We start from the raw sequence: 115,343 nt of genomic DNA, 5'->3' as shown, positions 1-115,343 counted from the left end.
TCAACCTCGAGATAGGGATTGCCGTAAAACACATCGATGTCATGGGACTTAAGATTTGGAAGATAATCTTCGCCGAAATAGAACGTATAGAGATATTCAGCCCAACTGCCGACGACCATCACGCAAGGCAGCAGATTTGCCTTTTCGAGGCCGCCTATTAAATCCCAGAACACCTCTTCATGCCTCATGCTTCCTCCCCAAAGCCTTCTCAATGAAGGCATGCTCGCGACGAAGGCGCTTCAGAACATCCTGGAGCGATCGACGACGTTCCACGTTACCGCGAAGTTCGTCGCCGACTTTTTCCTCTGGGCCCACATATTGGGTGATCACCTTGTCGCCCTCGCGAAACTTGAGATAGCAGTAAGGGTGTCCTGCACGCATTCTCACAGTGACGCTCCCTCGTGGCAGAACGGCAATTTCTCGCGCGTAAATGACCTGAGAGCGCTCGTTGCGCTCCAATTCCTCAAGAAGCGTGTCGCGTATGATGTTCGTTTCGTCCATGCCATGAATGTTGCCCCACAAAACCATGATTGTCAATCATTTGTGGGACAACATTGCATTCCTCACAAAGGTTCCTACTCGAGCATTCATGGCCAACTTCTCGCAGAGGCACAGACGCTACCCCTTAAGCCAGCCTTTCGGCACGGGAATGAGGGCGCCGATGGCCGCAGCGGCCAGCAGCACGAAGACGGCCTTCACGGGAAACACCAGAAACAGCAGCAGCGCCGTCATGAGCGGTTGGCGCATGACACAGCCGGTCAGGCCGGCAGTGGTGACGCACAGGGCGAAGACGGGGTCGACGCCCATAAGCGCCGCGGCGCCGTAGCCGATGGCGATACCGGCGAAGATGATCGGGAAGAAGTGGCCGCCGCGCCAGCCCAGGCCCAGGCACACCTGGGTGACGATCACCTTCAGGAACCCCGTGGCCATGAGGGCCGCCGCGCTGAACGTGGTCCACGTGGCCGCGAGCTGTTCGGTTTGGGCCTCGCCGGCGAACATCGTGAAGGGAAGCAGGATACCGGCCATGCCGAGGAACGCTCCGGCCGCCATCGCCTTCGCTACCGGGCGATCCCCCAGGCGGCCAGCCAGCCCGCGCACGGCCCGGCCGCTGCCGTGGAAGAGCCACCCGGCCGCAGCCCCCAGCAACGCAAGGGGAATGCCCCAGGCCAGTTCCGAAGCGCCGATGGCGATGGCGGAGAAATGGGGCAGGCCTCCTCCTTGGCCGAACAGAGACCCGAGCCTGACCATGGCCCCCAGGGCCCCGGCGATGGCGAGCAGGTAGGCAACCAGCTTCGTCGCCCGGGGCACCTCGATGGTCGACGGAGCCGCTCCCGCAGACTCGTCGGCATACCCCGCCAGGGGCGCGGCCAGGCCGAACAGGGGCGCCGAGAACGTGGCCGACACCACGGCCGCCACGCCCACCTGCGACAGCTCGCGCACCTGCGACCCCATGAAGCGCATCTTGTCGCCCACCCAGGTGGCGAGCCCCGCGATCACACCCGTGAGCCCCGCCTCGGGGCCGATGGAGCCGCCGAACAAAAGCGGCAGCAGCGCGCCTGTAAACGATGCGCCCAGATGGCGGTACTCGTAGCGGCCTGTGGCCTTCACCTGGGCCATCACCGTGTTCATATCTTCGGGATAGGCCCCGCATCGCTTCTGGAAGAGCCCGATGATCACGCCGCCCGCCAGGCAGAACGCCAGCGGGTACACGACGGCGGGAAGTCCCTGAGCCTCCAGGGCAGCCGGGGCCTTCACCCACAGAAGATCGATACCGAGGTTCATGAGAAAGAAGAACGCCCAGGCAAAGGCCCCCGCAAACCCGCCGAGCGCCACCGTGAGCACCCCGAACAGCGCCCCGTGCCCCGCTTTCGCCGCCAGTTTTCCCATGACTGCCCCCTCATTCGCCCCGCACCGGGTGATGCTTGTCGCTTGTCGCTCCGCACCTGCCCCTTGCTGCTTGTCGACCCCCGCCTTCTAGCCGCCCATTCTACCGCAGACAGCTCGCCGCCCCGCTTCCAAACTTTTGTAGCCAGAAAGCGGCCCTTTGTATGGGTATGCTCTGGCTAACATGCTTGGCAAGCAAACGTGACCAGGGGATTCTTCGCTTTTGTAGGAAGTCAGCCGCGGAAAACCCATACAAAGGGCCCCCTTTTGGCTAGCAATCTTTCCCGCCCCAACCCGAGCAGTACCTACAGCGCGAAGCGATCGCGGGCCCGTTGGGGGGCCGCGGCGCGGGCGGCTTCGGAACGATCGTGCTGCCAGTTCATGAGGAACAGGACGCAATCGGTGCGGTTGCTCGCACGAAGGCGCTCGATCTGGCGGTCGAAGAGATCGCCGTCATCGAGGAAGCCGGCGTCGGCGAGGGCCCGCACTATGGCGATGTCCCCCTCGCGGGCCACGTACTGGCACGCCTCGGCCGTCCGCTCGCGCAGGGCTTCCACGATACGGTCGCGCATCGCGGGCGCCAAGCGGAAGGGAGCGGCCAGGCGATGGAGCAGTGCTCCCAGGTGGTCGGGCAGACCGCGGCCCACAAGCAGCTGATCGTCGTAGCGGGCGAAATCGAAGGGAATACCATCGTCGGGCGCTTCCAAAAAGCAGCTCATGAGCTGGTCGGAGGTGATGTGCACCACGGCATCGGCCGCGGCCAGACGCACTACGGCGTACTCGAAGCTGCCCTCGCCAATGCTGGCAACGCTGGCCGGAATGAGCACCGGCCCCGCTAGCGTGCGCGAGCAGAAACAGTGGGCGCCAATGGTGAGCAGGCCCTCGGGCAGCATGAGCTTGCGCGTGCCCTTGCAGGCGTTGCCGTCGCGCACCGCGCGCACGGTGTCGGGGATGGCAAGAGTGGCCGGTGCCGTGATGAGGGCCCGCTCGGCAATGATCGTGAGCGGAGCGCCGTCAACCGTCCGGGGCAACGCCAGACGGTCGGCTGCCGACACAGGCGCCACCATGGCGCTGGCCGCGCTGGCCGCCGCCTCCCGAGCCGACACATCGGACGCGCCGCGCATCCGCGCATGGGCCGCAGACGAGAACTGGCGCGATACCGAATCGGGCGCCGGCGGCCCGGCCACCAGATGGGCTTCGCGGGAGGCAGAAGACGCTGAAGCGGCCGCGAATGGTGCCGGAGGGGAGCCGGCGACGGCCGCTTCGATCCCATCGGGCGCGGACGCAGGCACGGGCACGGGCACGGGCATGGCTGCGGACGCGGACGCGGCGAAACCGTACCAGCACTGGGCATCTTCCACTGCCTGGAAGTCGGTCACGCGGCCGCCGCAGCGCGCGACCACCCGGGCAAGGGCTGCCGGGTCGTCGCCACGCCACACGGTCTCGGGAGGCACGGTGCCATCAACACGGGCCAGCGATGCTGGAGCATCGATGACGTGGGGAGGGGTCACCCCCTTCGCCAGCAGGGCCGGCCCCACGATCTGCACGCCATCAGGCAAGGCAAGCCGCTCGCCATAGGGCGCCTCCGCAAACAACAGGCGGAAAACGCTCCCGTCGTCATCGGCCACGGGGCCTCCACTGACAGCAGTGCGCCGCCCGATTGCACCATTGATGGGGCAATCGCCGATGTTGCCGCCTCCCCCGTCCGCGCTACCTGCGGCAACCCCAACGCTCGGGGACGAAGCGGCCCCAATTCGCTCCAGCAAACAGTCCCCGACCACGACGAAGCGCTCGTTGGCGGGACTTACCCGGTAACGCCGGGCTGTCAGCCGCGGGTTGGGCAGCGCCAAGTCCAGCGGCGCCGGGTCGTACACGCGCACGCCCGCGCCCAGGTACACCACCTCGGCGCACACTGACCCGAAGGCCTGGGCGCCGACCACTTCCACTGTGTCGGGCACCACGAGCAGCCGCACCGATGCCCCGCTCGTAAAGCGCCGGGCGAAGGCCTCCGACGCGATGCGCACCACGGGCACTCCGTCGATGAACGCCGGCACCACCACGATAAGCCGATCGCTGGGAAGCCCATGGTCGGCCAAAGCCGACAGGTGCACGGCCGACAGAGCGAAGCCATCACCGTCGCGGCGCACCTGCACCGGCACCATGGTAGCGAAATAGTCAGCGTCCGCCACTTCATAGGGATCGCCCGGCGCTTCATCAGCTTCGCTCGATGTTTCACGCACCATTCCTGATGTTTCACAGGCTGTAAAATTTGTTTCACGGCATGTATCTGTTGTTCCACGGTTACTTTCAAGTGTTTCACGGTTTTGCGATGTTTCACGCTCATGGGGCGGAATCCAGCGGGGCGTCTGCCCGAGCGTCCACAGCTCGTGGGGCGTGAGCGGCCGTTCGGCCCCGGCGGCGCCGGCCCCCTCCCCGCGCAGCGCGTCGCCGATCAGCGCCATGCGCTCCTCGTCTGAAATGCCCATGCCAAGAGCGCCCACGATCAGCAGATCGCCGTCGGTGCCATCAAGCTCGTCAGTCTCGTCCAGGGCCGCATCGTGCACCCAGGGTTTATAGGGGGCCAGCTGCGGGCGCCAGTTCTCGCCCTCAATGGCGTGGCCTGGCTCTTCCAGGATCACATCGGCCAGCGAGAGCGCCAGCGGGTTTTCTTGCGCCCGCGCAATGAGATTGTCGATGGAAGAAGTTGCGTCGCGAAAGACCAGAGCATTACCGTCCATAGTTTTGTGCACCTTCCCAATTCCGATGCTCGCAGGCTGTTTACCCCGTGTGCGCCCCATGCTACACTACGCCACGAAACGGCACAACGACAGAGCACTTTGCCGATTTCTGGCCAAAAAGGCTTCGAGTGAGCGCTCTTGACCCGCAAAACGGCGTTCTCGTGCGATTTTGGCCCTGTTTTGTCGCCAGATTTCGCAAAGAAGGCTTCGTTTCTCTGCTTTTCGCGAGAGAAAGAGCTCACTCGAGGCCTTTTTGGCCAGAAAAGTCGAGAGTGCTCTCCTTGCAAGAGGAGCCCGGCGCGGTGCGCGAGAGCGAGAGGAGTGGGGCACGGTGCACGAACGCGAGATGGAGACGCTGGCCCTCGATGCGCTCGACCTGGTGCGCAACGGCCTTCTGGTGAACCTGCGCTTCATGAGCGCCGCCTTCGCGCGGCTGGCTCCCCTGCCCGCGCCTGGCGCCACCTTCGCCACCGATGGCGCCCACCTGCGCTTCGACCCGGCCACCTGGGCCCGCACCTATGCCCGCGACAGCGCCGAGGCCACCCGTTCCTACCTGCACGTGGTGCTGCACAATGTGTTCCTGCACCTGTATCCTGGCGCGAATGTGGAGCCCGATCTGTGGGATATTGCCTGCGATATGGTGGTGGAATCGGTTATCAACCAGTTGGATCTTCCCGCTACGCGCACGGCAACGGCCGCCGCCTCGCGCCCCGAGCTAGAGCGCATGGCCGAAGAAGCCGGCCTTATGACCGCCGAGCGCGTCTACGCGGCCCTGCGCGAGCGCCGCGCTGCGGGCGCAAGCGCCGAGGAACTTGCTCGCCTCGCAGCCCGCTTCTCCGTGGACGACCATCGCCCCTGGCACGCCGCCACCGTGGCCGAGGGAGACGACGGCAACCTGGCCGAGGGCGAGGCCGCCGAGGGCGAGGGCCAACGCGGAGCCGCCGCCGGTGCGGCCGACACCCCCGGCACCGATATGGATATCCCCGACGAGGCCGCCGACGTTCCCTACAGCCACAAGGCCCATCGTGCCATGGATGCCGCCGACATCACCCAAAAGGAGGCCCCCGAGCACGCCGCCCGGGCCATCGGCGAGCGCTTCGCCGACACGGTGCAGCTGGACCGTTCCCGCGAGCAGTGGGAGAACGCCGCCCTGGAAATGGGCATTCAGCTGGACGCCTACGCGAAGCTGTGGGGCATCGAGGGCTCGAACTTGGCCATGAACCTGCGCAAGGTCACCCGCGAGAAGCACGACTACCGCGCCTTCCTGCGCAAGTTCTCCCGCATGGGCGAGCAGATTCGCGTGAACGACGACGAGTTCGACTACGTCTTCTACACCTACGGCCTTCAGCTGTACGGCAACCTGCCCCTCGTGGAGCCGGTGGAATTCGCCGAGGAGAAGCGCATCCGCGACTTCGTCATCGCCATCGACACCTCGGCCTCCACCAAAGACGGCCTCGTGCGGCGCTTCATCGAGCGCACCTATTCTATCCTCGCCGACGAGACGAGTTTCTTCTCGAAGATGAACGTGCTCGTCATCCAGTGCGATGCCGCCGTGACCGACGTGGCCCGCATCACCTGCCTGCGCGATTTGGAAGACTACCTGGAAAATCCTGTCATCAAGGGCCTGGGGGGCACCGATTTCCGTCCCGTGTTCGCCTACGTGGACGAAGCGCTCGCGGCTGGCGAGCTGAACGACCTCGGCGGCCTCATCTACTTCACCGACGGCCAGGGCACCTATCCCACCCGGCGCCCCGCCTTTGAGACCGCCTTCGTTTTCCTCGATTCCGACGATGCCGCCGCCAGCGCCCCGGTGCCTCCGTGGGCCATGAAAGTCGTTTTGGACGAGACCTTCGTATTAGAAGAGGAGCCCCTCTGACCATAGCTCTTCCCTCGCCGCCATTTCACGAACCGCCGTCCGTAAAGGAGCCCCTATGAACATCCGCGAAGCAAAACAGCAGATCAAGAACGCCATGGTGGCCTATTTCACCAAGGACGAGTTCGGCAACTACCTGCTGCCTCCCGCCCGCCAGCGCCCGGTGTTTCTGCTCGGCGCCCCGGGCATCGGCAAGACGGCCATCATGGAGCAGATCGCCCAGGAGCTGGAAGTGGGCTTCGTGTCCTACTCCATGACCCACCACACGCGCCAAAGCGCCTTAGGGCTGCCCTTTATCGCCACGAAGACCTATGGCGGCGTGGAATATCAGGTGTCAGAGTACACCATGAGCGAGATCATCGCCTCGGTTTACGAGGCGATGGAATCCACGGGCCGTCCCGAGGGCATCCTGTTCCTGGACGAGATCAACTGCGTGTCGGAGACCCTTACCCCGGCCATGCTGCAATTCTTGCAGTACAAGGTGTTCGGCCGTCACGCCGTGCCCGATGGGTGGATCGTGGTGACGGCGGGCAACCCGCCCGAGTACAACCGCACGGCCCACGATTTCGATATCGCCACCTGGGACCGCCTGAAACGCATCGAGGTGGAGCCCGACTACGATGTGTGGCGCGAATTCGCCGTGTCAGCGGAAGTGCACCCGGCCGTCATCACCTACCTCGATATCGAGCGCAACCACTTCTACGCCGTGGAGGCCACGCCCGACGGCGCATCCTTCGTCACGGCCCGCGGCTGGGACGACCTGTCGGCCATGATCAAGCTCTACGAGGCCCAGGGCTTGGCCGTCGACGAGCTGCTCGTGGAGCAGTACGTGCAGAACGGCGACATCGCGAAGCGGTTCGCGATGTACTACGACCTCTTCACGAAGTATCGCAGCGATTATCAGATCGACCTCATTCTCGAGGGCACGGCCGATACGGGCCTGGCCGAGCGGGCACGGCGGGCGCCCTTCGACGAGCGCGTGGCCGTCATGGGGCTCATCGTGGATGCCACGGTGGGCCGTTTGCGCCAGGCGGTGTTGGAAGAGAAGGCCGCGGCGTTCACCCACGGCGTGCTGGCCGACCTGAAGGCGCGCCTGGCTGTCGCAGGAGTGGCCGAGAACGGCAACGGGGCCGATCTCATGCGCGCCACCGCCACGGCCCTGGCCCACGACCGCGATACGGAGCGGGCCGCGAGCCTACTTACCGAGGAGCGCTACCGCTCCTTCGAGCGGGCCATCGGCCTGCTGGACGAGGTGCTGCGCACCGGGGCCGAACGACCGGAGGGACCCACGTTCAACCTGCTGCGGGAGCGCTTCAACGAGCGGCTAGACGCGTTGGACGGCAGCATCGATGACGCCGCGGCCGCCCTGGACAACGTGTTCAAGTTCGTGGAAGAGGCCTTCGGCGAGGGCCAGGAGATGCTCATGCTGGTAACCGACCTGTCGGTCAGCCGCGCCGGCATGGCCTTCATCAACGACCACGGCTGCGAGCGCTACTTCGCCCACAACCAGAACCTCCAGTTCTACGAGCGCGGCAGCGACCTGGCCGCCCGCATCGACCGCATCACCCTGGAAGAGGAGTAGGGGCAAAGCCCCACCATCCTCGTGCGAGTCCCCGGGCGAGAGGGGAGGTAGGAGCGGCTTCAGCCTGCTCTATCCCCCTGCGTACGCAGGCAATGCCCCACCTCCCGTGGCCCCAGCGCGGGCGGGCTGAAGCCCGTCCCTACGGGGCGCATCCCGGCATGGGCTCGGCCCGGCATCGGCACGTCCCGGCATGGGCTCGGCCCGGCATCAGCGTGCCCCCCCCCATCGGCGCACCCTGGCATCGGCGCCCCCTCATCCCTGCGGACTACTCCCGCTGGTGTATCTGCGTGTCGGGAGCATGACGAGGGGTTGCTGCGGCCAATCTTCCGTGTTTCGCCATGATAGTCTGCGCTCCAGCAAAAGACAGACCCCTTCAAAAAGGAGCCATCATGACGAACTTCAACACGAATCCCTCTCCTCGCGGCAACCACGCTCGCCCCGCCGAGCTCATCGCGGACAGCGTCCCCACCTTCGACATCGATAGCTCGGTGGCCGCGTCGGTGGCCGGGACCGTGCCCGGCGCCCAGTCGAAGCGCAGCCGCACCTTCCTCACGGGCTTCGCCGGTGCGGCCATGGCCTGTATGCTGGCCCTCGGCATCAACGGCGCCGTCATCAACCCCGCCACCGCCGAGGCCGCAAACGAGCCCGCCCCCATGAGCCAGGCGGCCCTCACGCCTGCCAGTGGCGAGACCCTCGCCGAGGCCGTGGCGGCCAAGTGCCTGCCGTCGGTGGTGTTCGTGGAAACCTACGCCGATGCGGGCGGCCAGCTCCAGGCCATGGGCACCGGCTCCGGCGTCGTGATGACCCAGGACGGCTACCTCATCACCAATAACCACGTGGTAGACGGCGGCCAGGCCTTCAAGGTGACCATCGAGGGCAACACCTACGACGCCGAGCTAGTGGGCGCCGACCCGTCCTCCGACGTGGCCGTGCTGAAGGCCAAGGATGCCAACGGCCTGACCCCCATGGAGATCGGCAATTCCGACGACCTTACCGTGGGCCAGTGGGTTATGACCCTGGGCGCTCCCTTCGGCCTGGAGCAGTCCGTGGCCACGGGCATCGTGTCGGCCACGAGCCGTTCCCAGATCATGGACGCCAGCACCTCGGCCCAGGCCGGCGGATCGGGCGAGGTCACCATCTACCCGAACATGATCCAGACCGACGCCGCCATCAACCCGGGCAACTCCGGTGGCGCCATGGTCGATTCCGACGGCAAGCTCATCGGCATCAACACGCTGATCACCTCCTATTCCGGCAACTACTCCGGCGTGGGCTTCGCCATTCCCGCAAACTACGCGGTGAATCTCGCGAACCAGATCATCGCCGGCGAGACCCCGACCCACGCCCAGCTCGGCGTGAGCCTGTCCACGGTGAACGACCAGATGGCCGGCAGCTACAACCTGCCTGCCGAGAGCGGCGCCTACGTGGCCAGCGTGGCCCAGGGCTCCGGTGCCGAGGCCGCGGGCCTGCAGGAGGGCGACATCATCACGGCCCTCAACGGCGAGAAGGTGGAAGGCGCGAGCGACCTTATGCTGGCCGTGCGCGGCGAGAAGCCGGGCGACACCGTGACGCTGACCGTGAACCGCAACGGCCAGGAGCAGGAGATCCAGGTGACCCTCGGCGATGACGCCGCCAGCCAGAAGGCCGCAGCCGAGGCCAAGAAGCAGCTGGAGCAGTCGATGCCCGAGCAGGGCGACGGCTACGGCTACGGCCAGGACGGCGGCAACGGCTACGGTTACGGCGACCCCTACGGCCAGGACGGCCGCGGCCTGAACCTGGACGACCTCTTCGGCCAGCGCTAAGCCGCATCGCGAAACATGTGACGGGTACCGCGCCTGCCGCCCATCAACAAGCGGGGCGCGCTTCGGGAGAGAAGCGCGCCCCGCGCCGCATTTGGCCAAAACTGGGCACTTCTCGTACCTTTTACTACGGAAGGCTAGAGTTTCCCCAGGTAATATTCTTCGAGAGATGTCTCCTTGATGCAAAATCCTACGAGAAGTACCCTGTTTTGGCCATCCGTCAGGAAGCACGTGCTACGTTTGACCAAATTGAGGGACTTCTCGTAGTTTTTCGCCCAATGAAACTGTCTTCTCCCAGGCGAGATTCTTCAGGAGGCGCTTTTCTGATCCGAAATCCGACGAGAAGTGGTTCATTTTGGCCAGTTGGCGAACGCCGCGTCTCGCACAAAAAAGGCGCCGACTCTCATCGGCGCCCGAATGCCACGAAGCTTTACTCAGCTGGGTTAATCGTAAAGCTGCCGCTTAAGATGTCGAAGTCGAGGGAACACGTCGGCACCCCGGCCTCGCCGCCGGTACCCGGCGCGTCGGCCGCCCCGTCGCCCAGGTTGTTGTTGAAGTTGCCGCTCGTCTTGTCGACCTCGGCCGCCAGCTGCGTGTCGGCGGGCAGCTCCAACGTCAGCGAGCCCGAGGCCATGCTGCCCGTCACCTCCGCAGGCGCCGCGTCGGGCAGCGAGAGACTCACGTCGCCCGATGCCTGGTCGAGGCCGATGTTCTCGGTGATGGCACCCTGGACGTGCACCCGACCGCTCGCCACGCTGAGCTCCGCGCGCTTGGCCGCAAGCCCCGTCATATCCACCTCGCCCGAGGCCACGCCCAGCTCCAGCTCACCACAGTTGAGATTCTCCACGGTATAGCGGCCCGAAGCCGCCTCCAAGCCGAACAGCTCCAGCTTCTCGCCAAGGGACGCGGGCACCGTGACCGTCAGGTCCTTCTGGCCGAACCAGCTCTGCGAGCATCCGGACAGGCCGCCATGGCCCTCCATGTAGGAAACGGACAGGATGCCGCCCTCGACCTCGCACACCATCACGGGGCACGAGCCACCGCGCACCGTCTCCTCCACGATCACCTTGCCGCCCGTCTCGCTATCGGGCGCCACCCGCACCTGCCCCGAGCCAGCCAGCCAATTCACCTCGATGGTGCTCACCTCGGAGGCATCCGCCTCGAAGCGGGTTCCCTCGGTAGTGGTTTCGTAGTTGCCAGGCTGGGCCAGGCTGGATAGCGCGCCATCTACGGCGTTGATGCCAGCACAACCCAGCACACCGCCGGGCCACAGCGGCGAGCTCGCGAACCACACACCCCGCCCGCAGCCGCCGAGCCATCCGCACACACCCAGGCACAGAAGCCCGATGAGCGCGATCTTCACCCAGGTGCTCGTCGCCAGCTTCATCGGGCACCTCCCTCAGACGAGGCGTCTTCACGGGCCGCATCCTGCGCCGCGCGCCCTCGCTCGACGACCCATTCGCGGTAGGCGGGGTCGGATTCCAGCGTGCCCACAATCCAGTAGTAGAACGGAATGGTAAGGAAGATGATCCAGCCCGGATGCCACCATCCGAAGCAGAAGCCGGCCAGCAAGAAGAGCACAGCGCACAGCAGCGGGTAGGGAAAGCTGCGCAGCGGGTCTTTCGGTTGGGGCGGCGCGGGCGGCGCGGGCGGCGCAATGGGCACCGCAGCCGCCGGGGGAATTGGGGCTGAGCCCCCGAAAGGTGCTGCCCCCACTGGCGGCACGGGAGCCTGCGGAGCGCCGTAGCCGGGCATTGCCGCACCCGGCATGCCGCCCGGCACTGACGGTCCGCCAGGGGAAGCGGCCTGCGGATAAGGCGGCGCAGCAGGCGCACCGGCAATCCCGGGCATACCGCCGGTCATCGAGCCAGCGCCCATGGCTGCACCGACCCCGCGGGCACCCGCGCTCGCTCCGACCCCCGGCGCCGGGGCGCTCACCTCCACGACCACCTTCTGGGCGCCATCGCTCTCGGCAGCCGCCGAGGCCGCCACGGCTGCCGTCTCGGCGCGCTCGGCCGCCGCGCGGGCCGCTTCGGCCGCTTCCGCCGCCTGGCTCTCGGCCGATTCGGCGCGCTCCTGTGACTCGTAGCGCACGTCTTCCTCAACTTCGGGGCTCACGCGCAACAGCTCGTCGAGCGTCACGCCGTACAAGTCGGCCAAGGCAATGAGGTTCCCCATATCGGGCGCCGACTCGGCCCGCTCCCATTTCGATACGGCCTGGCGCGATAGTCCCAGCTGCTCGGCCAAGCCTTCTTGGGAGAAACCACGCTCGCGGCGCAGCTCGGCAAGGCGTTGGGCGATCTCCACGTTCATCATGGTTCCCTTTCGTGTCCTGCGTGTTGTCACGTCTCGCCTTTCACCCTATGGTTTCCCCGGAAGTTGCACCAGCACCCTTTGTGGTCAATTTCAAAATCCCGCGGAACATTGTCGCGACAACCAGCGGTTGCCCCATATGCCACCTGGGAAAATGCCAGTCACTTTCTCAACGATACCAGCATACCAAAGAAAAGCCCCCCGCGTTCCGAGGAACCGGGGGTGCCCAAGCGCTGAAGGAAGGCGGTGTCGTCCGACTGCGGGACAACAACCCGTTCGAGGCAGCGGAGACTCGCTCGGAGCAACAGCGGCCCGTTTGGGAAGGGCGACGGTCGGCTTCGGCGCAACGTCGTCTCTTCGAGCCGTCGGCACGGCACGCGTCTAAGACAGCTCCTCGACAACGGCCTCGCGATTCCAGCGGCGGTGCCAGCGCTCGGAGGTTTTCACGATGATCATCTCCGCAAGTGGGATGGTGAGGAAGATGACCCACGCGGGATGCCACTGGCCCACCACGAAGGCCATCCAGAAGAACCACGCCGTGGCTCCGACGGGATACAGGCCGCAGAGCATGGGCGCCACGCGGCGCGACACGATGGCCGCGCCCACAATGTAGTACACGGGAATGAGGAACAGCAGGAACAGCCCCTGCCACCACGCGCCGCTCACCAGGCCGAGCAACAGGTAGGCTACCAGCACGATGCCCCAGAAGGGGAACTTCATCCACCGCTTGGCGAAGTCGGAATCGATGTCGTCGAAGGAGGCGCGCTCGAAGATGCGGTCGGCGGCCCCAGGCTCGGTGGCGTTCACGCGCACGCCGTCCCAGCCCACGTGCACTTCCTGACCGTGGCGGTCGCGCACGTGCACACCTTCGGCCCAGCTCACCAGCACGTGATCCTTGCCGTCGTTCACGCGAATGCCGTCGGGTCCCACATGCACGTGCCCTCGGCCTTCCTTCTCGAAGTTGAGTCCGTCGAGGCCGAACGACGCATTGTCGCGGATATTGGCCGCAGGTTCGCCTGCGCCGCCAGCGGCAGCATCGCCGCCAGCGGCAGCATCGCCGGCAGCCGCGCCCGCCGCGCTCCCGCCAGCCGCCATGCCAGCCGCGCCCTGGCAGCCCGCGGCCCGGTCGGCCGCCTCGAAGGCCACATCGTCGGCGATGGCGTCGTCCACGTACAGCAGCTCGTCCAGCGACACCCCGTACAGCTTCGCCAGGGCAATGAGGTTGTCGGTGTCGGGCGACGACTCCGACCGCTCCCACTTGGAAACGGCCTGGCGCGATACGCCCAGCTTTTCGGCCAGGGCCTCCTGGGACAGCCCTGCCTGCTTGCGGCGCGCGGCCAGGCGCTCGGCAATCTCAACGTTCATGGTGTGGTCCCTTTCTTCTGCGTTTGCCTTCCTCGACTGCCTCCGAGCCTATCGAAACGCCGCAGCCCGCGCGACCAATTCCCGTTGTCATTTCCCGCAATTATTGGTTGCGGAATGCCTGAGCTGGGAAAACACTGCCCTCTCTTGCGCGAATACCACCGAAGGCGCCCACCGCCGAGCACCGCGATGCTGGCCGGCCGCCATCTACTTCTTGTCGCGCAGCGCCTTCAGCTTCGCCAAGGTATCGGAGGGAATGCGGTCGGCCACCGTGCGCTTGGGGGCCACCTTCGGGGTGTCGTCGAGCCGCGCGTCCTCGTCGTACTCGCCCATCTCATGAGAGAACCCCTCGGCGCTCATGCGGTCCACACCACCGCCGAACACCGTGTCCTGAATGGCCGCATCACTCGTGACCACCATGGTCTCGATACCGCGCTTGCCGGCATCGTAGGCCAGCTTCTCGATCACCTTGTCAGCCGACTGCCCCGCCGGCGAGAAGACCACGTCCACGCCGCCCACCTTGGTGCGGCTTCCCTGGGAAAGCTCGTTGTCGCCCGCGTCGAACACGATGACGGCGCCCATGTCGCGCCCCGCGAAGTTCACCACGTCGTTGATGAGCCGCTCGCGCGCCGTGTTGAAGAAGTCGTCGGTGTAGTCCTCGTCGGCCCGCGGCTGCCACCGGTACCGGCTGCCCGACCGCAGCACGTTGTACCCATCGACGATCAGCAGTTTCTTCCGTTGCTTCGCCACATTCCCACCTGCAAGCTAGGCCCAATTTTGCCTAAGCCACTCGTACATGCAGGCGGTGGATGCCTGGGCCACGTTCAAGCTGGAAATCTCGCCCACCTGGGGCAGCTTCACGCCGAAGTCGCAGCTTTCCAGCACCAGGCGCGACACGCCCTCGCCCTCGTTGCCCATCACAAGCACGATCTTGCCCTTCAGGTTCGCGCTCCAAATGTAGTCGCTCGCGTGCTCGGTGGCGGCGGCTACCCAGAAGCCCGCCTCCTTCAGGCGGTCCAGCGTGCTCGTGATATTGGCCACCTGGGTCACGGGAATGTGGGAGATGGCCCCAGCCGAGCTCTTGTAGGTGGCGGCCGTCACCCGGGCGGCGCGCTTGTTGGGAATGACGATGCCGGCCGCGCCCACCGACTCGGCCGAGCGCGCGATGGCGCCCAGGTTCCCAGCGTCGGTGATGTGGTCGAGCACCACGATGAGGGCACGGCCGTTGTGCTCGGCCGCCGACTTCTCCGCCGCCTCCAGAATGGTGGTCACGTTCACGTAGCCGAAGGGCGCGGCCTCAGCCATGACGCCCTGGTGGCTGCCGCGCTCGGAGATCTCGTCCAGCTTCTTCTTCGAAACCTTCTTGATGGGCACATCCAGGTTCTTTGCCTTGCGCTGGATGTCGCGCACAATACCGTCGCCGGCGCTGAGGTTGTCGGCCATGAGAATGTACTTCAGGGGCACATGAGTGCGCAGCGCCTCGACTACCGGACGCTTACCTTCGATGAAATCAGCCATGAGCTCGCTTTCGTTACGCGGTCGCCATTTAACAACTGCCCAGTGTACCACGGAAGCCCCGCCTGCCACGGGACTGACAGCCCACGACCGCCAAAGCGCCACGGAACCCTGCCGCCAGCATCAGCCGACCGCCATGCGATCGCCCCAACGACAAGGACCCGCCTATGCACCGCCTCCATTTCCTAGACAGGGAAAGGGGGCGGTTCAATCAAGCGGGTCCTCTTTAGCTTAAGAGAGAGCGGTATCGCCGCCTAGTTGCCTTCCATCCCATTGAAGTAGGGATCGGCCTCTTCCTTGACCGCGTCTGCGGGCTTGGGAGCCTGAGAGATCGCCTCGGGGCTGGGAGCGTTGTCGCGAGCGGCGATTTCGGCCGCCTTGGCAGCGAACTGCTCGCGTTCCTCAGGCGTCATCACGGCCATCTGGGCCTCCAGGATGTCGTGCTTCAGCGTGGTCGCAAAATCGGCCGCATCGGCCTGCGCCGTGGCCTTCGCCTGATCGGCCGCCGCGCCCACGCGCTGAGTCAGCTCGGCGTTAATCTCCTTGCCCTGCTCAACGGTGATCTCGCCCTTGGCGATCAGCTGATCCACCAGTTCCTTTGACTTCTCCGCCCCCAGTGCCATCGCGCCGACACCGGCCAGGAACACGTCCTTGAACCCATCAGTGAGAGCAGTCATCTTCGGCCTCCTATCGTAGCTTCCTACTCGCGCCCTTTCACTATAGGGGCACGCGGAGGCCTCCCGCGCCCGCAAAGCGGCAGCGTTACCGCTCCGTCAAATGCTGATCGGTCAAATCATCTTTACTGACCATTGGGTGCGGAAAACTGGCTTGGAATCGACGGTTTCGGGGATGAAAAGGCACCTCCACTGGCCTTCTGTAATACCACAGTCCCTGTTTTCCCAGGTGGCGTATTACCCAGCCCAGCAAAAGGAAGCCCATCGTCCCCCAAATCGTTGATTCCAAGCCAAAAAGCGACTTATCGCTTACGCCAGGAACATCTTCATCACGACAAGCGCCACCACGAAACCAGAAATCGCGCCCACCGACAGCTTCAGGCCGTTGGACAGCGCCGGATGGCGACGGCTGAACGCCTGCTCATCGGCCTCCGGTTCCTCGCCCTTGGAGAAGGCGACGATCTCCCGGTAGGTCACCAGATCATTCTGTTTCTTCATGATCTCTACCTTGTTGATAACGATAAGGCCCATGATCCAGAAGGCCACGAACAGCACGATACCCAGCACCTCGCCCTCGGTGCAGTTGGCCGCCAGCGACGAGGGCCCCGTCGGCAGCAGGAATCCCACAATCAGGCAGATGAATCCTACGGCCACCAAGCCCCAGGCCGCCAGCGCCCAATTCATCATCGTCTTCCAAGTTTCCTTGATGGTCTTCTCCATAGTTGCCACGTCTCCTTTCACGAGTTCGTCGATGGACGTCTCGAACAGCTCGCTTAGCAACAGAAGGCTCTGCACATCGGGATAGGTTCGGTCGGTCTCCCAGTTCGATATGGTCTGGCGCGACACGAAAATGCGCTCCGCCAATTCTTCCTGGGACAAGCCGAGACGGCCCCGATGCTCCTTCAACGACTCCTTCAGCTCCACTGTTCCGTCCTTTCGCAATCAGAGTGACATGACGGGTGTCACCCTACCACCAAAACTCTTTGACATGGCCCCCCATCCAATGAAAAACCCCTGCCAAAAGTCTTTGACAGAGGTTCTGAACTGGTGTTTTACCACCATTCGACGCGCAGAGATTTCGCGTCCATTCGGCACGAAACAAGAAAGGCCCCGGAAAGCATAGGCTGCCTTCCGGGGTCTCCCTCTGATTGAAAAGCCTCGCTCCTAGCTGAAAATGGCGTCGAAGCTGCCGTAGCCGGCACCCGTATGGGTGTTGTTGCGCATGGCGCGGCGGGCGAAGCCCATGAGCTCGGCTAACACGTCCAGCGACACGTCTTTCTTCTCGCCGGTGCGGCGCAGCTTCACTTCCACCTTGTTTTCCTTCAGGCCGCGCTTGCCCACGACAATCTGCACGGGCCAGCCGATGAGATCGGCGTCGTTGAACTTCACACCGGCGCGCTCGTCGCGGTCATCAACGACCACCTCGAAGCCGATCTCGGCCAAATCTCGCGCGATCTTCTCAGCCATAGGCTGCACCTCGTCGTCGCCCACGGTCAGCGGCACCACGCACACCTGCGCCGGAGCCACCGACGGAGGCCACATGATGCCGTGCTCGTCGTTGTGCTGCTCCACGATGGCAGCCAGGGTGCGGGAAATGCCCACGCCGTAGCAGCCCATGAAGAAGGGAACCTCGTTGCCCTCCTCGTCCATGAACGTGGCGCCCATGGCGCGGGAGTACTTGTCGCCCAGCTGGAAGATCTGGGCCACCTCGATGCCGCGGGCCCCATCGAGGGGCAGCCCGCACTCGGGGCAGCCATCACCGGGCTTGACCGTAGACAGGTCGGCCCACTCGTCCACCGAGAAGTCCTCACCGAGGCGGGCGCCCACATAGTGGAAGCCGTCCTCGTTGGCGCCGACCACCCACTGGGGCACCGCCTGCAGGCTCGCGCACGCGATAACACGCGCGCTCTCGGGCAGCCCCACCGGGCCCATGGAGCCCTTGCACAGACCGAAGTCCTTCATCTCCTCATCGGTCAGCAGCGCAAATCCGGGCACCACGCCCTCGATCTTCAGCTCGTTCAGCTCGTGGTCGCCGGGGATGAACAGGCACACGAGATTGCCCTCGGCGTCCTTGCCGGACAGGGCCTTCACCGTGGAGGACTCGGGGATGTCCAAGAACGCGGCCAGCTCGGCGATGGTGTGCACGCCGGGCGTGGCGATCTTCTCCATGGCCTCTACCTCGTACAGCGTGGGGCGGGCCAGGCAGGCGCCAGCCTCGGCGTCGGCCGCATAGCCGCAGGAGCAGTACACCAGCTCGGCCTCGCCTGATTCCGCCAGGGCCATGAACTCGGCGGTCACGCTGCCGCCGATCTGGCCGCCGTCGGCTTCCACCTCGCGCCACTCCAAACCGCAGCGGTCGCAGATCTTCTTGTAGGCCTCGCCCATGGCGTCGTAGGTTTCCTGCACCGATTCTTGAGAGGCGTTGAAGCTGTAGGCGTCCTTCATAATGAACTCGCGGGAGCGCAGAAGACCGAAGCGGGGACGAATCTCGTCGCGGTACTTCGTCTGAATCTGGTACAGGTTCACCGGCAGCTCCTTGTAGGAGCGCAGCTCATTGCGCACCAAGTCCACGATGAGCTCCTCATGGGTGGGCCCGAGGCAGAACTCGTTGTCGTGGCGGTCGGTCAGGCGCATGAGCTCCGGGCCGTAGTCGTCCCAGCGGCCGCTCTCGTGCCACAGCTTCGCCGGCTGCAGGGCCGGCATGAGAATCTCCTGGGCACCGGCGGCGTCCATCTCCTCGCGCACGATATCCTCGATCTTGCGGAGCACGCGCCAGCCCAGCGGCAAGAACGTGTACACGCCCGAGGCGGTCTTGCGCAGCATGCCCGCGCGCAGAAGCAGGCGCGCGCTGGCGATGTCGGCGTCCGACGGATCTTCCTTCAGGGTGGGAGCGTACAGGTTGCTCATGTGCAGAATCTGGGTCATAGGGTCTCCAACTCTTCCATAAGGGCGGTCACGATATCTGACTCGGGAACTTTTCGAACGATTTTACCATGGGAGAAAACCACGCCCGACCCTGCGCCGCAAGCCACCCCAATATCAGCATCGGCGGCCTCGCCCGGGCCGTTCACCACACAACCCATGACGGCCACCTTCACCGGCTTGCTCACGGTAGCGAGACGCTCTTCCACCTCGCGCGCCAGGCCGATGAGGTTCACCTGGCAGCGGCCGCAGGTAGGGCAGCTGATGAGCTCGGGGGCGCGGCGGCGCAGATCCAGCGAGCCCAGCAGCGTCCAGCAGGCCCGCACCTCCACCACTGGGTCGTCGGTGAGCGAGATGCGCATGGTGTCGCCGATGCCCTCTTCCAGAAGAACTCCCAGGCCGCAGGCGCTTTTGATGATGCCCTGGAAGGCCGTGCCCGCCTCGGTGACACCGATGTGCAGCGGCGCCTGCGGCAACGCGGAGGCCAGCAGGCGGTACGTGTCGATGGTGGTCTGCACGTCGTGGGCCTTCGCCGACACCACGATGTCGCGGAAGTCGCACTCGTCCTCGAAGAAGCGCACGTACTCGGTGGCCGAAGCCACCAGCTTCTCGGGCAGCGTGAGGTCGTCGCGGGCCGCAAGGGCATCCTCGAGCGAGCCGGCGTTCACCCCGATGCGGATGGGGATGCCCGCCTCGGCCGCGGCGGCGATCACCGCGCGCGTGGCCTCCAGGCCCCCGATGTTGCCCGGGTTGATGCGCAGCTTCGCCGCTCCGCGCCGAGCCGCCTCGATGGCGATGCGCGCGTCGAAGTGGATGTCGGCCACCACGGGCAAAGGTGACGCGGCGCACACGGCCTCGAAGGCGTCCAGGCAGGCGCGGCGCGGGATGGCCATGCGCACGATCTCGCAGCCGGCCTCCGCCAGCGCCTCTATCTGCGCGAGGTTGGCTTCCACGTCGTCGGGCGCGGCGTTCAGCATGCTCTGCACCGCCACCGGCGCCCCGCCGCCCACGGGAACCGTGCCCACCATCACGCGGCGCGTGCGGGCGTGGGGCTTGGAGGGCTCATTGCCAGCCGCGGCCGTCGTAACAGCCCCGACAGCGCAGGGCTTCAATGCATCACTCATAGGCGTTCCTTACTGAGAACGAAACTGATTCCACCATTATAAAGCCGAGGACGGCCCGCAGGCCGTCCCCATACATCATCCATTTCGCCGTGCGCGGCAGGGCTTACCAATTTCCAAAGACGAAGCGCTGGATATCCTGGTTCAGCATGATGACGAAGAAGCCCAGGAACAACGCCATACCGGCCATGGACATATAGTTCATGGCCTTCTGGGACACCGTCTTGCGGGTGCCCTTCTGGAAGATTTCCACCACGAAGCGGCCGCCGTCCAGCGGGGGGATGGGCAGCAGGTTCATGATGCCGAGCGACACCGAGATCATGGCCATAAATTCCAGCCCCTGGATCAGGCCCTGCTGGAAGAAGTCCTTCGACATCACGGCGATGCCCACGATGGACGTGGAGTCGGACACCGTCTGGGCCGCCGTCGCGGGATTGAACAGGCCCGCTACCGCTTGCACCACCATGCCGATGTACATGAAGCCGGCCTGAAGCGCCTGCAGCACCGAGGCGTGGATGGTCATGATCTCGCCGGTCTCGGGGTGCTGCACCTGAAAACCGATGACCGAGAACACCAGGATGAACACCAGCATGGCGAACAGCAGGTTCGTGGCAATGCCGGCCAGCAGAATGACCGAGCGCTTCCAGAAGGGCAGCGAGCGGTACTGCTGGTGGTACTCGCTTTCGTAGAGCACACGCTCATCGTGCACAGGGCGCGCCTCGCCCAATTCGTAGCTCGGCAGCGCCGGCGCGCCGGCCGCGGCGGCTTTCTTCACGGCGCGCTTGCTGGGCGTCACGCGCGGGGCGCGATAGGTGTTGAACGGATCGGCCTTCGTGGGGCCCATAACGCTGCCCCACTCCACCAGCTCTTCCAGGGCCTCGTAGGCCTCATCATCAGTGATGCCGCAATCGCGGGCCACGTCCTCCATGTTGGCCGTACCGCGGCGATACAGGGCCGCCAGCACTTCCTGAAGATGGGGCTGCAGCGGGCCAGCCTCCATGCCGCACACCTTCGCGTAGCCGCCCAGCGGCACCGCTGTCACGCCGAAACGAGTCTCGCCGCGGGTGAAGCCCACCGACGGACCGGGCAGACCCAACATGAACTCGGTGACGCGCACGCCGAAGGCGCGAGCCGCCAGGTAATGGCCGCCCTCGTGAATGAACACGAGAAAGCCGATGGTGATGACAGCGCACACCAGCATAAAGAGAAAATCCACGAACGGTACTCCTTGATCGAGAGATGAAATCCGAAAATGCCGCCCTGTTCATGCGGCTCGTTTGTCGCAGCCATTATAAAGAGGCCGCCGGATGCGCCGATGCCGCGGCCGCGCTGCTGCGTGAAATAACTACAAGGCCCCTACGGCCACTTCACAGTTGCCCGAGATTTTGGCTGATGCGTTTTTGTCACAGCGATACGGGGCACTCCGCCGCGAAAAGCGGCTCCCAGGCGAATCGCGTGCGGCGGCCGAGCCCCCGCCCCCGCGGCTGACGTGCGATATCGCGACGGCTGGCAGACGGTCGTGCGACGGCGCTGCGACGGCGGTTCCCGAGACAGAACTGCGGTTCCCCGGGTCTACAGTAGAGCCCATCAGATCGGCTGGCCCCTTGGCATTCACTCTCCAACGCCCTTCTCTCCGCCAGTAGCCAGCCGTCTGACCTTTTGCCATGCAACGCGCTGCCCGGACAGCGCAGAAAGGAGTCCCCATGAACCGCAGCCATTCTGCCCCCGTCCACCGCGCGCCCCGAAGCATACGCACCCTGGTGAGCGCTTTGCTGGCTTTCCTGCTGCTCGTGGGCCTTGCGCCCTTTTCCGCAGGCGCGCCTCCGCAAGCCGAGGCGGCACCGCCGTCATCTCCCGTCAACGTGCTCCTGCACTTCAAGGATGCCCGGGGAGAAACCGTCGACTTCACTTCGTACGAGGCATCGGCCGTGCGCCAGGGTGACACCCTGCTCATTGCCGTCGGCGACGGCTCTGCCGCGCTCGACTTCCGCGATAACCTGCGCTTCGCCGTGTACGACCGCTACGCCGCCTTCAACAACCAACAGCAGGACATCACGGGCGACTGCTTCTACGACGAGGAAGCCGGCATTGTCAGTGTTCCCGCCCGATTCGAGGAGCGCCTCGGCGAGCTGGCCATCGTGTTCTGGCTCTCGCCGGCCCATGCGGCCTACGACCGCTTCATCACCTCTCAGCTCATCACCGACGCCGTGCAACTTGAGCACGAGGGGCGCCAGACCACCATGGCATCGGACATCGAGGCCCTGAAGGCCGCAGCCGAAGCACCGGCCACGTCGCCCCTCGCTGCTGCCGGCGAGCCGCTCCGCTCGGTTCCCTTTCCAGGACAGCCCGATGCCCATTACCAGCTAAACCCCTATACCCGCTTGGAGGAGTTCGACCGCGACCAAACGGAGAAGCAGATCGCCTATGGATTCCCCTCCCATTGGGTGGGCTCCTACGGCTTCGGGGCCTTCTTCGGCACCCATCGCGAGTTCACGGGCGGCGCATCTTCGGATACCGACTGGAACGCCCCCGTGCTCGACACATCGGCCTCCTCCTACGACGAAGTCGTAGAAGCCTACCTGGCCGAGACCATAGCCGCGCGCCTGGGCGCCGATGCCCAGTTCGGCTCCTCCAAAGGCGGCACCAGCTTCGTCGACCGCCCCGTCACCCTGGGATACGGATACCAGGACGACGGCTACCTGCCCGGCCACTCCCCCGACCGCAAGGCTCTCGCCCGCGGCGGCTGCGGCTCGTCCGACATCAACAACGGTGCCGGCACGCCGCTGCCCATTCCCGGCGGCGACAGCTACATCACCTTCAAGGGCGTCTACAACGGATCGCAAACCCAATATGCGGGGTGGTATATCTTCTTCTACAAGTTCGACGCCAAGTCGGGGTCAACCGGCAACACGTTCCAGGATATCGTCGGGTACATGGTGGCCGCCCCGCCCCACGGAGGGAACGTGCAGCTGACGAAGGTGTCCACCGATCCCGCCATCTCGAACGCCAACGGCAACTACTCCCTCGCCCAGGGCGTCTTCGCCGCCTTCACCGATGAAGCCGCGAGCCAAAGCGCCCGCGACCACGCCCAGGGACGCCCCTGGAAGACGTGGCAAGAGGCCCAGGCGTGGGCCGAAGCCAACGCCGACGTCACCTTGGTCACGGGCAACGACGGATCAAGCCCCGTCGTGCGCGATGTGGAAGCGGCGGACTACTTTGTCGTTGAGTTGTTCGCGCCGCCCGGCTTCCGGCTTTCCGATCAGATCAAGACCCTTTCTGTTCCCGTGGCCGAAAACGATGACGACATCTGCTCCATCGCTTTCGAAGACGTCCCGCAGTCGGGCTCCATCGACCTGCTCAAGGTGTCGAACAACCCCGACCTCACCACGGGCAACAACTGCTACACGCTCGCCGGCGCCACCTATGGCATCTTCGCCGACGCCGCCTGTCTGCAACCGGTCCGCAGCATCACCACGGCCCTGGACGGAAACGGCAACGGCTACGCCCGCGCCGACAAGCTGCCCATCGGATCGTACTGGGTGAAGGAGACGAAGCGCCCCCAGGCAGGCTTCGCCCTGGACCCGCGCGTTTACCCTGTCGTGGTTAGCGATCAGATCGTTACCCGCGTGAACACCGCCAGCGTGACCGATCAGGCGAAGCTCAACCCGCTTTCCATCATGCTGCAGAAGAAAGACGACCAAACCCAGGAAGCGTCGCCCCAGGGAGCGGCCACGCTGGGCGACGCCCACTTCCGCATCAACTATTACGACGTGAACGGGGGAACCGTCGAGTCCCTCAGCGCACTGGAGCCCCGCGCCCATTGGATCGTGCGCACCGACGACACTGGCTCGTTCCTGCTCGACCGCGCTGAATCGTTCTTCACCCACACCGACAGGCACGGCAACGAGACCGAGCTGCCCTACAAGGTCAGCGGGTCGCCCTTCTATCGGCTTTCTGACGGGCGCATCGCCATGCCCATCGGCACCTACACCATCCAAGAGGTGAAGGCCCCCGAGGGGTATCTGCTCGACGAGACCATCCGCGTGCGCCACATCACCGATGCCGACCACAACAACGAAGTCATCGAGACGTTCGAGGCCGAGCAAGACGGCGACCTGGTCACCGACCGCGTGGCCCGGGGCGATCTATCGTTCCTCAAGCGCGCCGACGGGGCCGCCAAGCTCGCCGGCATCCCCTTCAAGCTCACGTCGAAGACGACGGGCGAGTGGCACATCATCGTCACCGACAAGAACGGCATGGCCTCTACCCAGTCAACGCCAGCGCATCCCCATGGTGAGAACACCAACGGCAATGATGCCCAGTTCCGCGCCGAGGATGGCAGCTTCCGCATGCCGCTTACCCTTGATACGGAAGCCCTCGATGCCAGCGCCGGCACCTGGTTCGGCCTCGCCTCAAACGGCCAGAGCGCGCCCATCGACGAGCAGTACGGCGCCCTGCCCTTCGACACCTACGAGCTTGAAGAGCTGCCCTGCCCCGCCAACGCCCTCTTCCAGATGATCCGCGACGAAGTCGTCATCGACGAGACCGATGACAATCTCGTGGTTGATCTGGGCACGCTGAACAACACCGCCGCGGGCAAGCCCTCCATTCGCACGAGTGCCTACGACGGCACCACCCACGACCCCTACGACAACGAGATCAGCGCAAACGAGACCGCGACCATCATCGACCGCGTCACCTACACCGGCCTTACCCCCGGCGAGTCCTACACCCTGGAAGCCGCCCTCATGGACAAGGCGACGGGCGAACCCTTCCTGGTCGAGGGCGATCCCGTTACCGCCTCCACCACGTTCGCTCCCGAGGACTACAACGGCTACACGAACGTGACCATCTCCTTCGACGGAAGCGCTCTTGCCGAACGCACCGAACTGGTGGTCTTCGAAACGCTTTCACAGGAAGGCCGGGAAGTGGCCCGCCACCACGACCTGGACGATCGCCAGCAGACCATCACGGTGAACCCCGTGTCCATCGCCACCACAGCCCGTGATCAGGAAAGCGGCACGCATCAGGGACTGCCCGCCGAAGAGGTCACCATCGTTGACACGGTCACGTACCAAGGCCTGGTACCGGGTCACGAGTACCGCCTCATCGCGCTGCTGATGAACAAGGACACCGGCGAGCCCCACACCGTCGACGATCGCGTGGTCACCGTGGAGCAAGCGTTCGTCCCCGATGCCTCTGAAGGTGCCGCCGACGTAGCCATCACCATCCCCGGCGCCAACCTCGACGGAACGACCTTCGTCGTCTTCGAATCGCTGTACTACGAAGACCGTGAGCTGGCCGTGCACGCCGATCTGGAAGACGAGGGGCAAACTGTCGCCTACGCCTATCCCGATCTGCCCCTGCCGCCCACGGGAGGCAGTGCGGAGCCGGGCCGTCCCGCCCTTGCGCAAACCGGTGACCCCCTCACCTGGACGATCGCCGCACTCGCCGTGGGAGCCGGAGGAGCCGCCGTCATCGCCTACGCCGCCCGCCGCAACCGCCCCAAATAAAAGGCATCCCACGAAGGGGAGGCCGCTAACCCCTCCCCTTCGCTGACCTTGCCTTATCGGCGACAGCACCAGGACTGGGCCGTGGCGCGCGACCAGGCATCTACCTCTTGCAGCTGGGCGATACTCTCGACGGACTGAACACCAGCGCGCTCGTGGGCCTCCATGGCGGCCTCCACACAGGCAGCGATGTCTAGGTAGCCGATCTGCTCGGCCAAGAACGCGGCCACCGCCACCTCGTTGGCGGCGTTCATGACGCAGGGTAGCGTGCCGCCGGTTTCGCCAGCATGACGCGCCAGGGCAAGGCATCGGAACGTATCGGTATCGGGCGCCGCGAACTCCAAGGTTCCCAAGGTGCGGAAGTCCAGCGGAGCCACCGGCGCCTCCCAGCGATCGGGGTAGGACAGCGCGAACTGAATGGGAATGCGCATGTCGGTCGTGCCCAGGTGCGCCTTCACCGATCCATCGGCGAACTCCACCATCGAGTGGATCGCGCTCTGGGGCTGCACCACCACCTCGATCTTGTCGTAGGGCATGGCGAACAGGTGATGGGCCTCGATCACTTCCAGGCCCTTGTTCATCAGGGTCGACGAATCGATGGAGATCTTCGCCCCCATGTTCCACGTGGGATGGGCCAGCGCCTGGGCCGGCGTAATGGACAGCAGCTGGTCGCGCGTCTTACCGCGGAAAGGGCCGCCCGAGGCGGTTACCCACAGCTTCGACACCTCGCGGGCGTTCTCGCCCAGCAGGCACTGGTAGATGGCCCCGTGCTCGGAATCGATGGGCATGAGCGCACCGGCCGGCCCCACTGCCGGAGCCGTCCCGGCGGCGCGGCGCTGGGCGTCCACCTGCGCGGCCAGCGGCATGATCAGGTCGCCGCCCACCACCAGCGATTCCTTGTTAGCCAGGGCGAGCACCTTGCCCGCCGCCAACGTCTCGTAACTCGCCTGAAGCCCCGCAGCGCCCACCAGCGCGTTCACGACCACGTCGGCCTCGGGCAGCTGGGTCAGCGCCGCAACCGCGCCGGGCCCCACGCCGAAGCTGGGCTCGCTCGATGTTCCCGCCTCGCAGCGCGGCCGCCCCAACTCGCCCACCAGCGTCCGCGCCTCGTCGCAGCGCGGGTCGTCAGCCAACGCCTTATCGCCCACCGCTAAGTGATCCACGCCGAACTCGCGCGCCTGGGCCAGCAGCTCGTCGATGCGCCCGTGCACGGCCAAGCCCACGATCTCAAGCGCATCGCTGTGCCGGCGCACCACATCAAGGGTTTGCGTTCCGATAGATCCCGTGGAACCCAGTACGACAATGCGACGTTTGCCCATGGCAGAGCCTTTCAGTCGAAGGAACAGGCCTACGCCGTCGCCCTAGAACACGACGTAGGGAATGCAACCGCCGACCACCAACAGGATGGCCGCCGTAATAGAAGTCAGGAACAGCGAGTCGCTCCGATCGAGCAGGCCGCCATGACCCGGCATGATGGTGCCCGAGTCCTTGAAGCCGGAGTTGCGCTTGATGCGGCTTTCCGCCAGATCGCCCAGCACGCCCATGCACCCAGAGATCATGCCGAATGCCACGGCCTGCAAGATAGTCATGGTCACGCCCGGCACGAATGACATCGCGCACCAGAACAGCACCGAACCGATCAGCCCAGCGAGGAAGCCCTCCCAGCTTTTCTTCGGACTCGTGCGCGGCGCCAGCTTATGGCGGCCAATCTTGCTGCCCACCAGATAGGCGAAGGCGTCGTTGGCCCACACGCTCAAGAACAGCAACAGCACCATGATGCCGCCCCAGGGATCGGGCAGGGAAACGCGAATCACAATGAGCCCGCATAGCAGAAGCCCCGTATAGGCCGCACCGAAAAAGCTCACACCCACATCGGGAATGCGTGCTCGCAGCCAGAACACGTACCACACCAGCAAGGCCAACAGCAGCGCCAAGCTCACCAGCATAGCGCCGATCAGCCCCGCCAGATACACACTTAAGGGGTACAGCACCGCCGCGATAATGCCCAGCATCTCGTTGGGCAGCTTCGCATCCGATCGCAGCATATAGAAGAACTCGCCCGCGCAAATACCCGCCACGGCCATCAGCATCAGCACCATGGGAACATCGCCGGCCAGCACGCACAACACCGTTACGGCCGTGTACACCGCACCCGTGCGGAAGCGCACCTGCAGATCCGAGGCGTTCTTCAGCTTCTTCGGCGTCTTCTCCAGGGCCTTACGCTTCAAGCGGTCGCGCTGCTGCTGACGCGTCTCGCGCTTCTCCTGAAGTGCCTGCTGCTCTTCTTCCGATAAATCATAATGCCACGGCGGCCCGCACGGAGCCGATTCCGGGTCACAGGCCAACGGCGGCAGCTCGCGCTCTTCGTCGCTCTCGGTCAACAGGCCGAAGCCGATGCGCTCGCGCTCATCGGCGCAGCGCGCGCCATCGGGCTTGCGATGGGGCACGCCCTGGCGCAAGCGCTCGCGCGCCCGACGCGCCCGACTCTTTTTCTCGTCCTCCGAGATGCCGCCCTTCATTTAGGCCACCCCTCCGAACCGGCGGTTGCGGCCCTGATAGTCCAACAGGCAGCGCAAGAACTCATAGCGATCGAAGTCGGGCCACAGCACGTCGGTGACCACGAACTCGGAATAGGCGATCTGCCACAGCAGGAAGTTCGACACGCGCATCTCGCCCGATGTGCGAATCACCACATCGGGATCGGGCATGCCGCAGGTGTACAGCCCGCGCTCGAACATCTCCGCAGTCGGCGCCAGCACCTCGCCGGTTTCCTCGGCCACCAGCACCGCCTCGCGCATGCAGCCCTCGCAGGCTCGCAGAATCTCCTGACGGCCGCCGTAGTTCACCGCCACCACCAGCGTCATGCCCGTGTTGCCGCGGGTCTTCTCCCAGGCCTCATCGAAGGCCTCGCGCGTCTCGGCGGGCAACGGCGACAAGTCGCCGATGGTGCGCACGCGCACCTGCTCGGCGTGCAGCCCGTCCACCTCGGCCAGCATGGTCTTGGCAAACAGGTCCATCAGCCCCACAACCTCGTCTTCCGGCCGCTTCCAGTTCTCGGTGGAAAACGAGTAGATGGTCAGGTACTTCACACCCAAATCCGACGCGCAGCGGATGGTCTCGCGCACGGCCTCGATGCCGGCCTTGTGACCGCGCAGGCGATTGAGCGCGCGCTTCTTCGCCCAGCGCCCATTGCCGTCCATGATAACGGCCACCGACTCAGGCACCCGCGCAAGATCAAGCGCCGCAGGGTCAAGCCCCTCCGGCGGGTTCGGGAATATGTAATCCAAACTTTTAGCCATATCATTTCTCGCAAGTTCGCCCAAGGAAGGCAGCGAAGTTGCGACAGGTGCCCGGAATTGCGCTGAAGGGCGGCTGAGCGGCCTTCGTGCCGCGAAGGTAAGCCCTGAAGTGCACGGCCAGGTGCCTGTCGGAACCGCAGCGTCGGCGTTCCCGTCATTGCGTCAGCAACGACGGAACCAATTAGATCTCCATGACCTCGGCTTCTTTTTTCTTCAGCACTTCGTCCACTTCGGCGACAAACCGATCGGTCATCTTCTGGATCTCGGCCTCGGCACGCTTCGACTCGTCCTCGGGGAGGTTGTCGTTCTTCACGGCCTTCTCCACCGCCGTGTTCGCGTCGCGGCGAGCGTTGCGCACGGCCACGCGCGCCTCTTCGGCGAACGTCTTGCACTGCTTCACCAGATCGCGGCGACGCTCCTCGGTCAGCGCGGGAAAGGGCAGGCGAATCACGTTGCCGTCGTTGTTGGGGGTCACGCCCAAGTCGCTCTCGAGAATGGCCTGCTCGATGGCGCGCAGCACGCCCTTGTCCCAAGGCTCGATCACCAGCAGGTGGGCCTCCGGGGTCTTCACACCGGCCATCTGGTTCACCGGGGTGGGCACGCCGTAGTAGTCCACCTTGATGCGATCGAGCACCATGGCGTTGGCGCGACCGGTGCGCACGCCGGCGAAGTTGTCCTTCAGCGCCGTGACGGCCTTCTCCATGCGCTCTTCGGCGCCCATCAAAATCTCGTCGATATCTGCCATGGGGTCTTCCTCCTCTTTCCGAGCCCGGCGGGCTCTTGCGAACTTGCGTTGCTGCCGCGCCGAGCGGCTATTCCACCACAGTGCCCACCGGCTCGCCCTGCAGGGCGGCGCGGATGTTGCCGGGCTTCGTCAGGTCGAACACGATCATGGGCACGTTGTTGTCCATGCACAGCGACGTGGCCGTCGCGTCCATCACATTCAGGCCGCGGCTCAGCACGTCCATGTAGCTGATGCGGTCGAAGCGCTTGGCCTCGGGATGCGTCGTCGGATCGGCATCGTACACGCCGTCCACCTTGGTGGCCTTCATCACGCAGTCGACATCCAGCTCGCAGGCGCGCAGGGCGGCGGTGGTGTCGGTGGTGAAGTAGGGGTTGCCGGTGCCGGCGGCCAAAATGACCACGCGGCCCTTCTCCAGATGGCGAATGGCACGGCGGCGGATGTAGGGCTCGGACACCTCCTGCATGTTGATAGCGCTCTGCACGCGAGAGAAGATGCCGTGGCGCTCGAAGGCGTCCTGCAGGGCCAGGGCGTTCATCACCGTGGCCAGCATGCCGATGTAGTCGGCCTGGGAACGATCCATGCCCTCAGCCGAACCCGCCAGACCGCGGAAGATGTTGCCGCCGCCCACCACCACGGCCAGCTGCACGCCGTCGTGGACGATCTCGGCGATTTCTTCTGCCAGGTCATCAACCACTTTCGGATCGATTCCGTAACCAAGGTCGCCAGCCAGCGCCTCGCCAGACAACTTCAGCAGAACGCGATCGTACTTGTATTCGTTCGCCATCGAACCAGTCCCTTCGTCGGCAGGTTTTATCTAAACGGATATATAGTACCCGAAATGCCCCGCCATCAACACGGCGCCGCCCCAAGACCCGATAAAAACAAGACGGCCCTCCCGCAAGGAGAGGGCCGCGCATGCTCACGTGCGTTTGCCGTCGCCGCCGGTGCTACTGCACAGGCTCGGGGGCGTCCTCCACCACCGTGGTCCCGTAGTCGGAATAGGTGGTGGTGGTCGTCATGGTCAACTGGACCTCGGTACCGCTCTGATCGGCGGTACCCGTAGCCTTCATCGTCATCGCCAGCAGCTTCCCATCGGCGTCGAAGGTGTAGTCGGCCTCGTAGGACGTATAGCCGTCGAAGCCGTCGGTCGGAAGCTGAGTGCTCAGGGCCGCAGGATCGGACACCACGTGGAACGTCGTGGTGCCATCAGCCTCGGTCTTCTCGATGCTCGTCGCATTCTGGATGGGCACCAGGGCGCTCGTCAGGTCGGAGCTGCTGGCCAGCAGGGCGTCGATTTCCGCCTGGTCGGAGCCCGTATCCACCGCCGTACCGTCGGCCACGGCGATAAGCTGCGCGGAAGTCACGTACATCTCTACGCCATCCAGCTCGGTGCCCGGCATGTCGTAGCGGTAATACGCCCGCGGATCATCCGAGTCGGTGGCCACCTTCACCAAAATGTCCGAGGTCTGACTGCCGTTCACGCCATCTGCGCCGGCCTCGATGACCATCTTGGTATCGACCGTCACGTTGTTCAGCGCCATTGCGTTCAGCATGTCCTCCATTTCAGCACGGTTCTCATCCAGGGAGCCGGCCTCGGATGAAGCGTCCGCCTCTGCACCGGCGGTCGGGGTCACCTCGGGCTGCGCCGCCTCCGGCGCCTGGTCATCGGGCGCATTTAAGGGGTAGCGGTTCCGCATCCGAGGCCATGGCCAGCAGCTCGGCAGGGCGCACGCCCGCCTCGGCGAGCAGGGCCACCACACCTGGAGGCGCCGGAAGGCCCCGGCCAGGCACGGGATCACAGCCGCCTTGCGGGCCCAAAAGGGCGGCCTCCGCTAAAAGGGCCGTGATCATGCCCGCGGGCAGGCTTACCGGCGCTAGGCTGCCAGCCAGCGAATGGGAGGCGCCCCACAGGAACCACTCGACCAGCCCGAAACGACTACGATCGGGGGCATCCTCAGCGTTCACAGCTGCCGTGCCCACGTTGGCACTCACCGCCTTCCCCGCCAGCGGCAGTTTTAACGCAGTCCCGAACAACAACCTCGTCGTGAAATCACTCGCCGCAGCCGTGGCATCTGCCGGCAGTTCCGATCGCTGTATCTCATCGGTGTGGTACAGCGTTGATTGCAGTACCTTGTTGCCGTCGCCATCATAAGTGGCAGCCATCAGCACGCGGCCGCCTTGGCGCACGGCCGCCAGGCGGTTCTCCACCGCCCAGGCGTACTCCACCGGGTCGGCATCGGGAGCGGTCTTGCGCACCAGGTTGCCGGCTTTGTCGTACTCATAGGACGTGACCCCCTGCGATCCCACCTCGGATGCCAGGCGGTCGTCATCGTCATAGCGATAGGAGGTCTTTTCGATTCCTCTCAACGCCAAATCGGCATGGGTCAAGCCGATTCGATTGCCCACGGCGTCCCACTCGTAGTCCTCGCGGAAATGCGCTGGCGCGGGCCCTTCGAACGTTCCTCAAAGGATGCCAGTCGCCCGTCGGCGTCGTAGGAGAACGTACGCGTCGAACGCGTCACCGCCCCACCTCATCAAGCCAAACGGAGCACTGCCCTTGAAAAACATCATTCATTTTTAGACGGACGAGAAAGCGCCGAAGGTGATTGCCTCTTCGCGCTTTCCAAAGTTTTAGCGCCCAAAGTGGCGCTCGATTGCGAAAAGTAAACGCCGGCGACTACTTTTCGCAATCGGGTGCCAGGATTTCGGGGCGCAACTTGGCAAATTCCCCCATAAAGCTCGGAATGGGCGCCCGTGCTGATTACTTTTCGCAATCCAGTGCCATTTTCAGACACAGGAAATAAAATTCCGCCCCCACCCCCGTAGGACTGGGCTTTAGCCCGCCCGCGCCCTACCCACCCCCCATCCTCGTCGCGCGCCATCGCCAGCCACATCACGCCTCCCTGCGCCACAGCCCACAGCATCGCTCCCTCTCTATCTTTCCCGCCCCATCACCCCTTCCCGCACGAAGAAAGGCGCCCCAGGGGGCGCCTTTCGGGTCTTGCTCACTTGTGGCTCACAGCCGCGGACTATCCGGTCTGCGGGCTGCGGACCACCCAGCCTGCGACTCACAGCCCCGGGCCATCCGGCTCTCGGCTCTCAGTCCGCAGCCCACGGACACCCGACTCGCAGCTCGCGCGCCGCAGCCGCCACCTACGCGGCGTCGCGGTCCTGCTGGCCGTACTGGCGCAGCATGTCCTCGATGCTCATGGGGCCCTGGGGCTCGTCCAGCGACTGCTGCTGGGTCTTGGCGGCCTCCTGGCTCGCCGCGTCGTCGCCCAGGGTCACCTGGACCTCCTTCTCCTGGCCGCCGCTATTCACGGTCAGGGTTACGGTGTCGCCAGGATTCTTGGTACGCACGTCCAGCATCAGATCGGAAGCGCTTTCCACGGGCTGGCCGTCGAAGGCGGTGATGATGTCGCCAGGCACGATGCCGGCCGCCGCGGCGCCAGAGTTCTCGGACACGCCGGCCACGTAGGCGCCGGAATCAACGGGCAGGCCGTAGCGCTGGGCCGCCTGCGCGCTCACGGTGGACAGGCTCACGCCGAGCTGGGCGTGGGTCGGAGTCTCGCCGGCGATGATCTGCTGGGCCAGATTGATGGCGTAGTTCACCGGGATGGCGAAACCGACGCCGGAATAGTTGCCGGAATAGGACGTGATCAGCGTGTTGATGCCGATCAGCTTGCCCTCGCCGTCCACCAGCGCGCCGCCGGAGTTGCCGGGGTTAATGGCCGCGTCGGTCTGGATCATATTCGGGTAGATGGTGGTCTCGCCGTTGGGGTTCTCCTCGCTGGCGCTCATGATCTGGGAACGGCTCGTGGCGGACACGATGCCCGTGGCCACGGACTGCTCCAGACCGAAGGGGCTGCCCAGGGTCATGACCCATTCGCCGATGGTCAGATTATCGGAATCGCCGATCTCCATCACAGTGAGGCCCCTGGCGTCCTTGGCCTTCAGCACGGCCACGTCGGACGACGGATCGGCGCCCACCAGCTCGGCGTCATAGGTCTCGCCGGCCACGGTCACCTTGAAGGCCGCGCCGCCGCTGACCACGTGATTGTTGGTGATGATGTAGCCGTCCTCAGTCAATACCACGCCCGAGCCCTGGGAGTACAGCTGCAGCTCCTGGCCGCCCTGGCCTTCCATGCCGAAACCGAAGTCGTAGCCGTAGAAGGAATTGGGATTGGCAGCCTGCGGAGCAGCGTACACCTCGATGGCCACCACCGAGGGCAGGCACTTTGCCGCCACAGTCTCGGCCAGGGTGGCATCCTCGTTGGGAGCGATCACCGTCGTCGGCTGGCCGGTGTTCGGATCGGTGACCACCGCGGCATCGCGCCCGGTCACGGCGCCCACCGCTCCCCATACGCCGAAGGCGAGCACGCAGGCCACCAGCGCGCCCGCGAACGCGACAAGGAAGGTCTTGCCGCCCGAACCCTTCTGGGCCTCGTGCTGGGGATGACCCACTGGCTCGGCCTCGTAGGTCTGGGTGCCGTAGGGCTGCTGGGCCCCATAGGCGTGCTGGCCGGCATGGGACTGGCCCGCGCCCACCCCGGGCTGGGCCTGATGGGGCGCGCCGTAAGGCTGATGGACGCCGGGGGCCGCCGCAGGGGCCGGCTGCGTCGGCTGCAGCGGGGTCGGCTGAGGATGCGGCTGGCCGGGCTGGCCGCCCGGCTGCGGGCTATGTCCACCCGGAAGGGGAGTGCCGTTTGTTTCAGTCATTGAAGCCTCCTTTAAGAGGGTCTTTCAGTTACGTTGAAGCAAACATTAGCACGCTCCTTGGAGAATCCACCATGCTGGCATCCCATCGTCACGCTTGCGTCACGGAGATACACCATTTGATGTACGCGCACCACAACTGCACGCACGAGAATCCCGTACAACACGGCCGTCCCATGACGCGTGGAACGCGGGGCCGGAACCCGAGGATCCGGCCGCCCTACACCGCGCGATCCAGGTGACCAGTGGCGCCAGCCTCTTCCAGGGTGATGGCCCCATCTTCCCAGCGGACCTTGGTGATGGAGGCGTTCCCGATGTTGGACGGCATGGCAACGCACCCGCGATCGTACTGGAATATCAGCGTGCGGATGAGCAGGGCATGGGACACCACCAGCACATTGCCGCCGCCGCGGACCTCGACCGCGCGAGCGCAGTCATCCAGAAACGAATCCAGCCGCGCGGTGATAGCGGCGAAATCCTCGGCGCGGCCCGTGGGGTCGGTTGCGTGAAGGTAGTCGGCGATCTCGTTCAGGCGCCGATTCTGCTCTTCTCGCGACAGGTGGTCACCGAACAGGTCGAACAGGCGGTCGCGCAGGCGTTGCGAGGACTCGCCTTCCAAGTCGCCAAAGCACCACTCGCGCAGGCGCTCGTCGCAGCACGCTGGCACAGAGACCCCCGCGGCCGACAGCTCGGGCAGCGACCGGCGCGCGTCCTCGCGAGCTTCCAGCGCCAGGGCCAAGGTGCGCTGGGCGCGACTGCGGTCGCTGGCATAGGCGCCCGCGAACGCCACGTCGGCCAGGCCGCGACCCAGGCGACGGGCATCGCAGATGCCAGCGTCCGTCAGCGGCGAGTCGCACCAGCCCTGGATGCGGTTCTCCACGTTGAACCGAGTTTCCCCATGGCGCGCGAAATAGAAGGTAACCGCCACAAGAACCACTGGGCCTAATCGCGATCGTAGTTGGAAAGGAAGGCCTGGGTGCGCTCGTGCTGAGGGTTGTTGATGAGGTCGTTGGCGGGACCCTGCTCCACGATGACGCCGCCGTCCATGAAGATGATCTGATCGGCCACATCGCGCGCGAAGCCCATCTCGTGGGTGACGATCACCATGGTCATGTGTTCGGCTGCCAAATCGCGGATGACGCGCAGCACCTCGCGGGTGAGCTCGGGGTCCAGGGCGCTCGTGGGCTCGTCGAAGAACAGTACGTCGGGGTTCATGGCCAGGGCCCGGGCAATGGCCACGCGCTGCTGCTGGCCGCCAGACAAATCGCAGGGCACCATGGCCTCCTTGTCGGCCAGGCCCATCTTCGCCAGCAGGTCGCGCCCGCGGGCCAAAGCCTCGTCCTTCGGCATCTTCTGCGCGCAGATGAGTGCGTCGGTCACGTTCTGCAGCACCGTGTAGTGCGGGAACAGGTTGAAGCTCTGGAACACCAGCCCGTAGCGCGTCTTGGCCTTGGCGATGGTGGTCTTATCGCCGTACACGGCGCGCCCTTCGGCGTTGTTGGCGCACACCACCAAATCGCCGTAGGACAGATCGCCCGAGTCCAGCGTCTCCAGCAGCGTCATGCAGCGCAGAAGCGTCGACTTCCCACCGCCCGACGGCCCGATCACCGCCAGCACATCGCCGGCGTTCACCGTCAGCGAAATATCCTTCAGCACCTCGTTGTCGCCGAAGGCCTTCTTGCCGTGGGCGAGCTCAACAACAGCGTTAGTCATGGTAGTAGTCCATCTTCTTCTCGGCGCGGTTCAGGATGAATTCGATGCCCAGGCAGAACACCCAGTAGACCAGCGCCGCGATGGCGTAGGGGATCATGGACACCTCGCTGGCCGCCAGGGCCTTGGCCGCCGAGAACATCTCCATGATACCCAGCACGAAGGCCAGAGACGTGTCCTTCACCAGGGTGATGATCTCGTTGCCCATGGCCGGCATGATGCGCTTGATCACCTGGGGCAGCACGATCTTCATGAACGTCTGGGACTTGGAATAGCCCAGCACCGCCGCGGCCTCGTACTGGCCGCGCGGGATAGACTGGATGCCCGAGCGGTAGATTTCCGCGAAGTAGGCCGCATAGTTCAGGATGAAGCCGATAGCGCAGGCCCAGAACTTCCAATCGCTGCCCATGTTCAGGCCGAACAGGTAATAGGGACCGAACATGATGGCCATCAGCTGCAACATGAGCGGCGTGCCGCGCAGGATGGAAATGTAGAGCTGGGCGAGCCAGGCCAAGGGCTTGAACCGGCTCATGCGCGCCAGGGCCACCACAATGCCGAGGGGCAGCGACCCCACGAGCGTAATGACGAAGATTTGGGCCGTCAGCCCGAAGCCTTCCATGAGAATGCCCATCATAACGGGAAATTCCACGCCTCTCCACTTCCTCTCTAGCCGTCCGGCCTACACCCGGGTGCCCATGATACCGCACCCCAGCGCCACGGAGGGCGAAGCCCGTCAGGACTTCGCCCTCCCTATACATTTACTTTCCCGACTCCCGGGGTGCGCCCAAGGAAGTCAGCGAGGTTGCGACCGGCTAGTCGGTCAGCACCCAGTTGTCGATAGTGATGCCGTACTCGCCCCACTTCTCGCACAGCTGGGCGATGGTGCCGTCGTCGTACATCTCCTTCAAGGTCTTGTTCACGGCGTCCACCATGGCGGTATCGCCGTCCTTCGCGAAGCCCACGGCGTAGTTCTCGGTGGACAGGGGCTCCAGCTTCACGAACATGTCCGGCTTGGCGGCCATCTGGTAGTCGGCAATGGACAGGTCGCAGGCCACGGCATCCACGGCACCGGACTCCAGCTGCATGAAGGCGTTGTTGTAGTCGCCGATGGTCTGGGCCTTGCCGCCGGCAAAGGTGTCGGCCAGGGCCTTTTGATCACCTTCGAGCACGTCCAGGGCGGCGGAGTCGGCCTGGGTCATGACGTTCTTGTCGGCCAGATCCTCCAGCTTGTTAATGCCGGAGTCTTTCTTCACCACCACGACCTGCTCGTTGTGCATGTAGGGCTTCGAGAAGGCGTACTTGCCCTCGCGGCCCTCCATGGTAAAGCCGTTCCAGATGCAGTTGATGGTGCCCTGGCCCAAGAGCGCGTCCTTGGCATCCCAGTCGATCGCCTCCAGCTCAAGGTTCCAGCCGTTGCGAGCGGCCACCTCGGTGGCCAGGTCGATATCGAAGCCGGTCAGGTTGCCGTCGTCGCCGATGAAGCCGTAGGGTGGGTAGGCGTTATCGAGGCCCACAATAAGCGTGGTGGCCTCGGGATTGGCCGCGGCACCGTTGTCGGCCCCATTGTCGGCCGCGCCATTGTCGCCCGCACCGGCACAACCGGCTAGAAGCGCCGCGCCCAGGCACAGGGTCGCGGCCATGGCCGCCAGTTTCGTCATCTTCTTCATAGGTTCCTCCCTTGAAGGCGGCGAACCCTTCGTCCGCCCCTTGTCCGTTGCTTCCGTCGCACCGCTTATCCGGCGCGTCCGTTCACTTTACCTCTTTAGCGTACTAAAGTACTGAAGTGTTGGCAAGTATAACACGGGAAGCGGCAGAACCCGCTACTTTTTGCGGTTAAAGAGCTTGTTCCCCGTCTTGGATGCGGAGATCTCCACGAGGCGCGGCTCGAAATCGAACAGCTCGTCCATCTTCACCACGGGGATGATCTCGATGCACTTCTTCAGGCAGGCGTCGGCGCACAAATTGCACTGGGTGCAGTCGGCCATAGAGAACTCCACATAGCCGCGGGTCTCGTCGGGGTGCTTGTCCAGGCACTTGCGCAGGGCATCGGTGGGGCAGAACATCACGCACATACCGCAGCCGTTGCATTTCTCGGTATCGATCTCGATGTCGCCGAAGATGCGCGTGAACATCTCGGGCTCTACGGGCTCGCCAATGCGCGCCATAGCGTCCAGGATGGCCAGGTTGCGCGACGCCTCGATGGTGGGCATCTTGCCCGCGCCAGCCTTCACGCCCAGCTTCTCGCGCAGCGACTGTTCTTCCTTCTGCAGCTTCAGCTGCTTGAGCTTCTCGCTCACCATCTTCTCAGCCGCCGACTTCGCCACGTCCTTGGCGTAGTGGCCCGTGGACGTGAAGAACTCGCGGCGCGCGGCCCCCACGGCCTTGTGCAGGTCGGCCACCTTCGCCACGGCGGGGAAGTCGTCGGTGCGGGTGATCGTGGTGGTGGAACCCACGGATTCCAGCAGCGTGCGGGCAGATTCCACGGTGTCGTCGATGGCCGGCACGGCGGCGCGGTACTTGCAGGTGCGGCAGGTGCCGTCCACCAGCTGGATGTCCTGAATGCCCCGCGCCGCCAGTTCTACCAGCAGCATCTCGTCCATGCGGGCTAGGCAGGGAACCACGGCGTATTTGTCGGGGTCGCCGGTCTGGCGCGCCGCCTTGCGGGCACAGGCGATCACGGTAACGCCGTCGGTTGCCCGCGTGACGTCGGCCACGGCCGCAGCCAGTTCCTCTTCCATAGGGTCTACGGAAACCAGCGCGCTCGTAGGGCACACAGCGATGCACGCGCCGCAAGCGACGCAGGCCCCGGCGTCGATCTCCAGCTCGTTCTTGTCGACGGTGATGCAGTCGGCCAGGCACACATCGGCGCACTTGCGGCACGACGAGTGGCGGTTGCGCACCGCCACGCAGCGAGTGGGCGCGGTGATGACCGCCTTGGTCTCCAGGGCGTCCACCATTTCCATAATGTCGTTCAGATTCGGCATGATTCCTCGCTACTCTCCCAGATAAGAGTCTTCGATGCGCGCCAATTCCTCCGGCGTGTTCGCGTTGATGAAACAGCCGCCGCGGGGCTCTACGTGCAGCACGCGATCTTGGGTGAAGGGCAGAACCGTTACGGCAGGATCGCCGAAGAAGCTCTGCACGCGCTTCTCGCCGCGCTGCACCCGGTCGCGCACGGGGCCCAGGCAGCCCTCCTTGCGGTACATCGCGTGCAGCGGCTCGAAACCGTGCTTGTTGGACGGCGCCACCACATCGGCACCGCTCTCGTGCATGGCCAAAGCCTCCGCCACTACCAAACGGGCGCTCGCGAACACCATGTCGCAGGCCACCACGGCCACGTAGGGATTCGACGCCGCCTGCAGGGCCGTGTACAGGCCGGGCAGCGCCCCGCGCTCGTTGTGGATGTCGGCCACCAGACGGATGCCGGCATGAGGGTACATCTCGTACAAGAAGCCCAGGTTCTCGGCCTCGTTGGTGGTGATGATCAGCTCGTCGGCCACCGGCTGCAGCCGTTCGACCAGACGGCAGATGAGCGGTCGGCCCGCGAAGGGCACCGTGGCCTTGGAGCGACCCATGCGCCGCGACTCGCCGCCGGCCTGGATAACCACGGTCACCCGGGGCCGCACGTAGTGCTCGCCCAAAAAGTCGGCCAAACCTGCCACGTCGTCCAGATCGAAAGCGGGGATGCCGTAGAGGGCCGCCGCCTCCCGTGCCGCGGGAATGTCGGTGACCACAGCCACGGTGGAGCCCGCGGGCATCTTCTCGCGCTCGTCGGCGGCGAAGGGGGTCTCGCCGGCATCGGCGCCGGCCGGGGCCACAGCGTCGGCATCGGTTTCAGCGCAGACCGCCGCACCCGCGTCGGCCCGCATCCCTTCCCCGCGCCCCAGCTGCGTGAAGTCGGCCCCCAGAGGCAGCCCCTCGCGGGCGCCGCGCAGAAACACCCCGGCCGTGTGGGCATCGGCCTTGTTGGCCGCGCGCATCACCTCGATGGTGGCCAGGCCGCTCTTGCGGTACCCCTCCACCACGATGATGTCGTGCCCGGGCATCGAGCGCACCAGATCGGCGCACTCTTCCTCGCCCTCGATGGTCTTGATGCGCGCCACCTGGCCCGGAGCCGCGATCACCGTCTCGGAAGCGCCCGCCGCCCGATGGCGATACGAGTCCTTCCCCGGATGATCGATGTCGAAGGCGCGGTGCGAATGGTGCTTGATAGAGCCCACGTCCAGCCCGCGGCCCACCAGCTCGGCGATCAGCCGCTCGATGAGCGTGGTCTTCCCCGAATTGTGCCGCCCCACGATGGCAATGGCGGGGCTCGGTATGTCAATCATGCGATCCCTCAGATCTTGTTGTGGGCGCCCCGCCTCCCCAGGCCGCAGCACGCATACTGCCGAAAGCGCCGCTCGTCATAGTTTCGAGCCAGTATAGCACGCAAAAAGGGCGGCGATCCCTGGGGAATCGCCGCCCTTCGCTGCGGGGGAATCGGGGGATTATCTCAGTCCCTCGGCATCGAGCGCCGCCGCTTCCTCGATGTACTCTCCCACCGGGTTGTCACCATAGTTCGGCAGGTCGGCGGTGGTCCAGCACTCGCAGGCCGGCATGCCGGGCACGCTAGAAGCCAGGAACACCGGATCCTTGCCCGCCTTGCGCTGACGGGTGTAGTCATCCAGCGCGGCCAGGGCCCACTTGCCCAGCAGCAGAATGGCCACGAGGTTGATGATGGCCATGAAGCCCATGAAGATGTCGGCCAAATTCCACGCCAGATCGAAGCTGTTCACGCAGCCGTAGAAGATGGCGGCCAAGCACAGCACGCGGAAGACCACCATGCCCCACTTGGTGTTCTTGAAGATGTAGCGGAAGTTCGTCTCGGCGTAGAAGTAGTTGCCGATAAGGCTGGAAAACGCGAAGGCGAAGATGGCGAAGGTGATGAAGTGGATGCCCACCTCGCCCACGGCGTTGTTCACGGCCAGCTGCACCAGCGGCATGCCGTTCAGGGCCGCGGCGGCCTCGGGGTCCTGTACCCAGAAGATCATAACCATCATGGCCGAGCAGGTGCAGATGAGCAGCGTGTCGATGTACACCGACAGGCTCTGCACGAGACCCTGCTTCACCGGGTGCGACACGCTGGCGGTGGCGGCGGCATTGGGGGCCGAGCCCATGCCGGCTTCATTGGAGAACAGGCCGCGCTTGATGCCCAGCATGACCACCGAGCCGGCAAAGCCACCGGCGATGGACTGGAAGTTGAACGCCGACTCGAAGATAACGGCGAACACGGCGGGCAGCTCGCCGATGTTGGCGATGGTAGTCCACACGGCCAGCACGATGTAGGCGATGGCCATGATGGGCACGATGATGGAGGTGATGATGGAGATGCGCTTCGCCCCGCCGAAGATGACGAAAGCGGTGAACACGATGAGCACGATGCCCACGCCGATGGCCGTGCCGTTGGTGGCGTAGTCGGGGATGTAGTACTCCAGCGCCGAGGTCATGTTGAAGGCCTGCAGGCCGTTGAAGCCGAAGGCAAAACACAAAATGAGCGCCCAGGCAAAGATGATGCCGAGCCAGCGCTGGCCCAGGCCCTGCTGGATGTAGTAGGCCGGACCGCCCCGGAACTCGCCCTCCTTACCGCGGATCTTGTAGATCTGGGCCAGCGTGGACTCGATGAAGGCCGAAGCGGCACCGATAAGCGCCATCGCCCACATCCAGAAGATGGCACCCGGGCCGCCGGTGGCCACGGCCGTGGCGATGCCGGCGATGTTGCCCGTGCCCACGCGCGAGGCGGTGGACACCATGAGGGCCTGGAACGACGAGATGGATTTCTCGCCTTTCACGTGCTTCTTCTCCATCAGCTGGGTGAACATGTCCTTGATATAGCGGATCTGCACGCCCTTGGTGCGCACCGTGAAGTAAATGCCCACGAACACCAGCAGAATCACCAGGATGTAGGTGTACATGAACCCGCTGATCTCGCCGGTCCAGGCAACAAGCATCTCGTTCAAATCGGTCATAGATGCTCCTTTCTGAAAGCGTCCGCGCACAACGGGCGGCCCACTTCCGCGAACGGGCACGCCTTTCTGCCCGCGAATCACAGGCGCCCCGCACCGTCAGACGGCATCAACGTGATTCGCAACAGGAAAACGGCCTCATGGATACGACGCACCAGTCCCCTCACTGGTGCAAAACTTGACCCGTATTCTACACTACACCCCGTTAAAGCCGCCCGACGTTGCGCAGGTATTTCCCCCAAAGAGTCGCCTTTCCCCGGCCATCCACATTCGGAAAAACGTGAACGAGAAATTCGGAAAACACGAATTCCCTGTTGAGAAAGGGATCCGATCCCTACTTCAGAGCCGCAGCTACCTTGCGGGCGGCGGCGGTGATGGACAGGTCGTTCACGTCCACGGTGATGTCGGCGTACTTCTCGTACAGGGGCAAACGCTCGTCGTACAGGTCGCGCAGGCTCATGCCGATGCCGCCCTTCATGACCACGCCGCGATCGGAGAAGTCGGCCAGGCGGCACTTCAGCTCGTCGAAGCTGATCTTCAAATACACGATGCGGCCGATCTCGCCGAGATGATCCATGGCCGCCTCGCTGTAGACGGCCGAACCGCCGGTGGCGATGACGGAATGCTCGAAGCTCATCTCGGAGAGCACCTGGTTCTCGATCTCGATGAAGGCGTCGGGGCCCAGGGTGTCGATGAGGCGCTGCAGCGACTTGTCGCAGGACTGCTGGATGAGCAGGTCGGCATCGACGAAATCCATGCACAGGATCTTCGCCAGCACGATGCCCAACGTGGACTTGCCGGCGCCGGGCATGCCGATGAGCACCACGTTGTCGCGGCCGGGCTCGAAGGACTTCTCTTTCATGGGGCACTTCCTTTCTTGCAAAGCGCGACCGCTCTCCCGAAGCCGGGCCGGGGCAGCCGCGCGCGATAACGTTATGATACCTCGGCGCGATGGTGCGCGGCACGCAGGGCGTCGTCGAAGCCGTGAGTGAGAGACGGCGCGAGTCGCAGCAGCTGGCCCGCCTTGGTGCCCGGCTCTTCCTTCAGGAATTTCAGCACACCGAACAGGTAGCCGTACACCACCAGCTCGGCCCGCTCGGCATCGGTCATCTCCTCGCACTGCGCCTGCCAGCCGCCGTCGCGCATCCAGTTGCGCAGGGCCTTGGCGTGGGCGGCGATCTCGTTGCCGGCGGGAGTGCGGCGCATGGTGTAGTTCGCCAGCACGCCCGTGGCCGCCGCAGCCGCCAGCACCATGAGCGCCACCTGCCACCCCACTAGAATGAGGGCGCCCAAGGCCACCAGCGCCAGCAGACCCGCCGCCACCAGCAGCCAGCGCTGGGCCACTCGGCTCCGGCTATCGAAGAAGTGGTGCGGCTGCACCAGATCGGTCAGCTTCCGCTGCCACTCTTGCACGGCGCGCAGCAGGTCGAGCGGGCGCTCGTGGGCCGCCGCGGACAGCTCTCGCAGCGAGATGCTCTCGGCATCTTCCGACAGGGTGTTCAGCAGGGCCAGGGTCGCACCGTCCAGGGCCTCGTCGGAGATGGACCCCTGCTGGGGAATCTCTAAGGCCTCGGGGCGGCCGTTGTTGTCCATCCGCAGGCGCAGGGCCCCGCGGCGCACCATGTCCAGCACCGTGGCCACCACATCGTCGGGGCTCTCGTGGTTCCAGCGCCACAGCCGCCCCAGCACCGCAGGGGGCAGATCGGGCGCAGGCACGTCGCAGCTGTAGTCGTCGGTAAACGCCGGCGGCCGCTCGCGACCCCAGCGCGCATATACCGCCAGGGCCGCCACGACCACGGCCAAGCTTAGGCCCAGCGCACCTAAGGCCAGCCCGTATCGCAGCAACTTCTGGTGGGAATCGCGATCGACCCAACCCTCCTCGTAGCGCGTGGTCCAGTAGTACTGCAGGCTGCCCTGGTTCTTCAGCTTGTCCTCGTCGCTTAGGTTCGTCAGCCATTCCACGGGGAAGAGCACGCGGGCCTCGGCGAAACTCGTAGGGCTCACCTCGGGAACGAAGAACCTCACCGAGCCGTCCCGGGCCACATCCACGGCGCCGTCGGCCGGTCCGTGACCCCAGGCGCGCACGTTCTCGCCCGGCTCCACCGTGGCATCGGCGGGCATGGGCAGCACCACCGTGGCCCGCACCCGGTGCATGGGCACCGTGTAGTCGCGGGGCGCGTACAGCCACTGGAAGTCGGCGGCATCATCGTAGGCCGTCACGCCGTGGGCCACGGTGTAGGACACCTCGAACACCGCGCGATCGGGCAGATTGCGCACGAAGGCGTACAGCTTCGACTGGAACTGGTCGTAGGACCAGCCGTCGCTGTCGGGTCGACCGCCACCGCGCCACGACAGCAGAAAGGTCGTGGGCTCCAGGTTCACCCATTCGCCGGTCACGTTGTCGTCGCTGTCGAGGGCGGCCATGCGCACGTGCCTGATAGTGATGGAGGAATCCTCGGGAAAGCCCTCGTAGAGCCAGGTCAGGGTCTCGCTCTTGGCCTCGTCGGCCGGAAAGTCGAAGATGCGCTGGTCGGTGACGGTTACCGTGCCGTCGGTTTCCACCTGGGCCGTCAAATCCACCTGATCGCACTGGTAGTCGGCCGCCCAAGCGGGAGCAGGCGCCAACAGGGCGAGCGCCACCGTGACCGCCGCGGAGGTCAGGGCCACAAGCAGCGCGATCTTCCGCCAAAGCTCCTCGCAACGAGAGCAGCGCGCCCGCTCCACTACAGCCCCCGGAACGCCTGACGCACCTCGTCGAGCACGTCCTCGTCGGCCACCACGATGGCCTTGTCGCCGGGAAACAGCAGCGTGTCGGCGTTGGCCACTTCCACATCGCCCCCACTGGCCACCGCGGCGATGAGGGCGTTATCGGGCAGGGGGATCTCCTCGATGAGCACGCCGTCCTCGTTGGAGAAGCGGCGCATCCGCGGCACCATCACCTCGGCCAGAGCCACATTGCCGTGGGTCAGCGACGACACGACCGACACCGATCCCAGCAGGGCCTCCTCTTCGATGAGGTTCGCGATCAGCGTGGTGGACGACACGCATTCGATGCCCACCTCGCGGAAAATGCGCTCGTTCTTGGGGTTGTTCACGCGGGCGATGCAGCGCGGCACGTGGAACACCCGCTGGGCGATCTCGCAGGACACGAGGTTCGAGTCGTCCTGACCCGTGGTGGACACGAACACGTCGGCCTGGCGGATGCCGGCATCTTCCTGATAGCGCGAATCGCAGCCATCGCCGTGAATGACCAGGTAGCGGCCTTCCAGGGCCACCGACAAGCGGTCGGCCGTGGCCAGCTTCTCCTCGATCACGGCCACGTCGTTGCCGCTTTTCAACAGGATGGACGCGAGATAGGAACCGATTTTGCCGCCGCCGGCGATAACGATGTACATGGCGAGTCCTTAATCCAACTAGTCCAGAATATAGCGCGAGAACTGGGCAATCACATCATGGCGCACGCAAGCGAGAATAGAATCGCCCGCGTACAGCAGCGAGTCGGCCGTGGGGATAGACGAGGCCGATCCGTCGGCGCGCTCGAAGGCGATGATGCGCACCTCGTGGTCGCGCTCCAGCTCGGACACGCGAATGGTGCGGGCGTTGTCGCGGCTGGACAAATCCAGGGTGAAGCGCAGCACTTCGAATTCGCCGAAGGTGTCGATATGCGAACCGTGGCCCGACACGATCTTGGAGAACACGTCCTCGGCTACAAGCGACGTGCCGCACACGTAATCGATGCCGAGCTGCATGTAGGCGCGCTCATGGTCGGGGTTGTACAAACGCGAGATCACGTGGGGCACGCCGAACAGGTGGTTGGCCACCTCGGCACACATGAGGTTCGCGTTGTCGGACTGGGTCACGGCGGCCAACACATCGCATTCCTCCACGCCGGCTTTGATCAGCACATCCTCGTCGAAGCCGACGCCCTGGATGGTGCTGCCGTTGAAGTTGCGGCCCAAGTTGGCGAAGGCATCGGCGTTGCGGTCGATCACGCACACGTTGCTGCCGTTGTCGGAGAGCATGTTCGCCAGCTGCGATCCCACGCGCCCGCATCCCACGACGATGACGTTGCTCATGCGCTCAAGTCCTTTCCAACCTGACGGGGCAGCACGGCCAACTATGCCCCTATAAAAGAAAATGGCCGAAGCCATTTTCTCATTCTTTTAGATCAACTGCATCTGATTCAAGGTATCTCGGTACCAGTTGTCATAATTGGGCGGGCAGTAGCGCTGGGCATAGGCGTAGCTGATGGTGAAACCGTAGCCGCGGGCCAGACCGGCCACATGGGCACGGATGGCCGTGTCCCAATTGCTCCAGCTGGACTGATCCCAGCCCCAGGCGTTGTGCGACTTGAAGCACACCCGACCCTTGGTGGACTCGGTGTTGGAAATAGCCGGCGACCAGCGGGGGTCGATGCCGTTCTCCCAGGCGGCCTGGGCGAACGTCTCGCCATGGCCGGCCAGCGGGCTGCCTGCCAGATAGTTGTCGATGCGGCTGGTCCATTCGGCCACGAACGCCTCTTCACCCACGGAGAAGTCCACATCGCCCGCCGGCAAACCGCCGTAGGTGGCGTAGTACTTCGAGCGGCTCGCGTCGGCGCGATCGATGGCGCGCTGCTCGGCGGCACGGGCCGCCTCTTCCGCTGCGATGCGAGCAGCCTCTTCCTCAGCGGCGATCTCTTCCACACCGGCGCTCACGTCGCGGGAAGAAGCCATGGCCAGGGAAGCGCCCTCGGAGATATCCTCCACGGGCAGCACGTCGGCATCGGACTTGTCGTCAACCGTTTCAGGGGTAACCTCGCCGGCCGGCAGCGCATTGGCGCTTTGGCGCTCAAGGCCGAAGGAGGTGGCATTCGCGTCATGAGAACCTGCGGAGGCCCAGTCGAAACCGAGGAATCCGACCGCCAGCATGGACAACACGCAGACACCGGCCACGGCCAAAGCGGCGAGCCCTCGGTGACTTTGCTTGCGTCTTGTAACCACGTGTTCCCTTTCTCGACAGCACGAAACTAAACCGCGTGAGCGGTTGCAGCGTGTTGGATTATGGGCGGGATTGCTGCAGGCATGAAAAGATATGCTGTTTTTGACTCGGCTATTTTACCCTAGTTGGCTCCAGAAGGAAAAATGGCGACCGCCGATGTTCACGTTTTGTTCGCTTGACAAACGGAGGTCGCAGCATTCCCGCAGGTCGGAGCCGCGCGATTTTACGCTATTATGGAAGCCTCTCCACAACTTTCCTCATCGAGCTTCTTCACGCGGATCACCGAGATACGGCTGCGGCGCATCTTCTCCACTTTGAAGGAGAAGCCGTCCACGACGAACTCGTCGCCCACCTTCGGTACGAAATCCAGGGTGTGGATGAGCCAGCCGGCCACGGTCTCGTAATCGTCGGACTCCTCCATGGGCCAGCCCAGCTTCACGGCATCTTCCACGGGGAAGCGCCCGTCGCAGCGCCACTGGTCGGGGCCGAAGGCGCTTACGAGCTCGCGGTCGCGGTCGGTCTCGTCCACGATCTCGCCGATGATCTCCTCCACGATGTCTTCCATGGTGATAAGACCGTCGGTGCCGCCGTACTCGTCCACTACGATGGCCATTTGCATGCGGGCCTCCTGCAGCTCGGAGAGCAGGGCCAGCACATTCTTGGTCTCGGGCACATACAGCGGCTCGAACATGTAGTCGGACACGGGGCCTTCCATGCGACCGTCCATGAGCGGACCCATGAGATCCTTGTAGTTCACGATGCCGATGACGTCGTCCACTTCCTCGTGGTACACCGGCAAGCGGGAGTAGCCGGTGCCGCGCATGCGCTCCAAGGCGGTGCGGGCCGGCTCCACATCTTCGGCCATGATCATGTCCACGCGGGGCTTCATGATCTCGCGCACGGTCATGTCGGCCAGGTCGAGGATGTCGTTGATCATGCGCTTCTCGTCGTCGAGGAGCTCGTCGTTGTCGGCCACCATGTCCTTGATCTCGTCTTCGGACACGGTGTCGCGGCGGCCCGGCTTCAAAAACTCGAGGAAGCCCGGCTTGGGTGATATGTCGTCTGTCTTAGCCATGGCGGGTACTTTACCATATTTCGGCCGCAAAACAGCGGGGGCGGCCCGAGACCGCCCCCGTGAGTTTCGCTTTTGATTGCTCGCCGGCAGCGCTAGGAACCGCAGGCCTGGTTGCCGCCCGGCTTCAGCCAGTCGAGCCACGCCGCGGCGTCTTCCGCCGGCACGTCCACGAGCGTCGTGGTGGTGCCCCCTTGGCCGGCGGCCGTGGTGGCCAGCAGCGTGCGGGTGCCGGCACGGCGCTGCAGCGGGTTGCTGCGGGCGCAGCCGAACTGGATCTTCTGGCGGGGGAAACTGATGGTGGTGCGCGACAGACCCCCGTTGCTCACCTGCATGAAACGACGGTTGAAGGCGAAGCTGGACTCGCGGGCCCACAGCACCGCGCCGATGATGTCGATGATGAAGAGGATGGCGGCCCAGACGAACAGGCCCATAGCCGCCACAGAGCCCATGGACAGAAGGAACAAGTCGTCGCTCTCGAGGTACAGCACTCCCGATTCGGCGGCGGCGCCCACGGCCGCAAGGGCCGCTGCCAAGATCGCGGCCGCCACGGCGCACCAGAAGCCGCCGCCTTGCACGATACCGCGGCGGATGAGGGCCCGGCGCAGAGCCACCTTCGCCACGGGGATGGAATCCTGGGGCAGGTCGGCGAATTCCGGAATGAGGCCGGCCAAGATCTCCGGCACGCGGCTCACCTTCACGAAGGGGTGCACCACCAGGCCCTTGTTCAGCAGCTCGTTGGCGTTCTGGTTGTTGCTGGCATTCTCCCCCTCGGCAGCATCGATCTTGCCCAGGGATATCTCGCAATAGCCGAGCAGACGGCGAATGAAGGTCTGGTTGATGCTGACCGACTGCACGCGATCTACGGCAAGGCCCTGGAAGCTGTGCTTGAGCAGGCCGTACTCCACTTCGATGCGGTTGTCGCGACGACGGGCCTTGAAGCCGCCGTAGCTCACGCAGGTGCCGAGAGCCGACAACAGCCACAGCACGAGCAGCACCACGATGAACGGCACGACGACCAGCCCAACGACCGCGCCCATGGCCTGGGATGTGGCATAGCTGACGGCGCTGGCCACCACGCTGTTCGCCGCATCGCCGAACAGCTCGAAGGCGTTGCCCACCAGCTGCAAGAGGCCGACGATCAGACCGAGAAGGATGAGGCCTGCCGAGGTGGAGCCCGAAAGGCCCGTGAGGAAGAGCTCCTTGTTGGTGAGGCCGTACTCGTAGGTGACGCGGCCCGTGTCCACACCAGCGCCGGCGAACAGGCCGCCCACCTCGTCCCATGCCTGCGAACCGATGTCGAGCACGTTGCCGAACGCGGGTTGACCGACCGGGGCCGGGGCGCTGGGGGCTGCGGCACCCGCGGCGATGCCGGGCGCGGGGGCGACCGCGGGGCTGGCGGCGGGAGCAGCGGGGCTGGCCGCAGCGGAGGCGCTCGGGGCACCGGGAACAGTCACGGCAGTTCCGACCACACTGGCGGCCACGGCAGCCAGGTGGTTCTTGCGGTTGTACAGCTCGGCGCGCAGCCATTCTGCCTGCTGCTTGGTCACATAAGGTACGGTGATGGCCTTGTTCGAGGCACCACCGGCCGTGTCGATGAGCACCGTGCACACCCCGAAGATGCGCTGGAGCAGCGTGGCCCGCTGATCGATAGACTGCACACGCTGGTAGGGCACGTGCACGCGCTTCTTGCTGAACACGCCGGAGCAGAGGGTGAACTCTTCGGGTCCTACGATGAAGTACAGGTGCTTGTAGCTGACAACCCGCATGGCCACCACAATGCCGACGACCACGAGGATGGCGAGGAGCGACCCGCCGGCTACGAGGGCCAGGGCCAGGCCCGTAGGGAGGCCGTCGAGGCCTCCATCGGCGATGACCCCGGCAATGGTGGAGAAGTTCGTCACCAGAACAGCCAGGGCAACCACCACCAGGGTGCGGATGCTCTCGAGCCACATGTAACTGTGGTGGACGTGGTGCTTCACCGGCTCAGCGCCCTCGGGCTGAGGCGCGGGCTGCGGTTGCTGGGTCTGCTGCGGGGCCTCCATTAGACATCCTCTCGGGCCAGACGGGCCAGCTCGGCGGCGCGGTCGCGCAGCAGGTCGGCCTCTTCGTTGCCCAGGCCGGGAATCTCGTGCTCACCGGCGGCCGTGGCCACGGTGACGCTGGACAGCCCGAAGGCCCGCAGCACCGGTCCTTGGCGCGTATCGGTGTTCTGCACGCGGATGAACGGAATGATGAAGCGCTTGCGCCAGAAGATGCCCCGGGCGATATCCAGGTAGTCGTCGGTCAGCTCGTAGCGCCAGCGGGCATAGCGAATGGGCGGCAGCACCACGACGAAGAACACGAACAGCGCCGCGAAGACCACGGCCACCATAAGGGCCACGAACCCCGCCCAGGTCTCCGACGGCTCAACTGCCGCAATGATCGCAAACGGCGCGAAGCAGCACAGGAACGCGATGACGATCCAAATAGCGTCGCTGATGCGCCACACGTTCTTGATGCGCGGATTCAGCTGGTTAGCGGGCATCTCTCTCATATATGTCCTTTCGCCCCTCGCGGGGCGCCGCCAACGACGCTCACCGCTGCTTGAAAATGCGCTGACCATACTACCCCACTTTCAGCAATTCTCGCGAAAACTTAATACTTGCTCGACCTTGGAGGAAATCCATGACCATCTTCGTTTGACGCAACCTCCCCTATTTGTGCGAGATTTGGAGTTATGAGCGTCATACAGCCCTTCAAGACTCTAAGATTTAATGAATTTCAATAAAACCGTCCTCCTTTTCTTTCGGAAGACGCTCATAACTCCAAATCTCGTGCAAAAAGCAGGGGTCGACTCGACCGACATCGCCGGCAGGCCGCTTACGCTCTTGTAAGAGTACGCGGTCGCCGTTCCCGCGACAGGGCCATCGCGGTAGAATGGGCAGGCTGGCAATCGCCCCCGGAATGCCGGGGGGCAAGATGAAGGAGGCGGCCGCCATGGCCCAGCGCATCTATATTATCGAAGACGACGTGGCCCTGCGCACGGAACTGGCCCACGTGCTGGAACTTTCCGGCTTTGCCGTGGGCGTCTACGAGGGCACTTGGGCCGACACCGCCGCCCGGGCCCTGGCCGCCGAGCCCGACTGCATCGTGCTCGACCTGAAGCTGCCCGGGGCCGACGGCCATTCCATCTGCCGCGACATTCGGGCGAAAAGCTCGGTGCCCATTCTCATGCTCACCTCCTCGGAAAGCGAGTTCGACGAAGTGATGGCCATGAACCTGGGGGCCGACGACTACGTGACCAAACCCTACCGCCCTGCCGTGCTGCTGGCCCACCTGCAGGCCCTGCTGCGGCGCAGCGCAGGACCGGCGGCGGATATGACGATGCGCCACAAGGGCGTCACCTTGAACATTGGCGCCGGCACCGTCTCCTTCGGCGACCGCACCGCCGAGCTTACCCGCAACGAGTTGCGCATCCTGCAGACGCTCATGCGGAATCCGGGCGTCGTGGTGCCGCGCAGCGAGATTATGTGCGCGCTGTGGGAGTCGGATGCCTTCATCGACGACAACACCCTCACCGTGAATGTGAATCGCCTGCGCAAGACGCTGGCCTCCCTTGGCGTGCCCGACGACTTCCTCGTAACGCGCCGTGGCGTGGGGTACGCCGTATGAGCCAGCTGCCCCTCTGCTCTCCCGCTGGCGACGATTTCTCCATCGAAGACCTCGCCGCCTTCACGCCCGCCACCTACGTGCGCGACAACGCGCTGGGGCTGGCGGCGCTCGTGCTCAGCCTGGTAAGCCTCGCGCTCATCTTGCCCGCGCTTGGCGTAACCTCCGCGGGCGTCCTGCTCATAGCCGACATCCTCACCCTTCTGGCTGTGGGCGCCGGCTTTCTGGACTACCGCCGCAAAGCCGCCTTCTACCACGAGTTGCGCAGGCTGCTCGCCTCGCTGCGGCAAGCCCGCGTGCTGCCGGCGCTCGTCGCCGAACCCGCCTTTCTGGAAGGGCAGATTGCCTACGGAACCGCGGCCCGCATCAGCTCGCTTGCCGCCGCGGAAACCGACAAGCTCCAGGAAGACGCTGCGGCCTACCGTCGCTACATCGAGTTGTGGATCCACGAGACGAAGACGCCCATTGCCGCGGTAAAGCTCATGCTCGCCAATGAGCCGAGCGCCCAGTCGGCGAAGATCGCCCGCGAGCTCGAGCGCATCGAGGCCCAGGTGGACCAGGCACTGTACTATGCTCGATCGACCTCGGTGGAGCGCGACTATGCCATCCGCGAGGTGAGCCTGGGCGAGGCAGCGCGCGAGGCGTGCAAGCGCAACACACGCTTCCTCATCGAACGCGGGGCGCTCCCCGCCTTCAACATTCCCGAGACCATGACGGTGCTGGCCGATGAACCGTGGCTCGTGTTCATCCTGGGGCAGGTGGTGGTGAACGCCGCGAAATACGGCGCCACGAGCATCGAGTTCACGGCGCGCGAGGAAGAGTCCGGCACCCCGCGGGGCCGCACGGTGCTGGAGGTGCGCGACAACGGCTGCGGCATCCCCGCCGCCGACGTGCCCCGCGTCTTCGAGCGCGGCTTCACCGGCCAGGTCGGCCGCGTCCACGGATCGGCTACGGGCATGGGGCTGTACCTGGTGGCCAGCTTGTGCGCCTCCATGGGCCTGCACGTGGGCCTGGCCAGCGAAGAGGGCACCGGCACCCGCGTCATCCTCACCTTCCCCCACGACCGCACCCGCAAAGAACTCTACGGCGCGTAAGCGTCCGAACCTATGGCGCGGGGCGAGCTTACCTAACACGTTCGTAAGGTAAGCGTAAGCCCGATCGATGGAGCCGCCGCGCCCCTTTCCCTAGGATGGAATTGTGCTCGCAGCCCGCGCAATGCGGGAGACGGATTCGAAAGGAACTCGTGCGGGCCGCGCATTCGAGAGAAAGGACCATTGTGAAGACGTCAGGGAAGATTATGCTTGCCGTTGCTATCATCGGGGCGGTGGGCGCCATCATCGCCCGTCAGCTGCCCAAGACCGAGAGGAGCTACCACTAATGGCTGAAGTGTACACCGAACCCACCCCCTCGGCCTTTGGAGCCAACCCCGCCGACCCGGGCACGCCCCTGCCGCTTTCGGCCGACGACCGCAGCGCCCTCGACGGCCTGGCCGCCGCCTTCTCGCGCGATGCCTACGCGCCCGGCGCCTCCTCGGCTGCCGCGGGCCGCGTCGCCCAGGGTGCCGGCGCCCCTGCCGCCGCTGCCCACGGTGTCCATGCGGCGGCCCCGCGGCCTGCGGGCTCCCCCATCCTGTCGGTGCGTTCCATCGAGAAGGTCTTCGGCAGCCGCGACTCGGTCACCCATGCCCTGGCCGGCGTCTCCTTCGACGTGGCCGCCGGCGAGTTCGTCGGCATCATGGGCCCCTCGGGCTCGGGCAAGACCACGCTGCTGAACTGCGTGTCCACCATCGACACCGTCACGAGCGGCCACATCATCGTGGGTGGCCGCGACATCACCGGCATGTCCCGCCGCCAGCTGGCGAAGTTCCGCCGCGACGATTTGGGCTTCATCTTCCAGGACTCCAACCTGCTGGACACCCTCACCGGCTTCGAGAACATCTCGCTCGCGCTCACCATTAAGGGCGAGCCGGCGCGCAGCATTCCCGGCAAGGTAAACGCCATGGCCGCGCGCCTCGGCGTGGACGGCGTGCTTTCCAAGTACCCCTACCAGATGTCCGGCGGCCAGAAGCAGCGCGTGGCCGCGGCCCGGGCCATGGTGTGCGACCCGAAGCTCATCTTGGCCGACGAGCCCACCGGCGCGCTCGACTCCCGCGCCGCCACGGTAATGCTCGAGATCATGGAGATGATGAACACGCAGATGGGCGCCACGATCATGATGGTCACCCACGATGCCTTCGCCGCCAGCTACACCAACCGCGTGCTGTTCATCAAGGACGGCGCCGTGTTCAACGAGCTGCGCCGGGGCGACGAGAGCCGCGATGCCTTCTTCGCCCGCATCATGGAAGTGGTGTCCTTCCTCGGCGGGGAGGCCGGCCATGTATCTTAAGCTCGCCCTGCGCAACATCCGCCGGTCGGTACGCGACTACGCCATTTACTTCATCACGCTTCTGTTCGGCGTGGCGGTGTTCTACGCGTTCAACTCCATCGGCAGCCAGCAGATCCTCTTCGACATGGAAAGCTCGGCCTCGGCTTCGGTCTTCGAGTCGACCACCCAGCTGCTCGGCATGTTCTCGGTCGTGGTGGCCTGCGTGCTGGGCTTCCTCATCCTGTATGCGAACCAGTTCCTCATCCGGCGCCGCAAGCGCGAGTTCGGCACCTACCTGGTGCTGGGCATGACGCCGGGCCATGTGTCGCGCATCGTGCTGTACGAGACGGTGCTCGTGGGCCTCATCTCGCTGGCCGTGGGCCTTATCTGCGGCGTGCTGCTGTCCCAGGCGCTGTCGTTCTTCACCGCGGCGCTGTTCGGCACCACCATGAGCAACTACCAGTTCGTGTTCTCGCCTGACGCGCTCGTGGTCACCCTGGCATGCTTCGCCGCCATCTATGTGGTGGTGGCCCTGTTCAACACGTTCACCGTGAGCCGCTGCAAGCTCATCGATCTCATCCGCGCCGGCGAGAGAAACGAGCGGGCCGGAGTGCGCAACCCGTGGGCGTGCCTCGTGGTGTTCGTCGCGGCCATCGCCGTGCTGGCCTACGCCTACCAGCAGCTCATCGCCAATGGCCTGGTGATGCTGGACCAGCCCGAGTTCGTGCGCGCCACCATCGCCATGCTTGTGGGCTCGCTCATGTTCTTCTGGTCGCTGGCCGGCTTCGCCATCGCCGTGCTCACGCGCCTGCGCGGCGTGTACCTGCGCAAGCTGAACCTGTTCACCGTGCGCCAGATTGCCAGCAAGGTGAACACGGCGTTTCTGTCGCTGTGGGCCGTGTGCGTGCTGCTGTTCTTCTCCATTACCGTGTTCTCGTCGGGCATGGGGTTCGTGGAGGTGTTCGTCGGCGGCGTGGAGAAGGCCAACCCCTACTCGGCCACCTTGAGTGCCGGGGTATGGTACGGCCCCGATGGCACGGCGGGCTCATCGGCCGGCGAACGCGAGCGCCGCGCCGAAATGGAGGCTGATGCCCCCGATCGGCTGGCCCTGGCCGAGGAATACGACTGGGACATGGCCGCCGCTCTGGAAGCAGGCGCGCCCGAGCTGTGGGCCGAGACGATAGGCGCATGGGCCCAGGTGAGCATGTGGTCGCTGCCCGACATGACCTACGACCCGATCATCGATGCCGCCGAAACCGTGGCGAGCCCCGAGGCCATGCGCATCGACGACTTGGGCAAGGTGCGAGATACCGCCGTGGCTGTGATGTCGCTGTCCGACTTCAACGCCGCCCGCACCCTGCAGGGGCAGCCGGCCGTGAATCTTGAGCCGGGCACCTGCGGCCTGGTGAACAACATGGAGATCGTCAATGCCTTGGCCGAGGCCGTGGCGAAGGCGGCCCCGACCATCACCGTGGCGGACCAAGAGCTCACCGTGGCCGGCCCCATCTACGACACCCAGCTGGAAGACAACGCCATGGCCGCCACCGCGCTTATCTTCGTGGTGCCCGATGAGGCTGTGGAGGCCCTGGGTGCCGAGGGACTCATTCCCACGACCCAAACGCTGAACGTGATGTACGCCGACAACGGCAAGACCGCTGCCGAGAACGATACGGCCCTGGGAGATATCGTAGCCGCCACGCAGCCTTCGGATATGGGCGGCTTCGAGCAGGGGCGCAGCGGCGCCGGCAACGCCTACGCGAACCTGCTGTGGCCGGTCACGCGCATCATCACAGCCCACGAGATGACCGACCAGTCGGCCGGCATGCGACTCATGATCACCTACCTGGCGCTCTACATCGGCTTCATCTTCCTCGTGTCCACCGCAGCCATCCTGGCCATCCAACAGCTGAGTCAGGCCTCAGACTCGGCGCCGCGCTACCGCATCCTGAGCAAGCTCGGCTGCGATGCGGGCATGATCTACCGCTCGCTTCTGATCCAGGTGCTCGTGTACTTCCTCGTACCGCTGGCGCTGGCGGTGTGCCACGCAGCCTGCGCCATCGGCGTGCTGTCCGACTCCATGTTCGATGCCATCGGCGTGAGCACCTTCACCCCCATCATGATGGCCGCGGGGCTCACCATCGTCATCTACGGCGGCTACATGCTCGTCACCTACCTGGCCGCCCGCGGCATCGCGAAAACAGCCCTCACCGAGGGGTAATTCCCCGTAGGACAACCGTAGGGCGAGCGTAGGGACGCGACCGTAGGGGCGGCCTTCAGCCCGCCCTTCTCGCCAGACCACCCTCCCGTCAGGCCCTTCTTTCTCGCCAACCCGGGGCGGCTGAAGCCGCCCCCTACGGTTTTCGCGGCGCGCTATAATGGGGTGAACGCTTTCCCGACGAAAGGACGCTTCCCATGGAATACCAGGTGCTGCAAGACGAGATCAAGGCGGCCATGAAGGCGCGCGACAACCATCGGCGCGACATTCTGCGCCAGGTGCACACCGAATGCAAGGCCATCGAGGTGAACGAGCGCCGCGACGTGACCGAGGCCGACGTGGACGCCATGCTCAAGCGCGTCATCAAGCAGACGAAGGAGACGCTGGACGGCTCCATCAAGGCCGGCAACAACCAGGAGCGCACCGACGCCCTCACCGCGCAGGTGGCCATCCTGGAGGGCTATCTGCCGAAGCAGGTAGAAGGCGAAGAGCTGGTGACCCTTATCGATGCGGTGCTGGCCGACGCCGGGGCTGCCACCAAGAAGGACATGGGCCGCGTGATGGGCGAACTCACGAAGCGCACCGGCGGCAACTTCGACAAGGCAGCCGCTGCGAAGGAGCTGGGCAGCAAGCTGAGCTAAGGAACTCGGGGCGTTTTCCAAAAAGAAAGCCCCAAAAGTGGCACAAACTAACGAAAAGTAGTCGCCAAACGAAGCCCTTGCCACCAGCAACTTCGATCAACTACCACCGACCAGGCCCTTTGCCAAAGCCGCCCCCTTCCCCGTGGCGCAAAATTGCGAAAAGTAGCCACAGCCGTTTACTTTTCGCAATTCCGCGCCACTTTCGAAACGTGTCTTTGAAAACAAGCGGCCTCGTTGACGAACAAGCCAGGAGAAGTCATGTTCAACGTTGGACTTATTCGCGTGATCACCCTCGATGAGGCCCAGGGGCTGAACACCCACGGCCAGCTCATCGAATCGTTGTACCCCGACATCGCCGTGGAAAGCGTCTGCATTCCGAATCAGCCCGAGGGCATCCATTCCCCCGAGCAGACCGACGAGGCCATCCCGAAGATCGTGCAGGTGGCCCGCGAGTGTTTTGCCAACAAGGACATGATCCTCGTCAGCTGCGCCGAAGACCCCGGCGTGGAAGAGATCCGCGCGGCGATGCCCGGCATGCCCGTCACCGGCGGCGGGGAATGTGCCGTGGCTGCGGCTCTGCGCTACGGCGAGCGCGTGGGCGTGCTCGGCATCGTAGACTACGCACCCAAGGCCTATCGCCGCCTGCTCGGCGACCGCCTGGTCGGCAACTTCCGTCCCGAGGGCGTGAACTGCACCCTGGACCTGCAAACCCCCGAAGGCCACGACAACTGCGTGCGCACTGCCCAAGCCATGGCCGAAGCTGGCTGCGAGGTCATCGCGCTCGGCTGCACCGGCCTCGGCACCATCGGCATCGCCGCCGAGCTGGAGCGCGTCACCGGCCTGCCCGTCATCGATCCGGTGGTGGCCATGGGCGCCTTCGCCGCCTTGGAAGCCGCCCGTCAGCAGCGACTCAGCTAACCAACAAAAAAGCGGGCGACACCAGCAAGTGCCGCCCGCTATTCCAACAGTTCCGCTAGGGCCTCCGCCAGCGAGCTGTGGGACGCTCGGGCCAAAAGCGCGTCCTTCTCGTTGCGCGTGAGTTGCTTGAACACGTATTCCGCATGCATGGCATCGTGCTTGGTGGGAAACTCCGCAAAGGCCAGAAGGCTCACCGGCAACCGGGCCCGCGTGTACTTCGCGCCGCGCCCCGCGTTGTGTACCGCCAACCGCGCCTGCACGTCCACCGCATACCCCGTATACAGCGACCCGTCAGCGCATTCCAGCACATACATGTAGTGAGTATCAGCCACAAGCCACCCCCCTCCTCAGCCGCGACGCGTTTAAGCGCCCCCGGAAACGGGAACCCCGTCCATTCCCAGCAAATACCGCGCGTGATCGGTAAGGGCAAACTCCGCCGGACGCGCCTTCACCTTCCAAACCAGCTCCGCCGCCTCGAGCGATGCTAGGTGCTTGCGAGTCATTTGCTTCCCCAGCTTAATATTCCAGGCGAGCTCATCTATGGTCGCCGTTCCATACATGCCAAAAAGCTCAAACTGAGCGAGAACAAATACAATGGAGCCCTCTTTGTCGCTAAGACCTTGGTCTTGCACAAGGTTGTCCATTTGCTTTTCGATCGCCCTGAAAGCCTCCTTGCTCTTTAAAAGCCTCTCGAGAATACTAACTTGGGCAATGCGCACTAAGGTTAGCATGTCGGAAACGAAAAAAGTCATCTCGGCTCGGTTGAGCGCGTTTTCGACACTGGCAAACGCGCGATAGTACACGCTTCGGTTCTCGGCGATTGCTCGCGACAACGAAAGCACGGTAGGCACCGACAACGTCTCCGACAGGAACAATGCGAGCAGATAACGACCAGTTCTGCCATTGCCATCATAGAAGGGGTGGGCGTATTCAAATAGATAATGGGAAGCCAGTGCACTTATCATCTCGGGCATGTCGTCGCGCCGCATTGTTTGCAGCATTATCTCTATGGCTTCGACAATCTTGCTTTCCGGCTCAAGACCTCGATGGACCACCTTAACCCCGCCCGCAGTAACATCTACCCCGTCAGCGCGGAAAATATCTCCATCAGGAAGTTTGGAGTCAGGCAATTCTCCATCCATGATTTTGTCGTAGATAGCCCGAATTTCCTGGACTGTTTGGGGCATCTCATGCTCAGCCTTGCCAAGCTCAAGGTACAACTGGGCCAACTCTTTGAAACGACGAAACTCGCTGTCTTGCGTCGATCGGGCGTCAAGAGCCTCTTTCACCTGGGCCCGCGTGCTATGAATCTCTTCGATGGCATTCGAGTTCACCACCTCGTCGAACACCAGGCCTCTCACTAATGCCGTCTGAGCAATAGGAGGAATGGACCGCATAAGCGATGAGACTTTTCTCTCAGTGCGAAGAATCTGCTCATAGAGAACGAATAATTCGCGCGGCATGGCGATAAACAGCGCCCCATTAGGTGTCTCAAGGCCCAGATCAAACGACGATGGCATGGCACGACGATAGCGGGCCTGCTCGTCCAACTCGGCAAAACGATCAGCCGAAGAACTTTTATAGAAGGTTTTTGAGAGCTCCTGATAGTCCATGCTATTCCCTTATATATTTTCATTCCCCAAACCACGCACACTAATTATACTATCTAATGAAAAGTAGAATTAGCAAAAGGGGAAGACGCAGCAAAATGATACCGGAGGCAACCTATTACCCCTTTTAAGAGCGCCGATCGCCCTCTTCCCCTTGATTATCAGAGTGCACTGGAAGCGTACGCCTTCGCGCTTTCCGCCTTAGTAGTAGCGATAGTACGCCGCGCAACTGCCCTCGCTTGATACCATGCAGGGGCCGACGGGGTTTTCTGGGGTGCACACCGTGCGGAACAGCGGGCAGTCGCTGGGAGCCATGATACCGCGCAGCACGTCGCCGCAGCGGCAGCCCTTGTGCTCGCGCACCGGCTCCACATCGGGCTGGAAGCGGCGCATGGCATCGAACTCGGCGAACTCGTCGCGGATGCGGTAGCCGCTGCCGGGAATCTCTCCCAAGCCGCGCCAGGTGGCCGCACAGGTCTCGAACACCTCGTCGATGGCAGCGAGCGCCACCGGGTTGCCCTCGGGCGTCACGCCGCGAGCGTAGGCGATCTCGATGTCGGCGCGCCCCTCGTGCAGCTGGCGCATGATCATGGCGATGCCCTGGAGCACGTCCACCGGCTCGAACCCGGTGATGACACCGGGAATGCCGTACTTCTCGGCCAGGAAGCGATAGGGTTCTGCGCCGATGATAGTGGACACATGCCCCGGCAAAATGAGCGCGTCCAGCTTCAGAGAAGGATCGTTGATGATGACCTCCAGTGCGCCGGGCATGTTCTTGTGCGCCCCGTACACGGTGAAGTTCTTCAGACCCGCGGCCTTTGCGCGCTTGATGGCCATGGCCACGAGCGGGGTGGTGGTCTCGAAGCCCACGCCCACGAAGACGATCTGGCGATCGGGGTTGTCGGCGGCAAGGCGCAGCGCGTCCAGGGGCGAGTACACGATCTCCACCGCGCGGCCGGCCGCCTGCTCTGCCAGCAGGCTGGAAGAGGAGCCAGGCACGCGCGTCATGTCGCCGAAGGTGGCGATGGTCACCTCGGGCACGCGGGCAAGGGCAATCACCTTGTCGATGTCGTGGTTGCTCGTCACGCACACGGGGCACCCCGGCCCCGAAGCCAGACGCACCCCTTCCGGCATGAGGCCGCGAATGCCGTTGCGGGCAATGGCCACCGTATGGGTGCCACACACCTCCATCAGCGTCGCCGACTCCGGAGCCAACGCCTGAATGGACTCAATGAGCCCCCGCGCCAGCGCCGGATCCTTGAATGCCTTCAACTCTTCTTGCATATGATCCATTCTTGCAACCACTCCTTCAGGGGTGTACAATGCGGACAAGCGGAAAGCCCGGTGCAGCGGGCACGACTGCTTCACATTACTCTACTTAATGTGATGAAGAGCCGTTCTTCCTATGCGAGGGACGGCTTTTTCATTGGCGGCTGCCCTTCCAAGTCGGCCAGTTCGGGGAACTGCTTGATAAGCTCGATGGTCTCCTGGGCGAACTGCTCGTCCACTACCTCGATGGCGAACCCAGCGTGCACGAGCACGTAGTCGCCCACTTGGGCCTGCGGCGTGAGGTCCACGGAAATCTCGCGGGACACGCCCAGGATATCGACAGTGGCCAGATTGCCCTCTTCGAGCTTCGCCACCTTAGCGGGAATTGCCAAACACATAGGCTGCTCCACTTCTCTCTGTTTGATTACGCCATGCTATCACAGCTCCGCTTCCATGCTCCACGAGAAACGCGGCAGCGCCAATACGTGCACGACCAGCAAGGTCTGCGGTCGAGAGCAGGGGCTATTTACGAGGAATTACCGAAAAACATAGAACACCATAATTGGACAGCCGCCTTGCAACGCCCGCGTCATTCTCGAACACAGCAAGATGCTCTTTCCTACATTGGAGAACAGCACATATCCGATCTACATCTGCCGGAATATCTTGCTTCAAACTATAAAATCTCTGAGAGAATGCACCTTCTAAAGAGAAGGCCTTGAGCATCTCCTCGATTCTTGTCCTGGCCCCCGCTGTCCATAGTGCACTTTGCCGAGGACCGATTATCCTTAAAAGATTGAGCAGCATTTCGTCTTCTTGAATGCTTCGAATGTTGGCCGTGAAATAGTCCTGCTTCGTTTCAACTATTCTATCGAGGTCATATGCGCTCATTCGAGGGTAGCACCGCTTAACAACTGACCTCGTAAGCCTTCCAGTGCAAGAGATTGCCTTATAACCAAACTTGCACAATGCGTAGTTGTAGCCCTCCCTATTCAGTTCATCGCTGAAAAACAAGCTGCCATCGATGTCAAACAGATAATGATGCACCAGACGCTCCAACAGCACGGTTAGAAATGGCTACGATGCAGATCGCGCCGATCTTGATCTTGGCAGCCACAATTGTCGATCCCGTTCTTCTGCTCAATACAGTTGAGTCTAGCATCAATGATCTTCGCCTTGGTTATGCTGATTTTTCCGCCCTCTCTCGCCGCCTCGACCACAAGCTCGACATCACCCCCTGCAATGACAAGAAGCTCGTATGCAAGCTGGAAGCCACAGCCAATGCTGTCGACAACAGCGTTTAGATCTTCAGGGCAGACCTTGCTGAACGCAACACTCCCCACTCCATCACCCCTATTCACGGCTGATCACAAGGCTAAATCGTCAGGAATAACTGCGGGACAGATGACTCCATCTCCACTCGGTAAGTAACAATATCTCTAAGTACTCTCTCGCTGGCTGGAGCGACCCCCGATGCTATCAAATCCTTATTTAGACCAAATTGCGGATCCCCATTGTCGCTCTCTCCGTTAAAGAGAGCCGTCGTGCGCAGGCCCCATTCTTCTCCCTTTTTAAGGGCATGCCGAGACCCACTATCCCCTTCGCCCTCCCTGTAACTGGCCGCAAGAACAACTGCTTTCGAGAACATTGCCTGCAGTCGGTCGCGGTCAACAAACCTTTTTCTTGCTTCAAACTTATTGCGAGGTGGAAGAAAGTACTCCGTTACCAAAAGTCCTCCTTCCTCAACGATTCTATGCGCGAGAGCCCTGTTCTCCGCTGGATATATACTAGAGATAGGCGATGGCAGCACCGCAACAGTTCGGCCTCCGGCCTTTAGGCACACCTCGTGGGCTATAGTGTCGCAGCCCTTGGCGAGACCGCTCACGATGTTCATTTGATTCTCAACGAGAGCCTCTACTATTTTTTTCTCTCTTTGCCCGACCGCTTCGGCAGGATCCAGCAATCCAACAACTGCTACGTTTTCATTGATGCATCCAAGCAGGCTTATATCACCTTTATAGAATAGAAGGTAGGGCTTATCCGAGCCCTTCCTCACCTTTGCATTGATTGGAGGGAACTCAGGATCAAATGGAGAAATGATCCCATCGACGGAATCCCTTAAGGAGACCAACCCCTTTATAGAAACATCGTCAAGAACCAAGTCGCGCTCATCGTCGAAACACTCCCCGTCCAAGACATAGGCAACATCTCTCTTAAACGCATCGAAATCCACAACGTCAGTTGAGAGCCGTTCTTCGCATCGGACACGGAACTCCCGAAACGATTGCCCTCTCTTAAGCTCGAAGAAATCCGCGCAGGAGAGACCGGCGTGCCCGCTTACGATGTTTCGTTCTTTGCCAAACTCATCATTTTTCGAGCACAGGGAGCAGGCAAGAACAAAGAGTGTTTCTTCAGAATACTGCATCGTAATCCCTATCTTGCATAATCAGCACCTTGCCCCTATTAGTTCTCTGGCATAGTAGTCTTTCCGAGGGTGTAAAGAAGCACGCTTGAAGCTCCATTATCTAGCAGAAATTGCGCACAGTCTTCGTCAATACCCACATCTGCCGTATATATATCGTCAACGAGGACGATCGGCCTCCCCCTAACACTCTTTCGTATCTGGCACGTGTCCCTCGTGATTCCTGGATAGGGATCGGGACCGTTGTTCTTACCGTCTGCAATTCTCCGCTTGTGGGTAGTCTTCGTCTCGGCTACACGCTGGATCCAGTCAACGGCATCTATAATCCACTTCTCACTGCCGCCCTTAACTACTAACCTACTTTTCTTGATAGCAAGCGACAATGCCACGCGGAACTGCAATTGCGATGCATGCCAATAACCATCTGGCTTTGATCTGGGCACCGCCATCACTACTGGCCGGTCTTTTTTAAATCGATCGTCCCGCTGAACCAGTTTATCCAAATCCGCAGAAACAATACTGGATATCTCATCACATGCGCGACGCACCTGCTGTTCCGTTGACTCCAGAAATGAATTCTTAATTTCAAGAATCAGCTTACTCAATCGATCGCCCTTGCCATGCCGAACAGCATAGTAGGGACCATGAGAAAAGCACTCGATCGTGTTACGTAAAAACCTGTTTGCGCCGATTTTGCAATAGAGCAGGCCCATATCCCATTCAAGGGGAGGCGGAAACTTTTCCCCACAGCCGCCCTGCCGCGGGAAGCAGTAGTAGCCGTCATCATACAGTGAACGCGCATAAGCCACCGCTCCACACTTCGGGCACCTCTGGTACATCCTTCTATCTCCCCATGATCCCTGAACATGCCAAACTCGCCCATGTTCTCGATTCAATAGCCATTTGTTTGATTATACACCAACAATTAGACGCACAGCTATCCTAGTCTTTATACGGTGAGCCAGCTTGCGAAAAATACTGCGCGGCATGCGCTTGGAAGGCGCATTAAGGATTTGCGTATTTCTCAGCGCTTGTCGATTAGACGACTCGGTCTTATGATTGGTGTCGATTATTCTTATTTGTGCAATATCGAAAACGGAAAGGCCAACGCCACTATCGACGTGATAGAAAAGATTGCCTTAGGCCTTAATGTCGAGATTCGAGATCTCTTTTCCAACTAATTGGGAATTGTTGTTTCCACTGGCAGGATCTTGGGCTCGTTTGCTTCGATGGTTTTGCGCACCTGCTCTATAAGCTGCTCCTCATTTGGCAGCCTCAAAGTATAGGTCGACGCGAAAATTGCGTTATTTAGCCCTCCGAGCGCATATTCAGCACGCACGTTATTCTTATCAGTGCACAAAATGATGCCGATGGGAGGGTTGTCGTACTCGTCATTAACTTCAGTTGCATAATAATTCAAGTACTCATTGATCTGGCCAACCGCGCAAGCCATAAACTTAGTTGTCTTCAACTCTATGATCACATAAGCTCGGAGCGGCTTGCAATAGAAGACCATGTCAGCGTAATCTTTATCCGACCCTACGGGGATTCGCACATTGCTTCCCACGAACATAAAGCCGCGACCAAGCTCCAGCATAAATTTCTCAATCTGCGCAAGAAGAGCTTTCTGCAACTCCCCCTCGTAGGGCGCACTTACATCAGGGATATCAAGAAATTCCAACACAACAGGCGATTTCATTGCATCCACGGGACGTTGATACGCTATGCCCTCGCAGGCAAGCGCCTTTATGCTTTCCGCATCCACGCTATCTTTTGCATTGATCACACGTTCGAACAGCATGCTGTCCATTTGGCGACGCAACTCGCGCACACTCCAGCCTGCATTGGCGGTTTCATGCTCATAAAAGCCCCGTTTTGCGTCATCATCGACATTGAGCAACTCGCAATAATGCGACCAGAACAATTTTCCAGACACTGTCTGGAAAATTTGATGCGTTAGATAGAACTGACGCATGTAATACAGATTCGTGCGAGAAAACCCGCGCCCCAACGTCACCGTAAGACGCTTCGCCAGCTTTACCAATGTACGATCTCCGTATTTTGCCCGATCGGAGCCATCCTGCTCGTATACGACAATCATCTTGCCGACAGTCCAGTAGGCAAGCAATTGCCCTTTGTTCGCAGCCTGCGCGGCGGAATCGCGAGTATGCACCACCGCATTTTCGACAGCACAGACCAGATCCTCAAACGAAGGGTGCGGCTTAGATCCAAACCTATCCCAGGCAGCTGAAGTTCCGATTCTTTCCGCGCTCCACATATCGTCTGGAATACCAATTGGATCCCCCAGCGAAACGCCGGCTTGGGGCTCCTCGTTCTCCGGCTTCATCACAGTTGTCATGCCTATTCCTCCGAACGGGCGGAGGCCACGGCGGCCTGGCCAAAACTGATGCAGCCGTCGTTGGGGGGCAGATCGCGGTTGATGGCAGCGGTAAAGCCCGCCTCGGCCAGAGCCGGCAACACGTGCTCCACGAGGTAGCGGTTCATGAACACGCCGCCCGACAGCACCACCGTCGAAATGCCGTACAGCGCGCGCACCAATTCCGCAACCATCACGATGGCGCTCACCATGGCGTCGTGGAAGCGGCGCGCGATCACCGACACCGGCACGCCTGCCGCCACGTCGTCCAGCAAGGCGCGGAAGGTGGGCTCGGCATCCAGCAGGAGCACCGAGGTATCCTCGGCAGTGCTCGTCTCAGTAGCAACGTTCTTCTGGGCCGTTACCGCATAACGCTCGCGAGCCGCCAGCTCGTTCTCGCCGGCCACGCCGGCCGCTTCCTCAGCTGCGGCAGCGCCGGGCGCATCGGCCCCGGCTGCCTCCATGGCCGCTTCCAGAAGAATGGCACCCTCGCCCTCGTAACTCGGCTCGGCGCAGATGCCGAGAAGGGCGCTGGCCGCGTCGAACAGACGTCCCACCGAGGAGGTCATGGGCGTGTTCAGACCACACTCGATCATACGGTCGCACACCTCGGCCTCCTCGCCGAGGGGTGCCAAGGCCTCAACGGCCGCCGGATGGTCCAGCAGATCGTAGGCCCACAGCACGCCGTAGGCCATGCGCAGCGGATGCTTGATGACCGCCGCACCGCCGGGCATGGGCACATAGGCGAAATTGGCGAAGCGCTCGAAATCGGTGCGATTCGCGAGCAGCACCTCACCGCCCCAAATGGCGCCATCCACGCCGTAGCCCGTGCCATCGAAGGCGATGCCGCACACGGCGTCGGTCAGCCCGTGCTCGGCCATGACCGACACGATATGGGCATGGTGGTGCTGCACCTCGGTCACGGGAAGATCCTGGTGGTGGGCCCACTTGCTCGTCAGGTACTCGGGGTGCAGGTCGCAAGCCACGGCCGTGGGCCTCATCTCGAACAGGCTCTCGAAGCGGTCCTTGGTGGCCAACCACGCGTCGTAGGTGTCGGCGTTTTCCACATCGCCGATATGCTGGGACACGAAACCATCAGTGCCGCGCAGCAGCGTGAAGGTGTTCTTCTGCTCGGGGCCCGTCGCGAAGATGATGCTCGCACCAGGACGCTCGGCGCTGTCGGTCGCCGCCTCAGATGCGGCGCCGCTTCCGGTCGCCGTCCCTCGAGCCGCCTCGTTCTCGGACGCCGCCGTCACCGTAGCCGCCGTCGACAGCGGCACGGGAGCGAACCCCCGGGCACGGCGCAGAAACTGCACCGCGAGCTCCGGTGCCCCCTCGGAGGTTTCGCCCACACGGATAAGCCGCACCACCGAGTCATCGAAGCGTGTGAGGATAGGGCGATTGTTCCCCAGAAACCCGTCGGCGATGCCGGCCAGCTTCTCGCGAGCCTCCTCATCGGCGATGCAGATGGGCTCGTCGTGAACGTTTCCCGAGGTCATCACCAGCAGCGGCACCTGCCGCCCCGGCACGTCGCCCGCCTCGGCCCCGTCGGGATGCGTCGCATACCAGGCCGCTGCGAAGTCGTGCATGAGCAGGTGCTGCACCGGCGTGTAGGGTAGCATCACGCCCAGCTCCGATAGCCCGTCGGCCACGCCTTCGCCGATGGCCCCGTTGGGCCGCTTGCGCAGCAGCACGATGGGTCGGGCAGAACCCGTGAGCACCGCCTCCTCTTCCTCGCCCGCCTGGCACAGCGCCCGCACATCGCCCATACCTTGGGCCATCACCGCCAGAGCCTTCCCGTCGCGGCGCTTGCGGCGGCGCAGCTCGGCCACCGCCTCGGCGTTGTTGCCGTCACACACCAGATGGAAACCGCCCAGGCCCTTCACCGCCAGAATCTTCCCGGCCATGAGCATCTCTACCGCCGCCGCAAAGATGGCATCGGACTCCTCGCGCGTAAGGCCGAGCGCCACCTCTCCCTCAGCGCCAACGGTCCACGTCACCGAGGGCCCGCACTCGAAGCAGGCGTCGGGCTGGGCATGGAAGCGCCGGTCGAGCGGGTCGGCATACTCGGCGGAGCAGCGCTCGCACATGGGAAAGGCGGCCATGGACGTGGCGGCGCGGTCGTAGGGCAAGTGATCGATGATGGTGAAGCGCGGACCGCAGTTCGTGCAGTTGATGAAAGGGTAGCGATAGCGGCGGTCGTTGGGGTTGAAGAGCTCGTTCACGCAGTCGGCGCAGGTGGCCAGCTCGGGTGACACCAGGGTCGTCTCGGCCACGGCCTCGTCGTCGGAGAAGCGGATCTCGAAGCTATCGAAGTCCTCCAGGGGCACTTCCTTGATATCGATCTCTTCCACGCGCGAGGCCGCCGGCGGGTTGTCGGACAGCTCCATGATGAACTCGTCCACCAGCTTGCTCTCACCCTCGGCGTGGACGTACACGCCGTCGGCTGCGTTCAGCACCCAGCCGTTGATGAGGTACTTCTTCGCCATGCGATAGACAAAGGGGCGGAACCCCACCCCTTGCACAATGCCCTTCACGTGAATGTCAACCGCATCGATCATGGTCGCGCTCCTAACGAAAATCAGGTTTCCACTAGTTTACCCAACCTTGCCCGCCGAGCGCCCCTTAGTCGATGCTTTGTAGGCAAAAGTGCGGCCCGCGATGCGGAAATTTGCGGTTTCGCGAGTTTCCAGCGCACAGAAACTCGCGAAATCGCAAGAAACTGCATCTTCTCGCATCGGGAATTTAACGAAAGCTCGCGAAACCGCAAATTTCCGCATCGCAAACAAACAGGAGGCCTCCTTCCGAGGCCTCCATGCGCATTTTTCGTATTTTGAAGAAGGGAACGGGGGATGCCCGTCCGCAAAACCGCAATGGCGCGTCGCCGGCGCAAGCAATCTATGGGGCGCTGCGCCTAACCGATGGCCGGCTCCCCAGGAGCTTCCTCGCCCGTCGCCACCGCGGCGGCCCCGTCAGTGGCCTCGGCCCCGTCGGCACCAGCCTCGGAGCCCCCCACGTTCTCCACCACGGCCGACGCCTCGGACGTGCCGTCCACCAGCTCGGCCTCCTCCTCGGCCGCGGCGGCCTCGGCCAGGGCGCGATCGGTCACGATATCGGCGATCACGTCTTCCACCACCTGGGCCAAAAGGCGCAGGGTCACACCGGAGTTGTCGGGCAGGTGCAAATGCACACACCGGCGACCGCGCTTCGCCAGAGTGATCAGGTCGCCCGCAGCCTGGGCCTTCGCCAAGTCGCCCAGGCTGGCGGCCTCGGCGGCCTCGGGCAGAGGGATGTCCTTCAGCTCGTCGGCCGACAGGATCAGGTACACGCCCATGTTCGGGCCGCCCTTCTGCAGCTGGCCGGTGGAGTGCAGATAGCGCGGGCCCACTTCCAAACACGACACCACCGAGAACGACTCGGCCACCCCATGGCGGATCGTCTCGATGGCCTCGCGGCGGCCTTCGCCCGTGAACGGCAGAAACGCGTTCAGTGCGAAGAAGTCGCCCGGCTGGATAGAGCTCAGCAGCGCATACAGCGTCTCGTGCAGGTCCTCGCAACCCTCGAACACCGGCGCGTAACTCACTTCCACGCGGCCCATGTCCACCGTCTCGGTGAACACCTCGGTGAAGTTCGGCTCGGGCTGGCCGTTTTTCAAGATCTCGATCACCTCGGCCTTCGCCGATGCCACGTCGGGCTGGTCGAAGGGACAGACCTGCATCAAGTAACCGCACATGGCGATGGCGTACTCCCACATGATGAAGTGCTCGGCCAGCTCGTAGACCGACTCGATGCGATAGTTCAGGCGCGGGATAGCGTTGTCGATGTAGGCGAGGCTCATCTCGAAGTTGCGGCTCTCGTCCCACAGGTCGGTCTTGGTCTGGTACATGATAATGCTGCGGTCGCCCGGGTCGTCGGTCAAGAGCAGCGAGTCGATCTCGATGTTCGGCAGGATGCCCTGGCCTTCCTTGCCAAGGGATTCCGCCACCAGCTGCTCGATCCACAGACCCAGCACGCGCCCGCGCTTCGGCGTGAGGAACGAGAACTTGTTGCGGCCCTTCAGGTAATTGTCGTAGAGGAAGGCCGCCAGGTTGATGGCCGGGTTGTCGATGGCATCTTCCGAGCACGCCTCTTCGGCCTGCACGGCGTGGGCCATGAACTCGTCCAGGTCGATGCCGGCCAGCGCGGCAGGCAAAAGCCCGAAGATGGACAGCGCCGAGAACCGGCCGCCCACGGTGGGCTCGCCGGGGAATACCGCGCGCCAACCCTCGGCGCGAGCCTGGGCCTCCAGGTCGGAACCGGGATCGGTGATGGCCACCAGGTGCTTCACCGTGTCGGCGCCGAGCGTCTTGTCGAAAGAGGCGCGCACGGCCTCCAGCAGCAGGCGCGGCTCAATGGTGGAGCCGCTCTTCGACGAGATGATCACCAGGGTCTTCTCGGGGTCGCAGCCGGTCAGCATCTCGCGCACGCGCACTGGCGAGTCGGAGTCGAGGGTCTTGAAGGACACGCGGTTCTTGTCGACCTTGTTGTACTTCGTGATGGTCATGGGCGCCTGGGTAGAACCACCCTGGCCGATGAGGATCACCGTGTCGATGCCGTCGGCCACGGCCGCATCGGCAAACGTGCGTACCTCCTCCAGCGAGCACTGGGGGTGGCTGGCCAGATCTGCCCAGCCCATATACTGCTCGGCGCAAGCCTGGGCCTCGGTGGAGAAATCGTACAGCGTGGCGTCCTTGGCGTGAATGCGGCTCGCGGCGTGGGCCTTCACCAGCGTCTTGGCCGCGGGATACAGCTTTTCGATATCGACGGAGAGCATCGGGTCCTCTTCTCTTCCAGGGTCTGCCAGCCAGCAGAATCGCAGGCAACCCCCGCGTTTGTGCACGCCGGGGGCCTCTCTCTCGTTAACTTGTTCGAAATATTCTATCAAACGCCGTCATTGAACGTCCCAAACCCCACAGGGGTATGGCGGTTCTGTGAACAGGGCAGGGAGGCGAGGCGGTCGTAGAAGGCTCCGACCGGGGCCGACGCGCAAGCCAGTACGAAACGAGCCCCCGCAATGCGGGGGCTCGAGGCGCGTTTCGAAAGATGCCGATCCTACAGGTTCAGGGCCTTCTTCAGCGAGCTGACGCGGCGGCGCGACACGGGGATCTTCTCCTCCACGCCGTTCAGGGTCAGCAGCAGGGTGCCGCCGGAAACCGACTCGATCTCCTCCACCATGGACAGGTTCACCAAGTAGCCGCGGTGCACGCGGAAGAATCCGTGGCCGTCGAGGCGCTTCTCCAGCTGAGCGAGGCTCACCGTGGAGAAGTAGCGGTCGGTGTCGGTCTGCAGGTAGGCGTAGTCATCGCGGGCCATGACGAAACGGATCTTGTCGATGCCGATCAGGATCTTCTTGCCGCCCTTCTCCACCGGGATGCGCTCGGACTTGTGAGCCTGCATGTGCAGGGCCACGTGCTCGCGCACGCGGGCGATGGCCTGGGACAGACGCTCGGTTTCCACGGGCTTCACCAGATAGTCGATGGCGCTGACCTTGAAAGCGTCCAGGGCGTGCTCGGAGTACGCGGTCACGAACACCACCGCCGGCGGGAACTTCAGGTGCTGCAGGGCCTCGGCTAGCTGCAAGCCCGTCGCCTCGGGCATGTTCACGTCGAGGAACATGACATCGCACGGGTACTCTTTCAGCTTCTCGATGGCCTCGCGCACGTTGGCAGCCTCGGCGGTAACCTCGACACCGCCCACTTCGTCAAGAAGAAAGCGCAGTTCGGAACGGGCAGGCGCCTCGTCGTCAACGATAATTGCGTTTAGCACGTCGTCCTCCAAAATGAACTCTCACAGTCTCACAGTAAACTCCGCTCTATTCTATAGCACAGCTGACGGTCCGTCATCCGCGAAAAAGAATAATCACGGGTTAAACCCAGATAGAAGATTGAAAGTTTCGATGGCCTATTGCTCGTGCCCGCGATGGCGCCCGCAGTAGCGGCTGCGATGCCATCCGCAGCAGAGACCGGCCCGAGGGCCACGTCAGCCGCCGCGACGGCGGACTGCCCCAAGAGGGCCACGGCACAAAAAGAGGCGACCCCGAAGGGCCGCCTCAGGAGAAACAGGACGCGACGTGCGGGACACGGAATGCGAATCGCAAAACGTCCGGTGCCTTAGTCGATCTTCAGCGCCTGCAACTCGGCCAAAGCCAGCACGTAGATCTTGAAGGCGGTCTTCAACAGGTCTTCGGCCACGCCCTCGTCGGGGCCGTGCTCGCCGCCGACCCAATGGGGGTTCTCGATCCACGGCATGTTCACGCCGAAGGAGGCCCCCTTCTTGAACTCGCGGGCATAGGTGCCGCCGCCGATGGTGAAGGGCTCATGTTCGGTGTCGCCGGTCACGAACTGGAAGGCATCCTGGAGCACCTGGATCTCGGGATCCTCTGGCTTTACGAGGAAGGGCACCATAAGCAGGGTGTTCTCGAAGGTGGCGCCGATGTCATCGGTCAGCTTCGTCAGCGCTGCCGTGATCTCCTCGGCGGTGATGGACGTGGGCCAGCGGCTGTCCATGGTCTGCACCAAGCAGTCGCCCTCCTTGCGGATGGTGCCGCCCACCACCGTGAGCGGTCCGAAGTACTCGTCGGCCGTAGCGATGCCCACACCGGCGCCGGTGGTGTCGGAAACCAGGCTGCGCACCAGTTCCAAGAACGAGCGCTCCTGCTGGTTGCACAGGTTGTTCTCCAGCAGGTAGTTCGCCAGTAGCATAATGGCGGAAATACCGCGCTCGGGCCACGCCGCATGGGCGTTCACACCCACCGCCTCGATGCGCACGGTGTCGTCGCCAGCGTCGGCCACGGTGATGCGCTCGGCCGCGGGCAGCCCGGCCGCGTCGCCGCGCACGATGGCCCAGGCCTCGCCGGGCACCGCGTTGGTGACCACACCGCCGGAGATATCCAGGATCACCGGGTCGGCGATGGGCGCGCTCGTGATGCAGCCGTCGTAGCCGCCCTTCTCGCCATAGCACACAGGGAAGTCGGCATCGGGCGTGAACAGGAAGGCCGGGCTGTCGTAGTTCTCAAGGTACCAGAGCACATCGGCCATGCCGGTCTCTTCGTTGGCGCCAAAGATGAAGCGCATGGTGTAGGGACGCGCCACGTCCAGGCCGGCCAGGCACTTCACTGCGTGCAGGGCCACCACCGACGGGCCCTTGTCGTCCAGGCAGCCGCGGCCCATGAGATAGCCGTCCTTCTCCGTCACCTTGAAGGGCTCGAAGGTCCAGCCGGGGCCAGCGGGCACCACGTCCACATGGCCGATGATTCCCAGCTGGGCATCGGTCTCGCCGGGCAGGTCGGCGAAACCGATGTGGCCCTCGCAGTTGGTGGCGGCCATACCCATGCCCTCGGCGATTTCCAGCGCCGCGGCCAGCGCCGCGGCCGGCCCGGGCCCGTAGGGCGCGCCGGGAGCGGCGGCGGCCAAATCCTCAGTGCTGGGGATTTCCACCAGCTTGGCGATGTCGGCCACGATAGCGTCGCGGTTCTCATCCCAATAGGCTTCGGCAGCGGCGATAACGTCTTTGCGTTCCATCCCTGTTCCTTTCGTCGGGTTCTCCGAAAATGCGGCACACCATAGCACGCGCCCCGTGCTTTCGCGACCAGAATCGACGTTCCACACAGCTTCGGCCTCAGTCTCCGCAAGTCAACATCGTTGCCATTATGACGCTGCTTCGACACAGGCGCGACACCCTGCCCGTTTTGTTGCGGGGCTGTTAGATCGGGGCGGGCGACCTGGTATTTCGAGGGGATTTGCTTATAATGGGAACGATTTGTCTCACGGGGAAAGGATGCATGGCTATGGCCGACGATGCCACTTTGCAGACAACGCGCACGCCCGACGACACCGAGAACGGCGCCAGCCCGAACGGGCCGACCGGCGCGCCCGAGCCGAACAGGGGAAAGCCCTGGTACAAGCGTCTGTCGCTGACCACGTGGATTTTCATCGCCCTCGTTCTGGGCGTAATCGCCGGTGTTGCCCTGCAAGGGGCTCCGGAGATCGCCGATACCTACATCAAGCCCTTCGGCACCATCTTCCTGAACCTTATCAAGATGATCGTCGTGCCCCTGGTACTGTTCTCCATCATCGCCGGCGTGGTATCGCTGGAAGACGTGAAGAAAGTGGGGGCCATCGGCGGTAAGACGGTACTGTTCTACCTGATCACCACCGCTTTCGCCGTCACGCTCGGCCTCATTTTCGCCAACGTGATGAACGTGGGCGCGGGCTACCAGCTGCCCTCGGGCGAGCTGACCTACGAGGCCACCGAGCCGCCCTCGTTCATCGACACCATCGTCAACATCTTCCCGAGCAACTTCTTCCAGCCCATGGCCGATGCCACCATGCTGCAGGTGATCGTCATTGCCGTGGTATTCGGCTTCGGCATGATCGCCGCGGGGAAGAAGGCCAAGCCCGTCATCGACATCTGCAACTCGCTGTCGGATGTGTGCATCGCCATTATGCGCGGCATCATTCTGGTGGCGCCCTTCGGCGTGTTCGGGCTCATCTGTCCCGTGATCGCGAACAACGGCATCGAGGTGCTGCGGCCGCTGCTGTGGCTGATCGTAGTGGCCTACCTGGCCATGCTGTGTCAGATTGTGCTGGTGTACTCGGGCATTATCAAGGTGTTCGCCCGCATGAGCCCGCTGAAGTTCCTGAAGGGCGAAATGCCCGTGATGGGCTTCGCCTTCGCGTCGGCCTCGTCGGTAGGCACGCTGCCCATTAACATGGAGTGCACCGAGAAGATGGGCGTGTCGAAGGAGGTTACGTCCTTCGTGCTGCCCCTGGGCGCCACCATCAACATGGACGGCACCGCCATCTACCAGGGCGTCTGCGCCATCTTCATCGCCCAGGTGTTCGGCATCGACCTTACGTTGGGCCAGCAGTTCACCATCGTGATGACCGCTGTGCTGGCCTCCATCGGCACCGCCGGCGTGCCCGGTTCCGGCATGATCATGCTGGCCATGGTGCTGCAATCGGTGGGTCTGCCCGTGGAGGGCGTGGCTTTGGTGGCCGGCGTGGACCGCATCCTCGACATGATGCGCACCACCGTGAACGTCACCGGCGACGCCGCCGTAGCCACCTGCGTCGACGCCATGCAGAAGCGCCTGGCCGCCCGCCGCGCCAAGAAAGCCGCCAAGGCCGCGTAGCCCGCACAAAAGCGCCCGGCCGGGGAGGACCGACCGGGCGCTGCGCGAGGGAGGGCAACGGGCAACTACGCTACGGCCTGCTCGCAGCATTTGGCCACGGCGGTGAGGAACCCCTGGCTCGTGCGGGTAGCGCCGGTCACGGTGTCGATGGCGACGGTCTGGGCCTCGATGACCGCCGGAATCAGCGTCTGCTCCATGGCCGCTTGGCCCACGTAGGTGGTCTCAAGCTCGTTTTCCTGCTTGATCTCGGCGATCTTGCCGCCAGCCACCGTGACGGTCACCGCGATGTCGCTGAACATGCCGAACTGGGTATCGGTGTAGGTGCCGTCCTTCAGACTGCCTTCCGGCATCTTCCACGTGGGCTCGGCCACCGACGGGCTCGTATCGCCCTCGGACGACACCGCGCCCGCCTTCCCGCTGCCGATGTAGACCGCGGCGTTCTTGCTGGCGAAGCGGCCCGAATTGATGTTGTTGGCGTTGGTGCCGCCGGGCACGTTGATGGTGTAGATGTTCGGCCACAGATCCGCCGAATCCACGCCCGCCGAGTACAGGCCGGGAATGGCCTCGCCCGCCTTGGTGACCACCTCCATCTTGCGATTGGTGCGAATGCCGCCGAAGGTGACCATGCACGCCTGGGGCATGTAGCAGAAGTAGTACGGCGGGTTGGCGATCTTCTGCAGGTATTCCTTGGGCTTGCCGAAGTGTGCGTCATCGCCGGCCTCGCACATCTCGTTATAGCCGTTGATGGACGCAATTACCGTGTCGTAGTCCAGTCCCAGCGCGTCGCTCGCCTTCTTCGCCAACTCTTCCAGAGTGTCAGCGCTGAAGAAGTCATCATAGGGGTTCTCCTCGATGCGCTGCGCTAGTTCTTCCTGGGTGGCCGCCCAATCGATGCGCGGCATGATCATGCCGTCGTAGGCGTCCTTGAAGATCTTCGCATCGTAGATGGAGTACAGCTTGTGGTGCGCCAGCGAGGGGATCATGTCGGCCATCCAGTTCTCGATGCCGGCCGATTCGGCACAGAAACGCTGGCCATCTTCGTTGATCCAGATCGCGCAGGGGTTGTGGCCGGCCACCACCAGACCGTCGCCGCGACCGAAGGTGCCATACTCGCCGCCGGGCGCACCCTGCACCGTCAGCTGCATCAGGCCCGACATGCGCGGCACGTTGCTGGCACCGCCCGCCTCCAAGGCCATGCGCACGCCGTCGCCGTCGTAGCCGTACAAAAACCGTTTCACGTTCGTCGTGTCCGAGAAGCCGCCTTCTTGCAGATACTCGTCGTTGTTGGCGAAACCGCCCGTGGCCAGCACTACGGCCCTCGCCTTCACCAGCACGTAGTCGCCGTTCAGCTTCTGCGCCCACACTCCGGCTACCGCACCGTTGTCCATAACCAACTCCACGGCGGGGCAGTTCAGCAGGAACTCCACGCCAAGCGACCGCGCGGTCTCGGTCATTGCCGGCGAGAAGTCGTCGTGGGCGCGGTTCTCGCCGAACCAGTGGAAGGTTTGGAACATGCCGCCGTGGTAGTCGTCCACAACCCCGGTGAAGTTCACGCCGCACTCCTGCAACCAGGCGATGTTCTCGCCCGAGGCCTGCACGAGGTCGAGCCACTTCAGGCCGTTGGCGCGGTTGTGAGAGTATTCCATCTCGCAGGAGATGATCTCGGCCGGCTTGATGGAGATGTTCGCGTCCTGCTGCATCTGGGAATTCACCGCGAACACGCCCTCGGTACCGATGCCGCCACCGCCCGTGCCGCCGTGCTTTTCCAGCACGACGACGCCGAGCCCCTGCTGAGCCGCTTCCACGGCCGCCGACAGGCCCGAGTTGCCCGCACCGCAGATGCAGATGTCGCAGGTGTAGGTAGCCGCCGCCTCGTAGGCCGCGCCGCTCACAGCCTCATCGCCCGTGGCGGCCACGGGCGTGGCCTTCTCCGGAGCGGGAGTGCAACCGGCCAGGCCTGCGCCTGCCGCCAGGCCTGCCACGCCGGCAACTCCGGCCATCCCCAAGAAACCTCTCCGCGTTATCGTCATAACGATCCCTCCTTCATTGTGCGTACACTCTTGCCGTCGAAGGCCCGCGGGCCACCGACGCCTCCGATCGTAGGGGCCCAGATGCGCGCCTGCTAGTACCCGCTCAAGGTAGAATTTCGGTTCGCCCCGAGAAAACTACCCGCAACGGGTAAGGGGGTCGCCACCGCGAAAACGCTATGATGGCATCGGCAACGACACGCACCCAGGGGAGGGGATGCCTCGTGAATTCCACTGATCATTCGCCCGCGGGCCGCCGCGGGCCTGCGGCGACGCCCGACCGAGCCGTGGTCTACAGCGCCGCCCATGTTTCGGGCATCTTGCTCGCCTTGGCGGGCATGGCGTCCCTATGGGCTTTTCTCCACTCCATCACGTTCCTCGACAGCATGGTGACGCTCCCTGCCGCGACGCGCTTCGGCGGCGGCTGGATTGCCAACTCGCTGTGCACCTTCGGCGTGTTTCTCGCCATCTTTCTGACGGCGCGGCGCTTCGGCCCGCTGATTCGCCGCCGCAACGCCTTCCGCATGGCCACGGGGTTTGTGGGAGCGGGGCTGGTTGTGCTCGTTGCGCTGAGCGGTTGGGTGTCGTCGCCCTGGATCACCTACCTGGGGAATATCCTGGTGGCCTTGGGCACCGCGCCCCTGATTATCATGTGGGGCGAACTGTACCAGTACCTGAACCCCCAGCGCGAGCAGCTGCTGGTTACCATGGGCGCGGCTGTAGCTGCCATCGCCCTGTACCTGGTGGAAATTCTGTTGCCAGCGCCGCTGTTTCTAGCGGTGTTGGTCGCGCTGCCCTTCGGCTCCATCGTCTGCCTGGCGAAAGCCCATGCGCTACTGGAGAAATCCTCGGACACGTGGCGCGCCAAACGCGACCGCGAGCGAGGGAAATCACCGTTGCTGCTGTTCATCTGCATCGCCGTCTTCTCCATCCCCTACAACTACTTGCGCAACACCGAGCAGGTACAATCCATCGTGTCCGACCTGCATGCGTGGCCGAGCGTACTGGCCATTGCCATCGTGGTGGTGTCCGTCGTCGGCATCGCCGAGCACCTTGCCGAACGACGCGGCGTCGTGATCATCCCCAGCTTCGTCCTGCTGCTGCTGAGCGCGGCGCTGTTGGCCCATCTGCTGGCACCAGCAGCCTATTCGTCGGCGGCGCCCAGCTTGCTGTATGCGGGATATTACCTGTTCCTGGCTATGATCTACCTGTCCATCGGCCCCATCGTGGCTACCGCCGAGGGCAATTCCACGCGCCTGTTCGCCGAAGCGATGCTGTTCAACGTGGCGGGGCTGCTGCTGGGCTCGGCCATCGCGGGCGCCGAAACCGTTCTGGGCGCGGGTCACGCCACGCTCACGGTACTCTGCCTCACCTACGCGCTGCTGATTGCCGGCTTTATGCTTTTGGGAAGCCGCTCCTACAGCCTGTTCCGCATCAACAACTTCGACGAGGAGGAGTACTCCTTCGAGTACCTTATCCCGCGGCCCGAGGCTTCTGCGGCACGCGGGGCGGCTGCGGCCAGTGCGGCAGACGCGGATGCGGGCGCAGACGGCACGGCGAGCGAAGAGGGGGCGGGCGTCCCCACCATGCTGGACGCTATCGTAGAGCAGTGCGAAACGGTCAGCAGCCGCTACCGCCTCAGCGGGCGCGAGGAAGAAGTGCTCGTGGAATTGGCGCGCGGACGCACCATCGCCTCCATCGCCGAAGCCCTCACCGTGTCCGAGAACACCATCAAGGCCCATACCAAGAGCATCTACCGCAAGCTCGGCGTCCACACCCGAGAGGAACTGCTGAGCTGCGTAGAGAAGGTGACCCTGTAAGGGCGACCTCGAACGCGCCGCGGGACGAAAGGCGCCGGGAGGTTGCGGAGCGCTCCGCAGGCGCGCTGCCGTGGCGTTCCCTGGACACACATTGTTACGGGTACTCAACCGGAAGGCCAGCTCATAGCTCAGGAGGGTCGACTTGATCCAACATTCCATCGCCCACTAGCGCTCCCCTACCTCGACTGCGCCACCCCCTCATCAAGCAGTTGCACCAAAAACGCGGGCATAGAATTGTAGAACAGCCGAGCCATGACGCGGGGAGAGGGCTCCATGCCGTGGCGCACCCAGTCGCGGGTCATGTATTGAGCACCCGTTCTAAAGAACTCGATGAGCAGCAGCTGCTCCTCGGCCAGAGGGTGCCCCGCACGAGCCGCCGCGCGTTCGACCATGATGCGATCCATGGCTCGGCCGCCATGCTCGCAAACCGAGTTGTAGTCGTCGCTTTTGAAGGCATTATCGAAGAATTCCTTGTTCTCGCGCAACAATGCGAACTTCTGAAAATGGGCCTCATAGCAGCTCAGATCAAGCCCGATTCGATAGAGAGACCGCTCCATCAGGTGATCCCAAAACCATACAGGAACGTCGAATATGTCGTGAAAATGCTCATAGAAGGTGGCGCGCGATACCCCTGTCGCTTTGCACAGGTGCGTTACTTTCACCTTTTCAAGGGGACAAGTGCGCATGAGCAGATTCAGCGTTTCCACAAAGTGCATCCGCGTTTCCCATTGCCCACCCATGGAGCCCTCCTCTCCTGCAACGTCTGGCATTCTATCCCTCTCCTTTCTCCCCCTGGCCCCAAAAACTTGCCCCCTCATACGCCTTCTTCCTCTTAACGCGCTGTTTTCCCACGTCAGGCGAAGGATTTTCCCAATTCGACACTTTGGCTGTTCTGTCGATTGACAAGGGGAAACTCTGACAATTCTCGCACAGTGTCAATTGATGACGACCTTGCGGAGTCGCTACGCTGCAAGGCAAAGGCCCGCTTTGAGGAGGGCCTGCACGATTGAAGGAGGATCCATGAAAGAATCGACGAACTTCTCCCGACGCAGCTTCCTGACCGGTGCCGCCAGTGCCGGCGCCCTGGCCGCCATGGGAGCCCTTGCGGGATGCGCCCCGAAGGCCCCTGCCAACGAAGAGCTGGCCGCGACGGGAGATGCCAGCGCAGCCGCAAAGCCCTCGGTATTCGACAAGCCGGCCTCCGTGGCCGATCAGGTTGCGCGCACCGAAGACTACGATGTGGTCGTGGTCGGCGGCGGCAACTCCGGCGTGGTGGGTGCCTTGGAGCTGGCGCAGCTGGGCGCCAAGACGCTGCTCATCGAGCAGACGGGCGCCTGCACCATCTACGCTGGCGACATCGACGCCCTCGACAGCAAGATTCAGAAGGATCTGGGTATCGAGATCGACAAAGAGTGGGTCATCAAGGACCTTGTCCGCTACGGCCAGGGCAAGGTGGACGAGAATCTGATTCGCCAGTGGGCCTACAACGCTGGCGCCTTCATCGACTGGTACCAAGAGCAAATGCAGAAGAAGGGGCTCGACGTGATGGTCGACACCGTCTGCAAGAAGTTCAGCCCCGAGGGCATCTGGAATTCCCCCGCTTCCGTGCACACCGCCTTCCAGCCGCCCCTGAAGCCCACGGCCAACTCCATGGGCTCGGAAATCGCCGTCCCCGCGATGATGGAGCTGTATGCCGAAGCAGGCGGCGAGGTGCGGTACAACACCACAGCCGTAGAGTTGGTGCAGGACGAATCTGGACGCGTGACCGGCGTGATCGCCCTTACCGAAGATGACGAGTACGTGCAATTCAACACCGCCAAAGCCGTTATGCTGGCCACGGGAGGCTTCGGTGGCAACAAGGACATGATGGACGAAATGGGCGTCATTTCCCACAAGTTCTGCTCGAACCACATCGGTGCCGAAAACTCCCATGGCGACGGCATCCGCATGGCGGTATGGGCCGGCGCCGATCGCGATTACGCCTGCGAGGGCAGCTGCAATATCTTCGACCGCGGATGCATTACCGGTGACGACACCAACGGTGGCGTCGGCCTGGACAACCAGGGCGGCGAGAATCCCAATCTGTGGTGGCCGGGCTCGCAGCCCTTCCTGCGCGTCAATGCCCACGGAAAGCGCTTCTGCAACGAAGACGGCCCCTACGACATCGTATTCAACCAGGCCTGCATGCAGCCCGGCCATTTCTGGTGGCAAATCTTCGATGCCAGCAGCTGGGAAGACGTCGTGTCTTTCGGCACCACTATCTGCTCGCGCGTGGTAGCGGCGGAGGGGGCGAAGAACTGTCTGCTGCTCGGCCAGTACTACCCCTGCACCTCCGAAGAGGAATGGCAGAGCGTGTTCATCGATCCCAACGTGGAGAACGGTGTGCTGCTGAAAGCCGACACCATCGAAGAGCTGGTGGACATGATGGGCCTGCCCAAGGAGCAGACGCTGGCCACCATCGAACGCTACAACGAACTGGCCGCCAAGGGCGTGGACGAAGACTACCACAAGGCGTCCTTCCGCTTGACAGCCATCGACGAGGGTCCCTTCTACGCGGCGAAGCTCGCCGGCTGGCTGCTGTCCACCTTAAGCGGCGTGCGCGTCGACAACACCTACACGCCCTTGACGGCGGAAGGCGAGCGCATCGAGGGCCTGAAGTGCGTCGGCCTTGATCATGGCGGGTTCTTCAACGGCATGTATGCCCAGTATTACGGCGGCCTGAACATGAGCCACAACGTGGTGTCCTCCTGGCTCGCCGCTATGGATCTCATGGGTCAGGAATTCCCCGTTCCCGTGGCCAGCGCTGCCAACGCCTACAAGACCCGCGCGTAAATCTTTCGCCGCCGAGCGCCTCCCTCCCCCGTTCGGCTTCCGAGCGAGTCCCTCTTTCTTGTCGTAGAAGGAGGGACTCGCCCTTCTCCGTAGGTAACTCGCAGTTGCGCGCGGCCTGAACCGTTCCTACGACGTGCGCGTTGCTGACGTCCCTTTGGCAGCAGGGACGTCGCCCGATGACACGAGCAAGGGCTATTCTGCGCATTTTTCGACTTATATAGCATTCCCACAGCAGTAGGATCGCTGCTCACAGCTAGGTCGCTCAGGTCACACCTGTATCTTCCCAGCTCACAGCAGCGCAGAGAGACCGTACTTCGATATTGCTTGAAAATATCAGAAAACCCAATGCTATATAAGTCGAATTATTTGCAATTATGGTCACTTTCCTGTCACGAACCCACCTGAGACCAGGCCACCGAGTGACGCCAACCAAGCACGGGAATCGTACGACTCTACGCAGAAGTGGTCAGCCGACCAGTTTCCGGTACACAGGACTGCGAAAGCGGAACCTAGAAACTCCGGGCATGGTATCGCGCGATCTGCGAGCGCAAAGATCGGTGGCGAGGCATATCGCGCTCGGAAAGGTACGCCGTCCTCTTCCCTGCCCTTCTTGAAGCTGGCACGATAATGGCTTGGAACTCTGAGGGGTTCTGCAGTTGCGCGTTGGTGAGCGTGAGCACCTCATATCCATCTGCGCGCAGGGCATCACGACGCCGCGAGTCGGTCGTTCGGGCCTCGATATCGCTGTGCGTCGCCCCGTCATATTCCACGACGACATTTGAATCCTCGAATCTGAAATCGCACACGACCCTCTTCTGGCGTGCGATTGTTACTGCTTCAGCGCTGAGCGCTACAACATCATTCAGGAGGGCCCCTTTGGCCCCAAGACCCCCGTATCGGCGGGGAAGAAGCGCAAGGAGCGCCATCTCGGTTTCTTTGACCGATGCGGACTTATCAGAGAGATGCCGCACCGCGCGCCGAGCCTTGTTCGCTCCGTCGCGGCCGTGATATCGATCGGCATAGGATGCAAGGAGCGTTTGCGAGGTGACAGGGGTTCTCACGCAGACAGACTCTCCATCAGGCTGATAGGCAACGTCCAGCGGATAGCCGCCAGCGAACTCCATGCCGCACGCGCAAAGGGCGCCCAGGTCGAGTACACTTGCCATCTGCATAAACGTCAGTTCGGGCGAGGCAACGTACACCGCTTCGGCCACCTTCACAAATGATCGGCGGGGCAGATTGCAGCCTACCTGGTGGAGCCGAATGTGCTTCCCCAATCCGTGTCTGCCGGGCGCATAGGGAACGCAAATATGCAGGCAGCCTTTTGGCCCTGTGCCAATCCCAGCTTGCACCAAGAGCGCTCGCGCCTTCTGGCCATTGGCATCCAGAACCTGCTTAACTTCGCGCTTGGTGCAAGCGGGACTCTTGAACACCGAAGCCGTTGGTAGCGAGAAAGACGGCAAGCGTCCACGCGCGAAGCACTCTCCCGAATGAAAGAGCCTCAAAGGAATAGCGTGCGTCTTAGACCACCAAATCCAAAACTGCCAAGCACTGATATGCGATAAATAGATATTCATAGGTGATACTTATAACATACTCAATGCTTAGAGAGGCCTCAAAACCATGTCTTGTAATTGTCGTGCATTCAAGCAATGAGTGCACGATTGGCTGGTGACACAGAAAGCGAGGCTGCTGCAGATTTTTGGACTTATATAGCACTTCAAAGCTGGGCAACGCGGAAGCATGCTTAACGCCAATGACAGAGGCACTACGTTTTGCCTGGTCATCGCCATTTTGACTATCTGGGATCTTCCCCATAGAAAATCGCGCGGGATTAGAATGCTATATAAGTCCAAAAATCTGCATACAGAAGCACTTTTATGTCACCAGCGCCGCAATCGGGAATTTGCGCGCCGAATCTGCCTCGACAAGGGAGGGGCGAGGGCGAGAGCCGACTGGCGTCCTTTCGGGCAACAAAGACAAGATTGAGAGACGGCATGCGCAGCAGGCATATCTCTACCAGTAGTCAATAAGAGCCGTTTTCGCAGCTCTTTTTCGGAGCGCCAACCTCCACTGCACATCGGGGGAAAGCTCTGCTGGCTACTTCTCCAAGACAGCCGCGCAATCCTTGACAGTTTCGCTCAGGTTCACTATGGTTATCGGCGGCGCCGGACGGCGCTGAAGTTGGGGCCTGGATAGGCTCCGTAATTGAATCTGGATAGGTTCTGGAAGCACAGCGGAATAGCGCAATTTGTTGCACCGGGACCAGCTTCCATGCTGGTCGTTTTGTTTCTGGAAGCCTATCCTCCAAGACCAAGGAGGAAGCTATGAGTGAGAACATCGTTCGTTTCGAACAGATGGCGCAGCAAACGGTGGGCGACACCACGAAAATCATCGGGCTGGTGAAGACGAAGGACATCGCCAGCATTATCGACAGCCTGGATCTGGAGGCCAATCCGCGCTCATCGAAGACCAATGCAGTCACCGACGGCATCCAGAACTCCCTTGAGTCCGATCCCGACCTCTTCCCCTTCAAGACGAAGGGCATCCTGCTTGCCTCGTCCGAGTACACCATGCTTGATCGCGGGCGCATCATCATTCGCCCGCAAGATCGCTCCGTCGAGGGTATTTTGGATGGCGGCCACAACACGCTGGCCATCGGGCTGTATATGTTGAAGCAAGCTCTGGAGTTCGGCGGGCGGTCGCTCGATTCGAAAGTGAGGAAATGGGACGAGTTCAAGGAAGCCTGGACCGAGAACCGCGACCTGGTGAGCCTCTACTTCGATCACGTGCGCAACAATCCCGGTCCCGCAGATAAGCTTGACACGCTGGTTCCGGTGGAGCTGCTCGTGCCTCGGGATCAAGCGGACAGCGCCTGCGTGGAAAAATTCCGCTACAACTTGCTGGACATCTGCGACGCGCGCAACGCCAATGTGCAGCTGTCTCTCGCCGCCAAGGATAACCAAAGCGGCCTGTTCGGCAGCTTGCGATCGGCAATGGAAGCCACGAACCCTTTCCTGGTCGGACGCATCGAGTGGAAGCCCAATGAGGGCACCGGCGAGATCAAGGTGCTCGATATCGTTGCCCTTGCCTGGATCCCCCTTTCCCTGGTGCAAGATGTGCACGACAAAGGCGGCCGCAAACTGCAGCCCCCGGCTCCCGCGAAGCTCTATAGCGCCAAGGGAGCGTGCCTATCTCAGTACGATAAATTCATGAACTCCGACGACGTGACCACCCAAAGTGCCGATGACTACAAGCGCACCCTCACCAACCACGAAGTGGAATCCGCCTTCGAGATTGCCGCAATGCTCCCCGGCCTTTACGACTACCTCTTCGCCGCACTGCCCGCCGCCTACAACGCCGCTTCGGGCAAATACGGCAGGATCACCGCCGTGAAGAACCTCAACGAGCGCAGGGCCAAACGCGCTACGCCCTTCCAGGGCACCGAGATTGACACACTGAGCCCTGACGGCTTCGTGATGCCGCTGGTCTATGGGCTCATCTCGCTCATGGAACGCCGGCAGACGCCCGACGGCGGATATGAGATCCGCTGGAAGGTAGCCGATCCCAAGGGCTTCCTGCAGAAGAACCTGGGCAAGATCGTCGAGAAGTACAAAGGCGTGTTCGACGTCTGCGACTACGATCCCCAGAAAGTGGGCAAGTCGACGCTCAGCTACGACGTGACCCGCGAGGCGTTCGACGCCATCTTCAAGGACGAGCTCATCGCCCAACTCACCGCACGCCCGTAGCGCCGCGCAAAAGCGCCCCGGGTCTTGGCCGCCCGGGGCGCTTGCTGTGAAAGGGGGTATGCGGTTGGGTGGAGCGAGGGAGCTGGCCTCGCCGAGGGCGGCCTTCAGCCCGCCCGCGAGGGGTTTCGGATTGGAGGCGGCCTTAAGCCAGCATCTCGCTGCGATTCTAACGCCCGTAGCGGACGAGCAGGGTCTCGCGGTTGGCGGCAAGGTACTCGCCCATGTAGGGGATCGAGAACTTCACGTAGCCTCGGGCCGTCTGCTCGATCACCTGGCGCTGGATCAGCAGTCGCCGGTACGACGTCAGCGATGTGGGGCTCACCTGCAAACGCTCGGCTATCGTAGCGGTAGCGCTCACGCCCTCGTCCTGAGTCATCGCCAGCAGGTATTCCAGAGCGCGCAGCGGCAAATCGGCCACCGCCGCCTCGTGGACGGCATCGCCGAATTCTCCCATGGCCTCCCGGATGCCGATCAAGGCATCCTCCTCTGAAATCACCAGCGACTGATCGGCATGGGCCTTCCCCGTGCGCCACACCTGGTAACCCACTAGCTGGATGAGATAGGCGTAACCCACCGTCGCCTCGGCGGCAACCGAAAGCGCCGCGTCGTCGATGAGGAGCCCCGAGCGCTCGATAGTCTCACGGTAGGCCGCGGCGATCTCATCAAGAGGGATCTCTGCCAGCTCCTCGGGCAGGGCGCGGCGCAGAAACGTGAGCGCCTTCCCGTTAATGAGGTCGAGAACACCCATCGTGAGACCCGCGAAAACGAAGGCGACATTCGCTTTCTCGCGAATGAGGTGCTGGACGACGGCGGCCAGCTCCTTCATCTCCTCGATATCGGCATCCTGTACCTCATCGAGAGTGATAAGGAGCCCGCGTTTCTGCCTCGTGAGCTCGCCAGCCTTTTGCGAGAGTGCCTCCCGCAGCGTTGTTCCTTCGACGGAGCCCTTTTCCATATGGAAGTCTGCCAAGCCCAAATGCACGTCGAGGGAAAGCTCCGCCGACGGCTTCTCCAAAGCTGCACGGGCGATCCTCTCGCACAGCCCGGCACGAGCCGTTTCGTCGACGACCTCCCATCCCTCGTCTCGGGCCATGTCTCCAAGCTCAGTAAGAAGCACCGTCTTGCCCGAGCCTCGCGGGCCCGTAATGCGCATCAGCCGACCCCGAGCCCCAGGACCTTCCGCCAGGCCGTCGGCGAAGTCTTCCAGCACCTTATCGCGCCCGACCAGAACGGGCGGCTCCGCGCCGGCTGTCGGCTTGAAGGGATTCACTAGACCACGCATAGGCACCTCTGCATCATCGAAATAGCAACTATAGCAAAAATAGCAGAAATAGCAGAAATAGCAACTATAGTAGAGGGCCCCTGAATCAGCCGGACGTACAAAAACACCCCAAGTCTTGGCTACCCAGGGCGCTCGCTGTGAAAGGGAATATTGTTATAAGAGCGCGAGAATTCCACTCTCACCAAGGAACAGGCCGAAGGCCTCTGCGACACTGCGAAGGCGAAAACCGGTGCCCAGCAGACTCGTAGTCGTAGCACGCAAACGAGGCCCTGTGCCATCTCGGCATAGGGCCTCGCATAGGGGAGGGCTTGCTTAGGCGAGCATCTGGTTGACGCAGGAAAGGCCTGTGCTCATGCTGGAGACACCGCTGTTGCCGTCGGAGCATTCGCCCACGACATAGAGGCCCTCAATACCCGCACCGTCGGCCGTGAGGGCCTGGTAATCGGGACCGATGGCAACGCCGCCGATGGTCACATGGGCGGCCCAGGTACGCGGGGAGGCGTAGAAGGGAGCCTCGACGATAGCGTCTTTCTCGCTCATGTTCTCGCGGCCGAACACCGTGTCCGCCACGTCTCCACGCGCAATGGCGTTGTAATCGTCAACTGCCTTCGCAAACACCGAGGGGTCGGCGCCGATCATCTGGGCCAGCTCCTCAAGGCTGTCCGCCCGGAAGAGCTTGCTCTCCTCGATGAGCTTGTCCTCGCTGTAGCCCTGCTCGTTGTAGCCGTTCACAAGACCGGAGGTGAGCGCGTCGCTGATGATGAACAGCTTCTCCTCGGGCTGCTTCATCACAGCGGCGGACAGGGCGAAGCGATCGAGCGACTCGTTGATGAAGCGCTCGCCGTTCACGTTGACGAAGAGCCCCAGGCCGTTACCGCCGACGATGGTCTCCGTCGAGTAATCGATGGAGTCGGCAATGGGGAACACCATCTGGCGCCCCATGTTCTTCAGCTCGGCTCCCAGGCCCTCGGCAAGCACGTGTCCATCGCCCGTGTGGCCGTAGCTATTGGTCGTCGGGATAACCGTGGACTCATCCCAGGGCCACATCTCGTTGTACTTCTTCAGCAGATCGGGATTGCCGGAATAACCGCCAGTAGCCAGAATGACGCCACGGTCCGCCATGACACGGTAGGTGGTGCCGTCGGCGCACTGGCCAGAGGCCCCCACCACGGCCTTGCCATCCACGATCAGCTCGGAAACGGGTGTCTCGAAGAGGAAGGTGATCGGGAGACTCTGGGTCTCCACCGTGTTGTCGAACACGCTGAAGAAGCCCTCGCCGTTCTCCTTGTCCACCGCATGGGCCTTGCGCGGCCACGGGAACCCGACGATGCCGACCAGCGTGCCACTCACGGTGTAGCCCTGATCGAAGAGCCAGTTGTTCAGATCGTTCACTTTGTGGGCATAGGGGAGCCAGTACTCCTTCGCCGGGCCGCCATTGCGCGAGGCGTAGTCCAGGGCGTAGTACTCCATGGAGTCGTACACCTTCGTGTTGCCTGCGGCGAAATACGCGTCGAAGTCGGCCTGCACGGCATCGACGAAGTCCTTGGAAACGTCATTTTCCAGGCTCTTCTGGAGCGTCGCGTGGAACATGTCGCGGTTGCCGTCCGTCATATCGGGCTTCATGTCGTCGACGCCTTCGAACACCTCGAGCCAGCCACCGCTGACCAGCGCGTTGCCGCCAGCATAGGCGGTTTTCTCGAACACCACCACATCCAAGCCCTGCTGGGCCGCGGCGACGGCGGCGGCCATGCCGGCACCGCCGGCGCCGCACACCACGAGATCTGCCTGGATCTCCTTGGTCTCATCCGACTTCTCCGGCGATGCGGCCTTCTTCAGCGCCGAAGCGTCTCCGTTCGCCTGGTTGACGCAATCAGCCACGCCCTCGATGATGGCCATACTCGTCAGCGTGGCGCCCGTCACGGTGTCTACGTTCAAGCTCTGCAGCTCCACGATCTGCTGCGGCACCCGCTCGCGAGCCGGGGCACTGATGCGCTCGGTGTCTTCGAACTCCACGATCTCGACGCTCTCGATGGCATTTTCGGACATGCGCACCTCGACAGTCACCGGGCCCTTCTTGCCGGGCGCGGACGCCGTATACGTCCCCGGGGCAAACGCCGCGGTCGAGGCAAGTCCCTCTCCCGACGATTGCACCTCGGGAGCGCACCCCGCAGACACGAGAGCAGCCTGGGCGGCGGCAATGGCCGCGCAGGCGACAAACGTCCTCCGCGACAGTGAGATGTTGCGCAGCGTGGGGAAAACCTCAGCAGTGTTAATTTCCTTCATTCTTGCCCTCCTCGATCCATACTTCCTTTTCCTTTACGCAGCGGTATAATTCCGCCGCGAAGAGAATCGGGGAAATGGGGTGGCAGCTCATCGCCCCCGATGAGCTAAATGCCCGCGATTCACACGTTCATTTTGTGCTAAATGGCAGGTGGGGACAGGTTATTTGATGACGCGACGCGAAAAAGGCTACTTGCGCGAACAGGATTCTCCGAAGGAGTCGATCTTGCCCGCTACGGTTCGGCTCGCCTTGCTGCCCGGCCTCATTTGGGGCTGGCTACTCATATCCATGGGGCAGACGGCGATCGCGGGGGCCGGCTCGGACGCTTCGCCGGCAATGCTTTCCTTCTCGTGGCAGATAGCTTTTATCGCCCTGCTCGCCATCTCTCTCCCTCTCACCAAAAAAGGCCGACCCGCGCCCTCGCTGTTCGCATCCCTCGCGTTCGGCCTTGCAACTGCGACGCTCTTGGTTGCCCAGCCTCTCGTTCCTTCCGGCGAGCTCCTCCAATACCTCGTTCTTCGCCAGGTGCTCATGGGCGCGGCCTGCGCCTCGCTCCTCTGCCTCTGGTCGCGCATGGCCCGACCCCTTTCGGCTCGGCGAGGATCCCTCCAGATGCTTTGCGCGGGGATAGTGGCCGTGCTTGCGCTCACCGTCTACATGGCGCTGACCGTCCCCGCGCGCTTCGGGCTTCTCGTGCTGATGCTCATCGCCGTCGCCCTTGACGTTCTCCTTGCCCCGCCGCCCCCGAAAGAGGAGCCTCCGGCGGCGCCGGAAGATCGACCCGAGTTCTCGGCGCTCGTGCCCCTGGCTATCTGCGCCTACAGTTTGCTCAGCTTCGCCTTCCGCACCGTGTTCACGCCCTCGGCGGGTATTTCGATTGCCACCACATCGTTTGCGGGCGTCGTGATCACGGGGGCTTTCGTGCTCTACTTCCAGAGAAGGTCCTTTGCGCTGCGCACAGGCCTCTGGCTTGCCTCGGGCTTCGTGCTGCTTATCTGCCTGAGCGCTCTGCTTGTCATCCTGTTTCCCGAAAGCGGCTTATACCTCATCGCCTTCCTCCTCAACACGGCGGCGTTCCTCCTGGGAGGACTCATGTTCTTCCTGCCGGGCATATTGGCGAGGGCCGTCGGAAAACCCGCCTGCCTCGGCTTTCGCCTGGCCGCGTTTCTGTTCTTCGCATCGCGCCTCGCAAGCGAGGTTCTGGTTACGGTCTTTGCCCTCGATCCTCCCTCGTCTTTGGTGCTCGCCCTGATCTTTCTTGTGATCTCCCTGCTCGTACTAATATTCGGGTTCTTCTACATTGGCCTTCCCCATCGAGCGCCTGCCGCCGGCGCCTCGCCGCTCGAGGACAAATGCGCTCGCCTCGCAAAGGAGCACGACCTCACCGAGCGGGAAGCGGCCGTTCTCGTTCCCCTGGCCAAGGGGCACACGGTAAAGTCCATCGCCGAGCAATTCACCGTCTCCTTCCACACCGTGCGCTCCCAAGTGCGCAGCATCTACCTGAAGCTGGGCGTCCATTCACGCGAGGAGCTCCTGGATATGCTCGAATCGCTGTCGTAAGCGCCAACCCCCAGCTTCGCAGCACGGAGGCTTTCATCGTCACCGCGGTCACGATGTCGCTATCCACACGGACGGAAGGGCCTTCGTGACCAAAAGCGCCCCGGGTCTTGGCTGCCCGGGGCGCTTGCTGTGAAAGGGGGCATTCAGTTGAGTAGCGCGTCGGCTTCCGACATCATCGGCCGAGACCTCTGAACGCTGTCTATCTGCGACCGCAGGTCGCTCCATAAAAACATGAAGGAGCGCAGCGCCTGAGCCGAAGGAGAACAGCGAAGCGGGGGCTCGGACGATGATGTCGGAAGCCGGCGCGCGGAGGGGCGAGTTCTGCCCCTCCTTCTGTTAGGCGATGGGATCCTCGCCGAGGTCGCCGTCCGACAGGGTATCCAGATCCTGCAACGTTTCCTTAGGGTCGGTCCCAGCGGTGAGGAAGCTGGGGTCGTCCAGGTTCAGGCCGTCCAGGTCCATGGGGCCCTCGATGCGGCAGGCGTAGTTGCCCTCGGCGTCCAGGTCGATGAGCACGTGGCTGCGATCGCGCAGCTCGCCGCTGATCACGCGCTCGGCGATGCGGTCCACCACCTCGCGCTGGATGAGGCGCTTGAGCGGGCGGGCACCGTACACCGGGTCGTAGCCGTCGATGGCCAAGTGCTCCATGGCCGCCGGCGTGACGTCCAGGGTGATGTGGCGTGCCTGCAAGCGGTCGCGCACCTCTTCCAACTGCAAATCCACGATAGGCTCGATGGCCGAGATGGACAGCTCGTTGAAGGTGATAACGTCGTCGATGCGGTTCAAAAACTCGGGGCGGAACGTGGAGGACAGGGCGTCCTGAATCTTGTTCGCGAACTCCTGCATGCGCTTGGCGGCCTGCTCGGGCGTCATGGACATCATCTTCTCGGCCATCTCGCCCATGGTCTCGCCGCCCGTGGCCTGGGCCTCGTCGAAGGCACGGCCCTCGGCAGCGTGCTCGCGGATGATCTGCGAACCCACGTTGGAGGTCATGATGATGATGCAGTTCTTGAAGTTCACCACGCGGCCCTGGCCGTCGGTGAGCCGTCCGTCATCGAGCACCTGTAAGAGGATGTTGAACACATCGGGATGGGCCTTCTCCATCTCGTCGAGCAGCACCACGCAGTAGGGGTTGCGGCGCACGGCCTCGGTCAGCTGGCCGCCCTCGTCGTAACCCACGTATCCCGGAGGCGCTCCGATCAGGCGCTGCACGGAGAACTTCTCCATGTACTCGGACATGTCGATGCGCACCATGGCCTTCTCGGAATCGAACAGGTACTCGGCGAGCGTCTTGGCCAGCTCGGTCTTGCCCACGCCGGTGGGGCCGAGGAACAGGAAGCTGCCGATGGGACGGTTCGGGTCGGATAGCCCCGCGCGGTTGCGGCGGATGGCGCCGGCCACCACGCCCACGGCCTCGTCCTGGCCGATGACGCGGCCCTTCAGCACTTCCTCCAGGTCGACGAGCTTCTCCATCTCGCCCTGCATCATCTTGGCCACAGGAATGCCCGTCCAGGCGGCCACCACCGAGGCGATCTCCTCCTCGGAGACCTCCTCCTTCAAAATGGCGCCGTCCTGCTGCTTCGTCTTCACGGCTTCCTCGGCCACGTGCAATTGTTGCTGCAGCTGGGGAATGCGCGAGTAGCGAATCTCGGAGGCCAGCTGCAGGTTGCCCTCGCGGGTGGCGCGCTCCTCGTCAAGCTGGGCGCTTTCCAACTCGGCCTTGAGGTTCTGCACGCCCACGATGGCGTCCTTCTCGTTCTGCCACTCGGCCTTTTGGGCATCCAGCGCCTCGCGGGCGGCGGCGATATCGTGGCGCAGCTTCTCCAGGCGCTCCTGGGAGGCCATGTCGGTCTCCTTCATGAGGGCCTGCTCCTCGATCTGCATCTGAATGAGCTTGCGCTCGGCGGCGTCCACCTCCTCGGGCATGGAGTCGATCTCGATGCGCAGGCGGCTGGCCGCCTCATCCATAAGATCGATGGCCTTGTCGGGCAGGAAGCGGTCGGTGATGTAGCGGTCGGACAGCTCCGCCGCGCTCACGATGGCGCCGTCGGTGATGCGCACGCCGTGGTGAATCTCGTACTTCTCCTTCAGGCCGCGCAAAATGGCGATGGTATCCTCCACCGTGGGCTCACTCACGAGCACCGTTTGGAAGCGGCGCTCCAGGGCGGCGTCCTTCTCGATGTACTTGCGGTACTCATCCAGCGTGGTGGCGCCGATGGCGCGCAGCTCGCCGCGGGCGAGCGCCGGCTTCAGCATGTTGCCCGCATCCAGGGAGGAGTCGCCACCGGCGCCGGCGCCGACGATGGTGTGCAGCTCGTCGATGAACAGGATGATGTTGCCGTCGGCTTCCTTCACCTCGCGCAGCACGTTCTTCAAGCGGTCCTCGAACTCGCCGCGGTACTTCGCACCGGCCATCATGGCGCCCAAGTCGAGCGACACGATCTCGCGGTCCTTCAGCGAGGAGGGCACGTCGCCGGCCACGATGCGCTGGGCCAGACCCTCCACGATGGCGGTCTTGCCGGTGCCCGGCTCACCGATAAGCACCGGGTTGTTCTTCGTGCGGCGCGAGAGCACCTGAATGGTGCGGCGAATCTCCTCGTTGCGGCCGATGACCGGGTCCAGCTTGCCCTCGCGAGCCTGTTGGGTGAGGTTCTGGCCGAACTGCTCCAAGGCCTCGAACTGGGTCTTGTCGGTCTGAGAAGTCACGCGGGTGTCGCCGCGCAGGCTCTCGTAGGCCGCCTCGATGTTCTTGCGGGTGATGCCCGCCGTGGTGAGGATACGGCCGGCCGCGCCCTTGTCCTCGGACAGGGCGATGAGCAAGTGCTCACTCGTAGCGTAGCTGTCGCCGAGCTTCTCGGCGATCTTCACCGAGTTGTCGATGACCTTGATGAGGTCCTGGCCGGGAATGGCCATGGGGGCGGCACCGGTCTGCTTGGGCATCTTGGCGATCTCGTCGGCCACGTTCTGGGACAGCCAGACTGGGTCGGCGCCGATGCGCTTCACGATGGCGGCGAGGTTGTTCTCGTCGGAATCGAGCAGCGCCTTCAGCAAATGAATGGGCTCGATGACGGCCGCATCGGCCTCGCCGGCCACGCCCATGGCGTTCTGGAAGGCCTCCTGCGCCGTCACCGCTAGTTTATCTAGTCTCATGGTTTCTCCTTTAAGGCAGTCGTCGGGGCGTCACGCGGACGATGGCGCCGACGGTTGCGCGGTTCTCCAGTTCTCGCACGCGATCGGCGAGGCGTCGCACGCGGCCGTGCAAGTCCTCCACTTCGCCTTCGCGCTCGTCGAGCCGGCTCTGCAGATCAAGGATGCGCGTGACACCGGCGAGGTTGATGCCCTCGCTCGTCAGCTCGTTGATGAGGTTGAGCCGGTCGATGTCGGCCTGGGAGTACATGCGCGTGTTGCCGCTGGTGCGACAGGGCGTCACCAGGCCCTTTTGCTCGTAGGAGCGCAGGGTCTGGGGGTGCACCCCCGCCAGCTCGGCGGCAATGCTGATCATGTACAGCGGCCGGTTCCTATCGTCTAATCCCATGGCCTGATCTCCTTATCCGTTGCTGCTTGGAAATCTTCCATGGCCTTGGTCTGGGCCTCGTTCATCTCGGTGGGCACTTCCACCGCCACGCGAATCTTCAAGTTGCCGAACTGGCCCTTGTTCTTCACGTCGGGCGCGCCCTTGCCCTTGATGGTGAGCACCTTGCCGTCTTGGGTGCCGGCGGGCACCTTCACCTTGATCTTCTTGCCGTCGGGCGTGGGCACCACGATGGAGGCACCCAGGGCCGCCTCGGCCACCGTGACCGGCAGGGTCACCGTCACGTCGGCCGCCTCACGGCCGAAGTAGGGGTGCTCGTCGATCTTCGTGGTGATGAGCAAATCGCCGGCCGGTCCGCCGTTCTCGCCGAGGGCGCCCTGGCCCTTCAGGCGCACGCGACCGCCGTCTACGGCGCCGGCGGGCACCTTCACCGTGTGGGTGTCGGATTCGCTCTTGCCGGGAATGCGCACGGTGATGCGCTTCTCAGTGCCCTGCATGGCCTCGTCGAACGTCACATTCAACGTGACGTTCATATCCTGGCCGCGACGGGGCTGGGGCTGCCCACCGAAGCCGCCGCCGAAGTCCCAGTTGCTTCCAAACGCACCTTCGCCATTGCGAATGCTCTCCAGAATGTCGGCCCAGCTGCCGCCGAAGCCGCCGCCGGACGAGTAGGAGCCGCCCCCGCCGCCGAAGATGTCCTCGACGTTGAATCCCTGACCGCCGCCCCATCCGTGGGGAATCTGGTTCTCGTTCGCGGTTCCGTACTGGTCGTAGAGATTGCGCTTCTTCTCGTCGCTCAGCACCTCGTAGGCCTCGTTCAACTCCTTGAATTTGGCCTCGTCGCCGCCGGCATCGGGATGATGCTTGCGGGCGAGCTTGCGGAACGCCTTCTTGATCTCGTCGGCCGTGGCAGTGCGCGGAACGCCTAGCGTTTGGTAATAATCAGGCGTGGACGCCATTCGTTCCACCTCCGTTACTTTTGTCTCTTGAACGCGAGAGCGGACCCGCAAGCCCGCCCCCGATCAGTCTTACTCTTCTTCCGGCTTCTCCCGCTTGGGGCCTCCTGTGGTGATGGTCACCATGGCGGGCCTGAGCACCTTCTCGCCCATGCGGTATCCGAGTTGGTATACCTGGGCGACGGTCTCGTCGGGAACGCTGGGGTCATCCACCGTGCCCACGGCCTGACAGGCCAGGGCATCGAAGGGCTCCCCCTCGGGGTTGATGACCTCCAAGCCGCCCTTGGCGAGCGTGTCGGTCAACTTGGCCTGCACGGCTTTCACGCCGCCGAGCAGCCCAGCTTCGCCGTTGGTCTCGGCGTAGTCCACCGTGCGCACGAAATCGTCCAGCACCGGCAGGAGGCTCTCCATGAGCTTCTCCGTGGCCCGGGCCTTCTCGGCCTCGCGCTGCTCGGTCATGCGGCGGCGGTAGGTGTCCCACTCGGCATGCAGGCGCACGTACTTGTCCTGCCAGTCGGCCGCTTCGGCCTTGGCGACGGCCACGGCCTCGGACTCCTCGATTACGCCGGCCACGGCTTCCGCGGCGGCCTTCTCGAGTTCTTCGTCCAGCTGGCCGGCCTCGTTGGCCTCGATCACCTCGGCATCGGCGATAACCTCCGCCGGCGCGGTGCCATCGGCGGGGGAAGCCGCCGCGGGGGCGGCTTCCTCGGGTTCAGGGGTAGAAGAGGTGACTTGGTCCTTATCGGGCGTCGTCATCGGTCTTACTTCCCTTCCTTCTCGTCGTCCACGACCTCATAGTCGGCCTCGATGGTGTCGTCGGCCGGAGCGGTCTCGGCAGCAGCGGCCTGGGCGCCCGCGGCGGCACCCTCGGTGGAGTACACGACCTCGGCCAGCTTGTAGCCGGCCTGCTGGATCTTCTCCGTGGCCGCCTTGATGGCGTCGATGTCGGTGCCCTCCAGGGCGGTCTTGGTCTCGGCGATGGCCTCCTCGGCCTGGGCCTTGGCGTCAGCCGGCACCTTGTCGCCCAGCTCGTCGAGGGTCTGCTGGGTGGCGTTCACCAGAGCGTCGGCGTTGTTGCGCACCTCGGCCTCTTCCTTACGAGCGGCATCCTCTTCGGCGTGCTGCTCGGCATCTTTCACCATGCGGTCCACTTCGTCATCGGACAGGGCGGTGGAGCCGGAGATGGTGATCTGCTGCTGCTTGCCGGTGCCCAGATCCTTAGCGGACACGTTCACGATGCCATTGGCGTCGATGTCGAAGGTCACCTCGATCTGCGGCACACCGCGACGGGCGGCCGGGATGCCGGTCAGCTGGAAGCGGCCCAGGGTCTTGTTGCCGGCGGCCATCTCGCGCTCGCCCTGCAGGACGTGCACCTCGACGGAGGTCTGGTTGTCGGCGGCGGTGGAGTAGATCTCGGTCTTGCGGGTCGGGATGGTGGTGTTGCGCTCGATCATCTTGGTCATCACGCCGCCCATGGTCTCAACGCCCAGGGACAGCGGGGTGACGTCCAGCAGCAGGATGCCCTGCACGTCGCCGGCCAAGACACCGCCCTGCACAGCCGCGCCCATGGCCACCACCTCGTCCGGGTTCACGGACATGTTCGGGGCCTTGCCGGTGAGGGTCTTCACCAACTCCTGCACGGCGGGCATACGGGTGGAGCCGCCGACGAGGATGACCTCGTCCACCTCGCCCATCTTCAGGCCGGCATCCTTGAGCGCCTGCTCAACGGGCTTCTTGCAGCGATCCAGCAGGTCCTTGGTGATGCGCTCGAACTCGGCGCGGGTAAGCGTCAGGTCCAGGTGCTTCGGGCCGGAGGCGTCGGCGGTGATGAAGGGCAGGTTGATGTTGGTCTGGGTGGTGGAGGACAGCTCCATCTTCGCCTTCTCGGCAGCCTCCTTCAGACGCTGCAGGGCCATGGGGTCCTTGCGCAGGTCGATGCCGTTCTCGGCCTGGAACTTGTCGGCCATCCAGTCGATGATGCGCTGGTCCCAGTCGTCGCCGCCCAGGTGATTGTCGCCAGCGGTGGAGGCTACCTCGAACACGCCGTCGCCCAGCTCCAGCACCGACACGTCGAAGGTGCCGCCGCCCAGGTCGAACACGAGGATCTTCTCGTCGTGGTCGACCTTGTCAAGGCCGTAGGCGAGCGCCGCCGCGGTGGGCTCGTTGATGATGCGCAGGACCTCCAGGCCGGCGATCTTGCCGGCGTCCTTGGTGGCCTGGCGCTGAGCGTCGTTGAAGTAGGCGGGCACGGTGATGACGGCCTGGGTGATGGGCTGGCCCACCTGCTTCTCCGCGTCGGTCTTCAGCTTCTGAAGTACCATGGCGGAAATCTCCTCGGGGGTGTAGTCCTTACCGTCGATGTCGATGACGGCGCGGCCGTCCTTGCCCTTCTGGACCTTGTAGGAAACGGTCTTCTGCTCCTCGGGGGTCTCGTCGAAGGAGCGGCCGATGAAGCGCTTCACGGAGGAAACGGTGTTCTCCGGGTTGGTGACGGCCTGGTTCTTCGCGGCCTTGCCCACCACGCGCTCGCCGTCCTTGCGGAAGCCCTCGACGGACGGGGTGGTGCGGTCGCCCTCAGCGTTCACCAGGATTTCGGGCTCGGAGCCCTCCATGACGGCCATGGCGGAGTTCGTCGTGCCCAAGTCGATGCCAAGAATCTTAGCCATTGTGTACTGCCTCGCTTTCACAGTTCTGGTACAGGTGAATGATGTTGAGGCGCAGTATAAAACCTTAGTCTACTGCTGTCAAGTTTCCTTAACGTCATCCAGTAAGCAAAGCTCACTTCTCCGCACAATACGCCCTTTGGAAAGGAGCATGGAGCGTAGAAAACGTTTGTTACCGAACCAAAACAATGCTGTCATCAGGGAGAATATAAAAGTTCATGGCTCGACAATCATCCTCAGACAGACTACCTCAATTATGAATATTATATGTACTAGATAATAAAACCTTAGTGCTTATATATCAAATTTAACCCATGAGTCACAACCTGCTTCCCCCCTTTCAGGGTTCACCCCCTTCAGGGGATCGTGGCGGAACCTCTGCGCTTCACCTATAATGTGCTGCACTGGTATTGCTAGGGTAAGAGAGAGGATCCCATGGCAACAACGGAATCGTCCCTGCCTATCGCCCGCCGCTCTGTCTGGCGCGACGACTGCTTGGAACTGGTTTGCGGCATCGCCAATGCCGGCGGCGGCCGACTCATCTTGGACGCCGACGTCGACAGCCGCGGCGTGGTCAAGCGCAAGACGAACCGCGTTATGCGTTCGATCCCCGGCGCCATCTCCCAGGCCCTCGATCTCACCTGCGCCATAGAGCTGGTGCTCGATGGCGGCCTCTTCTGCTTGGAGGTGGTCATTCCGCCAGCATCCGAGCCGATAAGCTACCGTGGCGCCTTCTACTTCTACCAGGACGGTACCAACCGCATCCTGGACGGCGATGCCCTGGACCGCCTGCTGCAGCCCGAGCTGGAACCCGACATCAAGTGGGAAACGCGGCCCGTGGTGCAGGCGAGCCTGGACGATCTGAACCTGAATCTCGTGGCGCGCTTCACGGGCACTTCGCGCGACACCGACCTGGTCACCGCCTTGGATGAGGCCTCGGCCATCGAAGAGGACCTGCGCCACGCGGGCCTCATGACTGGCGTGGGCACCCCCACCAACGTGGGCATCTTGCTGCTGCACGATCGGCCGCACCAGTACATCCCCGGCGCCACGGTGCGCATCGGCTTCTTCGGCGGCCGCGGCGGCACTCCCATCTTCGAAGACGAGATCTACGGCTCACTTATCGAGCAGGTGCACGCTACCGTGGAAACCCTGTACGACAAGTACCTGTCCGACGTGACCGGCCAGGAAGACGGCATCTCCACTTACAGCCTGCGCCCCGGAACGCCGCCGCGCGACGCGGTGCACGAGGCCGTGCTGAACGCTCTGGCCCACAAGAACTACGACAGCGGCACCCCAGTGCAGGTGAGCGTGTTCACCGACCGTATCTGCATCGACAACGTGGGGCGGCCGCCGCGCACCTGGACCGTCAGCGCACTGTTGGGACGCCATACCTCGCGTCCCAACAACCCCACCCTGGTAGCGGCCCTGCGGCGACTCGGCATCATCGACGGCTGGGGCAACGGCATCGGCTCTATGCGCCTTCTGTGCATGGAGGCCGGCGCGGCCGAGCCCAGCTTCGAGCTGCGCGACGACGAGACCATGGTCTGCTTCCCGCTGGATACCGATTCTATGCTGACCTCGTCCATCGCCAATCCGCACCCCATCGCGAACCATCCGCCGGCGCGCACCGAGCTGCCCGAGGTGCAAGCCACGGCCCGCGCGGTGGCTCTGCAGCAGGACACGAGCCTCACCCTGAACGACGAGAAGGTGCTGGCCATGATCGATATCGACGGACGATTGACGGCGCCGCGCATCGCCAAGAACCTCAACATCTCGGAAAGTACCGTGCGCCGATCCTTCCGCCGTTTACGCGAGTTGGGTCTGGTAGAGCGCGTCGGCTCCGACAAATCCGGCTTCTGGCAAGTGAAATAGCGAACCGGCCCGGGAGGCATCCCGGGCCGGTTCGCTAAAAAAGGGGAGGGGTATTCCGCGCGTACTACTTACCCTGCTCCGCGCACCAGGCGACCAGGGCGTCGCGCAGAAAGGCCGTGGCCCCCTCGCCGGCGGCGCTGTCGTAGTAGGTCGTGAAGCGCGGATCGGCCACGTAGCCTTCGGCCAAGACGGCGTGGGCCTCGGACGAGGAGGCGGTCCCGTGGGACTGCCTCCTCCGCGCATAAGAGACGACCGAGAAGATAAGCACCGGGCGGATGCCGCAGTGCCAACGGCCCCGCGTCGGCTACTTCCTCAGCAGCAGCTGGCACAACACCGTGAAAGCGCACACGCCGAGCGCGAAGATACCCACGGTCAGCACGACCTCCGGCACCGTGGGGGCATACACGCCCATGATCGCCCACATATCGGCAGCACCCCCGGTCTGAGCCGCCGCGCTGCCCAGGGTGATGCCCGGGCCGCCGACGATGTTGGGCACGGCGAACCCGGTGAACATGAGCCAGCAGCGCTTGCAGAACACGCCGGCCACCACGAGCACAGCCGCCACGCCCACGATCTTCATATTGCGGCGGTTCTTCGCGAACACCAAGAGGCAGAAGGGAATCACCAGGCCGCACACCACTTCGAACCAGAAGAAGGGAGCCGTGCCGCCGAACAGCAGCGTGTTCAGCACCGCCAGGCCGCCCCCGGTGCCGTTGTAGGCCGTCGTGAGGATCTCGCAGCCGATGAAGTAGGCGTCCACGGCGATGCAGGTGCACAAAAGCCCCGCCAGACTCGTGACCAGCTCGTTGGGCGTCTGGAACACGCCGCGCGCCCGGAGGCCGAACAGGGCAAGCACCAGCAGAGCCAGGCCAGAGTCCAAAGCCGAGGCCACGAAGATGGGCGCCAGAATGGCGGTGTGCCAGGCCTCGCGCGCAATTTCCAAGCCGAAGATCCACGCGGTCACGGAGTGCACCAGAATGGCTACCGGCAGCGCGAAGCGCGACACCACCGTCACCTTCGCCGGATCGGCCTTCGCCGAACACATAAAGTACAGGTACACCAGATTAATGACCAGGTACAGCGTGATAACGATCATGTCCCAGGCCAGAGGCGACATGAAGTTCAGCCCCGTCACCATGCGCCAGATGCGCTGGATACCGCCGAGGTCCACGAGCACGCAGACTCCCGCACAGCAGATGCACACGAGCGACAGGATGACGGCCGGCAGCGCCACGGCCTTGTACTTCTTAATGCCGAAGATGGAGGCCGACGAGGCGACGATGAGGCCGCCGGCGGACAGGCCGACGAAGAACATGAAGCAGGTGAGGTAGAGCCCCCAGCTCGTGGAGTTGTTCATGCCGGTTATGCCGAGCCCGAACATCAGCTGGTAGACGTACACGCCGGCGCCCACGAGGGCCAGCACGCCCGACCCGACGACAAGCGGGTTTTTCATCAACGAAGTCATAGCGCAATCCCCCTAGCGAACGTAGAAAACCTGCGGGCGCGTGCCCTTATCTTCCAGCAGAACTTCGGCGCTGCCCTCGCGGCGCAGGCGCGACACGGCAGAATCGGGATCGTCCAGATCGCCGAAGATGCGTGCATCGCCGGGGCAGCAGTGCACGCACATGGGTGCCTCGCCCTCGTCGGTGCGCTCCTTGCACAGGGTGCACTTCTCCATCACGCCGCGGCCGCGCTCGGGCACCCGCGCATCCCCATAGGCAGCCCCCGTGGCGCGCACGGGCTCGTTCCAGTTGAAGGTGCGGGCGTTGTAGGGACAGGCGGCCATGCACATACGGCAGCCGATGCACTTGTCGTAGTCGATTTCCACGCGCCCCATATCATCCTTGTAGGTGGCGCCGGTGGGGCACACCCGCTCGCAGGCCGGGTTCTCGCAATGCTGGCACGCCAGGGGCAGGTAGGTGCGCGTGAGGTGCGGGTAGACGCCCTCGGCGCCGTCGAACTGCTCGCAGCCCTCGGTCAGCACCCGGCTCCACAGCATTCCGTCGGGCACGTTGTTCTGCATCTTGCAGGCCACAGCACAGGTGTTGCAACCAATGCAGCGGCGCAGGTTGATGCCGATGGCAAGCTTCGTCATGGCTACTCACCAGCTTTCTTGATCTCGATGAGCGTATCGTTGTAGGGAATCATGGGGCCGAAGGGCAGCACGTAGCCGCGCTCGTTCAGCGTGTCGTTGGACACCGCCTGCATAATGGTGCCGTCCAGGTACTGGCGGTAGGTGCTCTCCACCATGAAGGCGCTCTCGGGGCGCACCGACTCGTTCAGCCGCAGCACCGTGCGGAAGGAGCCGCGGTCGTTGAACACCTCCACCGCATCGCCGTCCTCCAGGCCGCGGGCGGCGGCATCCACCGGGTTCAGCTCGATGTGAGGCTCGCTCACCTCCTGAATCCACTTCGCGCCCGAGTAGGCCGAGTGCACGCGGAAACGGGAGCGGGCCTGGTTGAACTGCAGCGGGTACTTCTCGCGCAGCGGGTTTTCCGGATAGGCCTCACACGGCTGCTCCCAGGCGGGGAACGCCTGGCCGAATTCCAGCAGCGCCTCGTAGTAGGGCTCCTGCTTGCCCGATGCCGTTCCGTAGGTGAAGCCCACCTCGGGCGCAATGAGGTCCTCCGACCCGATGAGGCGCAAAGCGCCGCCGGCTTCCTGAAGCTTCTCCAAGGTGAAGCCGGCCACCTGCGGGTCGTCGGTGGTCAAAAGCGCCCGCGCGTACTCCTCGCCGTCGGCCGGGAACACGTCTCCCAGCCCCATGGCCTCGGCGATGCCCTTCTCGATGTAGAAGTCCGACTTGCTCTCGAACAGCGGGTCGAGCACCTTCAGGTTGGCCAGAATATGGGCGTTGGCGCACTTGATGCCGCCCACGGCATCGGCGCACTCGAACTTGCTGCACGAGGGCAGCACCAGATCGACGAAGTCGGTCACCGAGCTGTGGTAGATGTCGGCCAGGCACACGAAGTCGAGCGAGTCGATCCACTCCAGGGTCTTGTTCCAGTTCGCGGCCTTCTGGGTGGGAATGTCTCCGAAGAACATCGCGCCGTGGATGGTGTCGCCCTTGACCACATCGTAGAAGCCCTGGGGGCTGGGTGCCGGCGCCATGCCCTCGGGAAGCGGCCAGGCGCCCAGGTGCGCCTCGTAGGGCGTCACGTGATAGCCGTAGATGCCGCAGCCGGTGCCGCGCTTGCCGTAGTTGCCCGTGAGCGAGGCGATGAGCGCGTAGCAGTGGCCGGCGACGTCGTTGTTGCCGAACTTGTCGATGCCGCCCACGCCGTTATCGATGATGGAGGGGCCGGCCGCGTACTGGGTGGCCACGTCGGCCACCACATCGGCGGGAATGTCGCAGGTGGCGGCGGTCCATTCCAAGGTGTAGGGCTCCATGTCCTTCCGCAGGCGCGTGAACTGGGTGAGGTAGCGCTTGCCGTTAACGGTGAACTCGCCTTCCAGGGCGGCAGCAACGCCCGCGGTCTCCTGGGGCACCGCCGCGTTCGTGTTCTCGTCCCACACGTAGAAGGTCTTCAACTCCATCGGCTCGCCGGTCTCGGGGTCGGTGCCCGGCGTCACGTCCACCAGGCACGCACCCGTTTCCGCATCGATGAGGAACGGCAGCGACGTGTGGGCGAGCACGTGCTCGCGATCGAACAGGTCCTCGTCCAGGATGTACTTCGTCATGCCAAGGAAGAACGCCGGGTCGGTGCCGGCCCGCAGGTTCACCCACTGGTCGGCCTTGCCCGCCGTGGGGCTGAAGCGCGGGTCCAGGCAGATGAATTTCGTGCCCGCCTCCTGCGCATCCAGCATGCCGCGCGACCAGGTGAGGCTCGTCTCCACCAGGTTCGTGTTGGCCAGAATGACCACGGCAGCCTCGGGCCACTCCCAGATGGTGTTCTGCGCGAACATGCCGATCCAGGGCGAGAAGGCCATGATCTGCCCGTTGCCCTGGCCCATGTCGTAGCCGTTCATGCCGCCGGCCTGAGCCCCCAGCACGCTGGCCAGAAGCGGTGGGAAGCGCTGCGAGGCCTCGGTGGAGAACTGGATCCACAGGGCATCCTTGCCGTACTTGTCCTGGATGGCCTTGAAGTTCTCGGCGATCATCTGGAAGGCCTCCTCCCAGCTGATGGCCTCGAACTCGCCGCTTCCCCGCTCGCCCACGCGCTTCATGGGACGCTGGATACGCGCCTCGCCGTAGATGTTCTGCACCTCGGAAAGGCCCTTCAGGCACACGTTCTGGAAACGATGGTCCTCGTTGGGCCGCGGCTGGATCATCGCGAGCCGCCCGTCGCGCACGGTGCACTGGAGCATGCAATTGCACAGGCAGTGCTCGTTGTGGTAGGTGAAGGCCTGCGTCTCGCCCGCTGATCCCGCGGCCGGCGAGCCAGCTGCCTCGGCGATGCCCGCCAGGTTCGCGCCCGCGAAGCCGACCGCACCGACGGCGGCAGCGGTTTTCAGGAAGCTGCGGCGGCTCAGCGCGCTCCCCCTCGGTTTCTGCTCCATGGTGTCCTCCTGCTCTTCTCGCACCCGTCTTTAGCCGCTCGCGCCTTCCCCAAGGCCAGCGGCGATTCCTGGGTGCAGTCTACGAAGCGTCAACAGGGAAATCACTGCCCATTTGAGGGAGAGCGGGGCTTATGCCCCATTTTTGGAAATGTGGGCATTAACGAGGTCGCCGAAACGGCGTTACACCCGCTAAGATACGAACGACGACAAGAAGCAGGGCCGCGAGGAGGGGACGATGATCGACAGGAAAAGCGATCTGCGCGTCGTGCGCACGCGCAACGCCCTGCGCGGGGCCTTCGAGGAGCTGATCGCCGAGACGACCCTCGACAAGATCACCGTGAAGGCCCTCACCGACCGCGCCGGCATCAACCGCAAGACCTTCTACCTGCACTACGAGACCATCGAGGCCTTCTACGACGAGATCATGAACGGCATCATGGACGAATTCTTCGCCTACTATGAGAAGACCCCCGACGATCCGTGGGATATGGACGGCCACGCCCGGCGGTTCTTCCGCTACCTGGCCGCCCAGCCGCCCATGATTGAGCGGCTCGTCTGCTCGCCGAGTTTCTACGACTTCGGCGAGCGCATCTACGCCACCCAGATGAACCGCTACCGCGCTTTCGCCGACGAGCTGTTCTGGCGCGAAGGCATCACGCCTGACCAGGAGGAGCTGGTCTGCGCCCTCATCCGCAACATGGCCCTGGAGTGCTATCGCGAATGGGTGCGCGCGGGGAAGGTGGTGCCCGTGGAAGATGCCGCCCAGCTGCTGGGGTCCATGACGCTCCACAGCGTGGAGCACCTCATGAGCCCCCGGCCCTCAACCTGAATAAGACAGTGGCCCTAGGGGGTTTATCCCCAGGGGAAAGAGAAATCCCCAAGAATCAATCCGTAGGGCTTCGCTTGGCCGACAAACCCCTGCGGTAATCTCATCGGCGCGAAAATGTAGAAGATTGCGAGTTATGAGCGTCTGACCGCAATGGGCAAGGGCCCTGGTAATTTCGGCCGCAGCAAAACGCCAGGTCAACGCCTTCTACATTTCTTGAGTACGAAGAAGAGGCTCCTCTTAGACGCTCATAACTCGCAATCTTCTACAAAAAGGTGAGGAGATCCCGCCCGAGAGGGCGCACGATCGCCGAGGTGTGCCTCGCAGGTCACGCGAGCACATCGGATTCCTCGAGCAAAAGCATTTATGCACGCCCGAAATCCGCGCGCCGCCCCAACCTGACGGGCGCACCCGCAATGACGCTCTCCTAAAATAGCGACATTTGGTCGGGGTTGGCGGGCCGTCTAGCAGGATCAGGCTCTTCTTCGGCGATCAGCGGAACGGGAAGGTGGCGCTGAAGAAGGACGGCGGCATCGGGGCGGCCATCGAGCCAGGCAAGGGCCTCGGACGCGGTGAGGGCCAGCGGCATGCGGGTGTGAACGGCACCCACCACAGCGTCGGGATCGCAGGTCACCAGGGCAAAGCGATCGCCGATGCGCAGACCCGCGAGCAGCAGGGCCTCGCTTCCACGGACACTGAACCGATACTGGGGTCGCCGGCCCGAGGGCGCTTCCACATTCCGCGTCTCATAGAACGCTCGCACGGGCACGATGCAGCGAGCATCCTCCATGGCCGTGCGCCACATACCCGAGCCTGACAGCGCCGACTCGATGCGCGCATTGAACACGAGGCCCTTCTGCCAAGGTACCTCGATGCCCCATACCAGGTCAATCCGCGCCAGTTCGCCGGGGGACGCCATCGGCGCTGGAGCGACGGGGGCCATCGCCTGGGCCGCCTGAGTCGCCTGAGCCGTTGCGGCAGATCCTTCGGTCACAATCACCGAACTCTCCGCCCCCGGATAGCAGTCGATGGCCTCGAAGGGCACGGCACCCGGGCGCGCAAACGATGGCGGGGCCACCCCGTCCGCCGCCGTGCCGGCAGCGAGAGCGCGGCGCACCGCCCGCAGCCAATCCACCACCCGGTCAGCCTCTTCCCCGTTCAACAAAGTAAACCGATGACACACGCCGCTCTCCCTTCCGTTGCCTGGGCCGCGCATAACATGAATAAGTATAGGCGACCTCCCCGACTGAAGGGGTGGCTACAAGTTAGTGGCACGATGGCGACAAGTTGGCAGGAGGGGCACGCGAGCAGGGCGCGACGGTACCATGGCACGAGAACCCACGCGCACCAAAATGCCCCAGCGGAAGGAGCCCCGATGGCCACCGAGCCCCTTGCCACGCGCCCCGATACCAATCCCGCCAGCACAGATCCCGCCTCCGCTGCGAGCGCCGAAGCCACCACCGCTTCCGCCGCGGCCACAGCAATCAACGCCCCTACCGGCCCTTGCAAAGCCGCGCCGGGCCCAAGCGCTGGGCCCTCTCACGACTCGCCGTTGCGCGGACTGACCAGTGCAGAGGCGCAGGCGCGCGTGGCCGAGGGGCTTTCCAACGCCGACGCGGGCGTGAAGACGCGCTCGATCGGGCGCATCGTGCGCGAGAACCTCTGCACGCTGTTCAACTTCGTGAACGTGGTGCTAGCCGTGCTGGTCGCTCTTACCGGCTCCTACAAGAACATGTTGTTCATGCTGGTCATCGTCATCAATGCGATTATCGGCATCGTCCAGGAGATTCGCTCGAAGCGCATGACCGACCGTCTGGCCATCGTTGTGGCGTCGAAGGCCAGCGTGCTGCGCGACGGCACATTCCGTACCATGACCCTGGCCGATATCGTGCGCGACGATATCATCCGCCTCGGGCGCGGCGACCAAGTGCCCGCCGACTGCCGCGTGGTGGAAGGCGGCTGCAAGGCCGACGAGAGCCTGCTGACCGGCGAAGGCAAGCTAGTGCCCAAGGCCATCGGCGACGAGCTGCTCAGCGGGTCGTTCATCAGCGCCGGGTCGGTGCTGGCCCAGGTGGTGCGTGTGGGCGCGGAAAGCTACGCTGCCCGCATAACTGCCGAAGCCAAGCAGCACAAGGCCGTAAATTCCGAGATCATGACCAGCGTCAACGGCATCATCAAATATGTGAGCATCGTCATCTTTCCCCTGGGAGCCCTGCTGTTCGCACGCCAATTCCTCGGCCAGCATATCCCCTGGGACGCGGCCACGCTGTCCACGGTGTCGGCCCTGGTGGGCATGATCCCCGAGGGGCTCATCCTGCTCACATCCACCGTGCTGGCCGTGGCTGTCATCCGCCTGTCACGCCGCCAGGTGCTCGTACAGCAGCTGTACTGCATCGAGACCCTCGCCCGTGTCGATGTGCTCTGCTTGGACAAAACGGGCACGATCACCACGGGTAAGATGGAAGTGGCGAAGGTAGCGGTGGTGGAAGACCTCGCGAACGGGGAAGGGCCGCACATTACGGGCGAAGGTGCCGAGCAAGGGAAGGCTGCCGGAAGCAGCACCACGAGCAGCAGCGCCACGCCCGACGCCGCGCCTACCGCCGCGCCCGGCTCCGACCCAGCCGCCCACCTCTCCCGCGTCCTCGCCTCCCTGGCCGCTTCCGACCGCGATCCCAACGACACCGCCCAGGCCATCCAAGCCTACTTCGCCGATACCACCGATCTGCTGGCCCCCGCCCGCGTGATCCCCTTCTCGTCCGAGGCCAAGTTCTCCGGCGCCGTCTTCCAAGACGGACGCGCCTACGTCATGGGCGCGGCCCAGTTCGTGCTGGCCGGCGCGCCTAGCATCCTGGAGCGCATCCGCCCTCAGCTGGAGGCCCTCACCGCCGACAACCGCGTGCTGCTCGTCGCTGAAGTGGGCGGCTTCGCTGCCGACGGAGCCGTCGAGGGCACGCCCGCGCCCCTCGGCTTTGTGTGCATCCGCGACCAGATTCGCCCCACAGCCGCCCAAACCATCGGCTACTTCATCGAGCAGGGCGTCACCCTGAAGGTCATCTCCGGCGACGATCCGCGCACCGTGGCGGGCATTGCCGGCAAGGTGGGCATTCCCCACGCCGACCAGTACGTCGACGCCACCACGCTTGCCACCGACGAGGCCATTGCCGAGGCCATCGGCCGCTACAGCGTGTTCGGCCGCGTGCGCCCCGAGCAGAAGAAGGCCTTCGTGCAGGCGCTGCAGCAGCAGGGCCATACCGTCGCCATGACCGGGGACGGTGTGAACGACGTGCTGGCCCTGAAGGCCTCTGATTGCAGCGTGGCCATGGCCGCCGGTTCGGACGCGGCTCGCAATGTGGCCCAATTGGTGCTGGTGGACAACGACTTCGCCAGCATGCCCCACGTGGTGGCCGAGGGGCGCCGCTCTATCAACAACTTGCAGCGCTCGGCATCACTGTTCCTGGTAAAGACCCTGCTGTCTACCGGCGCCGCCACGCTGTTCGTCTTCCTGCCCTGGCAATATCCCTTCGAACCCATCCAGATGACCCTCGTCTCGGCGTTCACCATCGGCCTGCCCTCCTTCGTGCTGGCCCTTGAGCCCAATCACGATCTGGTGCGCGGCCATTTCTTGCGCAACTGCATCACGCGGTCGATTCCCGGCGCCATCTGCGGCCTGGCGAGCATCGTCGCCCTGTGTGCCATCGGCTACGGTGCCATCGGCCTTGCCTACGACCAGGTGTCCACCCTCTGCGTGCTCACGGTGACCTTCATCGGCGTGCTACTGATCCTGCGCCTCTGCATCCCCTTCAATCCCCTGCGTATCGCCCTGCTCGTGGTGGCGGTCGCCGGCACCGCCCTCGGCGTCGTCCTGTTCCCCCACCTCTTCGACATCGCCCCCTTCACCGGGCCCATGACGATGCTGTTCATCCCCACCCTCGCCATCGACGCCGTCGCCTTCCAGCTGCTCTACCGCGCCCTCGTTCCGCAGGTGGCAGGAATGGCGGCGAACACCCCCACGGTACGCTGAATGCGGCAGAACCGCCCCACCGGGCCGGGACGGTTCTGCTACCATGGGGCGCATACGATCAAGGAGGTTCTTATGGCGAATGGCGTCTTGTTCCTGGAATACCCGAAGTGCTCTACCTGCCAGAAGGCGAAGCGATGGCTGGATGCGCAGGGCGTGACTTACACCGACCGCGACATTGTGGAGGACAATCCCACGGCCGACGAGCTGCGCGTTTGGCACGAGATGAGTGGGCTGCCCCTCAAGCGCTTCTTCAACACCAGCGGCATGCTCTATCGCGAGATGGAGCTGTCAAAAAAACTGCCTACCTTGTCCGAGGAGGAGCAATACGCCCTGCTCGCCACCAACGGCATGCTCGTGAAGCGCCCGCTGCTGGTAACCGCCGCCACCGCCATCCCCGGCTTCAAGGAAGCCGCCTGGGAGGAGGTCCTGGGACGGTAGAGTCGTGCGAGGGGCGCCCCTCAGGCGGCGCGCCCCTCGCGAGCTCCCATCCGGTTCGGGCACAGCATCCGCTAGAATAGCGTCTACCAGCGGCTGTGGCTAGGAAATCGCCGGTGGCTCGGGAGGTGTCGGCGCTTCGGGAATGCCGCAGGTGTCGCTGGGCATCCCGGGGAAGCTCAGCAGGTCCACCACGGCCTGCCAGCTGGGATTCTCGAGGCCGGCCACGATGGAGCCGATGATTGCCATGCCCACCGCGAGGATGATGAACCCCACGGCGATGCAGGCCACCGCCACCAGGTGGACGTTCTTCCAGGTGAGCCAAGGGAGCTTCTCGCTAAGATTCATGGACGGTCTCCTTTCCGACGAAGGCGGCCGCGCCCTCTTCTTTCACCTTCACAAAGGGCGCCTTGGCCTTCGCGATCCACTGGCGCGACACTTGCATGAGCGTCTTGCTGGCGGCCACGGCCCCGTGCAAGCAGAACAGCCCCAGACCGAAGCAGAGAAGGCCCGACCCCAGCTCGAACACACCATAGGCTGGCTGACCCACAGCCAGCGCCCATAGGCACACGCCGATGCCGAGCGGACCGCCCGCCAGCAATCCCGCTGCCAACAGCCACAGCCCCAGGATGAGACACCAGATGGTCAGCAGGCCCGCCAGCACCAGCATACCGGCGGCGAGCAGCAGCGTGAGCCACAGCGGAGATCCCAAAATGACGAGCGTCCAGTACAGCGCACGGTTCCTCTGCTTAGTGCGCACCACGGTCCGCGGCACCACAGGCAAATCGGCGATGATGGCCCGTGCGGCGGCCTTCGGATCGTCCAGCTGGGCCGTGGCCTCTTCCTCGATGAGGCCGTCGGCGACGCGATCGTCGATCATCTCGGTGTAGAAGGCCACCGACTCCTCGATTTCACCCTCGGGCAGACAGGCGAGGGCCGCCCGCAACTGGGCAAGGTATTCCTGCTTGTTCATGATGCAGCTCCTTCAGTTCGGAGGTCTTTCGTCGGCGACGCGGTAGCCGGGACAACTGGGACGGTCGCCGGCGCGGTAGTCATGGCGGCCTCGGCGGCCGCGATGGGCGCGGGCGGCGCAGATGCGGCACCTAGGGCGGTCGCGGCGGGCGCAGCGGCAGCTACGGGCACAACGTCTGCGGGCGCGACCGTCACAGGTGCACCGCCGACCGCGGCCTCACGCACGAAGCGGTAGATGGCCTCCACCTCGTTCCATTCCTCCACAAAGGCCTCCACGCGAGCGCGGCCCTCGGTCGTGATGCGATAGTACTTGCGTAGCCGCCCATTGTGCTCGGCGGAGCGCACAGCAATGCAGCGCGCGCCCTCCAACCGCTTGAGCAGCGGGTACAACGTCGATTCTGTAAGACCGAGCGACGGCGGCACGTCTTTGATGATCTGGTAACCGTAGGATTCCCCGCGGCTCAGCACCGCGAGCACGCAGGCCTCCAGAAACCCACGCTTCATTTGAGCGTCCATCATACCTCCTTTCGCATGATACTATGTGTTGCATAGTATAAGAGTCGCACAACTTCGTCAAGAGGCTGTCCCTTAAATTTGCTGAAGAAGGAAGGAGGCCCGACTAACGCGAAGCCTGCGCGACAGCCTGGCGCAAGGTCGCCCGCCCTCTGCACTGCCCACGGGCCCCTCGGTTTCGCGCCTCCCGCGTCATCGCACTAGCGCGACATTGCAGCGCACGGCCAACCAGGGGAAGGAAGTCGAGCTTTCAATCCTGGTGACAGAAAGGGCCTTTTCGATGCACGTTTTTGGACTTATATAGCATGTCGTCCCTCGCTCATCGATCTAATCCACCCTCGGTGACTTCATCTCTCTATTTTGACCAGGCGTAATGCGAAGCGCGCGATTGCCCCATTCATCATTCGCCCATCGCCGAGTGCCACGTTAGCTATATAAGTCCAAAAATATGCACCAGAAGAACCCTTTCTGTCACGGCAACTCGCCAGCCTGTCCCGCTCGTTGCCTTCGCCATTGTGGAATAATGGGGAGACCGCGACACTGAGGAGCATCCATGATTTCTTTTGAGAACGACTATTCCACCGGCGCGCATCCGCGGATTTTGGAGGCGCTGGCGGCAACGAACTTCGAACCAGCTTCGGGATATGGGACGGACCGGTTCTGCGCGAGCGCTGCAGAGCGCATTCGCGCGGCTTGCGACGACCCCGTGGCCGACGTGTTCTTCCTGGTGGGAGGCACACAGACCAACGCCGTGGTGATCTCGTCGCTGCTCGCCGGCTACGAAGGCGTGATCGCAGCCGACACCGGGCATATCGCGGTGCACGAGGCGGGCGCCATCGAGGCGACGGGGCACAAGGTGATCGCCCTGCCCGAGCACGACGGCAAGCTGCGGGCCGCCGACGTGGCCGCCTACCTGGGCACCTTCTACGCCGACGAGACCCATGAGCACATGGTGCTCCCCGGCATGGTGTTCATCGCGCACCCCTCCGAGCTGGGCACCCTGTACTCGCTGGCCGAGTTGGAAGAGCTCTCGGCTCTGTGCCGTCGCTACGAGATCCCGCTGTACCTAGACGGCGCGCGCCTCGCCTACGGCCTGGCTGCCCGCGACACCGACGTCACCTTGGCCGACATCGCGCGCCTTACCGACGCCTTCTACATCGGCGGCACCAAGTGCGGCGCCCTGTGCGGCGAGGCGGTGGTGTTTCCCCGCGGTGGCATGCCCAAGCACTTCCTCACCCACGTGAAGCAGCATGGGGCACTGTTGGCGAAGGGGCGCCTGCTCGGCGTGCAGTTCGACGCGCTCTTCACCGACGGTCTCTACGACGAAGTGGGCCGCGCCGCCATCGACGCCGCCGCCGAGCTGCGCCGCATCCTGAGCGAGGCCGGCTGCACCTTCTTCCGCGAAAGCCCCACCAACCAGCAGTTCATTGTGCTGGAGAACACCCAGATGGCGGCTCTGGCCGAGCACATCCGCTTCAGCTTCTGGGAGCGGGTCGACGACACCCACACTGCCATCCGCCTCGTCACCAGCTGGTCCACCACCGCCGACGACTTGGCAGCCCTGGAGCAAGCTCTGGCCGAGGTGCTGTAGGGAATCGTCCGGCCCGTCGGGCTCGACCGTCCAAATCGGACGCACGCAACACCGGGCACGAGAACGGCCCGGCAACGCACTGCCGGGCCGTTAAGAGGAGGGGGATGCCAGGGAGGGAGGGCATCCCCGCGAAATAAGCAGCCAGAGCTGAGGGGCGGCGCGGTCTACGCCGCTGCGTCCTCGTCCGCCTCCAAGCGCTGGCAGAGCGCCAGCGCCTCGGCGTACTCGCGCTGATAGGCCGCCACCTGGGCGGCCAACGCCTCCAGGGCATCGGCGGACAGCAGCGCCTCCTGGACTTCTTCCAGCGTCGCAAAATCACTCGCGGCCAGGGCCTGGCGGACAGCTCGCTCGGCATTCTGCGCCGGGCCCACGCGCAGGCCGCGCTGGGTACCCGCCGCCATCAGCATCAGGCGCAGATCGCCCAAGCGATCAGAATCTGCTCCATCGGCCTCGGCGACAGCCACGGCGGCCTGAGCTTGCGCCACTCGCGCCTCGGCCTCGCGCAGCTCGGCCGCCCGGTAGCCCGCAACCCGGTGCAAGTCGTCCACTTCAGCGGCCGATCGTGCCCGCGACAGCTGCGCACCGCGCTCTTCCCACAAGGGAAGCTGCTCGTACAGCACCGATAAGCGCGCGAAGGCTTCTTCGGCCGCTGCCTTCGCGGAAAGCCCCTCGGCTCCGACAGCGCCGCCTTCCATCGACACCGCCGCCGACGCTCCTTCCGCAGCAGCAACCGCGCCAACCCCGGCGCGCGACCCCGCCGGGGGCGCCGCAACTGCCGCAGCAGCCCCCACCCGAGTCGCCACTAGATCTCCTGGTAGACGCCGGCCAGCTGCTCGCCGAGGCACTTGCCCTGCACGAGGCAGCGACCGTGGCTGTTGCCCTGGATGTTGATGGGGTAGTCCACCGCGTAGATGTCGCCCGCGCAGTTGCCGATGGCGTACAGGCCCGGGATGGGCTCGTCGTCGGCGTTCAGCACCTCGAAGTTATCCGAGATGTGGATGCCACCGGTCACCGCGAGCAGGCCCGGCGCCACCATACAGGCCGTGAAGGGGCCCTCTTCAATGGGGAACAGGAAGTGCTTCTCCTTGTAGAAGTCGGTGTCCTCGCCGGCCTTGCACAGGGCGTTGTAGCGCTCCACCGTGGCCTTCAGTTCGGCAGGATCCACCTCGATCATCTCAGCCAGCTCCTCCAGGGTGTCGGCACGCTTGTAGTAGTCCGGCACCTCGGCCAGGCCGTTCTCCACGGTCTTGGTGTGGCCGTCCACCGCCGCCTGGTAGTCGGAGCCGTAGGGGCGGAAGGTGTCCCAGAACATGCCGCCGCCATGCTCCAGAGACCCCAGCAGATCGGTCTGCCAGCGAGCATCAAAGATGGACCAGGCATGGTCGGCACCGCCGTTGTACATCACGCCCAGGCACTTGCCCTGCACCCAGGTGGCCTCGTTCATGAAGCGCTTGCCGTCGGGATTCACGAACAGGAAGGGGCCGTGGAAGGTGGCCGCCGCCTGCGGGTGCATCATGGTCGGCCAGGGGCCCTCCTGGAAGGCGCCACCGGCCCAGGCGGCCATGTTATGACCATCGCCCACATTGCCCTGGTCGGAGCATAGGCGCGTGAACACGCGGGTGGCCACGGGCGCGAACTCGTTGATGTACTCGTCGTTGTAGCTGATATCACCGGTAGCCAGCACGACGCCCTTGCTCGCGTTGTACTGCACATAGCTGCCGTCCTTGCTCTGGCAGATAGCGCCCGTGACGCGTCCCGACTCGTCCTGCACCAGCTGCACGGCCGGCATCTCGTACACGAACTCGGCGCCGGCCTTCAAAGCCTCGGCCTCAAACATATACTCAACGAAGTCGGCCATGGTGTGCTCTTCGAAGATGGGGCCGCCGGACATGAAGTGATAGCAGGCGATCTCAGGATGCACGGTGGAATTGGAGCCCACCGTGACCATGCACTGGGCGCCGTTGGTCTCGGCCATGTCCAAGAACCAGTTCATGCAGCGCTCAGACTCGCGGAACCACTTGCCCACCAACGACTCGCGGCAGCGATTGCCGCAGGTAGACACCCAGCGCTCCATCTCCAGCGACTTGTCGAACTTCAGCCCTAGCTCGTCCAGAGCGCGCGACGCGATGGCGCCGGTGCCGCCCACGCCGTGGCCGTTCAGCACGGCGTCCTTCTCCACGAGCACGACCTTCGCGCCGTTCTCGGCCGCCGACAGCGCACAGCAGGTGCCCGAATAGCCGCCGCCGATAATGAGCACCTCGGTGTCCACGGTCTGGCTGATCTGGTCGGCCGCGATGGGCTCGGGCTTCACTTCCCAGGTGTGCTTGCCCGCGCCCTCGCCCGTCTCGGCCAGATCGTCGGAGCCCTTCGAGCCTTCGGCCTGCGGAGCGCAGCCCGCCATGCCCAGCGCAGCCACGCCGGCCGCGCTGAAGGCAGCACCCTTGAGCAGATTGCGTCGAGAAATACTTGCAGTCATAGTTCCCTCCATAGTCTCGATGACGAACGATCCCGATCACCTGCGATGCGGAATCGGGGGCCACTATGCCCGCTTTTGCACCGCTCCGTAAGCCACCAAATTGGGTATTTTCCACCGCTGTTCTCCCGCGCGGCAGGGGGTATATCACCTCTTTAAGGGGGACATATTTTGGGTTGTTTTTAGAAATGGCCAGTTCAGAGCCGCCAATCCGCGGAGAACTTCTTAGAACGACAGGCAACTGCCCCACCGCGCGGCTGCTACAATGCTCGCTGGGAGGAAGGTGACCATGGAACGTGCGAGAAAGCTCTTAAAGGGGCTTCGAATTCATCATCTTGGGTTCGGTTTCTTTTGGACCGTCACCTTCGTGGTGCTCAGCGGTTTTCAGCCCAGCCGCGAACTGGGAGCCCTCTGGCAGGGCTACACCCTCGCCGAGCAAGTGCTGATGCCCGCAGCCGTTGGCGTTCTCGGCTTTCTCTGCGCCCGGCGCCGCTGCGAGTTGCCCCACTGGGCCGCTGGCGCCGCCTGCTTCCTCCTCAGCGGATCGGCGCTGCTCTACTTCCTCGTATTCCATCTGGGCGAGGGAGCGGCCTCCCTCGCTATCGTCGCGGGCCTGCTCATGGGCATCGCCTGCGCCCTGTTCTTCCTGTTGTGGGAACTGTTCTACGTGACCGAAGGCCAACAACGGGCGCTCATCTGCATTCCCCTGTCGGCGGCCATGTCGGTGGGGCTGTATCTGCTGGTTATGCTGCTGCCCCTGGCGATCATGGTGTTCGTCACCGTCACCATCCTGCCTTTTGTGGCGCTTATTTGCCTGCAGAAGAGCCTCGGCGAAATCGAAATGGACGCCGTGCCCGTGCTCGATCGCCCCGCTCTGCGCACGGCGATGGCCGATCTGTGGCGTCCCGTGCTGTGTGTGAGCATCCTCGCCTTCTCGCAGAAACTGATCGCGCGCGTGGGCGGCGCTGGCGAGGTTGAC

91 protein-coding genes (2 of these 91 only partly in view) are annotated in these 115,343 nt (G+C 63.6%); 23 read left to right on the top strand and 68 right to left on the bottom strand.

Going from position 1 to position 115,343, the window contains the following annotated elements; genetic code table 11:
- From G503_RS0112500 to G503_RS15285, 4 genes are all read right to left on the bottom strand, one after another.
- Positions 1–188: the 5' portion of a GSU2403 family nucleotidyltransferase fold protein gene (locus G503_RS0112500; protein WP_028027822.1), read on the bottom strand. 463 nt of this gene lie to the left of the window's left edge; only the first 188 of its 651 coding nucleotides appear in the window; its start codon is at positions 186–188; its stop codon lies beyond the left edge, outside the window.
- Positions 178–528 carry a hypothetical protein gene (locus G503_RS0112495; RefSeq protein WP_051191279.1) on the bottom strand — a complete coding sequence of 117 codons (351 nt, stop codon included), beginning with the start codon at positions 526–528 and terminating at the stop codon, positions 178–180. Before G503_RS0112495 ends, G503_RS0112500 begins: the two co-directional genes overlap by 11 nt.
- 90 nt (positions 529–618) lie before the next feature.
- A complete protein-coding gene (locus G503_RS0112490; protein ID WP_028027820.1) occupies positions 619–1,887 on the bottom strand; it encodes a chloride channel protein in 1,269 nt (422 codons plus the stop codon).
- 302 nt (positions 1,888–2,189) lie between these two features.
- On the bottom strand, positions 2,190–4,622 hold the full coding sequence (locus G503_RS15285; RefSeq protein ID WP_051191277.1) for a hypothetical protein: 2,433 nt from the start codon (positions 4,620–4,622) through the stop codon (positions 2,190–2,192).
- Between the two features lie 331 nt (positions 4,623–4,953).
- On the opposite strand from G503_RS15285, the gene G503_RS0112475 reads away from it, so the two are divergent.
- From G503_RS0112475 to G503_RS15275, 3 genes are all read left to right on the top strand, one after another.
- Positions 4,954–6,498: a vWA domain-containing protein gene (locus G503_RS0112475; RefSeq protein WP_028027819.1), complete on the top strand. Its 1,545-nt coding sequence runs from the start codon at positions 4,954–4,956 to the stop codon at positions 6,496–6,498.
- A gap of 55 nt (positions 6,499–6,553) precedes the next feature.
- Complete coding sequence (locus G503_RS0112470) at positions 6,554–8,077, top strand: ATP-binding protein (protein ID WP_028027818.1); 1,524 nt, start codon at positions 6,554–6,556, stop codon at positions 8,075–8,077.
- A gap of 389 nt (positions 8,078–8,466) precedes the next feature.
- On the top strand, positions 8,467–9,879 hold the full coding sequence (locus tag G503_RS15275) for a S1C family serine protease (RefSeq protein ID WP_051191275.1): 1,413 nt from the start codon (positions 8,467–8,469) through the stop codon (positions 9,877–9,879).
- Positions 9,880–10,306: 427 nt separating this feature from the next.
- Here G503_RS15275 and G503_RS0112460 read toward each other — a convergent pair whose 3' ends face one another.
- From G503_RS0112460 to G503_RS0112415, 10 genes are all read right to left on the bottom strand, one after another.
- A complete protein-coding gene (locus G503_RS0112460) occupies positions 10,307–11,263 on the bottom strand; it encodes a DUF4097 family beta strand repeat-containing protein (protein WP_028027817.1) in 957 nt (318 codons plus the stop codon).
- On the bottom strand, positions 11,260–12,192 hold the full coding sequence (locus G503_RS16135; RefSeq protein ID WP_235715569.1) for a helix-turn-helix domain-containing protein: 933 nt from the start codon (positions 12,190–12,192) through the stop codon (positions 11,260–11,262). The genes G503_RS0112460 and G503_RS16135 overlap by 4 nt, the downstream gene beginning before the upstream one ends.
- Before the next feature lie 378 nt (positions 12,193–12,570).
- The gene (locus G503_RS15265; protein WP_035023103.1) at positions 12,571–13,554 is read right to left on the bottom strand and encodes a helix-turn-helix domain-containing protein; all 984 of its coding nucleotides are present in this window, start codon (positions 13,552–13,554) and stop codon (positions 12,571–12,573) included.
- A 204-nt stretch (positions 13,555–13,758) separates the two neighbouring features.
- Positions 13,759–14,301, bottom strand: a complete 543-nt coding sequence (locus tag G503_RS0112445; RefSeq protein WP_028027816.1) for an NYN domain-containing protein — start codon at positions 14,299–14,301, stop codon at positions 13,759–13,761.
- 15 nt (positions 14,302–14,316) lie between these two features.
- Positions 14,317–15,069: a 23S rRNA (guanosine(2251)-2'-O)-methyltransferase RlmB gene (gene rlmB, locus G503_RS0112440; protein WP_028027815.1), complete on the bottom strand. Its 753-nt coding sequence runs from the start codon at positions 15,067–15,069 to the stop codon at positions 14,317–14,319.
- 251 nt (positions 15,070–15,320) lie between these two features.
- The gene (locus G503_RS16605; protein WP_028027814.1) at positions 15,321–15,743 is read right to left on the bottom strand and encodes a phasin family protein; all 423 of its coding nucleotides are present in this window, start codon (positions 15,741–15,743) and stop codon (positions 15,321–15,323) included.
- A gap of 306 nt (positions 15,744–16,049) precedes the next feature.
- Positions 16,050–16,664 (bottom strand): helix-turn-helix transcriptional regulator, encoded by a 615-nt coding sequence (locus G503_RS15260; protein WP_051191274.1) that lies wholly within the window; start codon positions 16,662–16,664, stop codon positions 16,050–16,052.
- A 240-nt stretch (positions 16,665–16,904) separates the two neighbouring features.
- Positions 16,905–18,665 (bottom strand): proline--tRNA ligase, encoded by a 1,761-nt coding sequence (locus G503_RS15255; RefSeq protein WP_084636637.1) that lies wholly within the window; start codon positions 18,663–18,665, stop codon positions 16,905–16,907.
- Positions 18,662–19,786 carry a flavodoxin-dependent (E)-4-hydroxy-3-methylbut-2-enyl-diphosphate synthase gene (gene ispG, locus G503_RS0112420; RefSeq protein ID WP_051191272.1) on the bottom strand — a complete coding sequence of 375 codons (1,125 nt, stop codon included), beginning with the start codon at positions 19,784–19,786 and terminating at the stop codon, positions 18,662–18,664. The genes G503_RS15255 and ispG overlap by 4 nt, the downstream gene beginning before the upstream one ends.
- A gap of 103 nt (positions 19,787–19,889) precedes the next feature.
- Positions 19,890–20,999 (bottom strand): site-2 protease family protein, encoded by a 1,110-nt coding sequence (locus tag G503_RS0112415; protein WP_028027812.1) that lies wholly within the window; start codon positions 20,997–20,999, stop codon positions 19,890–19,892.
- Positions 21,000–21,486: 487 nt separating this feature from the next.
- Between G503_RS0112415 and G503_RS0112410 the strand changes: the two genes are divergently transcribed.
- Complete coding sequence (locus G503_RS0112410) at positions 21,487–25,296, top strand: VaFE repeat-containing surface-anchored protein (protein WP_028027811.1); 3,810 nt, start codon at positions 21,487–21,489, stop codon at positions 25,294–25,296.
- A 53-nt stretch (positions 25,297–25,349) separates the two neighbouring features.
- Here the strand turns inward: G503_RS0112410 and dxr are convergent, their stop codons facing one another.
- The 23 genes from dxr to G503_RS0112295 all read right to left on the bottom strand — a co-directional run bounded on the left by dxr (position 25,350) and on the right by G503_RS0112295 (position 50,353).
- A complete protein-coding gene (gene dxr / locus G503_RS0112405) occupies positions 25,350–26,612 on the bottom strand; it encodes a 1-deoxy-D-xylulose-5-phosphate reductoisomerase (RefSeq protein WP_035023100.1) in 1,263 nt (420 codons plus the stop codon).
- 42 nt (positions 26,613–26,654) lie between these two features.
- The gene (locus G503_RS0112400; RefSeq protein ID WP_051191308.1) at positions 26,655–27,521 is read right to left on the bottom strand and encodes a phosphatidate cytidylyltransferase; all 867 of its coding nucleotides are present in this window, start codon (positions 27,519–27,521) and stop codon (positions 26,655–26,657) included.
- 291 nt (positions 27,522–27,812) lie between these two features.
- The gene (locus tag G503_RS0112395) at positions 27,813–28,592 is read right to left on the bottom strand and encodes an isoprenyl transferase (protein WP_028027808.1); all 780 of its coding nucleotides are present in this window, start codon (positions 28,590–28,592) and stop codon (positions 27,813–27,815) included.
- 181 nt (positions 28,593–28,773) lie between these two features.
- Complete coding sequence (frr, locus tag G503_RS0112390) at positions 28,774–29,337, bottom strand: ribosome recycling factor (RefSeq protein WP_051191270.1); 564 nt, start codon at positions 29,335–29,337, stop codon at positions 28,774–28,776.
- 67 nt (positions 29,338–29,404) lie between these two features.
- Positions 29,405–30,121 carry a UMP kinase gene (gene pyrH, locus G503_RS0112385; protein ID WP_028027806.1) on the bottom strand — a complete coding sequence of 239 codons (717 nt, stop codon included), beginning with the start codon at positions 30,119–30,121 and terminating at the stop codon, positions 29,405–29,407.
- Positions 30,122–30,284: 163 nt separating this feature from the next.
- The gene (locus G503_RS15250) at positions 30,285–31,034 is read right to left on the bottom strand and encodes a hypothetical protein (protein ID WP_051191268.1); all 750 of its coding nucleotides are present in this window, start codon (positions 31,032–31,034) and stop codon (positions 30,285–30,287) included.
- Positions 31,000–31,743, bottom strand: coding sequence for an RHS repeat domain-containing protein (locus tag G503_RS0112375; RefSeq protein ID WP_028027805.1), 744 nt, complete (start codon positions 31,741–31,743; stop codon positions 31,000–31,002). The genes G503_RS15250 and G503_RS0112375 overlap by 35 nt, the downstream gene beginning before the upstream one ends.
- A gap of 747 nt (positions 31,744–32,490) precedes the next feature.
- Positions 32,491–34,056, bottom strand: coding sequence for a S1C family serine protease (locus tag G503_RS15245; protein WP_051191266.1), 1,566 nt, complete (start codon positions 34,054–34,056; stop codon positions 32,491–32,493).
- A 217-nt stretch (positions 34,057–34,273) separates the two neighbouring features.
- Positions 34,274–34,981, bottom strand: a complete 708-nt coding sequence (locus tag G503_RS0112365) for a histidine phosphatase family protein (protein ID WP_235715568.1) — start codon at positions 34,979–34,981, stop codon at positions 34,274–34,276.
- A gap of 14 nt (positions 34,982–34,995) precedes the next feature.
- Positions 34,996–35,766, bottom strand: a complete 771-nt coding sequence (locus tag G503_RS0112360) for an amino acid ABC transporter ATP-binding protein (protein ID WP_028027803.1) — start codon at positions 35,764–35,766, stop codon at positions 34,996–34,998.
- A complete protein-coding gene (locus G503_RS0112355) occupies positions 35,759–36,412 on the bottom strand; it encodes an amino acid ABC transporter permease (RefSeq protein ID WP_028027802.1) in 654 nt (217 codons plus the stop codon). Before G503_RS0112355 ends, G503_RS0112360 begins: the two co-directional genes overlap by 8 nt.
- 163 nt (positions 36,413–36,575) lie before the next feature.
- A complete protein-coding gene (locus tag G503_RS0112350) occupies positions 36,576–37,430 on the bottom strand; it encodes an amino acid ABC transporter substrate-binding protein (protein ID WP_028027801.1) in 855 nt (284 codons plus the stop codon).
- A 153-nt stretch (positions 37,431–37,583) separates the two neighbouring features.
- On the bottom strand, positions 37,584–38,747 hold the full coding sequence (locus tag G503_RS15240; protein ID WP_051191262.1) for a 4Fe-4S binding protein: 1,164 nt from the start codon (positions 38,745–38,747) through the stop codon (positions 37,584–37,586).
- Positions 38,748–38,756: 9 nt separating this feature from the next.
- Complete coding sequence (gene mobB / locus G503_RS0112340) at positions 38,757–40,091, bottom strand: molybdopterin-guanine dinucleotide biosynthesis protein B (protein WP_028027800.1); 1,335 nt, start codon at positions 40,089–40,091, stop codon at positions 38,757–38,759.
- A 159-nt stretch (positions 40,092–40,250) separates the two neighbouring features.
- The gene (locus G503_RS0112335; protein ID WP_035023094.1) at positions 40,251–41,768 is read right to left on the bottom strand and encodes an alanine/glycine:cation symporter family protein; all 1,518 of its coding nucleotides are present in this window, start codon (positions 41,766–41,768) and stop codon (positions 40,251–40,253) included.
- 331 nt (positions 41,769–42,099) lie between these two features.
- Positions 42,100–42,627, bottom strand: coding sequence for a shikimate kinase (locus tag G503_RS0112330; RefSeq protein ID WP_028027798.1), 528 nt, complete (start codon positions 42,625–42,627; stop codon positions 42,100–42,102).
- Positions 42,628–42,698: 71 nt separating this feature from the next.
- The gene (locus tag G503_RS15805) at positions 42,699–44,432 is read right to left on the bottom strand and encodes a DUF2207 family protein (protein ID WP_169628175.1); all 1,734 of its coding nucleotides are present in this window, start codon (positions 44,430–44,432) and stop codon (positions 42,699–42,701) included.
- 56 nt (positions 44,433–44,488) lie between these two features.
- On the bottom strand, positions 44,489–45,160 hold the full coding sequence (locus G503_RS0112320) for a potassium channel family protein (RefSeq protein ID WP_028027796.1): 672 nt from the start codon (positions 45,158–45,160) through the stop codon (positions 44,489–44,491).
- Between the two features lie 18 nt (positions 45,161–45,178).
- The gene (locus G503_RS0112315; protein WP_028027795.1) at positions 45,179–45,841 is read right to left on the bottom strand and encodes a potassium channel family protein; all 663 of its coding nucleotides are present in this window, start codon (positions 45,839–45,841) and stop codon (positions 45,179–45,181) included.
- A gap of 87 nt (positions 45,842–45,928) precedes the next feature.
- Positions 45,929–46,747, bottom strand: a complete 819-nt coding sequence (locus G503_RS0112310) for a hypothetical protein (RefSeq protein WP_028027794.1) — start codon at positions 46,745–46,747, stop codon at positions 45,929–45,931.
- Positions 46,748–46,968: 221 nt separating this feature from the next.
- Positions 46,969–47,820, bottom strand: coding sequence for a hemolysin family protein (locus tag G503_RS15230; RefSeq protein ID WP_051191260.1), 852 nt, complete (start codon positions 47,818–47,820; stop codon positions 46,969–46,971).
- 92 nt (positions 47,821–47,912) lie between these two features.
- Entirely contained in the window at positions 47,913–49,862 is a 1,950-nt protein-coding gene (locus tag G503_RS15225) for a PH domain-containing protein (RefSeq protein ID WP_035023090.1), read from the bottom strand.
- Entirely contained in the window at positions 49,862–50,353 is a 492-nt protein-coding gene (locus tag G503_RS0112295; protein ID WP_028027793.1) for a PH domain-containing protein, read from the bottom strand. The genes G503_RS15225 and G503_RS0112295 overlap by 1 nt, the downstream gene beginning before the upstream one ends.
- Before the next feature lie 443 nt (positions 50,354–50,796).
- Between G503_RS0112295 and G503_RS0112290 the strand changes: the two genes are divergently transcribed.
- From G503_RS0112290 to G503_RS0112260, 6 genes are all read left to right on the top strand, one after another.
- Entirely contained in the window at positions 50,797–51,471 is a 675-nt protein-coding gene (locus G503_RS0112290; RefSeq protein WP_035023088.1) for a response regulator transcription factor, read from the top strand.
- On the top strand, positions 51,468–52,562 hold the full coding sequence (locus tag G503_RS0112285; protein WP_051191259.1) for a sensor histidine kinase: 1,095 nt from the start codon (positions 51,468–51,470) through the stop codon (positions 52,560–52,562). Before G503_RS0112290 ends, G503_RS0112285 begins: the two co-directional genes overlap by 4 nt.
- A gap of 532 nt (positions 52,563–53,094) precedes the next feature.
- Positions 53,095–53,853, top strand: coding sequence for an ABC transporter ATP-binding protein (locus G503_RS0112275; RefSeq protein WP_028027790.1), 759 nt, complete (start codon positions 53,095–53,097; stop codon positions 53,851–53,853).
- Entirely contained in the window at positions 53,843–56,050 is a 2,208-nt protein-coding gene (locus G503_RS0112270) for an ABC transporter permease (protein WP_028027789.1), read from the top strand. Before G503_RS0112275 ends, G503_RS0112270 begins: the two co-directional genes overlap by 11 nt.
- A gap of 194 nt (positions 56,051–56,244) precedes the next feature.
- A complete protein-coding gene (locus G503_RS0112265; RefSeq protein WP_028027788.1) occupies positions 56,245–56,688 on the top strand; it encodes a GatB/YqeY domain-containing protein in 444 nt (147 codons plus the stop codon).
- Between the two features lie 258 nt (positions 56,689–56,946).
- Positions 56,947–57,606: an aspartate/glutamate racemase family protein gene (locus G503_RS0112260; protein WP_028027787.1), complete on the top strand. Its 660-nt coding sequence runs from the start codon at positions 56,947–56,949 to the stop codon at positions 57,604–57,606.
- Positions 57,607–57,644: 38 nt separating this feature from the next.
- Here the strand turns inward: G503_RS0112260 and G503_RS15220 are convergent, their stop codons facing one another.
- The 4 genes from G503_RS15220 to G503_RS0112240 form a co-directional block, all read right to left on the bottom strand.
- A complete protein-coding gene (locus G503_RS15220) occupies positions 57,645–57,938 on the bottom strand; it encodes a GIY-YIG nuclease family protein (protein ID WP_235715567.1) in 294 nt (97 codons plus the stop codon).
- A gap of 30 nt (positions 57,939–57,968) precedes the next feature.
- The gene (locus G503_RS15215) at positions 57,969–59,219 is read right to left on the bottom strand and encodes a Fic family protein (protein WP_035023085.1); all 1,251 of its coding nucleotides are present in this window, start codon (positions 59,217–59,219) and stop codon (positions 57,969–57,971) included.
- Positions 59,220–59,417: 198 nt separating this feature from the next.
- Entirely contained in the window at positions 59,418–60,509 is a 1,092-nt protein-coding gene (gene hypD, locus G503_RS0112245; protein WP_084636633.1) for a hydrogenase formation protein HypD, read from the bottom strand.
- 110 nt (positions 60,510–60,619) lie between these two features.
- Positions 60,620–60,883, bottom strand: a complete 264-nt coding sequence (locus tag G503_RS0112240) for a HypC/HybG/HupF family hydrogenase formation chaperone (protein WP_028027785.1) — start codon at positions 60,881–60,883, stop codon at positions 60,620–60,622.
- A 675-nt stretch (positions 60,884–61,558) separates the two neighbouring features.
- Between G503_RS0112240 and G503_RS0112235 the strand changes: the two genes are divergently transcribed.
- Positions 61,559–61,789: a hypothetical protein gene (locus G503_RS0112235; protein ID WP_151429497.1), complete on the top strand. Its 231-nt coding sequence runs from the start codon at positions 61,559–61,561 to the stop codon at positions 61,787–61,789.
- Between the two features lie 71 nt (positions 61,790–61,860).
- On the opposite strand, the gene G503_RS15210 is transcribed toward G503_RS0112235, so the two are convergent.
- Both G503_RS15210 and G503_RS15205 read right to left on the bottom strand, forming a co-directional pair.
- Positions 61,861–62,910, bottom strand: a complete 1,050-nt coding sequence (locus G503_RS15210; protein ID WP_051191257.1) for a DNA processing protein DprA — start codon at positions 62,908–62,910, stop codon at positions 61,861–61,863.
- Positions 62,911–62,948: 38 nt separating this feature from the next.
- Positions 62,949–63,512, bottom strand: coding sequence for a hypothetical protein (locus G503_RS15205; RefSeq protein WP_051191254.1), 564 nt, complete (start codon positions 63,510–63,512; stop codon positions 62,949–62,951).
- A 351-nt stretch (positions 63,513–63,863) separates the two neighbouring features.
- Between G503_RS15205 and G503_RS16130 the strand changes: the two genes are divergently transcribed.
- Positions 63,864–64,088 (top strand): helix-turn-helix domain-containing protein, encoded by a 225-nt coding sequence (locus G503_RS16130; RefSeq protein ID WP_084636631.1) that lies wholly within the window; start codon positions 63,864–63,866, stop codon positions 64,086–64,088.
- Here the strand turns inward: G503_RS16130 and G503_RS0112220 are convergent.
- The 5 genes from G503_RS0112220 to G503_RS0112200 all read right to left on the bottom strand — a co-directional run bounded on the left by G503_RS0112220 (position 64,085) and on the right by G503_RS0112200 (position 72,843).
- Positions 64,085–65,266 carry a PDDEXK nuclease domain-containing protein gene (locus tag G503_RS0112220; protein ID WP_202805182.1) on the bottom strand — a complete coding sequence of 394 codons (1,182 nt, stop codon included), beginning with the start codon at positions 65,264–65,266 and terminating at the stop codon, positions 64,085–64,087. The genes G503_RS16130 and G503_RS0112220 overlap by 4 nt on opposite strands.
- A gap of 2 nt (positions 65,267–65,268) precedes the next feature.
- Entirely contained in the window at positions 65,269–67,845 is a 2,577-nt protein-coding gene (locus G503_RS0112215; protein ID WP_028027782.1) for a carbamoyltransferase HypF, read from the bottom strand.
- A gap of 353 nt (positions 67,846–68,198) precedes the next feature.
- Positions 68,199–70,097, bottom strand: a complete 1,899-nt coding sequence (locus G503_RS15200; protein WP_084636629.1) for a glucose-6-phosphate isomerase — start codon at positions 70,095–70,097, stop codon at positions 68,199–68,201.
- A gap of 278 nt (positions 70,098–70,375) precedes the next feature.
- Entirely contained in the window at positions 70,376–71,089 is a 714-nt protein-coding gene (locus G503_RS0112205) for a LytR/AlgR family response regulator transcription factor (protein ID WP_028027781.1), read from the bottom strand.
- A 344-nt stretch (positions 71,090–71,433) separates the two neighbouring features.
- Positions 71,434–72,843 carry a Sapep family Mn(2+)-dependent dipeptidase gene (locus G503_RS0112200; RefSeq protein ID WP_028027780.1) on the bottom strand — a complete coding sequence of 470 codons (1,410 nt, stop codon included), beginning with the start codon at positions 72,841–72,843 and terminating at the stop codon, positions 71,434–71,436.
- Between the two features lie 260 nt (positions 72,844–73,103).
- Here G503_RS0112200 and G503_RS0112195 point away from each other — a divergent pair, with 260 nt between their 5' ends.
- Positions 73,104–74,456: a dicarboxylate/amino acid:cation symporter gene (locus tag G503_RS0112195; RefSeq protein WP_235715566.1), complete on the top strand. Its 1,353-nt coding sequence runs from the start codon at positions 73,104–73,106 to the stop codon at positions 74,454–74,456.
- A 65-nt stretch (positions 74,457–74,521) separates the two neighbouring features.
- Here the strand turns inward: G503_RS0112195 and G503_RS0112190 are convergent, their stop codons facing one another.
- The gene (locus tag G503_RS0112190; RefSeq protein ID WP_028027778.1) at positions 74,522–76,456 is read right to left on the bottom strand and encodes an FAD-dependent oxidoreductase; all 1,935 of its coding nucleotides are present in this window, start codon (positions 76,454–76,456) and stop codon (positions 74,522–74,524) included.
- A 251-nt stretch (positions 76,457–76,707) separates the two neighbouring features.
- On the opposite strand from G503_RS0112190, the gene G503_RS0112185 reads away from it, so the two are divergent.
- Positions 76,708–78,303 (top strand): helix-turn-helix domain-containing protein, encoded by a 1,596-nt coding sequence (locus tag G503_RS0112185; protein ID WP_028027777.1) that lies wholly within the window; start codon positions 76,708–76,710, stop codon positions 78,301–78,303.
- 176 nt (positions 78,304–78,479) lie between these two features.
- Here the strand turns inward: G503_RS0112185 and G503_RS15800 are convergent, their stop codons facing one another.
- Complete coding sequence (locus tag G503_RS15800) at positions 78,480–79,073, bottom strand: TetR/AcrR family transcriptional regulator (protein ID WP_156892017.1); 594 nt, start codon at positions 79,071–79,073, stop codon at positions 78,480–78,482.
- A gap of 250 nt (positions 79,074–79,323) precedes the next feature.
- Between G503_RS15800 and G503_RS15190 the strand changes: the two genes are divergently transcribed.
- Positions 79,324–81,135, top strand: a complete 1,812-nt coding sequence (locus G503_RS15190; protein WP_051191250.1) for an FAD-dependent oxidoreductase — start codon at positions 79,324–79,326, stop codon at positions 81,133–81,135.
- 509 nt (positions 81,136–81,644) lie between these two features.
- On the opposite strand, the gene G503_RS16125 is transcribed toward G503_RS15190, so the two are convergent.
- Positions 81,645–82,712, bottom strand: a complete 1,068-nt coding sequence (locus G503_RS16125) for a DUF559 domain-containing protein (RefSeq protein ID WP_084636621.1) — start codon at positions 82,710–82,712, stop codon at positions 81,645–81,647.
- A gap of 750 nt (positions 82,713–83,462) precedes the next feature.
- Here G503_RS16125 and G503_RS0112165 point away from each other — a divergent pair.
- Positions 83,463–84,884 carry a hypothetical protein gene (locus G503_RS0112165; protein ID WP_028027775.1) on the top strand — a complete coding sequence of 474 codons (1,422 nt, stop codon included), beginning with the start codon at positions 83,463–83,465 and terminating at the stop codon, positions 84,882–84,884.
- 166 nt (positions 84,885–85,050) lie between these two features.
- Here the strand turns inward: G503_RS0112165 and G503_RS0112160 are convergent, their stop codons facing one another.
- Together G503_RS0112160 and G503_RS0112155 are read right to left on the bottom strand one after the other, a co-directional pair.
- A complete protein-coding gene (locus G503_RS0112160) occupies positions 85,051–86,166 on the bottom strand; it encodes an ATP-binding protein (RefSeq protein ID WP_028027774.1) in 1,116 nt (371 codons plus the stop codon).
- Between the two features lie 312 nt (positions 86,167–86,478).
- Positions 86,479–88,449, bottom strand: coding sequence for an FAD-dependent oxidoreductase (locus tag G503_RS0112155; RefSeq protein ID WP_028027773.1), 1,971 nt, complete (start codon positions 88,447–88,449; stop codon positions 86,479–86,481).
- Between the two features lie 610 nt (positions 88,450–89,059).
- Between G503_RS0112155 and G503_RS0112150 the strand changes: the two genes are divergently transcribed.
- The gene (locus G503_RS0112150; RefSeq protein ID WP_169628174.1) at positions 89,060–90,007 is read left to right on the top strand and encodes a helix-turn-helix transcriptional regulator; all 948 of its coding nucleotides are present in this window, start codon (positions 89,060–89,062) and stop codon (positions 90,005–90,007) included.
- 336 nt (positions 90,008–90,343) lie between these two features.
- Here the strand turns inward: G503_RS0112150 and G503_RS15185 are convergent, their stop codons facing one another.
- The 5 genes from G503_RS15185 to dnaK all read right to left on the bottom strand — a co-directional run bounded on the left by G503_RS15185 (position 90,344) and on the right by dnaK (position 97,161).
- A complete protein-coding gene (locus tag G503_RS15185) occupies positions 90,344–93,157 on the bottom strand; it encodes an ATP-dependent Clp protease ATP-binding subunit (RefSeq protein ID WP_084636617.1) in 2,814 nt (937 codons plus the stop codon).
- Positions 93,158–93,167: 10 nt separating this feature from the next.
- Positions 93,168–93,542, bottom strand: coding sequence for a heat shock protein transcriptional repressor HspR (locus G503_RS0112140; RefSeq protein WP_016310227.1), 375 nt, complete (start codon positions 93,540–93,542; stop codon positions 93,168–93,170).
- Complete coding sequence (locus G503_RS0112135) at positions 93,533–94,498, bottom strand: DnaJ C-terminal domain-containing protein (RefSeq protein WP_028027771.1); 966 nt, start codon at positions 94,496–94,498, stop codon at positions 93,533–93,535. The genes G503_RS0112140 and G503_RS0112135 overlap by 10 nt, the downstream gene beginning before the upstream one ends.
- Before the next feature lie 69 nt (positions 94,499–94,567).
- Positions 94,568–95,251, bottom strand: coding sequence for a nucleotide exchange factor GrpE (locus G503_RS0112130; RefSeq protein ID WP_028027770.1), 684 nt, complete (start codon positions 95,249–95,251; stop codon positions 94,568–94,570).
- A gap of 5 nt (positions 95,252–95,256) precedes the next feature.
- Positions 95,257–97,161: a molecular chaperone DnaK gene (gene dnaK, locus G503_RS0112125; RefSeq protein WP_028027769.1), complete on the bottom strand. Its 1,905-nt coding sequence runs from the start codon at positions 97,159–97,161 to the stop codon at positions 95,257–95,259.
- A 432-nt stretch (positions 97,162–97,593) separates the two neighbouring features.
- On the opposite strand from dnaK, the gene G503_RS0112120 reads away from it, so the two are divergent.
- Positions 97,594–99,033, top strand: a complete 1,440-nt coding sequence (locus G503_RS0112120) for an ATP-binding protein (protein ID WP_028027768.1) — start codon at positions 97,594–97,596, stop codon at positions 99,031–99,033.
- Between the two features lie 64 nt (positions 99,034–99,097).
- Here G503_RS0112120 and G503_RS16905 read toward each other — a convergent pair whose 3' ends face one another.
- Genes G503_RS16905 through G503_RS0112100 form a run of 4 tightly spaced genes read right to left on the bottom strand, consistent with a single transcriptional unit; the run spans position 99,098 to position 103,533 of the window.
- Positions 99,098–99,301, bottom strand: a complete 204-nt coding sequence (locus tag G503_RS16905) for a TipAS antibiotic-recognition domain-containing protein (protein ID WP_257482864.1) — start codon at positions 99,299–99,301, stop codon at positions 99,098–99,100.
- A 36-nt stretch (positions 99,302–99,337) separates the two neighbouring features.
- Positions 99,338–100,498, bottom strand: coding sequence for an NrfD/PsrC family molybdoenzyme membrane anchor subunit (gene nrfD / locus G503_RS0112110; RefSeq protein ID WP_051191248.1), 1,161 nt, complete (start codon positions 100,496–100,498; stop codon positions 99,338–99,340).
- A 12-nt stretch (positions 100,499–100,510) separates the two neighbouring features.
- Complete coding sequence (locus G503_RS0112105; RefSeq protein WP_028027766.1) at positions 100,511–101,128, bottom strand: 4Fe-4S dicluster domain-containing protein; 618 nt, start codon at positions 101,126–101,128, stop codon at positions 100,511–100,513.
- A 2-nt stretch (positions 101,129–101,130) separates the two neighbouring features.
- Complete coding sequence (locus G503_RS0112100) at positions 101,131–103,533, bottom strand: molybdopterin-dependent oxidoreductase (RefSeq protein ID WP_035023082.1); 2,403 nt, start codon at positions 103,531–103,533, stop codon at positions 101,131–101,133.
- Positions 103,534–103,768: 235 nt separating this feature from the next.
- Here G503_RS0112100 and G503_RS15795 point away from each other — a divergent pair, with 235 nt between their 5' ends.
- Positions 103,769–104,362 (top strand): TetR/AcrR family transcriptional regulator, encoded by a 594-nt coding sequence (locus G503_RS15795; RefSeq protein ID WP_028027764.1) that lies wholly within the window; start codon positions 103,769–103,771, stop codon positions 104,360–104,362.
- A gap of 424 nt (positions 104,363–104,786) precedes the next feature.
- On the opposite strand, the gene G503_RS15790 is transcribed toward G503_RS15795, so the two are convergent.
- Positions 104,787–105,542 (bottom strand): SOS response-associated peptidase family protein, encoded by a 756-nt coding sequence (locus G503_RS15790; RefSeq protein ID WP_084636613.1) that lies wholly within the window; start codon positions 105,540–105,542, stop codon positions 104,787–104,789.
- A gap of 192 nt (positions 105,543–105,734) precedes the next feature.
- Here G503_RS15790 and G503_RS15170 point away from each other — a divergent pair, with 192 nt between their 5' ends.
- Positions 105,735–108,380, top strand: coding sequence for an HAD-IC family P-type ATPase (locus G503_RS15170; RefSeq protein ID WP_084636612.1), 2,646 nt, complete (start codon positions 105,735–105,737; stop codon positions 108,378–108,380).
- Between the two features lie 72 nt (positions 108,381–108,452).
- A complete protein-coding gene (locus tag G503_RS0112080) occupies positions 108,453–108,818 on the top strand; it encodes an arsenate reductase family protein (protein ID WP_035023079.1) in 366 nt (121 codons plus the stop codon).
- Between the two features lie 99 nt (positions 108,819–108,917).
- Here the strand turns inward: G503_RS0112080 and G503_RS0112075 are convergent, their stop codons facing one another.
- From G503_RS0112075 to G503_RS16600, 3 genes are read right to left on the bottom strand one after another with little or no spacing between them, the layout of a single operon-like run.
- Positions 108,918–109,163 (bottom strand): hypothetical protein, encoded by a 246-nt coding sequence (locus G503_RS0112075; RefSeq protein WP_028027762.1) that lies wholly within the window; start codon positions 109,161–109,163, stop codon positions 108,918–108,920.
- A complete protein-coding gene (locus G503_RS0112070) occupies positions 109,153–109,788 on the bottom strand; it encodes a DUF1700 domain-containing protein (RefSeq protein ID WP_028027761.1) in 636 nt (211 codons plus the stop codon). The genes G503_RS0112075 and G503_RS0112070 overlap by 11 nt, the downstream gene beginning before the upstream one ends.
- Entirely contained in the window at positions 109,785–110,306 is a 522-nt protein-coding gene (locus tag G503_RS16600) for a PadR family transcriptional regulator (protein ID WP_235715565.1), read from the bottom strand. The genes G503_RS0112070 and G503_RS16600 overlap by 4 nt, the downstream gene beginning before the upstream one ends.
- A 547-nt stretch (positions 110,307–110,853) precedes the next feature.
- Here G503_RS16600 and G503_RS0112060 point away from each other — a divergent pair.
- Positions 110,854–111,891, top strand: a complete 1,038-nt coding sequence (locus G503_RS0112060) for a threonine aldolase family protein (protein ID WP_028027760.1) — start codon at positions 110,854–110,856, stop codon at positions 111,889–111,891.
- 164 nt (positions 111,892–112,055) lie between these two features.
- On the opposite strand, the gene G503_RS0112055 is transcribed toward G503_RS0112060, so the two are convergent.
- Entirely contained in the window at positions 112,056–112,694 is a 639-nt protein-coding gene (locus G503_RS0112055; protein ID WP_156892015.1) for a hypothetical protein, read from the bottom strand.
- Complete coding sequence (locus tag G503_RS0112050) at positions 112,694–114,367, bottom strand: FAD-dependent oxidoreductase (protein ID WP_202095491.1); 1,674 nt, start codon at positions 114,365–114,367, stop codon at positions 112,694–112,696. Before G503_RS0112050 ends, G503_RS0112055 begins: the two co-directional genes overlap by 1 nt.
- A 286-nt stretch (positions 114,368–114,653) precedes the next feature.
- Here G503_RS0112050 and G503_RS0112045 point away from each other — a divergent pair, with 286 nt between their 5' ends.
- Positions 114,654–115,343, top strand: partial view of a helix-turn-helix transcriptional regulator gene (locus tag G503_RS0112045; RefSeq protein ID WP_028027757.1) — the beginning only. It continues 783 nt past the right edge of the window; 690 of the gene's 1,473 nt are visible here — the first part of the coding sequence; its start codon is at positions 114,654–114,656; its stop codon lies off the right edge, out of view.

It is taken from the genome of Adlercreutzia mucosicola DSM 19490 (assembly GCF_000422625.1).
Lineage (GTDB): Bacteria > Actinomycetota > Coriobacteriia > Coriobacteriales > Eggerthellaceae > Adlercreutzia > Adlercreutzia mucosicola.
The sequence above is the reverse complement of the archived record's forward strand: the minus strand, read 5'-3'. Positions and strand labels throughout refer to the sequence as shown.

Bases quoted from the DNA above. Each gene is read 5' to 3' on its own strand.
- G503_RS0112140 (WP_016310227.1), bottom strand. From the start codon at position 93,542: ATGGGATTAGACGATAGGAACCGGCCGCTGTACATGATCAGCATTGCC.
- dnaK (WP_028027769.1), bottom strand. From the start codon at position 97,161: ATGGCTAAGATTCTTGGCATCGACTTGGGCACGACGAACTCCGCCATG.
- G503_RS0112240 (WP_028027785.1), bottom strand. From the start codon at position 60,883: ATGTGTTTGGCAATTCCCGCTAAGGTGGCGAAGCTCGAAGAGGGCAAT.
- G503_RS0112050 (WP_202095491.1), bottom strand. From the start codon at position 114,367: ATGACTGCAAGTATTTCTCGACGCAATCTGCTCAAGGGTGCTGCCTTC.
- G503_RS0112080 (WP_035023079.1), top strand. From the start codon at position 108,453: ATGGCGAATGGCGTCTTGTTCCTGGAATACCCGAAGTGCTCTACCTGC.
- G503_RS0112360 (WP_028027803.1), bottom strand. From the start codon at position 35,766: ATGACTAACGCTGTTGTTGAGCTCGCCCACGGCAAGAAGGCCTTCGGC.
- G503_RS0112155 (WP_028027773.1), bottom strand. From the start codon at position 88,449: ATGAAGGAAATTAACACTGCTGAGGTTTTCCCCACGCTGCGCAACATC.
- G503_RS0112190 (WP_028027778.1), bottom strand. From the start codon at position 76,456: ATGGCCGGAGTTGCCGGCGTGGCAGGCCTGGCGGCAGGCGCAGGCCTG.
- G503_RS0112285 (WP_051191259.1), top strand. From the start codon at position 51,468: ATGAGCCAGCTGCCCCTCTGCTCTCCCGCTGGCGACGATTTCTCCATC.
- G503_RS0112060 (WP_028027760.1), top strand. From the start codon at position 110,854: ATGATTTCTTTTGAGAACGACTATTCCACCGGCGCGCATCCGCGGATT.
- G503_RS16600 (WP_235715565.1), bottom strand. From the start codon at position 110,306: ATGATGGACGCTCAAATGAAGCGTGGGTTTCTGGAGGCCTGCGTGCTC.
- G503_RS15255 (WP_084636637.1), bottom strand. From the start codon at position 18,665: ATGACCCAGATTCTGCACATGAGCAACCTGTACGCTCCCACCCTGAAG.
- G503_RS0112150 (WP_169628174.1), top strand. From the start codon at position 89,060: ATGCTTTGCGCGGGGATAGTGGCCGTGCTTGCGCTCACCGTCTACATG.
- G503_RS0112120 (WP_028027768.1), top strand. From the start codon at position 97,594: ATGGCAACAACGGAATCGTCCCTGCCTATCGCCCGCCGCTCTGTCTGG.
- G503_RS15795 (WP_028027764.1), top strand. From the start codon at position 103,769: ATGATCGACAGGAAAAGCGATCTGCGCGTCGTGCGCACGCGCAACGCC.
- G503_RS0112105 (WP_028027766.1), bottom strand. From the start codon at position 101,128: ATGACGAAGCTTGCCATCGGCATCAACCTGCGCCGCTGCATTGGTTGC.
- ispG (WP_051191272.1), bottom strand. From the start codon at position 19,786: ATGAGTGATGCATTGAAGCCCTGCGCTGTCGGGGCTGTTACGACGGCC.
- G503_RS15200 (WP_084636629.1), bottom strand. From the start codon at position 70,097: ATGCTCTCCGTCGATATCGAAAAGCTGTATCCCGCGGCCAAGACGCTG.
- G503_RS0112315 (WP_028027795.1), bottom strand. From the start codon at position 45,841: ATGAGCAACGTCATCGTCGTGGGATGCGGGCGCGTGGGATCGCAGCTG.
- G503_RS15230 (WP_051191260.1), bottom strand. From the start codon at position 47,820: ATGGCTAAGACAGACGACATATCACCCAAGCCGGGCTTCCTCGAGTTT.
- G503_RS0112195 (WP_235715566.1), top strand. From the start codon at position 73,104: ATGGCTATGGCCGACGATGCCACTTTGCAGACAACGCGCACGCCCGAC.
- hypD (WP_084636633.1), bottom strand. From the start codon at position 60,509: ATGGATCATATGCAAGAAGAGTTGAAGGCATTCAAGGATCCGGCGCTG.
- G503_RS16125 (WP_084636621.1), bottom strand. From the start codon at position 82,712: ATGAATATCTATTTATCGCATATCAGTGCTTGGCAGTTTTGGATTTGG.
- G503_RS0112160 (WP_028027774.1), bottom strand. From the start codon at position 86,166: ATGCGTGGTCTAGTGAATCCCTTCAAGCCGACAGCCGGCGCGGAGCCG.
- G503_RS15215 (WP_035023085.1), bottom strand. From the start codon at position 59,219: ATGGACTATCAGGAGCTCTCAAAAACCTTCTATAAAAGTTCTTCGGCT.
- G503_RS0112165 (WP_028027775.1), top strand. From the start codon at position 83,463: ATGAGTGAGAACATCGTTCGTTTCGAACAGATGGCGCAGCAAACGGTG.
- G503_RS15800 (WP_156892017.1), bottom strand. From the start codon at position 79,073: ATGCCAGACGTTGCAGGAGAGGAGGGCTCCATGGGTGGGCAATGGGAA.
- pyrH (WP_028027806.1), bottom strand. From the start codon at position 30,121: ATGGCGAACGAATACAAGTACGATCGCGTTCTGCTGAAGTTGTCTGGC.
- G503_RS0112260 (WP_028027787.1), top strand. From the start codon at position 56,947: ATGTTCAACGTTGGACTTATTCGCGTGATCACCCTCGATGAGGCCCAG.
- G503_RS0112130 (WP_028027770.1), bottom strand. From the start codon at position 95,251: ATGACGACGCCCGATAAGGACCAAGTCACCTCTTCTACCCCTGAACCC.
- G503_RS0112460 (WP_028027817.1), bottom strand. From the start codon at position 11,263: ATGAAGCTGGCGACGAGCACCTGGGTGAAGATCGCGCTCATCGGGCTT.
- G503_RS0112330 (WP_028027798.1), bottom strand. From the start codon at position 42,627: ATGAAAGAGAAGTCCTTCGAGCCCGGCCGCGACAACGTGGTGCTCATC.
- G503_RS0112200 (WP_028027780.1), bottom strand. From the start codon at position 72,843: ATGGAACGCAAAGACGTTATCGCCGCTGCCGAAGCCTATTGGGATGAG.
- G503_RS0112100 (WP_035023082.1), bottom strand. From the start codon at position 103,533: ATGGAGCAGAAACCGAGGGGGAGCGCGCTGAGCCGCCGCAGCTTCCTG.
- G503_RS15285 (WP_051191277.1), bottom strand. From the start codon at position 4,622: ATGGACGGTAATGCTCTGGTCTTTCGCGACGCAACTTCTTCCATCGAC.
- G503_RS0112075 (WP_028027762.1), bottom strand. From the start codon at position 109,163: ATGAATCTTAGCGAGAAGCTCCCTTGGCTCACCTGGAAGAACGTCCAC.
- G503_RS15240 (WP_051191262.1), bottom strand. From the start codon at position 38,747: ATGCCGAATCTGAACGACATTATGGAAATGGTGGACGCCCTGGAGACC.
- G503_RS0112265 (WP_028027788.1), top strand. From the start codon at position 56,245: ATGGAATACCAGGTGCTGCAAGACGAGATCAAGGCGGCCATGAAGGCG.
- G503_RS0112070 (WP_028027761.1), bottom strand. From the start codon at position 109,788: ATGAACAAGCAGGAATACCTTGCCCAGTTGCGGGCGGCCCTCGCCTGT.
- rlmB (WP_028027815.1), bottom strand. From the start codon at position 15,069: ATGGCTGATTTCATCGAAGGTAAGCGTCCGGTAGTCGAGGCGCTGCGC.
- G503_RS0112490 (WP_028027820.1), bottom strand. From the start codon at position 1,887: ATGGGAAAACTGGCGGCGAAAGCGGGGCACGGGGCGCTGTTCGGGGTG.
- dxr (WP_035023100.1), bottom strand. From the start codon at position 26,612: ATGGGCAAACGTCGCATTGTCGTACTGGGTTCCACGGGATCTATCGGA.
- G503_RS0112395 (WP_028027808.1), bottom strand. From the start codon at position 28,592: ATGGCTAAAAGTTTGGATTACATATTCCCGAACCCGCCGGAGGGGCTT.
- G503_RS0112350 (WP_028027801.1), bottom strand. From the start codon at position 37,430: ATGAAGAAGATGACGAAACTGGCGGCCATGGCCGCGACCCTGTGCCTG.
- G503_RS15210 (WP_051191257.1), bottom strand. From the start codon at position 62,910: ATGCAGTATTCTGAAGAAACACTCTTTGTTCTTGCCTGCTCCCTGTGC.
- nrfD (WP_051191248.1), bottom strand. From the start codon at position 100,498: ATGACTTCGTTGATGAAAAACCCGCTTGTCGTCGGGTCGGGCGTGCTG.
- G503_RS15250 (WP_051191268.1), bottom strand. From the start codon at position 31,034: ATGCGGAACCGCTACCCCTTAAATGCGCCCGATGACCAGGCGCCGGAG.
- G503_RS0112270 (WP_028027789.1), top strand. From the start codon at position 53,843: ATGTATCTTAAGCTCGCCCTGCGCAACATCCGCCGGTCGGTACGCGAC.
- frr (WP_051191270.1), bottom strand. From the start codon at position 29,337: ATGGCAGATATCGACGAGATTTTGATGGGCGCCGAAGAGCGCATGGAG.
- G503_RS0112220 (WP_202805182.1), bottom strand. From the start codon at position 65,266: ATGACAACTGTGATGAAGCCGGAGAACGAGGAGCCCCAAGCCGGCGTT.
- G503_RS15225 (WP_035023090.1), bottom strand. From the start codon at position 49,862: ATGGAGGCCCCGCAGCAGACCCAGCAACCGCAGCCCGCGCCTCAGCCC.
- G503_RS15170 (WP_084636612.1), top strand. From the start codon at position 105,735: ATGGCCACCGAGCCCCTTGCCACGCGCCCCGATACCAATCCCGCCAGC.
- G503_RS0112135 (WP_028027771.1), bottom strand. From the start codon at position 94,498: ATGGCGTCCACGCCTGATTATTACCAAACGCTAGGCGTTCCGCGCACT.
- G503_RS0112470 (WP_028027818.1), top strand. From the start codon at position 6,554: ATGAACATCCGCGAAGCAAAACAGCAGATCAAGAACGCCATGGTGGCC.
- G503_RS16605 (WP_028027814.1), bottom strand. From the start codon at position 15,743: ATGACTGCTCTCACTGATGGGTTCAAGGACGTGTTCCTGGCCGGTGTC.
- G503_RS0112295 (WP_028027793.1), bottom strand. From the start codon at position 50,353: ATGAGAGAGATGCCCGCTAACCAGCTGAATCCGCGCATCAAGAACGTG.
- G503_RS16135 (WP_235715569.1), bottom strand. From the start codon at position 12,192: ATGATGAACGTGGAGATCGCCCAACGCCTTGCCGAGCTGCGCCGCGAG.
- G503_RS0112495 (WP_051191279.1), bottom strand. From the start codon at position 528: ATGGTTTTGTGGGGCAACATTCATGGCATGGACGAAACGAACATCATA.
- G503_RS0112320 (WP_028027796.1), bottom strand. From the start codon at position 45,160: ATGTACATCGTTATCGCCGGCGGCGGCAAAATCGGTTCCTATCTCGCG.
- G503_RS15275 (WP_051191275.1), top strand. From the start codon at position 8,467: ATGACGAACTTCAACACGAATCCCTCTCCTCGCGGCAACCACGCTCGC.
- G503_RS15185 (WP_084636617.1), bottom strand. From the start codon at position 93,157: ATGAGACTAGATAAACTAGCGGTGACGGCGCAGGAGGCCTTCCAGAAC.
- G503_RS15265 (WP_035023103.1), bottom strand. From the start codon at position 13,554: ATGAACGTTGAGATTGCCGAGCGCCTGGCCGCGCGCCGCAAGCAGGCA.
- G503_RS0112290 (WP_035023088.1), top strand. From the start codon at position 50,797: ATGGCCCAGCGCATCTATATTATCGAAGACGACGTGGCCCTGCGCACG.
- G503_RS0112335 (WP_035023094.1), bottom strand. From the start codon at position 41,768: ATGACCGATTTGAACGAGATGCTTGTTGCCTGGACCGGCGAGATCAGC.
- G503_RS15245 (WP_051191266.1), bottom strand. From the start codon at position 34,056: ATGACTGAAACAAACGGCACTCCCCTTCCGGGTGGACATAGCCCGCAG.
- G503_RS15190 (WP_051191250.1), top strand. From the start codon at position 79,324: ATGAAAGAATCGACGAACTTCTCCCGACGCAGCTTCCTGACCGGTGCC.
- G503_RS0112410 (WP_028027811.1), top strand. From the start codon at position 21,487: ATGAACCGCAGCCATTCTGCCCCCGTCCACCGCGCGCCCCGAAGCATA.
- mobB (WP_028027800.1), bottom strand. From the start codon at position 40,091: ATGATTGACATACCGAGCCCCGCCATTGCCATCGTGGGGCGGCACAAT.
- G503_RS0112235 (WP_151429497.1), top strand. From the start codon at position 61,559: ATGGCTACGATGCAGATCGCGCCGATCTTGATCTTGGCAGCCACAATT.
- G503_RS0112215 (WP_028027782.1), bottom strand. From the start codon at position 67,845: ATGATCGATGCGGTTGACATTCACGTGAAGGGCATTGTGCAAGGGGTG.